Annotated in this window: 109 protein-coding genes (2 of these 109 running past the window's edge); 48 read left to right on the forward strand and 61 right to left on the reverse strand. The window is 51.4% G+C overall.

The genetic code is table 11. From position 1 onward, the window contains the following. Positions 1-666, reverse strand: partial view of a universal stress protein gene (locus DFER_RS24860; RefSeq protein ID WP_015814431.1) — the 5' portion only. The gene continues 192 nt to the left of window position 1, outside the view; 666 of the gene's 858 nt are visible here — the first part of the coding sequence; it begins with the start codon at positions 664-666; the stop codon falls past the left edge of the window. A gap of 338 nt (positions 667-1,004) precedes the next feature. On the opposite strand from DFER_RS24860, the gene DFER_RS24865 reads away from it, so the two are divergent. Both DFER_RS24865 and DFER_RS24870 read left to right on the forward strand, forming a co-directional pair. Next, positions 1,005-2,405: a dicarboxylate/amino acid:cation symporter gene (locus DFER_RS24865; RefSeq protein ID WP_015814432.1), complete on the forward strand. Its 1,401-nt coding sequence runs from the start codon at positions 1,005-1,007 to the stop codon at positions 2,403-2,405. 25 nt (positions 2,406-2,430) lie between these two features. Then, positions 2,431-2,787 (forward strand): ArsC family reductase, encoded by a 357-nt coding sequence (locus DFER_RS24870; protein WP_015814433.1) that lies wholly within the window; start codon positions 2,431-2,433, stop codon positions 2,785-2,787. On the opposite strand, the gene DFER_RS24875 is transcribed toward DFER_RS24870, so the two are convergent. Continuing rightward, on the reverse strand, positions 2,780-4,006 hold the full coding sequence (locus DFER_RS24875; protein WP_015814434.1) for a THUMP-like domain-containing protein: 1,227 nt from the start codon (positions 4,004-4,006) through the stop codon (positions 2,780-2,782). The genes DFER_RS24870 and DFER_RS24875 overlap by 8 nt on opposite strands. Before the next feature lie 249 nt (positions 4,007-4,255). On the opposite strand from DFER_RS24875, the gene acs reads away from it, so the two are divergent. Then, positions 4,256-6,145 (forward strand): acetate--CoA ligase, encoded by a 1,890-nt coding sequence (acs, locus tag DFER_RS24880; RefSeq protein ID WP_015814435.1) that lies wholly within the window; start codon positions 4,256-4,258, stop codon positions 6,143-6,145. 368 nt (positions 6,146-6,513) lie between these two features. Here the strand turns inward: acs and DFER_RS29715 are convergent, their stop codons facing one another. The 6 genes from DFER_RS29715 to DFER_RS24905 all read right to left on the reverse strand — a co-directional run bounded on the left by DFER_RS29715 (position 6,514) and on the right by DFER_RS24905 (position 10,304). After that, entirely contained in the window at positions 6,514-6,669 is a 156-nt protein-coding gene (locus tag DFER_RS29715) for a FeoB-associated Cys-rich membrane protein (RefSeq protein WP_015814436.1), read from the reverse strand. A gap of 17 nt (positions 6,670-6,686) precedes the next feature. After that, positions 6,687-7,217: a YfiT family bacillithiol transferase gene (locus DFER_RS24885; protein WP_015814437.1), complete on the reverse strand. Its 531-nt coding sequence runs from the start codon at positions 7,215-7,217 to the stop codon at positions 6,687-6,689. A gap of 149 nt (positions 7,218-7,366) precedes the next feature. Beyond that, positions 7,367-8,161: an inositol monophosphatase family protein gene (locus DFER_RS24890; protein WP_015814438.1), complete on the reverse strand. Its 795-nt coding sequence runs from the start codon at positions 8,159-8,161 to the stop codon at positions 7,367-7,369. Beyond that, on the reverse strand, positions 8,127-9,377 hold the full coding sequence (locus DFER_RS24895; RefSeq protein WP_015814439.1) for a lipoprotein N-acyltransferase Lnb domain-containing protein: 1,251 nt from the start codon (positions 9,375-9,377) through the stop codon (positions 8,127-8,129). The genes DFER_RS24890 and DFER_RS24895 overlap by 35 nt, the downstream gene beginning before the upstream one ends. After that, positions 9,367-10,071 carry a 16S rRNA (cytidine(1402)-2'-O)-methyltransferase gene (gene rsmI / locus DFER_RS24900; RefSeq protein ID WP_015814440.1) on the reverse strand — a complete coding sequence of 235 codons (705 nt, stop codon included), beginning with the start codon at positions 10,069-10,071 and terminating at the stop codon, positions 9,367-9,369. Before rsmI ends, DFER_RS24895 begins: the two co-directional genes overlap by 11 nt. Then, entirely contained in the window at positions 10,068-10,304 is a 237-nt protein-coding gene (locus DFER_RS24905) for a 4a-hydroxytetrahydrobiopterin dehydratase (protein ID WP_015814441.1), read from the reverse strand. The genes rsmI and DFER_RS24905 overlap by 4 nt, the downstream gene beginning before the upstream one ends. 199 nt (positions 10,305-10,503) lie before the next feature. On the opposite strand from DFER_RS24905, the gene DFER_RS24910 reads away from it, so the two are divergent. From DFER_RS24910 to DFER_RS24920, 3 genes are read left to right on the forward strand one after another with little or no spacing between them, the layout of a single operon-like run. Then, positions 10,504-10,932 (forward strand): OsmC family protein, encoded by a 429-nt coding sequence (locus DFER_RS24910; protein WP_015814442.1) that lies wholly within the window; start codon positions 10,504-10,506, stop codon positions 10,930-10,932. A 9-nt stretch (positions 10,933-10,941) separates the two neighbouring features. Further along, positions 10,942-11,763: a thymidylate synthase gene (locus DFER_RS24915; protein ID WP_015814443.1), complete on the forward strand. Its 822-nt coding sequence runs from the start codon at positions 10,942-10,944 to the stop codon at positions 11,761-11,763. A 12-nt stretch (positions 11,764-11,775) separates the two neighbouring features. Further along, the gene (locus DFER_RS24920) at positions 11,776-12,384 is read left to right on the forward strand and encodes a trimeric intracellular cation channel family protein (RefSeq protein WP_015814444.1); all 609 of its coding nucleotides are present in this window, start codon (positions 11,776-11,778) and stop codon (positions 12,382-12,384) included. A gap of 53 nt (positions 12,385-12,437) precedes the next feature. Here the strand turns inward: DFER_RS24920 and DFER_RS24925 are convergent, their stop codons facing one another. Further along, a complete protein-coding gene (locus tag DFER_RS24925; RefSeq protein WP_015814445.1) occupies positions 12,438-13,343 on the reverse strand; it encodes a DUF2911 domain-containing protein in 906 nt (301 codons plus the stop codon). A gap of 78 nt (positions 13,344-13,421) precedes the next feature. On the opposite strand from DFER_RS24925, the gene DFER_RS24930 reads away from it, so the two are divergent. Beyond that, positions 13,422-13,976 (forward strand): NUDIX hydrolase, encoded by a 555-nt coding sequence (locus DFER_RS24930; protein ID WP_015814446.1) that lies wholly within the window; start codon positions 13,422-13,424, stop codon positions 13,974-13,976. Between the two features lie 44 nt (positions 13,977-14,020). Here the strand turns inward: DFER_RS24930 and DFER_RS24935 are convergent, their stop codons facing one another. From DFER_RS24935 to DFER_RS24960, 6 genes are all read right to left on the reverse strand, one after another. Next, positions 14,021-14,719, reverse strand: a complete 699-nt coding sequence (locus DFER_RS24935) for a hypothetical protein (RefSeq protein ID WP_015814447.1) — start codon at positions 14,717-14,719, stop codon at positions 14,021-14,023. Positions 14,720-14,846: 127 nt separating this feature from the next. Beyond that, complete coding sequence (locus DFER_RS24940) at positions 14,847-16,511, reverse strand: S8 family peptidase (RefSeq protein ID WP_015814448.1); 1,665 nt, start codon at positions 16,509-16,511, stop codon at positions 14,847-14,849. A gap of 83 nt (positions 16,512-16,594) precedes the next feature. Continuing rightward, the gene (locus DFER_RS24945) at positions 16,595-18,190 is read right to left on the reverse strand and encodes an FMN-binding glutamate synthase family protein (protein ID WP_015814449.1); all 1,596 of its coding nucleotides are present in this window, start codon (positions 18,188-18,190) and stop codon (positions 16,595-16,597) included. A 25-nt stretch (positions 18,191-18,215) separates the two neighbouring features. Continuing rightward, positions 18,216-19,451 carry a 3-phosphoshikimate 1-carboxyvinyltransferase gene (locus tag DFER_RS24950; RefSeq protein ID WP_015814450.1) on the reverse strand — a complete coding sequence of 412 codons (1,236 nt, stop codon included), beginning with the start codon at positions 19,449-19,451 and terminating at the stop codon, positions 18,216-18,218. A gap of 28 nt (positions 19,452-19,479) precedes the next feature. After that, complete coding sequence (locus DFER_RS24955; RefSeq protein ID WP_015814451.1) at positions 19,480-20,094, reverse strand: hypothetical protein; 615 nt, start codon at positions 20,092-20,094, stop codon at positions 19,480-19,482. Positions 20,095-20,181: 87 nt separating this feature from the next. Next, the gene (locus DFER_RS24960) at positions 20,182-20,805 is read right to left on the reverse strand and encodes a DUF502 domain-containing protein (RefSeq protein ID WP_015814452.1); all 624 of its coding nucleotides are present in this window, start codon (positions 20,803-20,805) and stop codon (positions 20,182-20,184) included. Between the two features lie 103 nt (positions 20,806-20,908). On the opposite strand from DFER_RS24960, the gene DFER_RS24965 reads away from it, so the two are divergent. From DFER_RS24965 to DFER_RS25010, 10 genes are all read left to right on the forward strand, one after another. After that, complete coding sequence (locus DFER_RS24965; RefSeq protein WP_015814453.1) at positions 20,909-21,988, forward strand: Ldh family oxidoreductase; 1,080 nt, start codon at positions 20,909-20,911, stop codon at positions 21,986-21,988. Positions 21,989-22,036: 48 nt separating this feature from the next. Beyond that, positions 22,037-23,074, forward strand: a complete 1,038-nt coding sequence (gene mltG, locus DFER_RS24970) for an endolytic transglycosylase MltG (RefSeq protein WP_015814454.1) — start codon at positions 22,037-22,039, stop codon at positions 23,072-23,074. Positions 23,075-23,076: 2 nt separating this feature from the next. Next, a complete protein-coding gene (locus DFER_RS24975; RefSeq protein ID WP_015814455.1) occupies positions 23,077-23,496 on the forward strand; it encodes an acyl-CoA thioesterase in 420 nt (139 codons plus the stop codon). A gap of 13 nt (positions 23,497-23,509) precedes the next feature. Continuing rightward, positions 23,510-24,442 (forward strand): YihY/virulence factor BrkB family protein, encoded by a 933-nt coding sequence (locus DFER_RS24980; RefSeq protein WP_015814456.1) that lies wholly within the window; start codon positions 23,510-23,512, stop codon positions 24,440-24,442. Positions 24,443-24,553: 111 nt separating this feature from the next. Next, the gene (locus tag DFER_RS24985; protein WP_015814457.1) at positions 24,554-25,546 is read left to right on the forward strand and encodes a glycosyltransferase family 2 protein; all 993 of its coding nucleotides are present in this window, start codon (positions 24,554-24,556) and stop codon (positions 25,544-25,546) included. 31 nt (positions 25,547-25,577) lie between these two features. Beyond that, positions 25,578-26,204: an L-threonylcarbamoyladenylate synthase gene (locus tag DFER_RS24990; protein WP_015814458.1), complete on the forward strand. Its 627-nt coding sequence runs from the start codon at positions 25,578-25,580 to the stop codon at positions 26,202-26,204. Positions 26,205-26,310: 106 nt separating this feature from the next. Further along, positions 26,311-26,970 carry a WbqC family protein gene (locus DFER_RS24995; protein ID WP_229206107.1) on the forward strand — a complete coding sequence of 220 codons (660 nt, stop codon included), beginning with the start codon at positions 26,311-26,313 and terminating at the stop codon, positions 26,968-26,970. Positions 26,971-27,038: 68 nt separating this feature from the next. Then, entirely contained in the window at positions 27,039-29,579 is a 2,541-nt protein-coding gene (locus DFER_RS25000; RefSeq protein WP_015814460.1) for an ATP-dependent Clp protease ATP-binding subunit, read from the forward strand. Positions 29,580-29,675: 96 nt separating this feature from the next. Beyond that, complete coding sequence (locus DFER_RS25005) at positions 29,676-31,367, forward strand: carboxylesterase family protein (RefSeq protein WP_015814461.1); 1,692 nt, start codon at positions 29,676-29,678, stop codon at positions 31,365-31,367. A 30-nt stretch (positions 31,368-31,397) separates the two neighbouring features. Continuing rightward, on the forward strand, positions 31,398-32,291 hold the full coding sequence (locus tag DFER_RS25010; RefSeq protein WP_015814462.1) for a sugar phosphate isomerase/epimerase family protein: 894 nt from the start codon (positions 31,398-31,400) through the stop codon (positions 32,289-32,291). 54 nt (positions 32,292-32,345) lie between these two features. On the opposite strand, the gene atpH is transcribed toward DFER_RS25010, so the two are convergent. The 5 genes from atpH to DFER_RS25040 all read right to left on the reverse strand — a co-directional run bounded on the left by atpH (position 32,346) and on the right by DFER_RS25040 (position 35,584). Further along, entirely contained in the window at positions 32,346-32,882 is a 537-nt protein-coding gene (gene atpH / locus DFER_RS25015; protein WP_015814463.1) for an ATP synthase F1 subunit delta, read from the reverse strand. A gap of 23 nt (positions 32,883-32,905) precedes the next feature. After that, complete coding sequence (atpF, locus tag DFER_RS25020; RefSeq protein ID WP_229206108.1) at positions 32,906-33,400, reverse strand: F0F1 ATP synthase subunit B; 495 nt, start codon at positions 33,398-33,400, stop codon at positions 32,906-32,908. A 146-nt stretch (positions 33,401-33,546) separates the two neighbouring features. Next, the gene (gene atpE, locus DFER_RS25025; protein ID WP_019942415.1) at positions 33,547-33,810 is read right to left on the reverse strand and encodes an ATP synthase F0 subunit C; all 264 of its coding nucleotides are present in this window, start codon (positions 33,808-33,810) and stop codon (positions 33,547-33,549) included. A 45-nt stretch (positions 33,811-33,855) separates the two neighbouring features. Then, a complete protein-coding gene (atpB, locus tag DFER_RS25030; RefSeq protein ID WP_015814466.1) occupies positions 33,856-34,950 on the reverse strand; it encodes a F0F1 ATP synthase subunit A in 1,095 nt (364 codons plus the stop codon). 406 nt (positions 34,951-35,356) lie between these two features. Next, the gene (locus DFER_RS25040) at positions 35,357-35,584 is read right to left on the reverse strand and encodes an AtpZ/AtpI family protein (protein ID WP_015814468.1); all 228 of its coding nucleotides are present in this window, start codon (positions 35,582-35,584) and stop codon (positions 35,357-35,359) included. A gap of 115 nt (positions 35,585-35,699) precedes the next feature. Between DFER_RS25040 and porW the strand changes: the two genes are divergently transcribed. The 4 genes from porW to uvrC are packed head-to-tail and all read left to right on the forward strand — an operon-like array spanning position 35,700 to position 43,284. Continuing rightward, positions 35,700-37,946 (forward strand): type IX secretion system periplasmic lipoprotein PorW/SprE, encoded by a 2,247-nt coding sequence (porW, locus tag DFER_RS25045; protein ID WP_015814469.1) that lies wholly within the window; start codon positions 35,700-35,702, stop codon positions 37,944-37,946. Positions 37,947-37,997: 51 nt separating this feature from the next. Continuing rightward, entirely contained in the window at positions 37,998-40,295 is a 2,298-nt protein-coding gene (locus DFER_RS25050; RefSeq protein WP_015814470.1) for a transglycosylase domain-containing protein, read from the forward strand. Between the two features lie 18 nt (positions 40,296-40,313). Then, entirely contained in the window at positions 40,314-41,456 is a 1,143-nt protein-coding gene (locus tag DFER_RS25055; protein ID WP_015814471.1) for a glycerate kinase, read from the forward strand. Between the two features lie 16 nt (positions 41,457-41,472). Continuing rightward, the gene (gene uvrC, locus DFER_RS25060; RefSeq protein ID WP_015814472.1) at positions 41,473-43,284 is read left to right on the forward strand and encodes an excinuclease ABC subunit UvrC; all 1,812 of its coding nucleotides are present in this window, start codon (positions 41,473-41,475) and stop codon (positions 43,282-43,284) included. Here uvrC and DFER_RS25065 read toward each other — a convergent pair. Further along, positions 43,281-44,495 (reverse strand): BaiN/RdsA family NAD(P)/FAD-dependent oxidoreductase, encoded by a 1,215-nt coding sequence (locus DFER_RS25065; protein ID WP_015814473.1) that lies wholly within the window; start codon positions 44,493-44,495, stop codon positions 43,281-43,283. The genes uvrC and DFER_RS25065 overlap by 4 nt on opposite strands. A 112-nt stretch (positions 44,496-44,607) precedes the next feature. Here DFER_RS25065 and DFER_RS25070 point away from each other — a divergent pair, with 112 nt between their 5' ends. The 6 genes from DFER_RS25070 to DFER_RS25095 all read left to right on the forward strand — a co-directional run bounded on the left by DFER_RS25070 (position 44,608) and on the right by DFER_RS25095 (position 50,110). Then, positions 44,608-45,672, forward strand: coding sequence for a saccharopine dehydrogenase family protein (locus DFER_RS25070; RefSeq protein ID WP_015814474.1), 1,065 nt, complete (start codon positions 44,608-44,610; stop codon positions 45,670-45,672). Positions 45,673-45,678: 6 nt separating this feature from the next. Continuing rightward, positions 45,679-47,217, forward strand: coding sequence for an L-piperidine-6-carboxylate dehydrogenase (gene amaB / locus DFER_RS25075; protein WP_015814475.1), 1,539 nt, complete (start codon positions 45,679-45,681; stop codon positions 47,215-47,217). Positions 47,218-47,278: 61 nt separating this feature from the next. Further along, a complete protein-coding gene (locus DFER_RS25080) occupies positions 47,279-47,545 on the forward strand; it encodes a PqqD family protein (RefSeq protein WP_015814476.1) in 267 nt (88 codons plus the stop codon). Positions 47,546-47,548: 3 nt separating this feature from the next. Continuing rightward, positions 47,549-47,989, forward strand: coding sequence for a lasso peptide biosynthesis B2 protein (locus DFER_RS25085; protein WP_015814477.1), 441 nt, complete (start codon positions 47,549-47,551; stop codon positions 47,987-47,989). Between the two features lie 20 nt (positions 47,990-48,009). Continuing rightward, entirely contained in the window at positions 48,010-48,927 is a 918-nt protein-coding gene (locus DFER_RS25090; RefSeq protein ID WP_229206109.1) for a phosphoenolpyruvate carboxykinase (ATP), read from the forward strand. A gap of 1 nt (position 48,928) precedes the next feature. Then, positions 48,929-50,110 (forward strand): nucleotidyltransferase domain-containing protein, encoded by a 1,182-nt coding sequence (locus DFER_RS25095; RefSeq protein WP_015814479.1) that lies wholly within the window; start codon positions 48,929-48,931, stop codon positions 50,108-50,110. On the opposite strand, the gene DFER_RS25100 is transcribed toward DFER_RS25095, so the two are convergent. The 3 genes from DFER_RS25100 to rsfS form a co-directional block, all read right to left on the reverse strand. Next, entirely contained in the window at positions 50,051-50,989 is a 939-nt protein-coding gene (locus DFER_RS25100; protein ID WP_015814480.1) for an aldose 1-epimerase, read from the reverse strand. The two genes, DFER_RS25095 and DFER_RS25100, sit on opposite strands and share 60 nt — an antisense overlap. Before the next feature lie 99 nt (positions 50,990-51,088). Next, the gene (gene ftsH / locus DFER_RS25105; RefSeq protein ID WP_015814481.1) at positions 51,089-53,146 is read right to left on the reverse strand and encodes an ATP-dependent zinc metalloprotease FtsH; all 2,058 of its coding nucleotides are present in this window, start codon (positions 53,144-53,146) and stop codon (positions 51,089-51,091) included. 70 nt (positions 53,147-53,216) lie between these two features. Next, a complete protein-coding gene (gene rsfS / locus DFER_RS25110) occupies positions 53,217-53,600 on the reverse strand; it encodes a ribosome silencing factor (RefSeq protein ID WP_015814482.1) in 384 nt (127 codons plus the stop codon). A 45-nt stretch (positions 53,601-53,645) separates the two neighbouring features. Here rsfS and DFER_RS25115 point away from each other — a divergent pair, with 45 nt between their 5' ends. Beyond that, positions 53,646-54,413, forward strand: a complete 768-nt coding sequence (locus tag DFER_RS25115; protein ID WP_015814483.1) for a biotin--[acetyl-CoA-carboxylase] ligase — start codon at positions 53,646-53,648, stop codon at positions 54,411-54,413. Here the strand turns inward: DFER_RS25115 and DFER_RS25120 are convergent, their stop codons facing one another. Next, entirely contained in the window at positions 54,414-54,743 is a 330-nt protein-coding gene (locus DFER_RS25120; protein ID WP_015814484.1) for a transmembrane 220 family protein, read from the reverse strand. It lies immediately after the preceding gene. Positions 54,744-54,783: 40 nt separating this feature from the next. Further along, on the reverse strand, positions 54,784-55,485 hold the full coding sequence (locus tag DFER_RS25125) for a tetratricopeptide repeat protein (protein ID WP_015814485.1): 702 nt from the start codon (positions 55,483-55,485) through the stop codon (positions 54,784-54,786). A 286-nt stretch (positions 55,486-55,771) separates the two neighbouring features. On the opposite strand from DFER_RS25125, the gene fsa reads away from it, so the two are divergent. Both fsa and DFER_RS25135 read left to right on the forward strand, forming a co-directional pair. After that, complete coding sequence (gene fsa, locus DFER_RS25130; protein ID WP_015814486.1) at positions 55,772-56,428, forward strand: fructose-6-phosphate aldolase; 657 nt, start codon at positions 55,772-55,774, stop codon at positions 56,426-56,428. A gap of 133 nt (positions 56,429-56,561) precedes the next feature. Continuing rightward, complete coding sequence (locus tag DFER_RS25135; protein ID WP_015814487.1) at positions 56,562-57,242, forward strand: cell division ATP-binding protein FtsE; 681 nt, start codon at positions 56,562-56,564, stop codon at positions 57,240-57,242. Between the two features lie 67 nt (positions 57,243-57,309). Here the strand turns inward: DFER_RS25135 and porX are convergent, their stop codons facing one another. Together porX and kdsB are read right to left on the reverse strand one after the other, a co-directional pair. Then, on the reverse strand, positions 57,310-58,875 hold the full coding sequence (gene porX / locus DFER_RS25140) for a T9SS response regulator signal transducer PorX (RefSeq protein ID WP_015814488.1): 1,566 nt from the start codon (positions 58,873-58,875) through the stop codon (positions 57,310-57,312). A gap of 163 nt (positions 58,876-59,038) precedes the next feature. Next, complete coding sequence (gene kdsB, locus DFER_RS25145; RefSeq protein ID WP_015814489.1) at positions 59,039-59,782, reverse strand: 3-deoxy-manno-octulosonate cytidylyltransferase; 744 nt, start codon at positions 59,780-59,782, stop codon at positions 59,039-59,041. 45 nt (positions 59,783-59,827) lie between these two features. Between kdsB and DFER_RS25150 the strand changes: the two genes are divergently transcribed. From DFER_RS25150 to DFER_RS25170, 5 genes are all read left to right on the forward strand, one after another. After that, positions 59,828-60,244: a DUF4905 domain-containing protein gene (locus tag DFER_RS25150; protein ID WP_041735485.1), complete on the forward strand. Its 417-nt coding sequence runs from the start codon at positions 59,828-59,830 to the stop codon at positions 60,242-60,244. Beyond that, on the forward strand, positions 60,228-60,617 hold the full coding sequence (locus DFER_RS25155; RefSeq protein WP_015814491.1) for a hypothetical protein: 390 nt from the start codon (positions 60,228-60,230) through the stop codon (positions 60,615-60,617). Before DFER_RS25150 ends, DFER_RS25155 begins: the two co-directional genes overlap by 17 nt. Positions 60,618-60,620: 3 nt before the next feature. Further along, positions 60,621-61,601, forward strand: a complete 981-nt coding sequence (locus tag DFER_RS25160) for a LysM peptidoglycan-binding domain-containing protein (protein ID WP_015814492.1) — start codon at positions 60,621-60,623, stop codon at positions 61,599-61,601. Between the two features lie 215 nt (positions 61,602-61,816). Beyond that, positions 61,817-62,617, forward strand: a complete 801-nt coding sequence (locus DFER_RS25165) for a TIGR02757 family protein (protein WP_015814493.1) — start codon at positions 61,817-61,819, stop codon at positions 62,615-62,617. A gap of 157 nt (positions 62,618-62,774) precedes the next feature. Further along, complete coding sequence (locus DFER_RS25170; RefSeq protein ID WP_015814494.1) at positions 62,775-64,376, forward strand: tail fiber domain-containing protein; 1,602 nt, start codon at positions 62,775-62,777, stop codon at positions 64,374-64,376. A gap of 76 nt (positions 64,377-64,452) precedes the next feature. Here the strand turns inward: DFER_RS25170 and DFER_RS25175 are convergent, their stop codons facing one another. The 5 genes from DFER_RS25175 to DFER_RS25195 all read right to left on the reverse strand — a co-directional run bounded on the left by DFER_RS25175 (position 64,453) and on the right by DFER_RS25195 (position 71,852). Continuing rightward, positions 64,453-67,860 carry a ThuA domain-containing protein gene (locus DFER_RS25175; RefSeq protein ID WP_015814495.1) on the reverse strand — a complete coding sequence of 1,136 codons (3,408 nt, stop codon included), beginning with the start codon at positions 67,858-67,860 and terminating at the stop codon, positions 64,453-64,455. A gap of 77 nt (positions 67,861-67,937) precedes the next feature. After that, a complete protein-coding gene (locus DFER_RS25180) occupies positions 67,938-68,990 on the reverse strand; it encodes a sugar phosphate isomerase/epimerase family protein (protein ID WP_015814496.1) in 1,053 nt (350 codons plus the stop codon). A 71-nt stretch (positions 68,991-69,061) separates the two neighbouring features. Then, a complete protein-coding gene (locus DFER_RS25185; RefSeq protein WP_015814497.1) occupies positions 69,062-69,424 on the reverse strand; it encodes a four helix bundle protein in 363 nt (120 codons plus the stop codon). A 68-nt stretch (positions 69,425-69,492) separates the two neighbouring features. After that, a complete protein-coding gene (locus DFER_RS25190; RefSeq protein ID WP_015814498.1) occupies positions 69,493-70,638 on the reverse strand; it encodes a Gfo/Idh/MocA family protein in 1,146 nt (381 codons plus the stop codon). An 80-nt stretch (positions 70,639-70,718) separates the two neighbouring features. After that, positions 70,719-71,852: a Gfo/Idh/MocA family protein gene (locus tag DFER_RS25195; RefSeq protein ID WP_015814499.1), complete on the reverse strand. Its 1,134-nt coding sequence runs from the start codon at positions 71,850-71,852 to the stop codon at positions 70,719-70,721. Positions 71,853-72,095: 243 nt separating this feature from the next. On the opposite strand from DFER_RS25195, the gene DFER_RS25200 reads away from it, so the two are divergent. Next, complete coding sequence (locus DFER_RS25200; protein WP_015814500.1) at positions 72,096-73,331, forward strand: MFS transporter; 1,236 nt, start codon at positions 72,096-72,098, stop codon at positions 73,329-73,331. A gap of 71 nt (positions 73,332-73,402) precedes the next feature. Here DFER_RS25200 and DFER_RS25205 read toward each other — a convergent pair whose 3' ends face one another. Both DFER_RS25205 and DFER_RS25210 read right to left on the reverse strand, forming a co-directional pair. After that, positions 73,403-75,811, reverse strand: a complete 2,409-nt coding sequence (locus DFER_RS25205; RefSeq protein ID WP_015814501.1) for an endonuclease MutS2 — start codon at positions 75,809-75,811, stop codon at positions 73,403-73,405. A gap of 201 nt (positions 75,812-76,012) precedes the next feature. Continuing rightward, the gene (locus DFER_RS25210; RefSeq protein WP_015814502.1) at positions 76,013-76,531 is read right to left on the reverse strand and encodes a DUF7935 family protein; all 519 of its coding nucleotides are present in this window, start codon (positions 76,529-76,531) and stop codon (positions 76,013-76,015) included. A 132-nt stretch (positions 76,532-76,663) separates the two neighbouring features. On the opposite strand from DFER_RS25210, the gene DFER_RS25215 reads away from it, so the two are divergent. After that, a complete protein-coding gene (locus DFER_RS25215) occupies positions 76,664-76,972 on the forward strand; it encodes a HesB/IscA family protein (RefSeq protein WP_310586747.1) in 309 nt (102 codons plus the stop codon). Positions 76,973-76,981: 9 nt separating this feature from the next. Here the strand turns inward: DFER_RS25215 and DFER_RS25220 are convergent, their stop codons facing one another. Beyond that, the gene (locus DFER_RS25220; RefSeq protein ID WP_015814504.1) at positions 76,982-77,554 is read right to left on the reverse strand and encodes an NUMOD4 domain-containing protein; all 573 of its coding nucleotides are present in this window, start codon (positions 77,552-77,554) and stop codon (positions 76,982-76,984) included. A 123-nt stretch (positions 77,555-77,677) separates the two neighbouring features. Between DFER_RS25220 and DFER_RS25225 the strand changes: the two genes are divergently transcribed. After that, entirely contained in the window at positions 77,678-78,037 is a 360-nt protein-coding gene (locus DFER_RS25225) for a CoA-binding protein (protein WP_015814505.1), read from the forward strand. Positions 78,038-78,046: 9 nt separating this feature from the next. Here DFER_RS25225 and DFER_RS25230 read toward each other — a convergent pair whose 3' ends face one another. The 5 genes from DFER_RS25230 to DFER_RS25250 all read right to left on the reverse strand — a co-directional run bounded on the left by DFER_RS25230 (position 78,047) and on the right by DFER_RS25250 (position 82,071). Continuing rightward, a complete protein-coding gene (locus tag DFER_RS25230) occupies positions 78,047-79,048 on the reverse strand; it encodes a 3-oxoacyl-ACP synthase III family protein (RefSeq protein WP_015814506.1) in 1,002 nt (333 codons plus the stop codon). Between the two features lie 132 nt (positions 79,049-79,180). Further along, complete coding sequence (gene pssA, locus DFER_RS25235; protein ID WP_015814507.1) at positions 79,181-79,885, reverse strand: CDP-diacylglycerol--serine O-phosphatidyltransferase; 705 nt, start codon at positions 79,883-79,885, stop codon at positions 79,181-79,183. A 6-nt stretch (positions 79,886-79,891) separates the two neighbouring features. Then, positions 79,892-80,530 carry an MBL fold metallo-hydrolase gene (locus DFER_RS25240; RefSeq protein WP_015814508.1) on the reverse strand — a complete coding sequence of 213 codons (639 nt, stop codon included), beginning with the start codon at positions 80,528-80,530 and terminating at the stop codon, positions 79,892-79,894. 50 nt (positions 80,531-80,580) lie between these two features. Further along, positions 80,581-81,276, reverse strand: coding sequence for a hypothetical protein (locus tag DFER_RS25245; protein ID WP_015814509.1), 696 nt, complete (start codon positions 81,274-81,276; stop codon positions 80,581-80,583). 90 nt (positions 81,277-81,366) lie between these two features. Beyond that, complete coding sequence (locus DFER_RS25250; RefSeq protein WP_015814510.1) at positions 81,367-82,071, reverse strand: SAM-dependent methyltransferase; 705 nt, start codon at positions 82,069-82,071, stop codon at positions 81,367-81,369. Positions 82,072-82,151: 80 nt separating this feature from the next. On the opposite strand from DFER_RS25250, the gene DFER_RS25255 reads away from it, so the two are divergent. After that, complete coding sequence (locus DFER_RS25255) at positions 82,152-82,586, forward strand: hypothetical protein (protein WP_015814511.1); 435 nt, start codon at positions 82,152-82,154, stop codon at positions 82,584-82,586. On the opposite strand, the gene DFER_RS25260 is transcribed toward DFER_RS25255, so the two are convergent. Beyond that, entirely contained in the window at positions 82,579-83,355 is a 777-nt protein-coding gene (locus DFER_RS25260; protein WP_015814512.1) for an alpha/beta fold hydrolase, read from the reverse strand. The two genes, DFER_RS25255 and DFER_RS25260, sit on opposite strands and share 8 nt — an antisense overlap. 457 nt (positions 83,356-83,812) lie before the next feature. Here DFER_RS25260 and DFER_RS25265 point away from each other — a divergent pair, with 457 nt between their 5' ends. Continuing rightward, the gene (locus DFER_RS25265; RefSeq protein ID WP_015814513.1) at positions 83,813-87,190 is read left to right on the forward strand and encodes a TonB-dependent receptor; all 3,378 of its coding nucleotides are present in this window, start codon (positions 83,813-83,815) and stop codon (positions 87,188-87,190) included. A gap of 98 nt (positions 87,191-87,288) precedes the next feature. Here DFER_RS25265 and DFER_RS25270 read toward each other — a convergent pair whose 3' ends face one another. Next, the gene (locus DFER_RS25270; protein ID WP_015814514.1) at positions 87,289-88,179 is read right to left on the reverse strand and encodes a glycerophosphodiester phosphodiesterase family protein; all 891 of its coding nucleotides are present in this window, start codon (positions 88,177-88,179) and stop codon (positions 87,289-87,291) included. Between the two features lie 3 nt (positions 88,180-88,182). Continuing rightward, a complete protein-coding gene (locus tag DFER_RS25275; protein WP_015814515.1) occupies positions 88,183-89,181 on the reverse strand; it encodes a patatin-like phospholipase family protein in 999 nt (332 codons plus the stop codon). Positions 89,182-89,423: 242 nt separating this feature from the next. On the opposite strand from DFER_RS25275, the gene DFER_RS25280 reads away from it, so the two are divergent. Next, positions 89,424-90,398: a polyprenyl synthetase family protein gene (locus DFER_RS25280; protein ID WP_041736679.1), complete on the forward strand. Its 975-nt coding sequence runs from the start codon at positions 89,424-89,426 to the stop codon at positions 90,396-90,398. 405 nt (positions 90,399-90,803) lie between these two features. Beyond that, on the forward strand, positions 90,804-92,210 hold the full coding sequence (locus DFER_RS25285) for a leucine-rich repeat domain-containing protein (protein ID WP_229206111.1): 1,407 nt from the start codon (positions 90,804-90,806) through the stop codon (positions 92,208-92,210). Here the strand turns inward: DFER_RS25285 and DFER_RS25290 are convergent. The 8 genes from DFER_RS25290 to DFER_RS25325 form a co-directional block, all read right to left on the reverse strand. Further along, complete coding sequence (locus DFER_RS25290) at positions 92,207-94,384, reverse strand: DUF5916 domain-containing protein (protein ID WP_015814518.1); 2,178 nt, start codon at positions 94,382-94,384, stop codon at positions 92,207-92,209. The genes DFER_RS25285 and DFER_RS25290 overlap by 4 nt on opposite strands. Positions 94,385-94,426: 42 nt before the next feature. Further along, a complete protein-coding gene (locus DFER_RS25295; RefSeq protein WP_015814519.1) occupies positions 94,427-94,726 on the reverse strand; it encodes a DUF3817 domain-containing protein in 300 nt (99 codons plus the stop codon). A 146-nt stretch (positions 94,727-94,872) separates the two neighbouring features. Continuing rightward, positions 94,873-96,252 carry a flavin monoamine oxidase family protein gene (locus DFER_RS25300; RefSeq protein WP_015814520.1) on the reverse strand — a complete coding sequence of 460 codons (1,380 nt, stop codon included), beginning with the start codon at positions 96,250-96,252 and terminating at the stop codon, positions 94,873-94,875. A gap of 160 nt (positions 96,253-96,412) precedes the next feature. Then, positions 96,413-99,013 (reverse strand): cytochrome c biogenesis protein CcsA, encoded by a 2,601-nt coding sequence (ccsA, locus tag DFER_RS25305; protein WP_015814521.1) that lies wholly within the window; start codon positions 99,011-99,013, stop codon positions 96,413-96,415. Further along, positions 99,010-99,444 carry a cytochrome c maturation protein CcmE domain-containing protein gene (locus DFER_RS25310; RefSeq protein WP_015814522.1) on the reverse strand — a complete coding sequence of 145 codons (435 nt, stop codon included), beginning with the start codon at positions 99,442-99,444 and terminating at the stop codon, positions 99,010-99,012. The genes ccsA (DFER_RS25305) and DFER_RS25310 overlap by 4 nt, the downstream gene beginning before the upstream one ends. 6 nt (positions 99,445-99,450) lie before the next feature. Further along, positions 99,451-99,675, reverse strand: coding sequence for a CcmD family protein (locus DFER_RS25315; protein WP_015814523.1), 225 nt, complete (start codon positions 99,673-99,675; stop codon positions 99,451-99,453). Positions 99,676-99,753: 78 nt separating this feature from the next. Continuing rightward, positions 99,754-100,437 carry a cytochrome c biogenesis protein CcsA gene (gene ccsA / locus DFER_RS25320; protein ID WP_015814524.1) on the reverse strand — a complete coding sequence of 228 codons (684 nt, stop codon included), beginning with the start codon at positions 100,435-100,437 and terminating at the stop codon, positions 99,754-99,756. Positions 100,438-100,482: 45 nt separating this feature from the next. Beyond that, positions 100,483-101,145: a heme exporter protein CcmB gene (locus tag DFER_RS25325; protein ID WP_229206112.1), complete on the reverse strand. Its 663-nt coding sequence runs from the start codon at positions 101,143-101,145 to the stop codon at positions 100,483-100,485. Positions 101,146-101,404: 259 nt separating this feature from the next. On the opposite strand from DFER_RS25325, the gene DFER_RS25330 reads away from it, so the two are divergent. Further along, positions 101,405-101,632 carry a FeoA family protein gene (locus tag DFER_RS25330; protein WP_041735487.1) on the forward strand — a complete coding sequence of 76 codons (228 nt, stop codon included), beginning with the start codon at positions 101,405-101,407 and terminating at the stop codon, positions 101,630-101,632. A gap of 28 nt (positions 101,633-101,660) precedes the next feature. Beyond that, positions 101,661-103,799 (forward strand): ferrous iron transport protein B, encoded by a 2,139-nt coding sequence (gene feoB / locus DFER_RS25335; protein ID WP_015814527.1) that lies wholly within the window; start codon positions 101,661-101,663, stop codon positions 103,797-103,799. Here feoB and DFER_RS25340 read toward each other — a convergent pair. From DFER_RS25340 to DFER_RS25350, 3 genes are read right to left on the reverse strand one after another with little or no spacing between them, the layout of a single operon-like run. After that, positions 103,796-104,152, reverse strand: coding sequence for a DUF5615 family PIN-like protein (locus tag DFER_RS25340; RefSeq protein WP_015814528.1), 357 nt, complete (start codon positions 104,150-104,152; stop codon positions 103,796-103,798). The genes feoB and DFER_RS25340 overlap by 4 nt on opposite strands. Then, positions 104,152-104,379, reverse strand: a complete 228-nt coding sequence (locus DFER_RS25345) for a DUF433 domain-containing protein (protein ID WP_015814529.1) — start codon at positions 104,377-104,379, stop codon at positions 104,152-104,154. The genes DFER_RS25340 and DFER_RS25345 overlap by 1 nt, the downstream gene beginning before the upstream one ends. Before the next feature lie 46 nt (positions 104,380-104,425). After that, positions 104,426-105,907 (reverse strand): NAD(P)H-hydrate dehydratase, encoded by a 1,482-nt coding sequence (locus DFER_RS25350; protein ID WP_015814530.1) that lies wholly within the window; start codon positions 105,905-105,907, stop codon positions 104,426-104,428. Between the two features lie 141 nt (positions 105,908-106,048). Here DFER_RS25350 and rplS point away from each other — a divergent pair, with 141 nt between their 5' ends. After that, positions 106,049-106,411 carry a 50S ribosomal protein L19 gene (gene rplS, locus DFER_RS25355; protein ID WP_015814531.1) on the forward strand — a complete coding sequence of 121 codons (363 nt, stop codon included), beginning with the start codon at positions 106,049-106,051 and terminating at the stop codon, positions 106,409-106,411. 193 nt (positions 106,412-106,604) lie between these two features. Continuing rightward, positions 106,605-107,384: a diaminopimelate epimerase gene (dapF, locus tag DFER_RS25360; protein ID WP_015814532.1), complete on the forward strand. Its 780-nt coding sequence runs from the start codon at positions 106,605-106,607 to the stop codon at positions 107,382-107,384. A 41-nt stretch (positions 107,385-107,425) separates the two neighbouring features. Here dapF and DFER_RS25365 read toward each other — a convergent pair whose 3' ends face one another. Both DFER_RS25365 and DFER_RS25370 read right to left on the reverse strand, forming a co-directional pair. Beyond that, complete coding sequence (locus tag DFER_RS25365; protein ID WP_015814533.1) at positions 107,426-107,731, reverse strand: rhodanese-like domain-containing protein; 306 nt, start codon at positions 107,729-107,731, stop codon at positions 107,426-107,428. Beyond that, complete coding sequence (locus DFER_RS25370) at positions 107,731-108,882, reverse strand: DEAD/DEAH box helicase (RefSeq protein ID WP_015814534.1); 1,152 nt, start codon at positions 108,880-108,882, stop codon at positions 107,731-107,733. The genes DFER_RS25365 and DFER_RS25370 overlap by 1 nt, the downstream gene beginning before the upstream one ends. 181 nt (positions 108,883-109,063) lie before the next feature. Between DFER_RS25370 and DFER_RS25375 the strand changes: the two genes are divergently transcribed. Continuing rightward, positions 109,064-109,936, forward strand: coding sequence for a hypothetical protein (locus tag DFER_RS25375; protein WP_015814535.1), 873 nt, complete (start codon positions 109,064-109,066; stop codon positions 109,934-109,936). On the opposite strand, the gene DFER_RS25380 is transcribed toward DFER_RS25375, so the two are convergent. Then, entirely contained in the window at positions 109,937-111,667 is a 1,731-nt protein-coding gene (locus DFER_RS25380; protein ID WP_015814536.1) for a M14 family metallopeptidase, read from the reverse strand. Positions 111,668-111,682: 15 nt separating this feature from the next. Next, positions 111,683-112,831 (reverse strand): lipase family protein, encoded by a 1,149-nt coding sequence (locus tag DFER_RS25385; protein ID WP_015814537.1) that lies wholly within the window; start codon positions 112,829-112,831, stop codon positions 111,683-111,685. A 221-nt stretch (positions 112,832-113,052) separates the two neighbouring features. Here DFER_RS25385 and DFER_RS25395 point away from each other — a divergent pair, with 221 nt between their 5' ends. Further along, on the forward strand, positions 113,053-114,309 hold the full coding sequence (locus tag DFER_RS25395; protein ID WP_015814538.1) for a cation:proton antiporter: 1,257 nt from the start codon (positions 113,053-113,055) through the stop codon (positions 114,307-114,309). On the opposite strand, the gene DFER_RS25400 is transcribed toward DFER_RS25395, so the two are convergent. Beyond that, entirely contained in the window at positions 114,306-115,334 is a 1,029-nt protein-coding gene (locus tag DFER_RS25400) for an alginate O-acetyltransferase AlgX-related protein (protein WP_015814539.1), read from the reverse strand. The genes DFER_RS25395 and DFER_RS25400 overlap by 4 nt on opposite strands. Positions 115,335-115,338: 4 nt before the next feature. After that, positions 115,339-115,343: the 3' portion of a DUF3352 domain-containing protein gene (locus DFER_RS25405; RefSeq protein WP_015814540.1), read on the reverse strand. 2,674 nt of this gene lie beyond the right edge of the window; 5 of the gene's 2,679 nt are visible here — the last part of the coding sequence; the start codon falls outside the window, past its right edge — the gene reads right to left on this strand; its stop codon occupies positions 115,339-115,341.

Genomic DNA, 115,343 nt, shown 5'->3' on the forward strand with positions numbered 1-115,343 from the left:
GATCTGGCCCTCGCGGATCGTGAAATGCGATTTGATATCGGCAATGTACTGGTTGTCCGGCTGAATGTCGGGCTGGGTATCCGAGTTGATTTTCAGCAAAGTCAGGTCTGCGCCGAGGTGGTTCATCAGCACGAACACTTCCCGCAGGATATTGTTTTCTTCGTATTCAAACTGCGTCGCATACACCACTTTTTTGAACCTGGCCGGTTCGGTCTGCGGGGGTACCACCAGCACCGGGCAGGGCGAGTTGAGGGCGATCTGTGTCGCCGAGGAGCCGATGAGCTTGTCGAGGAAGCCTCCCGTACCCGTTCGGCCGATCACGATCAGGTCGGGCACGTGGTCGTTGATAGCCTCTTCAATGGCCGAATGCACTGTTCCCAGCGCCCATATCGTCTTGGCATTGTACCCTTCGGCGGTCAGCGCGGTGGCATATTCGTCGAGCCGCTTCTGGTATTCTTCTTCGAGATCGGTGGTCATGGTGAGGAAGTCGGCACCTCCGAGGCCCGGCATTACGTTGCCGGGTGTCATGTTTACATCGGCAATGTAGGGTTGGTATGCGTGCAGGATCAGTAATTCCGTTACATCTTTTTCGGCGAGCAGCTTGGCGGCGGCCAAGGCGCGCTCGGCGTTTTCGGAAAAGTCTATGGCAATCAGGATACTTCTCATGTACTTGGGGTTTTGTTTTGGGTATGGATTATCCGAACATATCGATTTTAGTAACCGGAGTCAAGGATTCTGATCAACTTTTGGCATATCGGCCCGTTTGGCGGAAGATTTAATACAGGGATAACCTTGAAGGTTCCAATACAATCCCCGTTTCCGCGTAAACGATCGTTTATTTTAGAATTTCTCTCCGGTTTAGTATAAACATTCGTGCCCCGCGTCCGAAGCTATATTTAAATTCTGTATTTTGTTTGAAATCCATTTGTTGCGTTGACAATCATTAATTTGAATTTTCATAAGTTTACCATTACAAACTGATTTAAAATACCAAATCCCCCCATATGAAGAGCAAGATTACCATGATCAATATCGTGCTGGTAACCATAGCTGCGATAGCGTCCGTTCTGAGTGCCTATGATATCGTGCCGTTATCTGATAGTCTGCTGATCGGCCTTCGCTGGCTTGCGCTGGCGGGTCTGATCATTTACGCGATCCTTAAAAAGAACCTTACCACGTCGATCCTGATCTCCATGCTCGTGGGAACGGAAATCGGCTACGACTTCCCGAAAATGGGGACGGAGCTGCATTTCCTGCGTCAGATTTTCCTTCAAATGATCAAAACGGTGATCGCGCCGCTACTTTTCGCGACGCTCGTTACAGGTATCGCCGGCCATTCCGACCTGAAACAGGTAGGCCGCATGGGCTGGAAATCGCTGCTGTATTTCGAGGTGGTGACCACATTCGCCCTGGTTATCGGGCTGCTTTTTGCCAACTGGTTCAAGCCGGGCGTAGGCATTATCCCGCCCGAAACGCTGAATGCCGCATTGCCGAAAGTGAACCAGCAAACGTGGCAGGAGATCGTGCTGCATTCATTCCCTGAGAATATTGCCAAATCCATTTACCACGGAGAAGTGCTGCAAATCGTGGTTTTCAGCGTGTTGTTCGGCATCAGCCTTGCATTGCTGCCTGCGGGAAAGAAAGAGAAATTTGTGCATGGCGTGGAGCTGCTGGCCGAGGTGATGTTTAAGTTTACCAAAATCATCATGTATTTCGCGCCGATCGGCGTGGGAGCAGCTATCGCCGAAACGGTGGGGCACATGGGTATCGATGTCCTCAAAAACCTCGCATTGCTGCTCGCCACATTGTATTGCGCGCTGATCGTCTTCATACTGGTCGTGTTTGTGCCGGTAGCCATGATCGCGCGGATTCCCGTCATCAAGTTTGCAAAAGCCATTTTCGAGCCGGTTTCCATCGCATTTGCGACAACCAGTTCCGAATCCGCATTGCCCAAGGCCATGGAGAAAATGGAGAAATTCGGCGTTCCGCGGCAGATCGTATCGTTCGTTATGCCAACGGGTTACAGTTTCAACCTCGATGGTTCTACGTTGTACCTTGCACTCGCGACCGTGTTCGTAGCGCAGGCTACGGGCACCGAAATGTCGGTAGGGCAGCAACTTACGATGGTATTACTCCTAATGCTTACCAGCAAAGGCGTGGCCGGTATACCGAGGGCAACTTTGGTGATATTGTTGGGCGCGATCGCTAACTTTGGCATGCCCGAATGGCCCGTATTGCTGATCATGGGGATAGACGAGCTGATGGACATGGCCCGGACGTCGGTGAATGTGACCGGTAACTGCCTCGCCACAGCCGTGATTGCCCGCTGGGAAGGCGAGCTCGATGATCAGAAAATGCACGATTCGGACAAGGTGGTGGATATTCCCGCAGCCAGCGAAGTTTAACAGTTCATTTTCAGAGTAAATTTTTATGTTGACCCTTTACGGCATCCCGAATTGCGATACCATTAAGAAAGCCCGCACCTGGCTCGATAAAAATAAGGTGGCCTACCAGTTTTACGATTACCGGAAAGACGGCATCAGCCCCGAAAAAGTAGCGAGCTGGTTCAGCGAATTCCCCTGGGATAAGGTTTTGAACAAAGCCTCCACCACCTGGAAGGAGCTCAGCGACGAGGAAAAAGCCAATGTAACCAACGCCCAATCCGCCGCCAAACTGCTCTCTGCCAACCCGACGGCCATTAAACGCCCGGTGATCGAGGACGAAAGCGGCAAGGCGCTCACGCTGGGTTACAATGAGAAGATATACCAGGAAACCTATCTCAAATAGGTTTCACACCAACGATCACGACTTTGGTCTGGTCGGCGAGGGTGGTGGCGAACAGGTAATGGTCGCCACCATCTTTTAGTTTCCACTTCTTCCGGAGCTCTTCCGGTTTTGCGGGAAAATTGCGCGTCGTAATGTTGGCCTTATCGCCCGGAATGTGCTGCGAAATCTCGCGGATATCGGGCTTGCAAACGGCTGCTATTCTGAAACTGCGACCCGGGAAATCATCCACTAACTTTTCGGAAGTATATAACTGGCTGTGAATGGCCAGTTTTTGCAAACCATAGCGCGCGCAAAGCGTTTTGAATGCCCCTGCTTTCAGCACCGCGGCGTGCGGTTCATACAAATAGCCCAGCGGTTTGGAATAACCTACCAATGCATTCCGCTCTTCCGCCCGGTCGAAATCGAGCTGGTAAATGGGCTGGCCGGCCGCATCTACGATCCGGATTTTGATTTTGAAATCCGCGTCCGGCATAGCACGGTTTAGAACGAAGAGCAGCTCTTTGCATTCCTGCTCGTAGCCTATCACGTGTACTTCTTGCAGGTTTTGAAGTTCTTTCGAAGCCAAATCGATGTCCAGCAGCGGAGATGTTTTGATTAAAATATGAGGGGCTGATTGGAGCAGCAATGCAGCATTGCCGGCCACATCAGGCGTACAATCGGCCAGGCGCACTACTTTTTCCTTGTTGGCATCGCGGCGGGCAGGATCGGCGTAGAGCCAGTCGGCGGCGAGGCCTTCTTGCAATGCCTTCAACGACTCGCCTGCATGTACCTGAATGCGCGACGCGCGCAGCTGCGCAAAATTGTACGCCGCACTGGCTGCAACGGCGGGCTGCTGTTCGAAATAATGGGTTTCGCCGAAGCTGCGGCTCATGTAGTAGCAATCGATGCCCATGCCGCCGGTAATGTCGATTAATGCCTGGCCCGACACGATGCTGGCCTTGTACAGCGCCGTGGCTTCCGACGAGCATTGCTCTACCGACAGCGCAGGCGGGAAAATCAGTTTGTCATTTGCCGACCATTCCGGCAGTTTTTTCAAAGCCTTCTGCCGCGACTGGATCTGCCCGGCCAGCTTTTTCACATCCAGCCCTTTGAACTGACCTGCTTTGAGGATCAGATCGCCTGCATTCGCGTGGATGTTCTCCCGGATAAATGCCATTTCCGCCTCTGTAAATCCCTGCTGCATGCCCTCCGGACCTGCCGTTTCGTGCCTTGTACCCATTTGTTCAATTAGTTCGAATACCGAAAGTACTTCTTTTTACCGAGTGCCGACGATTGTGCCGCCTGCGAAAGATCAATTTGAAATATTATCAGAATCATAACAAATGCGGATCTTTTGCTACCGGTTGATAATCAGTAAAATGGCCTGCAAGTGTCCGGAATACAGTTTCTGAGCAAGTAGGACTAACCAAATGAAAATTATAACTTGTCGCTCAAATCCTAAATATCCCTGTTATAACCTTTATTTATCATGAGAATTAAGACCTTTGAAGAGTACAAGGTTGCTTACCAACAAAGTGTAGACGATCCCGAAGGTTTCTGGGCGGAAGTAGCCCAACATTTTCAATGGCGTAAACCGTGGAAGAAAGTGCTAAGCTGGGACTTTCAGGAAGCGCGTACGAAGTGGTTCGAAGGCGGCGTGATGAACATCACGGAAAACGCGCTGGACCGTCATCTGGCCGAGCGCGGCGATCAGCCGGCGATCATCTGGGAGCCCAACAATCCCGAAGACCAGGCGGTGACCCTCACCTACCATGTTTTGTTTGAACAAGTTTGCCGGTTTGCCAATGTGCTCAAAAAGCATGGTGTGCAAAAAGGCGACCGCGTTTGTATATACCTGCCGATGGTGCCCGAGCTGGCTGTGGCCGTGCTCGCCTGCGCACGCATTGGCGCGGTGCATTCGGTGGTTTTCGGTGGTTTTTCCGCCAAATCCATCGCCGATCGCATCAATGACGCCGAATGTACAATGGTGATCACCTCCGACGGCGCATTCCGCGGCGCGAAAGTGATTCCGATGAAAGATACTGTGGATGAGGCGCTTGTGCAATGCTCTACGGTGAAGAAGGTGATCGTGATGACGCGTACCCGCACGCCGGTGCACATGCTCAAAGGTCGCGACCTTTGGTGGGAAGAGGAAGTGAAGCAGGTGAACTCCGTATGCCCGGCCGAGCCGATGGATGCCGAGGATATGCTCTTTATCCTTTACACATCCGGCTCCACCGGCAAGCCGAAAGGCGTGGTGCATACCTGCGGCGGATACATGGTGTATGCCACTTACACATTTGCCAATGTGTTCCAATATGAGCCGGGCGAAGTGCATTTCTGTACCGCCGACATTGGCTGGATCACCGGTCACAGCTACATTGTGTACGGCCCGCTGTGCTACGGCGCCACGTCCGTGGTTTTCGAAGGCGTTCCGACTTACCCGGATGCCAGCCGTTTCTGGAAAATTGTAGAAAGACATAAAGTAAATATCCTTTACACCGCACCTACGGCCATTCGCTCACTGATGGGCTTTGGTTTGGATTTCGTTAAAGGACATGATTTCTCATCGCTGCGCAAACTCGGATCGGTAGGGGAGCCTATCAACGAGGAAGCATGGCATTGGTATAAAACCAACATCGGCGGCGACCACTGCCCGCTGGTGGATACCTGGTGGCAGACCGAAAACGGCGGTATCATGATTTCGCCGCTAGCAGGCATTACGCCCGAAAAACCGACGTTCGCGACCCTGCCTTTGCCGGGCATCCAGCCCGTGCTGGTGGACGAAAGCGGCAATGAGATCGAGGGCAACGGCGTAAGCGGTAACCTGTGCATCAAGTTCCCGTGGCCTGGCATCATCCGCACCACCTACGGCGACCACGAGCGCTGCCGCCAAACCTACTTCTCGACCTACCCGGGCATGTATTTCACCGGCGACGGCTGTTTGCGTGATGAAGACGGCTATTACCGCATTACCGGTCGGGTAGACGACGTGCTCAACGTTTCCGGCCACCGTATCGGCACGGCCGAAGTGGAGAATGCGATCAATATGCACCTGGGCGTGGTGGAATCGGCCGTAGTAGGCTACCCGCACGACATTAAAGGCCAGGGCATTTACGCATTTGTAATTGCCGAGCAGACGTCGGAAGACCCCGACATGTTCCGCAAGGACATCGCGGTGACGGTATCCCGCATCATCGGCCCCATTGCCAAGCCGGACAAGATCCAGTTCGTATCCGGTCTACCCAAGACCCGTTCCGGCAAAATCATGCGCCGGATTTTGCGAAAAATCTCCGAAGGAGATGTTAGCAACCTGGGCGACACCTCCACGCTCCTTGACCCCGCCGTTGTAGAGGAGATCAAGGCAGGAAAGTTATAATTTTGAAATATCGATTCGTGACAGGAGGCCCCGCTGGGGCCTTTTGTTGTTTTGGGACGTTGGGGTTGCTATAAACAGGGGATGCCTCCGGCATCGCGTTTGGCGAGGGGTTTAGCGTGACTTTCGCATCCGCGTCTGGCGAGGGGTTTAGTGTGACTTTCGCATCCGAGTCTGACGAGGGGTTTAGTGTGGACTTTCGCATCCGCATCCGGAATCGCCATTCATGGCTTGGACGCGATTCAACATGCGCGTTAGCAACCGCAGAGCGGTTCCCTGTTTATAGCAACAAAGGCCTGGCCAAATAAAAAAAGGCCCCGGCGGGGCCTCCTGCGTTTCGGAACGGACCTGCGCCCTTTTCAAAACAGACATTATTTGATTTTAACCGAACTCATTTTATCGGCAGCGCAGCCGCAGCCTTTGGCGCACCCGCCGCTGTTGCGCCGGTCGAATGATTTCCATATCCGCCAACCCATGTAACCCGCCGCTACCAGAAACAATGCCCAGATAATGATTTGCTGCTCCATTATTGGTTAACGGCTTTTTACTGCCAATTGTTCCGCTGCGCCAGCCTGAATGCGTGCTGGTAATGGTGCTCGCTGTGCCAGGCGTAGTTGGCAATCACTTCGTCGAGGCGAAACGACTTCTGGGCGGCCGGATGGAAATAGGTACGCGCCAGATCATTCTCATCCAGCGAGTTCAATAACAACACCCAACGCAAATGCACATACCGGATCAGTTGCAGCGATAGCTCCACCTGTGCCGCTTTCGCGTCCGGCAGTTCCGCCCATAATTGCTCCTCGTAAGGCTTAATGGTGGGGTTATCCTCCGTCAATGCAAGGCGGAAGCGCACGTAGGCATTCATGTGGCTATCGGCTACGTGGTGGATCAGTTGGCGCACCGTCCAGCCATCCGGGCGGTAGGGCGTATCCAGCTTATGGTCGTCCCAGCTTCCGAGCAGGTTGATGAACTTGGAAGGCAATGCGCTGATGATCTGGATGTTTGTCTTTATGTCGGCAGGGGAGTAGCGCTCCTGTGCCTGGAATTTGCCGATGGGATAGCGGAGGTCGTCCATGTTAATGAGTGAATGATTGAATGAGTGAATGAGTGAATGAGTGAATAGTCAGGTATTGTCAACAGTTGTCAGATATTGTTTTAAATGCATGACCTGGAACTATGAATGACTATAACCTGACCTCCTGACCATTACTGACTTACGGCCGTTCAGAAATTCTCGCTGATGACCTGGACCAGCTCGGGATGGGCGCCGGGGGCTGCTGCGATGATGTCGCCTCCGAAAAGGTAATTGTCGCCGCCTTTAAAGTCGGTTACGGTGCCGCCTGCTTCTTTAATGAGCAGCGTTCCGGCAGCCATGTCCCAGGAATTGAGGTTGTATTCGTAAAAACCGTCGAAACGGCCGGCCGCTACGTAGGCGAGATCTACCGCTGCGGCACCCATTCTGCGGATGCCGTGGGTGCGCTGCATGAGCAGTTCGAGGATGTACATGTAGCGTTTCTGCTTTTCGAAACGGTAATAAGGGAAGCCGGTCGCGATGAGCGCGTCGGCCAGTTTGGGTACGGTTGATATTTTGATATTCCTGCCGTTGCACCACGCGCCGCCGCCTTGCCAGCCGTAGAACATTTCGTTCAGGCTTGGTTCGTGGATGACGCCGATGAGGAGTTCTTTGCCGCGGGCGAGGCCCACGCTCACGCAATACACGGGAATGCCGTGGATGAAGTTGGTGGTGCCGTCGAGCGGGTCGATAATCCAGTTCAATGCCTCGGGATCGGGCTCCTGGCCGGTGGTACCTTCTTCGGTGATGAAGCTGGCTTCCGGAAGGATTTCCTGCAAGCCCGCCACAAGCAATTTTTCAGCTTCCTTATCTACGTAGGAAACGAGGTTGTTAAGGTCTTTGTACTCGATTTTGTCACGAGAAAAAAGGGCCGCTTCCTGCTGGATAAATGAAGAAGCCTGCCTTACTATTTCAATGGTTTTTTGGGTCAGCAATTCCAGATCCATACGCAATTTCCTTTTGGGGAATTTTTGAAAGTGAATTGTTAATATAATAAACCCGGATGATCAGCATCGCCAGGATGGGGATCAGCACGAGGTTGTGTTTCGCAAGGTTACCTGTTGCGCAAAGTAGCAGAAATGCATAAAAAATCAACAAATACTGAAACCATGCAGGCTTGCGGGTTTTTGAAAGGGCAAAAATGAGCGGCATCCACAGCGGAAATGCCCATAGCACGTCGTAATTGTAGCTCGTTACCCCATGATTTGTCCCAAACCAGAGCAGTAACAAAATCCAGCCAGCCAGCCCCGCAATGCCGAAAAGCACTTTATCAAACACAAAATTGATGCGCTCGGTGCGGATTTGCCAGTAGGTGAATGCCAGGGTCAGGATTGCCAAGGTCCAGAAAACGACCGTGGGCGTGAGCGGGCTGGGCGGCGGAAATGGCGCAGCTTTGAACAGCTCCCGCGTTTCCGAAACCAGCGGTGCGGTGCCGGTGGCGGTTTTTACTTTCGCTTCTGCAAATGCGGTGGCGAGGTTGTCGGGAAGGAATGTGGCTTGCTCGGGCGTGGCGATTTCGTCCGATGGTGCACCTATCGCCAGGTCCATGCCAAAGTCGGCCCAGGGGTTTTGCTTGAATGCGTACAGGTCGATCCACTGCCGGAAGCTCCGTTTTTCTTTGGTATAACCATTATAAATGAGGCTGTCGCCCACGGCCGCTTTCAATGCGACGGTCATGCGGGTGGCGCAGTTGTCGTAAAAGAATTTGTATTGATATTCGCGGTTCTCGGGCAGGTAGTTGTTTTCGAGGAAATCATACAGCCGCTGTTTTTGGGCGATCGAAAGGTTGAGGACCTGCTCGGAAATGGAGCGGTTTTCTTCCTGGTAGTGCGCTACCTGATAGGAAAGCGGCGAAACCGACACGCTGTACGGCAATGTGCCCCTCAAAAATTTGATATAAAAATTCCCTTCCTGAAAACTGAATGTGCCGTAATTGAATGCACGGTCGACGCCCGTCATCGGATCGTAAACCCAAAGTACGCTGTGGCCGAAGCCGGAATACAGCTCCTGGCCCGGCGCCACGGTTACCAGACTGATTTTCGCCGAAGGGCTCAGCGTCCCGAACTGCGCCCGCGATACCGTCGGTGCCGCCAACCAGAAAAAGCACAAAAGCGCAACAAGTCGCGATAAATGCATATAGCTGTTAAAATATTTAATCCTCATCTTCCTCATCGGATTTACGCTTTTCATCAGCCTTGCCCGCCACGACGATCACAATTTCGCCTTTTACAGCCTTCTCGCCGAAATGCGCGATGACTTCTGTAACAGTACCACGAACATTTTCTTCAAACATTTTACTCAATTCCCGCGAAACACAAACCTGCCTGTCGGCGCCGAAATACTCGGCAAACTGCTGCAATGCCTTCACAAGCCGGTGTGGCGATTCGTAAAAAATCATCGTCCGTTCTTCGTTAGCCAAGTTTTGCAGACGCGTTTGCCGACCTTTTTTATGGGGTAAAAAACCTTCGAATGTGAACCGGTCGCTTGGCAGGCCGGAATTGACCAGCGCGGGCACGAAAGCGGTAGGGCCGGGCAGGCATTCCACGGGAAGCCCTTCGCGGATACAAGCGCGCACGAGCAGGAAGCCGGGGTCGGACACGGCGGGTGTGCCGGCGTCGGATACGAGGGCCATTGTTTCGCCTTTGCGGATGCGCTCCACCACGCGGGCCACCGTTTGGTGCTCGTTATGAATGTGATAGCTTTGCAAAGGTTTGGAAATGCCCAGGTGTTTGAGCAGGTTTCCCGACGTGCGGGTGTCTTCCGCCAGGACCACGTCCACGCTTTTCAGCACGTTAATGGCCCTTAATGTAATGTCTTCGAGGTTGCCGATCGGCGTGGGTACTATGTAAAGTTTCATGCGTTATAAATCCGGTCGATCGCAGCAGCCAGGTTATGGTCCTTTTCGGTGACGATGTCTCCGGCATCGTGGGTATTCAATTCAAAACTGACCTTGTTGTACATATTGGTCCAGAATGGATGGTGGTCCATTTCGTTCACCACATCGGCCACTTTTTTCATAAAGGCAAAAGCTTCGCGGAAATCCTTGAATGAAAAGCTTTTTTTGAGTTTGTTGTCTTCTTCCTGCCACATGGTTTTGCGTGTTTGGTGGTAATGTGATCTGCCAAAATACTTATGCCATCGGGTGTTTTCAGCGGTGATTTCCGGAAACGAATATAGCGTTAATCTGGCCGATTCCATACGATCGAGTATATTTGAACTTTGACCCGGCGTAAAAGCTTAAGAGATTATAGATTAATCCAAGACAGCCTTCGGAAAGAAGGCAAACATTATGAAAGTAGAACTAGTCCGCGTAGATGACGCCTTCCATTTCGAAGGCACCGGTTCCTCCGAAGTAAAAGTACATACCGACGGCTCGCCCGAAATCGGCGGCCAGAACCTCGGCGTGAGGCCGATGGAGCTCCTGCTGATGGGCCTAGCCAGTTGCAGCGCCATTGATGTGGTACTCATTCTCAAAAAGCAGCGCCAAGACATCACCGATTTCCGTGTGGTAGCCGACGGCGACCGCGAGCAGGAGCCGGATACGCAGCGCAAGCCATTCCGTAAAATCCATTTGACCTTCAAATTTGCCGGAAACAACCTCGATGAGGCTAAAATCCAGCGTGCGATCGGCCTTTCGATGGAGAAATACTGCTCGGCAACCGCTCAGCTGGAAGCGCTGGCAACCATTACTTACGACGTTGAAATCGCGACAGTTTAGATCCAAATCATGCAACAATACCACGACCTGCTGCGCCATATCCTGAAAGAGGGCGTCCGAAAAACCGACCGCACCGGCACCGGCACGATCAGCGTGTTTGGCTACCAAATGCGTTTCGACCTCAAAAAGGGCTTTCCGCTGGTAACGACCAAGAAAGTGCACACGAAGTCGATCATCCACGAATTGCTGTGGTTTTTGCAGGGCGACACCAATATCGGTTACCTGAAAGAGCACAACGTGTCAATCTGGGACGAATGGGCGGATGAAAACGGCGACTTGGGCCCGGTTTACGGCAAACAATGGCGGAGCTGGGCAGGTCCGGACGGGAAGTCCGTCGACCAGTTGCAGGAGGTTTTGAAACAACTCAAAAACTCGCCTGATTCGCGCCGCATCATCGTATCGGCCTGGAATCCGGCCGAGCTGCCGCAGATGAAGCTGCACCCGTGCCATGCATTGTTCCAGTTTTATGTGGCGCCGCCCGATACCGGGGCCGGCGAAACGAATGGCAAGCTTTCCTGCCAGCTCTACCAGCGCAGCGCGGATGTGTTCCTCGGCGTGCCGTTCAATATTGCCAGCTATGCATTGCTCACAATGATGATCGCCCGCGAATGCGACCTCGACCTGGGCGATTTCGTTTGGACCGGTGGTGATACGCACATTTACCTCAACCATTTGGAACAGGTAGAAACGCAGCTCAGCCGTGAGCCGCGCGCATTGCCGCAAATGATCCTGAATCCCGGGGTGAAAAACGTGCTCGACTTCCGTTACGAGGATTTCGAGCTCGTGAACTATAACCCGTGGCCGGGTATCAAGGCGCCGGTGGCCGTGTAACCGTCGTCGCGGATGAACATTCAATACATATTAGAAATCGTCGGAACATTCGCATTCGCGATTTCCGGCGCATTGGCTGTGAAGGATCAGAAGCATCAGGATTGGTTTGGTGCGAGCTTCACAGCCTTTATTTCTTCCATCGGCGGCGGTACGCTGCGTGACGTGCTGCTGGGAAGTTACCCGCTCGTGTGGATCAGCGACATTACGATCATCCACGCCATCATGCTCGGCATATTAGCCACATTTATTTTCTACAAATTCCTGCTGAGGCTGCGGAAAACGCTTTTCCTGTTCGATACTTTCGGAATCGCATTGTTTACATTGGTTGGGACTGAAAAGGCATTGAACCTGGGCGTGAGGCCGGAAATCGCCGTGATTATGGGCGTTTTTACGGCCACTATGGGCGGGGTGATCCGCGATGTGATGACGAACGAAATCCCGATCATTTACCGGAAGGAAGTGTACGCCACGGCCTGTTTCACGGGCGCATGCGTGTACCTCATCCTCGACAGTATCGGCATTGAGCGCAATACCGCATTCATTACATCGGCAATCGTGATTATCGTGATCCGCATTCTGGCGGTGCGGTACCAATGGAGCGTGCCGCGGTTTTTCAGGTAAAACAAAAACCGCCGGAGGCTGTCCGGCGGTGTCTGCATTGAATTCTTCTGATACTATTTTTTCTTCTTTTTAACGGTTGAAGCGGCTTCTTTCACCGGTGCGGCTTTGGCCTGCATGTCGGCGATTGCCTTCTCAACCTGCGGCTTGTAGAAATTGTAAGCGCCGTCGGGGTTGGCTGCGCCTACTGCCAATGCTTTTTGCGCTACGGGGATCGCTTCGGCGGGTTTGCCGAGTTTGTTTAAAATCTGCGCTTTGGTCCACAATGCGCCGAATGATTCTTTCAAACCAATAGCCTTGTCTGCCAGCGACAATGCAACCTGCAAATCCTTGCCTTTCGAAAGCAGGTAACCTGCTGTGCTTTGCAACGTGGCCACGTCCTCGGGCTTCTCCGCCACGGCTTTGTTCAATGCGGTCAATGTAAGCGACTCGGTGCTTACGGTCAAAGGTACAGGTACATTCACAGACGACCATGAAAGGTTCAAAAACGCCGTGCTGTCCGTTACCGGCTGGATTTCGATTTTGAATGCTTCGTTATATTCGTTGGAGGTAGGCACTACCATCGTGCGGGCTACATCTTCGGATTCTTTGTAGTTATCGGTGCCGCCCTGGTTGAAGTTTTTATTCAAAATCACCGTCCAGGCTGAGCCATTGGGGATGGAAAACAATGCATACTTGCCCGCAGGTACTTTTTTGCCTCCAAATGTAAACTCGGTACTGGATTCGAAAACGGTGGCCATATTGGCACCGGTGCGCCACACCTGATCGTAAGGAGCGAGCGCGGAGCTGTTGGCGAATACCTTACGGCCTTTGATGAACGGGCGGGAATATTGAACGGTGAAATCGGTTACACCAACGGTTTGCATGACGGTGGCTGCGGGGCTGGCGGCCGGCACGCGCTGTGCTACGGAGGCCGTCGCCATCAGTGCAGCGAGGGACATCGATAATAGATACTTTTTCATTGCTTGAATAAGGTGGTTTATTGCTTTCAGTTGTTAAACTTGTGGTGAAATTAGAATGAAAAAACCACATAGTCTAAAATGAAAAGGGACAGTTTGCTCTCGCTGCTGGCATCATACGAGCCGGAGCCGGGCTTAGAGGCTGAAATGCACAACGATACGGTCGATTTTGTGAAACAACATCCCGATTGTTTCGAACGCAGCCTGCTGAAAGGGCACATTACCGCCTCGGGCTGGGTGCTTTCGCCCGGTAAAGATTCGGTACTGCTCATGCACCACCGCAAACTCGACCGCTGGTTCCAGCCCGGCGGCCATTGCGACGGCGACCCCAATGTCCGGGAAGTGGCGATGAAAGAAGTAATGGAAGAAACCGGCATCACCGCCCTCCAAGCATTGCACGACGGTATTTTCGACGTGGACGTGCATTTAATCCCTGAAAACAAAGACATTCCCGCGCATTTTCACTACGATATCCGCTTCGCTTTCAAAGCAGCGGAAGGACAGGAAATTGTGCTGAACAGTGAATCCAAAGACGTGCAATGGGTGCCCGTTTCGCAGGTTCAGCATTCGAATGATTCCGAATCCATCATGCGGATGGTCCGGAAGACTAGTTTGTTTGCGGCGCCCGTCGATTAACTAATATGATTTTACAAATAATTAATCATGTAGGGGTACACCGCTTATGCAGATGCAGACGTACCTGCAATTGAAGACCTAAAAATCTTTTTGAATAACCTCTTGCCTGTTTTCTGGCTAAAACAAGCCAAGCGTAAATATCTTTCTTCGAGTTTGAAAGGCAGTTGAGGTGTCAGGTAATCCAGGTATTTCCAAAACTCAATATCTGCCCGTTCGAATGGAAAGAATATCGTGGGTGAACATGAGTTGCTTTTCGACAACCACATTATGAGATTCGAACGGTATTCCTGATCCGGTAGCACTTTGTAAGTTTGACTATCTTTTAACAGGAAATTGTAAGAGATAGATAATTGAAGAGCGCTCATTTGCGACTTAGGAATAGGGCTATTATTACTCATGTAATTTATGGCTTCCCAAAATTTGTTTTTTGAAAAACTCCATCTATACACGTTTGTCGAGTGTGGATCGCGACTTGGATAGTGATATGCGATTGGCATTTTCATTCCTGAACCGAAAAGGATTTCAGTTCTCTCAATTATCTCGTTGCGTGCGTGTGTTGGATCTGCTGGGTCCATTTCAGCGTGTACCGATAGTTGAACTTCATTTGGTTCGTCCAGCCTGGTGGTAGTGCAGCAGTCAAAAAAAAGACCAGTATTTTGGAGAATTTCACTAAGGGTAGATTTGGTAAATTTTTGGGAAGCTCGTTCGCTGGGTAGAGAATAAACTATGTATGGCTTTTCCATTGTTGCGTGTGTAATTTTTTGATAAAAATCTATTACTGGTCAACGTAATTACTTTGGGAAAACATGACGTCTGACCTATTGCCTACGATAGTTCGAGATAGAGGTCGATGAGTTGTTCAAGAAATAACTAGCGCTTTATAAACTTCAATGTCCGTTCGTAGCTGTCGACTTGGAGGCGCACCAGGTAAAGGCCTGATGCGAGCTGTGCCGTGGCGATCACGTGTTTGGCGCCAAGACGGGCCGTTGCGTCATACAAGCTGGCACCATTCGCCGCATAAAGCGATACATGGCCGGTTTTGCCAACGAGTGTGTGCGGTATGGCGAGCGTTACTTCGTTCTGTGCAGGATTGGGCGAAAGCGTTACGGAGCTTAGCAATGCGTTTTCAGTACCCAGCGGAGAGAACTCGTTTTTCGCAATTTCCTGCGCTTTCACAGCATTCGGCACGCCATATCCGAGCATATTATTCGGCGAGTTGGACATATGCCCCGATTTTTTCAAAACATAAATGACCTGCTGGGCTGTCAGTTGCGGGAATGCCTGCCATAACACGGCAGCCAGTCCGGCGATCTGCGGAGCGGAAAAAGAGGTTCCGTACCCGCTCGACGCACCGCCGGCAAGGTCGCCGATAATGGTTCCTGCGCCTACGGCAGCCACATCCGGCTTCTGAATTCCCGCCGCATTGGGCCCAATGGAGCTGAGCGACGAGTAGCTGCGGTCGTAATTGGAAGCGCCCACGGTAAGGACCGAATCCACATCGGCCGGTGCACCTACATATTGCCAGCTGTTATTGCCGTCGTTTCCAGCGGAGTTCACCACCAGAATCCCCTTGCGCGTTGCGTAGCGCGCCGCGCGGCTCACGATGGTCGTTTTGCCGTCCATGTCCTTGTAGGTATGGTTATATGCGGGAGAATCGTATTCGTCGTCGAAGGTCGTGTAGCCCAGGGATGAATTGATTACGTCGGCGCCCAGGCTGTCGGCGCGTTCGGCGGCCATGAGCCATGTGATTTCCTCGTAGGGCGATTCGCCTGCATTGTTTTCCGTAACATACATGGCAAAGGAGGCCTTAAATGCAGATCCGACGAGGTTGCCCGGCAGGTAAGCGGCGATGGTCGACATTACATTCAGTCCGTGGAACCCGTCATTGTACACATTGCCGTCGCGGGCAACGAAGTCGTGTGTGTCGACAATGCGCTTGTCGTCGCGGAGCTGCTTGAAATAGGCTACTTCATCGGCTTGCGAGAAGCCGTTATCGAGTACGGCGATGAGCATGTTTTCGCCCCGGAAACCTTTTTTGTGCAAATCGGCCACTTCCATAAGCGCCAGCTGCCGGTTCATTTGTCCGTAATCCACTTCTTCCACTGTTTCCAGTTTCCGGTTCGTAGCTGCCGTACGGGCGATACCGGGCGATTTGGAAGTAATATTCGCAACCGGGAGGTTCAGTTCGATGCCTTTGTAAAATGGCAGTGCCTTGATCTGCGTGAGCTGGGCATCGGAGGCTTCTACCAATGCTCCATTGAACCAGCGGGTCGGGTATATGACTTGCGCTCCGATCTGCCGGATGGCGAACAGGTAGCCAGGATTGACCGGAAGATCGTTCGTAGTGATGGCTATATTTTGCTTGTTACGACGGTCGACGGATCTTTGGGATAAAAATTCCGTAGGCTTGTCCACCGAAAAGGTGGTGTTGCCTTTGTCTTTGAAAAGCACCAGGTACCTTGGGCTACTTTGTGCGAAAGCAGTGACCCGAACCAGCAGAAATGAAAATGTAGCGAGTAGTATAGTTTTTCTCATGGACGCGTTTTTTGAAAGCAACGTTCATTGCTCCTGTTTCCATATACTTCCCCAAAGGCAAAAATGTGGAGATTATCCTGAGGTTAGGCTGTTTTTTCACCCGGTATATCGCGCCCTCCGAGGTGGTCGCAGTCGAGCAATGCATTGATGTCGCTGAAAGGGACCACGGTTTTGAGATAACCATAATTATCCGCCAGCGTAATGGTGCGGTTGTTATCACCCATTGAAATGTCGATATCGGCCATTCCGAACTGGCAAGGATGCTCATAGCCTGCGGCGTGCGTGATTTCGATGATTTCTTTGGCGAGTGTTTTCATGTAGTTGTTGAACCGCTCGCTTTTCAGCGCCGGGTCGATACCCGATTCGAGCCATTTGTTGTTGGTCGCAATGCCCGTCGGGCAGCGGTTGGTGTGGCAGCTCTGCGCCTGGATGCACCCGATCGACAGCATGGCTTCACGTGCAACGTTGATCACGTCGGCGCCCATCGCAAATGCCATGACGGCCTGCGCCGGAAGCCCGAGTTTGCCCGATGCGATGAACGTGATCTTGTCGTTCAGGTTCCTGTTCTGGAATATTTTGTACACCGTGCTGAATGCAAATACCAAAGGCAGCGACACGTGGTCTGCGAACGATGGCGGTGCTGCGCCAGTGCCGCCTTCGCCACCGTCGATCGTGATGAAGTCGGGGCCTTTGCCGGTCTCCACCATCAGGTCGGCGAGCTCTTCCCACATGTCGGTTTTGCCCACCGCCGACTTAATCCCGACGGGCAGGCCGGTCGCGGCGGCCATTGCCTCAATAAAGTCGACCATTTCGGTCACATTCGAGAATGCGCTGTGATAAGGGGGCGAAACCACGTCTTTCCCCATCGGCACACCGCGGATTTCGGCGATTTCCGCCGTGATCTTGCTCGCCGGCAGCACGCCACCCTTGCCGGGCTTGGCGCCCTGGGATAGTTTCAGCTCGATCATGCGTACGCTCGGGTTGTTGCGCATAAGCGCTACGAGCTTTTCCATTACGAAATTGCCGTCGTCGTCGCGCACGCCGAAATAGGACGTACCCATGTTGAACACCACATCCGCGCCGTATTTGTGATAGGGCGACAGGCCGCCTTCGCCGGTATTATGGTAGTTGCCGAATTTGAAAGAACCTTTATTCAGCGATTCGATGGCCCGTGCCGACAGCGAACCATAGCTCATCGCGCTCACATTCACAACCGAACGCGGCCGGTAGGGACGCTTGCGGCCGTGGTACTCGCCTATGACCTTGGCGCATGGAATGGTGTAATGATGCGGGTCGTTGCCGTTTTTGACGTGGTGGCTGTGCGTGGTATCCACACGATAGGGCAGGAGCGAGGGCTTAATGAGGACATAACCCGCGTCCTGCATATTCTGGTCGGTGCCGAAGCCCTGGTAGTTGTTTTCTTTTTTGGAGGAAGCGTAAATCCAGGATCGCTGCCGGCGGTTGAACGGCAGCTCTTCCCGGTTGTTAGCTACAATGTATTGGCGCAGTTCCGGCCCGATCTTCTCGATCATGTACCGGAAATGCCCTACCAGCGGAAAGTTATGCTGAATGGTGTGCCTTTTTTGTAAAACATCCCTGAGTGCGATCGCGAGCGCAATGCCCAGGATAATATAAAGCCACACTGGCACGGATGCCAGGAAGGACCAGACAGCTTCCATACACAATTCCGAAATGGTGAATATTCTAAACTTCTTCCCAGGTGGTAACCTTGGCAAGGTCTTTCCAGTAACCGGGGTAGGATTTCACGACTACACCGGGCTCTTGGATCAGGATGTCGCTTACCATGCCTACGGGCGCGAACGCCATCGCCATACGGTGGTCGTCGTAGGTGTGAATGGACGGCACCGGATCGGTCGGGATGTCGGTGAGGGTCGTTACTTCGTATAAATGGTCTTTTTCGATCTCAGTCAATTCCGCACCAAGCTTTTTGAGCTCTTGCTGCAAGGCAAACACGCGGTCGGTTTCCTTTATTTTAAGGCTTTCGATGCCGGTGAGTGACAGGCGGATCTTTTTCACGGCTGCAACCACCGCTACGGTTTGGGCGAGGTCGGGGCAGTTGGTAAAATCCCAGCCTAATGATGCCTTCGCAGGGATTTTGGTTAAAAGTACACCGCGATCGGTGAATGCGCTTTCCACGCCTAGGTGGCGCATGATGTCCACGATGGCGCTGTCGCCTTGGAGCGAATCTTTTTTCAGTCCCAGCAATTCCACTTCCGCGTCGTCGGCCAATGCCACGATGCTGTACCAGTAGCTCGCGCCCGACCAGTCGGATTCGATGGCGTAGGGTTTGGGCTGGTATTTAAATGGCGGTATCGTCAAGGTGTTATGCTCCCAGTCGGCAATGTATTCGATCCCGAAATGCGCCATCTGGTTCAAGGTCATTTCAATGTAAGGTCTTGAACCGACTTCCCCTTCGAGTTTGATCTTCAATCCGCTCGGAAGCTGCGGCGCGATCATCAGCAAGGCCGAAATGTACTGGCTGCTCACGTCGCCGCGCATGGTGAGTTCGTTATTTCCTGAATAAGTGAAGCCATTCAGTTGGAGCGGCGGGTAGCCGTCCACTTTTTCGTAAGTGATATCCGCCCCGAGCTTGCGCAGCGCATCCACGAGGATCCCGATCGGCCGCTCGCACATACGCGGCGTGCCGGTCATGGTTTTCTTTTGGTTGGTCACCGCAAAATAGGCCGTGAGAAAGCGCATGGTCGTACCGGCATCGATCACGTCGGCCACTGCGTCGGTGGAATTGAGCAGGCGAAGCATGGTTTGCGAGTCGCGGGCTTCGGAAATGTTGGTCAGCTCGGACTGGAAGCCGGTGAGCGCGTTGATGATCAGCGCACGGTTACATTCACTTTTGGATGCGGCAAGCTGTATTTCTGCACGTATGGGTTGTTGCGGGGGATGAACGAGAATGGATTTCACTTTTAAGATGTAATGTGATTCAGAATCATTAATAGGTTTCGAGCACTTTCAGCTTGTTCCTGGAATTGATTTTCAGGGAAGCGAATGTGAATTTATAACAAATAAAACCTGCGGCCATCAGCGACCCGCCGATGACGAGCGTGGAGGTGTCGGTCGTGTAACGCTTGTTGTCGACGCCCTTGTTGAAAAAATCGGCGCCGATGAAGATCAAACCGGCCAATGGGAGCAATGGAGCAGCCTGGGATACGAACGGGATTCTTCTCGAAACTTTCAGCAACCGGATATCTTCCAGCAGAATGCGTTGGTAATCCATCCGGCCTACTGCTTCATTGACTACGCCAATGGTAAAACCGGTGTCGTCCACGGACGCGATTGTTTCGTTGAAGCGGATCGTTTCGTTCTTCATCCGGAACTTGATATTGTCGCCCGGAAAGAAGCGGTAACGGTGAAAACCGCCGATGAAAGGCGAAGCGTCGAGTACCAGATATTTCTGTCCCGGGGTGGCGATCACCCGACTGCCGGTACCCTGTTTCAGAAAGAGTTCTTCACTGGAAGGGGCTTTTTGAGGGTCGTAATGGTCCTGCGACCATGCTTCGATATTCCCCAGGAACAGCAAAACGACAATGGGAAGGAGTTGTCTCATAGTACTAAAAGAATGGTTCAAATATAGGGAATCATTCTCTTAAACGGGCACAACTGTTGCATTGTTGCTTATTAAAAGCGGGGTAAACTAGTCCTCCTCAGTGGTTTCCTCCTTCGAAACCTTCACGGAGACACCGCCGGATACAAGCATTTTCATCACATCCGTGGCCTTTGCATCTACGGGCGTTACGTGCTCGGCGGGGACGATGAACAGCTCGCCGGAAAGCGAGTAGGAGAGCGGCATGTACACCGCCACATGGTCTGCGATTTTGAGGTGGCTGAGGTCGGTTTGCGTAATGAAACCGATCTTTTTGATGTTGGTATCGCGGTACATGGTCACCAGCACCGGCTGGTTGAACTTCTTTTTATCCCCAACAAACGCCAGGATGAGGTCCTTGATCGAGTAGTAGATCAAACTCACCAGCGGGATGCGGCGCATGATGCTTTCGGTGAACTTGAAGAACGACTGCGGGACGATCGTGGAGAAGAAAAAACCGAGCAGGATGATGCCGAAAAGGATGATGAGCATGCCCAGGCCGGGGAGATAAAGCGTTTGCTTGTCCGAAATGGGTACTTCAATGGGAAGAATGCTGTCGAGGTATTCCACGCCCGACCAGATGATCAGCGCGGTTGCGTAGAGCGGCGCCACCAGCACAAGCCCACGGATGAAGTAGCTGATGATGCGTTTGAGGAATGAGTTTTTAATTTCCATATTTGCACGTCGGGCGCGGACGGCCAGTTGTCGCACGCCGGGGGCGGCACTAGCAGCTTGGCGGTACCGGTAAAATTAGCAAGAAGTTCACAATTTGACGTATATGTATCAGGCCAGTTATTTAAAACATTTCACCGAAGAAGTTTTTCTGGCAATAGGATGTTCTCAGGGAGAAGCCAGGCTGGCTTCGGAAGTGCTGATCAGCGCCGATTTACGCGGCGTGGATTCTCATGGAATCGCCCGGCTGGCCGGTTATGTGAGGCTTTACGACCACGGCCGCCTGAACCCCAAGCCGAATGTTACCATTTCTTACGAAACGCCGAGCACGGCAGTAGTGGACGGTGATCGCGGGCTGGGCCTGGTGGTGGCGCCTAAAGCCATGGAAATTGCCATGGAAAAGGCTGAGCAAGTCGGTTCGGGATGGGTATCGGTGCGGAATTCGAACCATTTCGGCATTGCGGGCTATCATGCCATGCTGGCATTGCAGAAAGACATGATCGGCTGGACGATGACGAACGCCGCACCGCTTGTTACGCCAACCTTCTCGCTGGATAAATTACTGGGCACAAATCCGATTGCCGTAGCCGTGCCGGCATTGATGGAACCTGCCTTTGTGGCAGATTTTGCGTCCACGGCCGTAGCGTACGGAAAGTTCGAAATATTACAAAGAAAAGGCCTTCCCGCGCCGCTCGGATGGGCTCAGGATGCGGATGGGAACCCTACCACCGATTCCAATGCAGTCAAAAGCGGCGGCGGATTGCTGCCCCTCGGCTCCGACCGTGAACATGGCAGTCACAAAGGCTATGGCCTGGGTGCGATCGTCGATATTTTCTCCGGTGTGCTTTCCGGTGCTAACTTTGGGCCGTGGGTGCCGCCGTTTGCCACCGCCGGTTTCATGGGCGTGCAGCAAAGCGTGGGGCTCGGTACCGGTCATTTCCTGGGCGCAATGCGCGTGGATGGCTTCCGGCCGGCCGACGAGTTTAAAGCCGATATGGACAAATGGATCGGTGCATTCCGCAATGCGCGGGCCGTGGATGGTGAAAAAGTGCTTATCCCCGGCGATCCTGAACGTGAAATGGAAGCCGATCGTAGCGTGAACGGTATCAAACTGCTCGAACCGGTAGTTTTGTCACTCGACGAACTCGCGAAGCGTTTCGGCATACCATTTGAAATCAATTTGTAAAAAACAAAAACAAATAGCCGACGGCCGACTGCCGAAAGCCCAACACATATGTCGCGTAACTTTAAAGTAGGATTGTTTGTCACGATCGCGATCCTCGTCACCACATTTACCTTCTACTTCTGGCAGATCTTCCGGACGCCGAATTTGCAGGTTGATAAAAAATCAAGCTTCGTGTTGCTCGTGCCGCAAAATGCTACCTATAAAACGGTGCTCGATACGCTGAACAAGCACGAGGTGATCAACGACCACATTTCTTTCCAGTTTCTGGCCAAATTTTTGAAATACACTGAAAAAGTAAAACCGGGACGGTACGTGATCAAGCCGGAAAGCAATAACTATGAGGTGATCAAAAAGCTGTCGTCGGGTAACCAGGATGCGGTGAAACTGACATTCAATAACATCCGCCTGAAAGAAGACCTGATCAAGCGCATCGGCGCCCGTTTTGAATTCGGCGAAGACAACTTCCGCAAGGCGCTTAACGACCCGGCGGTTTGCAACAAATACGGCCTCGACACAATGACGATCGTATCGATGTTTTTGCCAAATACCTACGAAATTTACTGGACCACGGGCACCGAGAAGTTCCTCGACCGCATGCACAGCGAATACAAAAAATACTGGACCGACGAAAAGCTTGCAAAGGCGAAGGAAATCGGTCTGACGCCCGTGCAGGTTTCGATTCTGGCTTCCATTGTGGAAGAAGAGCAGGCGCGTAAAGTGGACGAGCGCCCCAAGGTGGCCGGCTTGTACATCAACCGCCTGCATGCTAATATGCCCTTGCAGGCCGACCCGACGATCAAGTTCGCATTGCAGGATTTTGCGATCAAACGCATTCTGAACCAGCAATTGATGATCAAATCGCCCTACAACACCTACATTAACACCGGCCTGCCCCCGGGCCCGATCCGTGTCGCGGATTTTAACTCGCTCGATGCGGTGCTGAATTACGAAAAGCACGATTATACTTATATGTGTGCCAAAGCGGACCTGTCGGGTTACCACGCTTTCGCTACCAATTACACCGACCACCTCAGCAATGCGCGCCAATATCAGGCCGAGCTGAACCGGTTGAAAATCATGAAGTAAAGATGTTTGTTCACGAAGTAAAAGGCATCAGGGTGCGGTATGCGGACACCGACCAGATGGGTTACGTATATTATGGCAATTATGCACGCTACTATGAAATCGGAAGGGTAGAGGCATTGCGGAGCCTGGATTTTCATTACAAGGCGATGGAGGATTCGGGCGTGATGATGCCGGTTTACGAATGCCATTACAAATACCTGAAACCTGCGCGCTACGACGACGAGCTGACAATACTGGTGAAAATTGAGGAAATGCCCGGTGTGCGGGTCCGGTTTAGCTACGAGATCCGGAACCAGGAACGCGTTTTGCTGAACACCGGTGACACCACGCTGGTTTTTCAGCGGATGGACACGGGCAAGCTCTGCCCGGCGCCCGAGAAGTTACAGGAAAAACTGAGACCCTATTTCGAATCCAAGGGATAACAAGCGGCCTGTTATGCTTGAAAAACTGTTGAAAAACCGACATATCAAGCGCCTTATCCTCTGGTTACAGCAGGCCATGCTGTTCCGGGGAACGGTTTCGCTGTACGACATTATCCTCAATCTCGTAGCGAGCAACCGCAAGCATGAGATCGATCAGCGGGCCTCGGCGGTAGCTTACAGCCTCACGCTGGCCGCATTTCCGGGGATTATCTTCCTTTTTACGCTCATTCCCTACATCCCGATCGAAAACCTCGATCAGCAGATTCTCGTGCTCCTGCGCAACAATATGCCGCAGGGGACATTCGAAGCGGCCGACCAGACGATCCTCGACATTGTGAGCCGTCCGCGCTCGGGTGTGCTTTCGCTCGGTTTTATATTCGCGATGATCGCCTCTACGAATGGCATGATGTCGCTCATGCGGTCGTTCGACATGGTGTACGACGACAAGGAAACGCGTGGTTTCCTGGCCATCCGCGGCATAGCCACATTGCTCACACTCCTGCTGATCGCTGTGCTGTGCCTTTCGGTGGTGCTGCTGATCGTGGGCGATGCCGTGATGAGCATCGTAGGGGATTGGCACATTATCCGCGACAACTGGCTGATAGCCTTGCTAAACATCCTTCGCTACCTGATCAGCTTTGGCTCCTTAATGCTGACGATTTCGATTATCTACCGTTTTGCGCCTTCGCACGGGCGACAGTTTACGTTCGTGAATGCAGGCTCGGTAATTGCGTCGGTGCTCATCCTTGCGGCTACTTACGGGTTTTCCTTTTATCTGTCGCGTTTCAGCTCCTACAACAAGCTTTACGGGTCCATTGGCACGATGATCGCCCTGATGATCTGGATTTATCTGCTTGCATTTGTGATTATTCTGGGGTTCGAGATCAATGCGAGCGTGAGCCGGGCGCGGAGCAGAGCGGCTGCCAGGCGTGTCGTAAAGCGGTGACTTACCGGATAATAACATTATCGGCATCTCCGTTTTGCCGTTGTTAATTTTGTGCTGCGGTGCCCTTATCCCTCCGTATTCTGACACTAGGGCCCGCGTGGAGCGCACGACATGACAAACTTGGAAAAACCACTCGTTACAGTTATCCTGACGGCATTTAATCAGGAGAAGTACATTGAGGAAGCATTGACTTCCGTTTTTTATCAAACTTACCCGTACATCCAGCTGATCGTTATCGACAATGCAAGCAAGGACAATACGCTGGGCATTATCGAAACTTTCAAGGCTAAGGCGCCGGCATTTCAGGTGATCCGCAACCGGCACAATGCCGGGCTTTGCAGGGCATTTAACCAGGGCCTCACGATAGCGCAGGGTAAATACGTGATCGACCTTTCAGGCGATGATGTGATGATTGCCGACCGCGTAGAAAAGCAGGTTGCCGCATTCGAGAAGCTGGAAGACGACTATGCCGTGGTGTTTACCAATGCCCGGTACATTGCCAAGAACGGGCAGGGCCTTCACAACCATTACACGACCGACGGCAAAGGGAAAGCAACCCATGCCGTGCCTTCGGGAGATGTTTATAAAAACATCCTCGAACGCTACTTCATTTGCACGCCTACCATGATGATGCGCACGGCGGCCTTGCAGCAGCTCGGCGGCTATGACGAAACGCTCGCATTTGAGGATTTCGATTTCTGGGTGCGCTCCTCGGTCCGTTTCAAATACTTTTACTTGGACGAGATACTCACAAAAAAGCGGGTGCTCAAAACCTCGCTTTCGACCGGCGTTTACAAAAAAGGCAGCGGCATGCTGCAATCCTATTACGCGGTTTGCAATAAAGCCTACGACCTCAACCGCGATCAGCAGGAATTCGATCTTTTGGCGGCGCGCATTCGTACATTTATCCGAAAATGTCTGTACGCCCAGGAGTTTGACCTGGCGGTGCGATTCCGGCGGTTATTGAACTATATCGAGAATCCGGGCTGGCAGACAGAGCTGATCGTCCTGATGTGCAGGCTGCATTTGCCGGTGAATTTCGCGTATCGCTTTTACATCGAAAATCTAAAAAAAATGGCGCCGCAGGAAGGATTTGCATTTTGATTTTGTTAGGTCAAAAAGTAAAATTTCCCTTATGCCTGCTGAATTTATTAAAATATACCCACAGAATCCCGACGAGCGACGCGTGCGTCAGGTGGTGGATTGCCTGCGAAATGGTGGTTTGGTCATTTATCCTACCGATACGGTTTACGGTTTGGGGTGTGACATTTATAACACCCGCGCCGTTGAGAAAATAGCCCGTATCAAAGGCATCAAACCGCAGAAGAACGACTTCTCATTTATCTGCTACGACCTGAGCCACATCTCCGATTTCGCGAGAGTGGGCAACACTGCATTCAAAACCATGAAGCGCGTGCTTCCGGGGCCGTATACCTTCATTCTGGAAGCTACGAGCAATGTGCCTAAGTTGCTGAATACGAACAAAAAAACGGTCGGAATCCGTGTACCGGACAACCTTATCCCGCGTTTGATCGTAAAGGAATTAGGAAACCCGATCGTGACGACGTCCATTCGTGATGACGACGAGATTATCGAATATTCCACCGATCCGGAACTGATTTTCGAGAAGTTCCAGCACCAGGTGGATATGGTTGTGGATGGGGGTTACGGAGGCAATGTGGCGTCCACCATTGTGAAGGCCGATGGTGATGATTTTGAGATCATTCGCGAAGGTTTGGGCGACACGGCAATCTTCCTGTAATATCAGAAATTGTAATGATTTTAAGTTGGTATTGCACATTGCTGACCATACAAAATAATTATTATAAATTTTTTGATAATATCATAAGCCTTTACCATATTTGATAGTGTCGGAATTTTTGATTAGAGAGGAAAAATCTTCGGAAGTACGGGTTGAATTGCAATATCTGCCTTGTCTAGAGTATTTCACTTGTATTTTACAGTACGACCGGATCTACATCGACGTTGCGGAGAGGTATGTGAAGCAGACTTACAGGAACCGGTGCAGTGTGCTCACTACCAATAAAATAGATACGCTGACGATCCCCGTGAAAGGGTACGGGGCAGCGAGCTCCACAAAAGAAATTCTGATCGACTATAACCAGGATTGGACCAGGCGCCATCTGGGTTGCCTGCAGTCAGCTTACGGGAAATCTCCGTTTTACGAGTTTTACGCCCACGAGTTTATCCGCGTTTTCGAAAAAAAGCTGCCATATCTCGTCGATCTGAACTATGAATTGTTGACAATTTGTCTTAGATTGACTGGAATAAAAAAAGACATTCGGTACAATTTGTCAGGAGCAGGAAATGCTGAAAATGACGTTGTAAACGCTATATCACTAATTAACAACCGAAAACAGCCGGATTTGCATAAATATTACCACCCTGCACCTTATTACCAGACCTTCGGGAATGATTTTGTGGGGAATTTAAGTATTGTTGATTTACTGTTTAATATGGGGCCGGAAGCAAAAAGTGTTTTGTTAAGATCCTGTAAGTCTCAATAAAAGCTATTTTGAACAAACAGGGAAAAAGTAGCGTTTAAGATTTAATAAACACTTTTTATTGCTACACAATGGAAGCAAAATTTTCGAATAGAGTGAAAGAGGTAATCTCAATGAGCCGGGAAGAAGCCCTCCGCCTGGGTCACGATTACATTGGTGCAGAACACTTGTTATTAGGAATGATACGCGAGGGTGATGGTGTAGCCATAGGTTTGCTGAAAAAGCTCGGCGTGTCGCTGGACGATGTGCGTCAGACGATCGAGCAGGCAACCAAAGGTGCAGCCACGAATAATGTTAAAAATTTACAGAATATCCCTCTGACGAGGCAGTCAGAGAAGGTATTGAAGATTACATATCTGGAAGCTAAAATTTTCAAAAGCACGCTCATCGGCACCGAGCATTTGCTTCTTTCGATATTGCGCGACGAAGACAATGTAGGAACCCAGATATTGCATAAATTCAATGTTAACTACGAAGTCATCAAGGAAATGTTAGAATATCAATCATCCGGATCCAGACCTCATATGGGGCCGGAGACCGAAGACGGGGATGATGAAGCCAGAGGCGGAATGTTTGGTGGTGGAAGCGGCTCTTCTTCCGGTAAAGAATCCAAAGGTGCTGAAAAGTCCCGTACACCTGTCCTGGATAACTTTGGAAGGGATTTAACCAAAATGGCGGAAGTAGGCAAGCTCGACCCGATCGTCGGACGTGAGAAAGAGATCGAACGCGTAGCCCAGATCCTGAGCCGTCGTAAAAAGAATAACCCGATCCTGATCGGTGAGCCTGGTGTGGGTAAAACAGCCATCGCGGAAGGCCTTGCATTGCGGATCGTTCAGAAAAAAGTATCTCGTGTGCTTTTCGGTAAGCGCGTCGTGACGCTCGACCTTGCTTCGCTCGTGGCCGGTACCAAATACCGCGGCCAGTTTGAAGAAAGAATGAAGGCGGTGATGAACGAGCTGGAAAAATCACCGGACGTGATCCTGTTCATCGACGAGCTCCACACGATTGTGGGCGCAGGCGGTGCGTCAGGCTCGCTGGACGCTTCGAACATGTTCAAGCCGGCATTGTCACGCGGGGAAATCCAATGTATCGGAGCTACCACGCTCGACGAGTACCGCCAGTACATCGAGAAAGACGGCGCATTGGCCCGTCGTTTCCAGATGGTGATGGTGGACGCGACCTCGATCGAGGAAACGGTTCAGATTTTGACCAATATCAAAGACAAATACGAAGATCACCACCATGTGAACTATACGCCTGAGGCGATCAGCACGGCGGTGAAACTTTCGGAAAGATATATCACAGACCGCTTCCTGCCGGATAAGGCCATTGACGTGCTCGATGAAGTAGGTGCGCGGGTGCATATCAGCAACATCACGGTTCCTGAGGATATTCTGGTGCTCGAAGAGCAAATTGAGAATATCAAACAGGAGAAAAACCGGGTAGTGAAAAGCCAGAAATACGAAGAGGCTGCTCAATTGAGAGATCGTGAGAAAAAACTGATCGACCAGCTGGAAAGAGCCAAACTCGCATGGGAAGAGGAAACCAAGCAGAAACGCTACACGGTAACAGAGCAAAATGTGGCTGAGGTAGTTGCGATGATGACTGGCATTCCTGTGACTAACGTTTCAATGGACGAAGGCAAGAAATTGCTGAACATGGCCGACGAACTGAAAGGCAAGGTAATAGGCCAGGACCCGCCGATCGAGAAACTCGTGAAAGCGATCCAGCGTACACGCGTCGGCTTGAAAGATCCTAAGAAACCAATCGGTTCATTCATTTTCCTTGGACCAACCGGTGTGGGTAAAACCGAGCTTGCCAAAGTGCTCTCGACTTACCTGTTCGACAAGGAAGACTCGCTGGTGCGCATTGATATGAGCGAATACATGGAGAAATTCAGCGTATCGCGCCTGGTGGGAGCGCCTCCGGGATATGTGGGCTACGAAGAAGGTGGCCAGCTGACCGAAAAGATCCGCCGCAAACCTTACAGCGTAGTACTGCTCGACGAGATCGAAAAAGCGCACCCGGATGTGTTCAATATCCTACTGCAAGTGCTCGACGACGGTATTCTGACGGACGGTTTGGGCAGAAGAGTCGATTTCCGTAATACGATCATTATCATGACTTCGAACATCGGAGCGCGTGACCTGAAAGATTTCGGAACAGGAATCGGATTCTCGACCAAAGCAAGAGCCGAAAACCAGGACGATATTATGAAAGGAACTATCCAGAGCGCATTGCGTAAAGCATTCTCTCCGGAATTCCTGAACCGTCTCGACGATGTGATCGTGTTCAACTCGCTGCAACGCGAAGATCTGCACCGCATTATCGACATTTCACTGGGCAAACTGTTCAGCCGCGTGAAAGGCCTCGGTTACGAAATCGAATTGACTATCGCTGCGAAAGACTTCCTGTCCGAAAAAGGCTATGATCCGCAATACGGAGCGCGTCCTTTGAACCGGGCGATCCAGAAATATCTGGAAGATCCCGTAGCGGAAGAAATACTGAAAGGCGACCTGCGCGAAGGCGATGTACTGGTGGCTGATCATGAAGAAAAGAGTGAACAACTCGTTATCAGTGTTCGCAAAAAAGAAGAAGAGCTCGCAAACTAGATTTGCATTGCTCCGAAAGCACAAAGTAGCTTGAAAGGCAGGTCGAAAGACCTGCCTTTTTTATTTATATTTAGCCAACGAAAATTCGTATAACTAATGGGACCTAACTGGAAAAGCGCTGTGCTGAGCCTAACGCTCACTCTTGCAGCAAGTAATACCGACGTGTTTGCACAAAAATTGCCCTCTGGCCCTCAGGTCCTCACATTTTTCTCCGACGCCGACGATACCGAGCAGCCTTATGGCCTGTATCTTCCCGAGAATTTCGACGAAAACAAACAGTATCCGCTCGTGATCATGCTCCACGGCGCCGGCTCGAACCACCGTCTGGCATTGCGCCGCGTATTCGGCAAGAGCAATGCGGAAGGAGAAACCGACGTGGAAGCGACGCGCTACTTCCCCAAATGGCAGAATGTCGATTACATTGTAGCCTCTCCTTATGCGCGCGGAACAGCCGGCTACCAGGGCGTTCCCGAACAGGATGTGTACGACGTGCTCGCGGATGTGAAAAAGCGCTTCAAAATCGACGAAAACCGCACTTACCTGACCGGCTTGTCCATGGGCGGAGGCGGAACGTTGTGGATCGGCCTCACGCGGCCGGACATTTGGGCGGCCATTGCGCCCGTGTGCCCCGCACCGCCGGCAGGTACTTTCGACCTCGCGCCCAATGCGACCAACTTTCCCGTGCATTTCTTCCACGGCGACGCCGACCCGGTAGTGCCCGTGGCAGGTACGCAGAAATGGGTTGCCCAGTTACAGGATTTAGGCGCGGAAGTGAGCTATAAGGAGTTTGTGGACGTGAAGCACGATAGCTGGGTGAATGCGTACGACGACGAGTATATTTTCGACTGGTTCAAGGATTTTACACGCAACCCGTACCCGAACAAGGTCCGTTTTGTGAGTAAACAATATAAATACGACAAGGCATTCTGGGTGACGTTCAACCGGATCGCTACCGGTAAGCTGGCGGAGATTGATGCGAAGTTCGTTAAAGAAAATGCACTGGAAATCACGACCAAGAACCTGGAAAAGTTTACTCTGAACCTGAAAGGCCATCCGAAATTCAAACCGGGCGTTGCATTAGCACTTAAAATCGACGGCTCCAATGTGAATGCAAAAACGGATAGCGTGGTGACGCTCTTCCGCGAATCGGCGGCGGGCAAGTGGGCGGTAGAAGGCGCAACGATCATGTCCATTTATACGGGCAAGAAAAAAGGCGCTGAGGGGCCGATTTACGCGGCATTCTCCTCACGGCATGTGTATGTGTATGGGACGGCGGATAATCCGTCGCCGGAGGAACTGAAAAAGCGGGTCGAGATTGCTACGCAGGCTGCCAGCTGGTCGCAGTACCGTGGTGAATTCCTGGGGCGGGTGATGTTCTTCCCGCGTGTGCTGGCAGATAAAGATGTGCGGCCGAGCGACATTGAAAGTTCCAACCTGATTTTGTTCGGAACGAAGGAAAGTAATGCATTGATCGGCAAATATGCGGACCAGCTTCCCGTGCATTTGAAAAAGGGCGATACGGCGCACGGCCTGTTTTACGTGCTGCCGGTGGAGGGACATTATGTGGCCGTCAGCTCCGGTTTGCCCTGGTGGGCAGGCATGAAGGACGAAGGTTTCCCATTTGTACCGGTAATGCATCGCAAGCTCTCAGAATTCAAAGACATTATTTTCTTCAAAGATTCATCTGCCAACCTGCTGATCGACAATTATTTCACGCAGGAATGGAAGCTTGATGACGATACGAAGCGCAAGCTTTCGGCCTCCGGCGCCGTTGATATTACCCCGTAGTTTATTTTTAAATTTTTCGAATCTTAACCCATGGATTACAACGAAAAGATTTCCCGGAAATCGTTCCTCAAAGCCAGCGCATTTGCATTGGCTGCTCCCATGTTCTCCAAACTGAACCTGGATGTAAAGGCCCCCTCGCCAATCGGTTTGCAACTGTACACACTTCGTAATGAAATATCGAAAGACCTGCTGGGCACGCTGAAAAAGGTGTCGGCGATCGGATATAAAGAAGTGGAGCTTTACGGCTATTCTGACGGCAAATTCTTTGGCAAAACGGCCAAGGAAATGAAGAAGATCCTCGGCGACCTTGGTTTGAACCCTGTAAGCGGCCATTACGGTGCCGGTGTCGAGAACAAAACCGCCAAAGGTACATTGAGCAATGGCTGGCAAAAAGCAGTGGACGATGCCGCTGAATTGGGCCAGAAGTACGTGAACTGCGCGTACCTGACCGAATCGGAGCGCAAGACGATCGACCAATACAAGAGCTATGTGGACCTGTTCAACAAATCGGGTGAAGTGGCCAAGAAAGCAGGCTTGCAATTCGGTTACCACAACCACGACTTCGAATTCAAGAAAATCGGCAGCGAGCTGCCGTACGATTACATTGCCGGCAAAACCGATCCCAAGCTTGTGAAGCTCGAACTGGATTTGTACTGGATCGTGAAAGCAGGTCTGGACCCGGTTGCATTATTTAAGAAGTATCCCGGCCGTTTCCCGCTGTGGCACGTGAAGGATATGGATAAGAAAGACGGCTCGTTTGCCGAGGTAGGGACCGGTTCCATTGATTTCGCCAAGATCTTCGCAAACCGCAAACTCGCGGGCCTCACGCATTTCTTTGTGGAGCAGGACGTGGCAAAGGTGCCGCCCGGTGCAAGCGATCGAAACAAGCTACAAGAATGTAGTGAAGATGAAAGTTTAGCATAAAAAAAGACCCGGCCGCATAGCAGCCGGGTCTTCCAAATTATGCAGATAAAAATTTCAGTTTACTAACTGTAATTTAAGTTCGTTCAAACGGCTGCGCAGCGATGCGTCGATCTGGCGGTCGCCCACTGTCAACACATATCCGCCGATCAAAGCATTGTCTACTTTTTCGGCCAGTTCTACCGTTTTTCCGGTTGCTTTGGCAACAATATCGCTGAATTGCTTGCGAAGTTCGTCGGTCAGCGGGGTAGGGGTTACCACCGTCGCTCTTTCGATTCCCTTGAAGCTGTTATAGGCTTTGATAAATTCGATCGCGATTTCGTCCAGGATCGCCTCCCGGTTTTTCTTCGTGATAATATCGAAGATCGCGAATGATACGGGGCTTACACGCTCTTTGAAAAGGCCTTTCAGAATGCCTGATTTCTTCTCGTGACGCACCACCGGGCTTTTCAATGCAAGCATCAGGCCGCGGTTCTTGTCTGCTGTGTCTTTGAACAGCAGCATATCCTGATACACGGTGTCCAGAACGTTCTGTTCTTTCGCCAGCTCGATCAGCGATTTTGCATATCTGGATGCTACAATACTTACTGACATCGGAATGAGATTTTAAATGCTGATTAGTTCAAACGTGCAGATGTTGCGAGGTCAGCGATCAGTTTTTCCTGTGCTGCCTTGTCAGCCAATTCGCGGCGCAATACTTTCTCAGCGATTTCCAATGAAAGCGTAGCTACTTCCTGTTTGATTTTGCTTACGGCCACCGCTTGTTCGTTGCGGATGGTTTCGCGGGCAGAGTCAATGATCTTTTGTGCTTCCACAGCTGCTTTGTCTTTTGACTCGGCGATGGTCTTGTCGGCAGCATCTTTCGCGTCACGAAGGATCTGGTCACGGATGGCGTTGGCCTCAGCGATCAGTTTTTCGTTGTCCGACTTCAATTGTGCCATTTCAGCACGGGTTTTTTCTGCCAGGTCCAAAGCACCCTGAATTTCGTTTTCACGGTCTTTCAAACCTTTGAGGATAGGTTTCCAGGCGAATTTGGCCAGGATGAACACTACCAGCAAAAATACTACCAGCATCCAGAAAATAAGGCCTGGGTTTGGAGTAAGCAATGACATAGTTAAATGAGTTTTTGAGTGTAAGAACGATCTGAAATCTTCTCTCTTCTTATTAAAATTTCGTGGAAGCCTAATGCTCCCACGAGAATGTTTTCCACCGCGTCCGGGCCTAGCGCGCCGGGGCGGCGTTCCCCTTTCGGAAGCTATTACAGCTTGAAAGAGATAAGCAGACAGATTACCGCTGCGAAAAGCGCTACCGCTTCAATAAGGGCCGCGATGATCAACATAGCAGTTTGGATTGCACCAGCAGCTTCCGGTTGACGGGCGATACCTTCAACAGCGCTACCACCGATTTTACCAATACCAAGACCTGCACCGATAGCAGCAAGACCTGCGCCGATAGCAGCACCGAAAACTGCAAGACCTGCACCACCTTGTTCAGCAGCTTGAAGCAAAATTTGAAGCAACATAATTGTGTTTGTTTTAAAATATAATTAATAAAAAAGAGATTCAAATCAATGTCCGTGGTCGGCGTGGCTATGCTCTTCGATAGCGCTTCCGATGTACATGGACGACAATAGTGTGAAGATGAATGCCTGGATGAACGCTACCATGATCTCGATAAAGTTCAGGAACAATGCGAACAGGGAGATTACCGGGGCGATCACGAAGCTTTGGAAAATAAAGATCAGACCGAAAAGGCTCAAAAGGATAATGTGACCTGCGGTGATGTTGGCGAACAACCGGACCATCAATGAGAATGGTTTCATGAACACACCCACGATTTCAACCGGGATCATGATGATCAACAGCGGAGCGGGTACGCCGGTAGGTGCCAGAAGGTGTTTGTAGTAATTACCATTGGCATTCAAATGCACCACGATGAAAGTAAGTACTGCCAGTGTAAGCGTTACGGCGATGTTACCTGTAAGGTTAGCCGAGCCTGGAAGCAGACCCATGATGTTGTTGATCAGAATGAAGAAGAACAACGTGAGCAGGTAAGGCAGGTATTTTTCGTATTTCGGGCCTACGTTCGGCTTCACCACTTCGTCGCGGATGAAGAGGATGATCACTTCCATGGCGGAAGCGAAGCCTTTCGGCGCTTTGCCTTTGCCGTTTTTGTAGAAGCTCGCAACGCCCGTGAAAACGAGGATCAGGATCACTGCGCTGATGAGCATCGAAGCTACGTTCTTGGTGATCGAGAAGTCGTAGATTTTGCGGGATTCGTCCACCGGCACAATCTGCTCTGAATCACCATGTACAAGATGGTAGCCATTGTATTCGTGGTGGTCGTTGTGGAAGTTGGCCGAGGAGAACACCTCGATACCGCGGTCGGCGGAGTAGAGAATCACGGGGAGCGGAAGTACCACTCCGTGGGTGAATTCCCATTCGTGCGAGTCAGCAATGTGGTGCATGATCATCTCGCCGATGTTGAATTCTTCCTCGTGCTCTTCAAGCTTATGTTCAATTTTATGCTCTTCCTCATTCACAGCCTGGGCAACCGAGCCGGACTCGTGCTGAGTAGGTTCGTCGGCGCGGGCCGGGAGGTTAAAAACGCATGTTGCCGCTACAAGGGCGATAGTAAAAAACCGTCTCAGATGGGTATACATAAATGCTTGAAATACTATGCTTTGTCAATCGCGGCGCAAGTTACGATACAAACCATATATTTCAAAGCATGTATAAAATAAATAGAGTGCAAAAAAGTTGATAACGAATAGGAATGAATCAGTTAGCCCCTTGTATAAAAAAAGTCCGATGAAAATCAGGCTCAGAATGATCCTCGCAACGATGGTGGAAATGTAAAATGTGACAAATTTCTCACGGTTGTTCCGCATTCCGAATTCCATCAGCCGGTGTGCCAGGAACGCCAGCCCAAAAAAGAATACGAGAATGTACCATATATAAGGGTGTAGAAAAGAATCGGCGTCGAATCTTTGAGCAAGGAAAAATACAATTCCCAGTAAAATGCTCGCGATGAGGGTACGTAGCATGCGGGTAGCCCGGCGGGGCAGACTATTGTTTGGTAAAACTTCGTATCAAAAGATAGAGCGAGGCGGCAATGGAAACGAGCGAAAGCACCAGCGTCCAAACGGGCACCTTGTTTTGCTGCCACTCGTCGAGCTTGTAACCGCCATAGGTGAATGCCAGAATGGTGCCCAGCATCTGCGTGGCCATGCCCGAGTATTTCAGGAAGCGCGACGCCTGGCCTTTGTCTGTCGGCTTTTTGGGGTCTTCCATCATGCGTAACTCCCCGTATCAGTTGAAAAACAATGGTAGAATATCGGGGTAAAATTGCTTCAAATTTTGCAAATGGCATTATCTTCGATACGGATTTGTTTAAAATACCGTTTTACGTTTGCTGTCCCGGACCAACCGGGCGCGCCATAAAGTCAATTTCGTGATCGACCGTTTTACCTCCCATATCCGACGCATATTACCGTTACTTGGCCTGATCGCCGTCGTGGCAGCGTGTTCGCAATACAGCTCCCGGCCCGGCGCGATCACTTTTCACAATGTAGCGGCGCGTTATAATGCCTATTTCATGGCCGAGCAGGATATGCTGGAAGCCGAGTTCGAAATGCAAAAGGCCTACAAGGAGAACTATAACCAGCTGCTGCCGATCCTCCTTCCTATGGATTCGGTGCGCGCGCAGGCGGTGAAACCCAAGTTGCAGGACGCGATCAAAAAAGCGTCGATCGTGGCCGAAAAACATCAGAACAGTAAATGGATCGATAACAGTTACATTCTCCTGGGAAAAGCCCGGCTGTACCTCGGAGAATGGGCCGACGGCCTGGAAGCCCTACGGTACGTATACGCCAACGGGCGTGATGAAGACGACAAGAACAATGCGCTCATTCTGCTCATGCGCGCCTACATCGAGCATAAGGACTATTCCAATGCACTCGGCGTGGCCGAATACCTCAGCCAGCAACCGCTGAACAAAACCTCGCAGCGCGATTTTTACCTTACTAAGGCATATCTGCACCAGCAAAACGGCGAGTACCTCACTTCCGTAGCCATCCTGGAAGAGACATTCCCGCTCCTGAAAAAATCGACCGAAACCGCCCGCATTCATTTCGCGGCGGCGCAGATGTACGACCGGCTGGGCCAGTATGCATTGGCTAATAAACATTATAAAGGAGTAAGTAAGAATAAGCCCAATTACGACCTTGGCTTTTATTCTTCCATGAATTCCCTGCAAAACGAGGTGGTGCTCAACCCCGGGCGCGACCTGACGAATGTAGGTTTTGATAAAATGCTCCGCGACCGCAAGAACGACGACCTGAGAGACCGCGTCTATTTCACGATGGGTTTGCTCGCCGAGCACAAAAAGCAGATCCCGGAGGCAATCAGCTACCTGCAACAAGCCGCCGCGGCATCGAAAGGGAATATGCAGCAAAAGGCTTACACCTATCTGCAACTGGCCCGCATTCAATATGAAGCGCTGGAAAATTTTGAAATGTCCAAAGCCTATTATGACAGCGCGCTGGCCATTCTGCCGCAGCAAGCGCCGGAATATCGCCTCGTAGCGGACCGGAAGCGTGCCCTGGACAATTTCGTGACGCAATACACCATCGTTTCGACCGAGGATAGCTTGCAAAAACTCTCGAAAATGAACCCGGCAGCGCTTGACAACAAAATCGACGCGATTATTGAAGCCAGGGAGAAAAAACGTCTGGAAGAGGAAGAAAAAGCTCGTAAGGCACAAATCGCAGCACAGAATGCCAGCTTGCAGCAAGGCGGCGGCAACCCGCTGGTGAATGGCGGCGAGCGGCGGTGGGAGCTGTACGACCCGGCGCTGGTGAATAAAGGTAAAATCGATTTTAAACGTACCTGGGGCAACCGTCCGCTGGAAGACGACTGGCGCCGCAGCAGCCGTCCGTTGCGTTCAACGGCAGGCAACAATGCAGCCGGCGGCACCGATAGCACGGGGGTAGCGCAGTCAGGTCAGGATAATTCGGGCTTGACCAAAGGCACAGCCGATTGGCAGCAGGTACACGACCAGTTGAAACGAAACGTACCGCTCACCGACACGGCATTTGCAGTTTCCCAAAAGAACAAGGAAGAAGCGCTGTACAACCTAGGAAAGATTTACCGCTTCGATCTCAAAGAATCCAACCGTGCGATTGCCGCATTCGAACGGGTGCTTTCGGAATATCCCAAAACCGAATATAAAGATGAGATCTATTACCTGCTGTTCCTGAGCAATGAGCAAAATGCGGCACAGAAGGATTCCTGGAAATCGAAGCTGCTGAGCGAATATCCCAATTCAACGTATGCGAGGCTGGTGAACAAATCGGCCGACACCGAGGGGACTTCCGGCAATGCGACCAAGGAGTACGAAGCTATGTACAAGCTCTACGCAGATGGTAACCATACCCGTGCGCTGGAAGAAATCGAGAAAAACCTGCCGTCGTACAAAGGCAGTTCGCTGGAAGATAAATTTGCATTGCTGCGCGTTTTCTTGATCGGTAAAGTGCGGGGCAAAGAGGCTTACACTCAGGCCATCACGGAATTCATAAGGCTGTATCCCAACAGTGTTTACCTGCCTCGCCTCAAAGAAATGCAGGAACTCAATTCGCTTTCGATGGGCAAAAGATAATAGGCTGAAATCGTATATTTGCCTTTTACAGTAACCTATCACCCCACATCTATGATTGAATTACAACCCGGAAAGTATCGGCGTACCATTATCCGTCTCTGGCGGTTTGTTGGCCTTGGACTGGGTCTGATCATATTCTACATTGTCGCCGTCAGTTTCAATTTCTTATGGTTGTTCGGCGGAATGCCCGACCTGAAAACGCTCGAAAACCCGAAAAGCGAGCTGTCATCGGAGCTCATCAGCGAGGACGGCAAGTCGCTGGGAAAATACTTTTTTGAAAACAGGACGCCCATCGACATTGCCCAGATTTCCCCTAATCTGATCGACGCACTCGTGGCGACGGAAGACGCCCGTTTCGTGAACCATTCCGGCATCGACCCGCGTAGTTTGCTGCGGGTGTTCAAAGGGGTGGTGTCCGGAAGTTCCAGCTCGGGTGGTGGCAGTACGCTCACCCAGCAGGTGGCCAAAAACCTTTTCAACACGCGCTCGGAGGAGTATGAAGGATTGCTCGGTAAAATTCCGGTCGTGCGTATCGTGATTGCCAAAACGAAGGAATGGGTGCTGGCCGTGATCCTCGAAAGGAAATATACCAAGCAGGAGATCATGCAGATGTACCTGAACACCGTATCGTTTGGAAATAACACTTATGGAATTAAAGTCGCTTCCAAAACCTATTTTGACAAAGAACCCTGGGACCTGAATGTGACCGAAGCGGCATTGCTCGTAGGAATGCTGCAAAACCCGACGCTCTTCAACCCATTGCGCTTCCCGACGAATGCATTAAACCGGAGAAACACGGTGCTCGCGCAGATGTACAAGTACGAATACATCCGCGAGGAGGATTTTAACAAGTTTAAGGATAAATCGCTGGGACTGAATTTCACGGTCGACAGCCATAACACCGGCCTGGCGCCGTATTTCCGCGAGTCTATGCGGGGATATCTCAAAAGCTGGGTGAAACTCTATAACGAAGAGCACGACACCGACCTCGACCTGTACACAAGCGGGTTGCGCATTTACACCACCATCGACTCGCGGATTCAGCGCTACCAGGAGCAGGCGCTTACCGAGCACATGAAAACGCAGCAAAAGCTGTTCGACGAACACTGGAAAGGCCGCAATCCCTGGACTTTCGACAATGGCAAGGAAATTCCCGGCTTTATCAACACCGCCGCCCGCCGCTCGCCGCATTTCATTTCCCTCAAACGCGACCTGGGCGAAGAAGAAGCGTGGAAAATCATGCGGAAACCTTACAAAATGAAGGTATTCACCTGGAACGGAGAGAAAGAGGTGGTAATGAGCCCGCTGGATTCCATTGCCTACTACAAACGCTTCCTGCGCGCGGGGATGATGTCCATGGACCCGCGCAACGGCCACGTGAAGGCGTGGGTAGGAGGTATTAATTTCAAATATTTCAAATACGACCACGTCAAGCAGGGTTCCCGGCAGCCGGGTTCTACTTTCAAGCCGTTCGTATATGTTTCTGCATTGGATAAAAACTTCCTGACTCCTTGCGATCATGTGACCGACCAGCCCATTTTCTTCGGGCTCTCCGACGGCGTACCGGGGGGATGGTCGCCGAAGAACTCCAATAACAAGTATTCTTACCAATCGCTGTCGCTCCGGCAGGCTTTGGGGAAATCCGTGAACACGGTGAGCGCTTACCTGATGAAAATGGTGCGGCCGAAAGCTGTGGTGGAGTATGCGCACAAGCTAGGCATTACTTCCAAATTACAGGAAGTGCCATCGCTTTGTTTGGGTATCAGTGATGTGTCGGTGTATGAAATGGTGGGTGCCTATTGCGCGTTTGCGAACGGCGGCCACCGGACGGAACCGATGACAATATTGCGTATAGAAGATCGCTACGGCAATGTTTTACAGGAATTTTTCCAAAAGCAAAATCAGGAGATCAGCGAAAATATGGCCTATAACATGCTGTACCTCATGCGCGGTGCGGTGGAAGATCCGGGCGGAACGGCTGGCCGCCTGCGTCAGTACGGCGTGACGGAGGGCAACGAAATCGCCGCCAAAACAGGTACCACATCCAATTATTCCGATGGGTGGTTTATGGGCATGACCCAAAACCTCGTGTCGGGCATCTGGGTCGGTGGCGAAGACCGCAGTATCCACTTCCGCACCATCGCCTACGGCCAGGGCGGCCGCATTGCGATGCCGGCCTGGGGCTTGTTTATGCAAAAAGTATATGCCGATCCCACACTGGTCCAGTACCGTAAAATGCCTTTTAACAAACCTGAAAACTACGTGCGTGAATGCGGCGGCGTGACAACGGATAGTACCGATACCTATATCCCGCCTTCCAGAAATGACGACGAAGGCGTTTTGTTCTGACACATTTAATCCCTGAGCGTGAATATTCTCGTTGCCCCCGACAAGTTTCGCGGCTCGCTGGAAGCGGCGGAAGTTTGCAATGCCATTGAAAACGGCGTTAGAAAAGCATTTCCAAATGCAAAAGTGACGTCGATCCCGCTGGCCGACGGTGGTGAAGGGACTTCGAAGATATTGACACAACAAGCCAATGGCTCGGAAGTGACGGTAACAGCCCTCGACCCGCTGAACCGCCCCCTGAAAGCGACCTACGGCATTTCCGCCGACCACCACGTGGCATTCATCGAAATGGCAGCGGCTTCGGGCCTCGGACTTTTGAAAACCGAAGAACGAAACCCGCTGCTGACCAGCACATTCGGAACAGGGCAGCTCATTGTCGATGCATTGGACAAAGGTGTTAAAACGATCATCCTGGGCATCGGCGGAAGCGCCACAACCGACGGCGGAATCGGCATGGCCGAGGCGCTGGGATTTGCATTCAAGGATAAGGATGGCCACACGCTGCTTCCAAACGGTCAGTCGCTCGGCAAAATCGCGTCGATTGACGTCCATAATGCCGATCCCAGGCTTGCATTGGTGTCGGTGGTGGTGGCTTGCGACGTGACTAACCCGCTATTCGGCAAAGACGGGGCTGCATTTGTATACGGCCCGCAAAAAGGTGCCGATCCAAAAATGGTGGTCGAACTGGACCATGGGTTGCAAAATCTCGCGCAGGTGGCCACGCGCGTATTCGGGCGGGACGTGAGCCTCGTACCCGGTGCAGGCGCTGCCGGTGGCCTGGGCGCCGGCTGCATGTGGTTCCTGAATGCGACGCTGAAAGACGGTATCAGCATTGTAATGGAACAATGCAACGTCGCTTCGCTGGTGGAGCACGCCGACCTCGTGATTACCGGCGAGGGCAAGGTGGATGAGCAAACGCTGGCAGGCAAAGTAGTGAAAGGGCTCGCGGGCCTGTGCAGGAGCCATCATGTGCCGCTGGCGGTGGTGTGCGGTACATTGCAGATCACCCCCGAGCAGGCCAAAGCCGCTGGCATGACCTATGCAGTATCGGTGCTCAATCGCCCGATGGACCTGAATGCCGCCCAAAATGAGGCATTTCAGCTCGTAAGCGACGCAACTTTTCAATTAGTGCGGTTGTTTTTCTTCAACAGGGGCGCCGTTTAGTCCTAAATCACAATCAATGTCTGAATTCAATTATAAAGAAGAACTTGCCAAAATTCCTCTCGATCCCGGCGTGTACCGGTATTTCGATGAAACCGGCGAGGTCATATATGTAGGAAAAGCAAAGAGCCTGCGCAACCGGGTTTCGAGTTATTTTTCCAAAAATAACCAGCACGATCGCAAGACCAGACGGCTCGTGAGCCAGATTCGCCGGATCGAGTATACCATCGTGTTGAGTGAGTGGGACGCATTGCTGCTGGAAAATCAGCTGATCAAACAGTTGCAGCCCAAGTTTAACATCCTTCTCAAAGACGACAAGACTTACCCGTTCATTTGTGTGACCGATGAGCCATTCCCGCGCGTGTTCCCGACCCGCAATATGGACCGGACGAAGGGCACATTCTACGGCCCGTTCGCCAACTTGCGGTCGATGCACACTTTACTGGATATGTTCAAGGCATTGTACCAGATCCGGTCGTGCCAGTTGCCGCTCAATAAGTCGAATATCGAGGCGGGAAAGTTTAAAGTGTGCCTCGAATACCATATTGGTAACTGCAAAGGGCCTTGTGAGGGTTTCCAGGGCCAGGATGAGTACAATGCGGAAATAGAACAGGTGCATAATATCCTGAAAGGCAACCTGTCGTCGCCCCAGCAGTATTTCAAAGAGAAAATGCTGGAAGCTGCCGAGCAGATGGCTTTTGAAAAAGCCCACGCCTGGAAAACGAAAATCGAACATTTATCGAACTTCCAGAGCAAGGCGACGGTCATTAACCCGCGCATCGGCAACATCGATGTGCTCACCATCGTTTCCGACGACGAGGCCGCCTACCTGAACTTCATGAAGATCAAACAGGGCTACATGGTGGCCACGCAGACGCTCGAAGTAAAGAAAAAGCTCGACGAAAGCGACCTGGAAATCCTTGCGATGATGATTGTCGAAATGCGCTCCACATACGGTTCGGAGGCCAGGGAGCTGGTTTCGAACCTGAAACCGGACCTGGATATGCGGCTGGATGTGACGGTGCCGCAAATCGGCGACAAGAAGAAGCTGCTCGATATGTCCATGAAAAACGTGATGTATTTCAGAAGGGAACGTACCGAGCGCCGCGAAGTGGAAGCCTCGGCCACTACCTCCAAAAAGGACCGTGTGCTCATCCGTCTCAAAGCCGATTTGCAGATCAAAACGCTGCCGCGGCATATCGAATGTTTTGATAACTCCAATATCCAGGGCACCAACCCGGTGGCTTCGATGGTGTGTTTCAAAGACGGGAAGCCTTCTAAAAAGGATTACCGGCATTTCAATATCAAAACCGTGATCGGCCCGAATGACTTTGCTTCCATGAACGAGATCGTGAGCCGCCGCTACCTCCGGTTGATCGCCGAAGAACAGCCGCTGCCCGACCTGATCGTGGTCGACGGCGGTAAAGGCCAGCTCGGTGCGGCTTGTGATGCATTGAAGAGTCTCGGCATTTACGGCCAGGTGCCCATTATCGGCATTGCCAAAAGGTTGGAGGAAATCTATTTTCCCGAAGATCCGCTGCCATTGTACATTGATAAGCGGTCCGAATCCCTGAAACTGATCCAGCAAATCCGCGACGAAGCGCACCGGTTTGCAATCACCTTCCACCGCGACAAGCGGAGCAAGGCAAGCCTCGTGAGTGAACTGGAAGGCGTGGTAGGCGTTGGAAAAGTAACCGCCACCAAGCTCCTGAAACATTTCGGCTCCGTGCGCGCGATCCGCGAAAGCTCGCTGGAAACGCTTACGGACCTTGTCGGCCTCGACAGGGCGAAAAAGGTAAGGGCCTATTTCGACACCATTGCCGGGGTTTAAAGACCAATGCTTTTTCCCACGACGTAGCCGGTCGTCCAGGCATTCTGGAAGTTGAAACCGCCCGTGATACCGTCTACGTCCATCACTTCTCCCGCGAAAAAGAGTCCGGGTAAAGAACGGCTTTGCAACGTTTCGGGGTCGATATCTGCCAGGGCAATGCCTCCGCAGGTCACAAATTCTTCCTTGAAAGTCGTTTTGCCCTTCACCTCGAACTGGCTGTTTGTCAGAAGTTCGGTCATCCGGTTCAGCACCTTGTGGCTCGCGTCGCCCCAGCGCAGCGTGTCCGCGATCTCCGCTTTTTCTGCAAAAGCTTTCCAGAGCCGCGAGGGCAGGCCGAACCGGGCGTGGGAGGTGATCTGTTGTTTGCTGGTATTCGTTTTTTCGGCCAGCAAAAAGTCGCGCACGTCCTGTTCCTTCATACCAGGCAGCCAGTTGATCCGGCAGGTGAAATGGTAATCTTTTTCCGCAAGGTCTCGTGCGCCCCAGGCCGAGAGTTTCAGCACGGCCGGCCCGCTGAACCCCCAATGCGTAATCAGCAGCGGCCCGCGCCATTCGTGCTTTGTACCGGCTATTTTTACCCCTGCATCTTTCACGGCTACACCAGCCAGCGGCAGGAGATAGTTATCAGGCGTATTGAATGTAAACAATGAAGGCAGCGGCGGTACAATGCCGTGCCGATGTTCTTCCAACCAGTCGAAGCTTTCCGCTCTGGGATAGCCTCCGGTAGCGATCAATAAGCGATCGGTGGTAATGGGCTCTCCATTGACGATTTTCAATTCGAATGCATCCCCTGTTTTTTCAAAAGAATCCACATGCATGCTCGTCCTGATTTCGATATTGAGGTTTCGGGCTGTTTTGATCAGGCATTCGATGATCGTATGCGAAGAGTCCGAGGTAGGGAACATGCGCCCGTCGGGTTCGGTCTTTAATGCAACCCCTTTTTTCTCAAACCATTGCACGGTAGCATCGGCGTCGAAACGGGGGAGAAGTTTGCGGAGCAGCTTTTCGCCCCGCGGGTAATTTTTGATAAAATGCCGCAATTCGTGGGGCTTGTGCGTGACGTTGCACCGGCCGCCGCCGGAAATGCGGACTTTGTTCAGGACTGTCCTGCTCTTTTCGAGAATGGTTATCCGTGCTTCCGGAAACGTTTCGGCGGCGGTGATGGCGGCCATAAAACCAGAGGCGCCCCCGCCCACGATGGTGATTGTCATAATGCTTTGTTTGTCCTACAAAAATGCCATGGAAGTTTTAAAAACTGCAATTTCTTTTTCTATCTTTCAAAAGAGCTTCAAATATTTCAACTAAAACCACCTATAACTATACATGCAAAAAGTACTTGTAATCGGCTTGGGAAAGGTAGGCTCGCTGGTGGGCACTTTGCTGAGCAAGCGGTTCCTCGTGACGGGCGTCGATAGGGCCCAGCCCGCCGTTGCACTGCCGTTTCAGGTGGTGACCGGCGATGTGAACGATTCCCTCTTTGTAGAAAGTGTGTTAATGGGCTTCGATGCCGTGGTGTCGTGCATGCCCTACAACCTGAACCTTCCCATTGCGCGCCAGGCACATAAGTCGGGCATTCATTATTTCGATCTGACCGAAGACGTGCCAACAACTGCCGCCATCCGCGAAATGGCGCAGGATAGCCGCAGCGTACTGGCGCCGCAATGCGGCCTGGCGCCGGGCTTTATCGGTATCGTAGGCATGGATCTGGCCAAACGTTTTACCAAAATCCGTGATATCGAGCTTCGCGTGGGTGCATTGCCCCGCTATCCGAACGGCCTGATGGGCTATTCCTTCACCTGGTCGCCTGCCGGCGTGGTGAACGAGTACCTCAACGACGCCGAGGTGATCCACAACGGCGTGCGGAAAATGGTGCCCTCGCTGGAAGGGACCGAGATGATCAATATTGAAGGACAGGAGTTTGAAGCATTCAGCACTTCCGGCGGCCTCGCTACCATGTGCGAGACGCTCGAAGGCAAGGTGGATACATTGAATTACAAAACCATCCGCTACCCCGGGCATTGCAGCCTGATGCGCTTCCTGCTATATGAGCTGTGCCTGAAAGACAAGCGGGCATTGGTAGAGGAAATCCTGACGGAAGCCAAGCCGCCCGTGCAACAGGATGTGGTGTATGTGTATGCCGTGGTGGAGGGCTGGAAAGGCGATCACCTAGAACGGGAAGAATTTTACCGCGCTTACCATCCCATTGAAATTGATGGCCAGCATTGGCGGGCTATTTCCTGGACTACCGCGGCTTCCATCGCGTCGGTAGTGGAAATGGTGGCCGACGGTGTATTGCCGGACAGGGGCTTTGTCAGGCAGGAAGACATTCTGCTGGACGATTTTTTCAAAACCCTGAACGGCTGGTACTTTACGCAAAACAACGATTGAGGCGCTATGACGGACATTGTTGATATTCTAAATAGACTAGGCATCCGGACCGAAAACCACGGCGTAACTACCGGGACGGCCAGCTGGGAGGGCGGCGGCGCATTAAATGAATCGTTCTCGCCGGTGGATGGTGCAAAAATAGGGGCGGTGCGCCAGGCTGCCAGCGAGGATTACGACCGGGCGGTGGAAGCGGCTGCGCTTGCATTCAAAAAATGGCGCAGCATACCGGCGCCCAGGCGCGGAGATATTGTACGGCAAATGGGCGATCAATTGCGGGAGCGTAAGCACGAGCTGGGTACGCTTGTCAGTTATGAAATGGGCAAGAGTGCGCAGGAAGGCTTGGGCGAGGTGCAGGAGATGATCGATATCTGTGATTTTGCTACCGGACTTTCAAGGCAGCTTTACGGCCTCACGATGCACAGCGAGCGCCCGCAGCATCGCATGTACGAGCAGTGGCATCCGCTGGGCATTACCGGCATTATTACGGCGTTCAACTTCCCGGTGGCCGTATGGTCCTGGAATGCGATGATCGCCTGGGTGTGCGGCAATGTGTGCGTGTGGAAGCCTTCGGAAAAAACACCGCTGACTGCCCTTGCTTGCCAGCAAATTATCCTGTCTGTGCTGAGGGACAATGACTTGCCCGAGGGCGTGTCGTGCGTGGTGACTGGCGGCCGGGAGGTGGGTGAATGGATTGCGCAAGATACCCGGATCGCCCTCGTGTCGGCCACGGGAAGCATTCCGATGGGCCGTTCGGTAGGGGAGCAGGTGGCTCGCCGACTGGGAAAAAGCCTGCTCGAACTCGGGGGGAACAATGCGATTATTGTCACGCCCAGCGCGGATTTGAAAGTAGCGATCCCCGCCATCGTATTCGGCGCGGTGGGCACGGCCGGGCAGCGTTGCACATCTACCCGCAGGCTGATCGTCCATGATTCTATTTTCGACGAAGTGAAAACCCGTTTGATAAGCGCCTACGGCCAGTTAAAAATTGGTAATCCACTCGATCCAGCCTATCACGTCGGTCCGCTGATCGACCGGCATGCGGTAATGCAGTATGAAAAAGCCGTGGAGGAAATCAGGCAGGCGGGCGGGACGTTTGCCGTGGAGCCGGGCGTGCTGGAAGGGAATGCTTATGCGTCGGGGTGCTATGTTTCGCCGTGTATTGCGGAGGTGGAAAACCACTGGGCCATGGTGCAGCACGAAACTTTCGCCCCGATCTTATATCTGATCCGCTATCATGATGTAGATGAGGCTATTGCCGTTCAAAACGATGTGCCGCAGGGTCTTTCGTCAGCCATTTTTACGATGGATTTGCGCGATGCCGAGCGGTTTCTCTCGCACACGGGCTCCGATTGCGGCATTGCAAATGTCAATATCGGTACTTCCGGCGCTGAAATTGGCGGTGCATTTGGCGGGGAAAAGGAAACGGGCGGCGGCCGGGAGTCGGGGTCGGATGCCTGGAAAGCTTATATGCGGCGGCAAACGAATACGATCAATTACGGAACGGCGCTGCCATTGGCACAGGGAATAAAGTTTGAGATTGACTAATTAAAATTTCTAACTTTGTACTATGCGGTTTCACACAATTCATTTAGTTTAAACTTTACCAATGAAATACCAGCTTACATCTGAACAGATTTCGTCCAAGGTTGCCGGGGAAACAGTAATTCTCAACCACAACAAAGGCGCATATTATGGTCTCGATGAAGTTGGGGTCCTGATCTGGGACACATTGGAACAAGGGCCGCAGACCATCGAAGCGCTGTGCGAGGTAGTGACCAATGAATATGAGGTAGATCCCGGCGACTGCCAAAGCGATATCGACGCGCTGTTGCAGGAGCTGATTTCGGAAGGGCTGGTTGAAACAATCCAATAGGTTTTGAGCAAAATCGGTAAGCTGATACGGAGATGGCGGAACTTGTCCGGACCGGAGAAATGGATTTTTCTGCGGGCAACCTGGTGCTTGCTTTGGATTAAAGCCGGGCTCGTACTGCTACCCTTCCCGACGTTCAGAAAATGGTACCATCGGCTAAGCAGCCCCAGCCGGTTGCAGGAACCCGATCCGGGTCTTACGCAGCGGACCGTGTGGGCTGTCGACACTGCTGCCAATCTCCTGCCGTTAGAACTTTTGTGCCTTCCCAGGGCGCTCGCCACCAAATACCTGCTTCGTAATTTCCCTGCACTAACCCTTGAAATCGGAATAGAGATCAATCCCGCGAAACAATTCGAGGCGCATGCCTGGGTGGAGCAAAACGGCAACATTATTATCGGGCGCTGGCCTGAAACCGTTTCCTACAAGCGGCTCTGGGTTTGGGAATGATTAATTTTGAATCAACACACATGCATTATTACATCGCTTTCGGGCTTCATATCCATTCAGAAATTTCCTTGCCCGAACTGGCCGAAGGCGACGCGCATTCCGTAGCCGAAATCTATATCCGCAAAGGCGAGGTCCGCCTGCCAGCCATGCATCCCACCCGCATTTTCCGAAGGGGCATTAAAGCTGCGTTCGGTGAGGACGAGAGCCAGGCATTGTACCTGAATTGGCCCAACGTGGCATCTTTCAAAGCGTCGGGCGGTAACGAGCTGGTCGTATCTCCCGTCGCATCCGACCCGGATATCATTAGCCTTTTTACGGTAAGCGAAGCATTAGGACTCATTTTGTTTCAAAGAGGGCACTTTTTGCTGCATGCGAGCGCGGTGGTGGTGGGTGAGGAGGCCTGGTGCTTCATGGGAATGCCCGGTGCAGGGAAGTCGAGCACAGCTGCGGCGTTTATCAAAGCCGGTTGCAGATTGTTGAGCGACGACCTTACGGCGATCACTTTTGACGAAGCGGGGAAGCCATTTATCTTGCCCGCTTATCCGCAATTGAAGATTTGGGAAAGAACGGTAGCCGGGCTGCAATATGATCCGTCGGACTTGGAACCGGTGAGTGAAGGAGTTAATAAATACGCTTACCAGCCCCGCGAGCAGTTTACTGCACAGCCTGTTCCGCTTAAAAAGGTCTTTTTTCTGCACAAAGCGAGGAACAAACCTGAATTTCAGAACCTGGGCATTGCCGAAATACCCGGCGAAATGCTGCGCAATTTTCCATTGCCCGCGTCCCTCATCGCCGATAAAAATCTGAAAAGACATTTCTTCCAAAGCCTGCAATGTGCCCGGTCGGCCGAAGTGCTTCGGAGAAGACGTCCGGAAGGTTTTGAAAAGCTCGAAAAATGGGCTGAGGACAGTATCCGTGAACAGCTAATCGCGGAATGATATGCAGCGGATCGAAATTTCCCGAGAACTGGCTTACCTGGTGGAAGCGGCAGTCAGGCCGTCGGACCACCAGCCGTTTTCAGTCGGAAATGCTCCTTTTGACCCGCAAAAATACCTAGCACTGGCCAAATGGCATCAGATAAGGCCGCTCGCATTCGAACATGCCGCGGAGAAGTCGCTGGACCTGCCCGCCCCCGTGCTGCGTTCGCTCCGCGAATTTACGCTTGGGCAGGCTGTTACCAACATGGCCTTTCTGGGCATCTGCGTGCGGCTGTACAACAGGTTGGCCGACAATGGCATTAAAGTATTTCCCATGAAAGGCGCGCTTTGGGCGTGGATGCTTTACGATAAGCCCGCCTCGCGCGAGTTTGGCGATATCGACTATTTCGTCGACCGTAATGATGTCTCCAAAAGCCTGGACGTGCTGCTGGACGAAGGCTTTGCGGCGGATAGTTACCGCCATTATCTTTTGAAGCAAAAAGCCGTAGTGGGCGATTACCTTGATACGGATTATCAGCTGCCATTAACTCCTTTGCAGGACCATACATTACAATCGCTTGAAATACAGTGGAATTGCACCTATCCCCGCTATTGCTACAATTTCACATGGGATGAACTGGCCGGTCAGCGTGTCGCGTTCAGCATGATGGGAAAATCGGTGCTTGTGCCGCCAATGGAAATTCAGCTCATGATGATGGTCATTCACCACGGTGGGGTGGAGCAGTGGGATAAATTGAAATACATGGCGGATTTTGTGCGGTTGCTGGATAAGTCGGCGGCGACGCTGGATTGGGCCTATGTTAGCCGCATTACGCGGGAGAAAGGCTTCCACAAACTACTGCTCGAATCACTGGGCGTGGCAGGCTGTCTTACCGGCCGCGATTACCTCGCTCAGGCGGGAGCAGGCCCAGGCTATCCTTCGCAGGATTTTTTACAGGAAATCCTGACGCACTGGGAGAATGAACGGCCGGCCCTCAAAACCAAAACTTGGCGGATTTTCTTCTATAATATAAGGTACCGCGACAGATGGTCGGATAAACTATCCATTGTCGCGGCACACCTGGGTTACCTTACCCACTGGAGATTGCTGAGGCACAAGATGATCTGGTACAAAAAACGGCCGTTAAACGAGGCGGACGGTGATCGTGCCGTCAATGCTATGGCCGGGCGCCAGAATTTGTAGCCCTTCTCCGGTGTTAAACGAATCGACGTTGGCCGTAAGCGGTTCGATGGCTACGCAGTCGCGCGCAGGCGGCGTATATACGACCAGGTATTTGAATTTCTCCGTTTCCTGTTCAATGCGAAGCGTTACATCCTGGTTTTTCGAGATCAGCTCCGTGGTAGCGTACGGACCGGCATCTACAATGAAGCAATTATCGAACTCTCTCCGATGCAGCAGCGCCGGCATCGCCATCTCGAATGGCTCCGTGCCAACCGGAATGAGGTTTTCATTGAACGTCACGAGGCGTTTCGAGGGAATATTAATTTTCCAGGCTTCCACATCCTCGTTGCCGAGCATCCAGTAGGGGTGCCAGCCGAACATAGCCGGCGCGGGTGCCTGTCCATTGTTTTTGGCTTCATATTTTACCTCAAAACGACCGTCTGCATGCAGGGTGTAGCGCACTGAAAAGTGAACCAGGAATGGATAGCCTTTGGCATTATCGATCGTGTAGGACAGCTGGATGTATGCGTGATCCGCATGAATAGCCTGCTCGTCGAGATGAAAATGATTCTTCCGGACTAGGCCATGAATTGCGTTCAAGCCGCCGTCCTCGTTTTTATCCAATTCATAATTTTTACCCAAAAACTTGTATTTACCTTCCGGAATGCGGCTTGCGAACGGGAACAGTAATTCGCTGGCACTTTTTGTATCGGCCAACAGCGCGGCCGGTGTGGCGGGTGTTTTGAGTAGCGAGAAGAGCGTGAGCCCTTTCCGTAACGAGAGCTGACGGACAATCCCACCCAGTTCGGGGATGATTACGCAGCGGTTTTCGGTAGTGGTGTCGTGTATGACATATTCGGTGAGGTCGCCAAATTGCTGCTTGAAAATTTCAAAGGACATCTGCTTTGAAGGTTTAGGGTAAAAAATGAATGTACATCTGTAAAAATAATAGCCGGACAGATTGAATTGCCCGGCTATTGGATATTTTAAAATCGAATCTTATTCGTTGTCGGCGCTTTTTTCCGCCTCTGCCATCTCTTCCTCTTTACGATCTTTTTCCAAAGTCTGTTTCACCACTTCTTCGTGGATCGCAGCCTCTTCATTCGAGCGGCGGTTGATATAGGCCTGGTAGCTCGTTTCCTTCTCGTAAGGACGCTTGCCAATCAGTTTTTCGAGATCTGCCTGGAACAGGATTTCTTTTTCCAGCAATTCTTTCGCCAACACTTCCAATGCGTCACGTTTTTCGATCAGCAGGTTTTTAACAAACTGGTAAGCCTCGTCCACCAGCTTTCTCACCTCTTCGTCAATCGCCTGCGACGTCGATTCCGAGTAAGGTTTGGTGAATGAATAATCGGTTTGTTTCGAATCGTAGAATGAAATATTACCGATGCGCTCGTTCATACCGTACATGGTCACCATGCTGTACGCCACTTTCGTCACGCGTTCGAGGTCGCTCAATGCGCCGGTTGAGATTTTGCCGAATACTACATCTTCCGCAGCGCGGCCGCCCAATGTCATACACATTTCATCAAACAGCTGCTCGGTACGGTACAGATACTGCTCACGCGGGAGATATTGTGCGTAACCCAATGCCGCCACACCACGTGGTACGATCGACACTTTCACCAATGGATCGGCATGTTCCAGGAACCAGCCTGCCACTGCGTGACCTGCCTCGTGGTAAGCCACGATTTGCTTCTCTTCCGGCGAAATGAGTTTGTTTTTCTTTTCCAAACCACCAATCACACGGTCCATCGCATCCTGGAAATCCTGCATGGTTACCTCTTCGCGGTTGCGGCGGGCGGCGATCAATGCAGCTTCGTTACAAACGTTCGCGATTTCAGCACCGGCAAAGCCAGGCGTCTGGGATGAAAGTTTCTGGATATTAACGTCAGTAGCCAGTTTCAATGGCTTCAAATGCACTTTGAAAATCGCCTCACGACCGATCACGTCCGGTTTGTCTACGGAAATCTGGCGGTCAAAACGTCCCGGACGGAGCAATGCAGGGTCGAGAACGTCGGGGCGGTTGGTGGCTGCCACGATGATAATGCCGGAGTCGGTTGCGAAACCGTCCATTTCCACCAAAAGGGAGTTCAATGTATTTTCACGTTCGTCGTTCGAACCCGGCATGGCGCCACGGCCACGTGAACGACCTACTGCGTCGATCTCATCGATAAAGATGATACAAGGCGCTTTTTCTTTCGCTTGTTTAAAGAGGTCACGCACACGCGCTGCACCCACACCCACGAACATTTCTACGAAATCGGAACCGGACAGGGAGAAGAATGGCACGCCTGCTTCACCGGCTACTGCCTTAGCGAGCAATGTTTTACCCGTTCCCGGAGGTCCTACGAGCAATGCACCTTTGGGAATTTTCGCACCGAGTTTCTTGAATTTGTCGGGGCTTTGCAGGTATTCCACAATTTCCTTGATCTCTTCTTTCGCTTCGTCGAGGCCAGCCACATCATTAAATGTGATCTTTACCTTGTTTTCTGCATCGAAAAGCGTTGCGCGTGAGCGGCCGATGTTGAAGATCTGGCCACCCGGTCCTACACCACCCGACATTCTGCCGAGAATGAAGTACATCACCAGGATCATGACAATGAAAAAGCCCCAGGTTCCGAGGAAACTGGTCCAGTCGTTGCGGGTATCTACCACAAAAGGTACCTTGTCGTCGTCCGGCGTGCCTTCCTGCATTTTATCGAAATCCTTCTTAAAGGTTTCCGCAGACGTAACCTGAAACTGGTAATGCGAGGCACTTTCGCCGCCGAAATAGTTATTTTCCTTTGCAACAACCCTGTATTTATCGAGTTTGAGCGCTTCGGGTTTGAGCGTTACTTCCACCGATTTGTCGTTCACAATGGTAACGCGCTCCACTTCCTTGTCAGCCATCATCTTTTCGAAACGTTTCTGAGTGGTTTCGCGGATGGTTGATGTGCGGTTAAGGTACGTGATTCCGAGTATAGTAGCGATCAGAGCGGCTATAATCCAACCTTGATATCCCTTCTGAGGACTTTTAGGGTTGAGTGGCCCCCTTTTGTTATCGTTTTCAGACATTCGTTCGTATTAATTAAGAGGAAATATATTAAACAACAATCCCGGCGGGGCTAATGTTCGCCCGCGGGCCTTATACCATGGAATCTTCCAGGTATGTCACCTCTGCATCTCCCCAAAGTTCTTCCAGATCGTAATGTTTGCGACGTTCTTTGTTGAAAATATGTGCGACTACGTCCACATAATCAATCAAAATCCATTCCCCATTAGCCTTTCCTTCTTTTTGCCAGGGCTCTGTTTTGGATATTTTATAAACTTCTTCCTCGACCGAGTTGGCCAAAGCATCTATCTGAGTGTCGGAATTCCCCGAGCAAATCACGAAAAAGTCAGTTATTGAATTTTTTACTTTTCTGAGGTCTAATATGGCAATGTCCAAACCCTTCTTTTCTGTCATGCCCTTCACCACCAGTTCGGTGAGATCTTTTGAGGATAGTTCTTTATTTTTGCGTTCTTTCATGCGTGATTGTTTCCTTTTCTAAAACCCTAAAGTAAAACAAAAAAATTGTACAACTCTACACCGGACACGCTAATAATTGGTAAAAAAGTTATATACCTGCCAACTTGTCATTCCACCAACGACATAGCGGCTGAAATAGTACATGCGGGGTTGTTTGAAGAAGGAACGGTTGTCATAACCGACAATCAGGTGAAGGGAAGAGGCCAGCGCGGTACTGTCTGGAATGCCGTCGCGGGTCAGAATCTGACATTTTCCGTCATCCTGAATCCCACATTTCTACCCATTCAGGAGCAGTTTCTCATCAGCCAGATCACCGCCCTCGCTATCCGCGGCTACCTGGCGAGCTACGTAACCGACACGAAGGTGAAATGGCCTAACGATATTTATATGAACAGCCGCAAAGCAGTAGGTGTTTTGATCGAAAATTCCCTGCAAGGTTCGCGGTTTGCGACTTCCATTGTCGGTATTGGGGTGAATATCAATCAATCACATTTCGAAAACGGCTTCGCTACATCGCTGCTCCGCGAAACAGGCCGCACATTTACATTGACGGAAGAATTTCACAAGCTCCTCAAATTCCTGGACACACACTACGTCCGGCTCCGCTCCGGCGGCCAGTACGAAGCGATCCGGCGTGAATACCTAAGCCATTTGTATGGTTATCAGCAAGATGTGAAATTTGCTTACCAGGGCAACATCACAAACGGCTCGGTAACCAATGTGACACAGCTTGGAAAAATCCGTATAAAATTGGCCACCGAGCCGGAAGAACTGGAATTCGGTTTGAAAGAAATCGAGTGGGTTAAAGAGTGATCAGCCCCATTTGCCGATCACGGCCATCACGACCGCGCAAATGCCCAAGCCAAGAGACTCGCGCGCGAGTTCGATATTGAGGGTGCGCATCGCAGCTTCTCCGAAGAAAATTCCTTCAAACTCTGGCGGCCATTGAAAAATAGCGCCAATTAAATAGCCCGCAGCAAGCGCGTAAAACACCCACGGTGGCCACAGCTCACGGATGCTCATGAAGCAGCCAAGCGCGGCAAAGCTGTAAATCCCGATCCAAACGCCCGAATCGGGGTCATCGACCTGGAAATAGGCAAAAATCACGAAGAGTATGCCGAAAAATATCTTTAAAAGTCTCATGATAGTGGGTTTGGTTTCTGTACTGTTTTAAACAAAATTGTTACTGACAAAATTGCGCCAAAGCGTTCGCCGCATCGCTGTAACCAAGGTTCAGCGCCTGTTTCAGGCTGGTACAACCTAAGTCTTTTTCCCCTTCATTATACTGCGCCAGGCCAAGTCCGTAGAACGCCTTTCCATATTGGCCGTCCAGTTTTACCGTCTGGCGGAAGGCCAATGTGGCTTTTTTGAAATCCTGCGTGCGGTAGTAAGTGTTGCCGAGGTTATACCAGGCTTGTTTATTGTTTTCGTCGAGCTTGGTCGCTTTTTCAAAGTCCTGGATCGCTTCGGGCGCTTTGTCCATGAGCACGAGCAGCTGGCCGCGGTTCAGGAATACGTCGGCGGTGTCAGGCGCGAGTTCTGCCGATTTGTTGTAGTCGGCAAAGGCGGAATCGAGCTTGTTTTCATCCTTATAGAGCAGCGCACGGTTGAAATAGGGGCGGTAGGAGCCGGGTTGCAGCTTGATAGCCTGCGCGAAATCAAGCAATGCATTGTCGTTTTCTTTCAGTTCATAATAAGCTACGCCGCGGAGATTGAACGCGTCGGCATTGGTGGTGTTTTTTTCGATCGCTTTGTTGATGAATTCAATCGCTTCGCGGGTTTTGCCTTGCTGCATGAGCTCTTTACCTTTTTGCAGGAACGCGTCGGAAGATTGTGAACAGGAGTAGAGGGAAATCAGGATAATAAAAAAAAATAATCGAAGCATACTGGTTCATTTCTAGTTGTTTCGCACAAAAGTAAGGCTAAACGTTACACGAATGTTTTCTTTTTGTGAATAAAATGTCGTTATCTTTGCAGCGGCAAATCGGAACTACCAGCTCCTTCCGAATCCCCCAGGTCCTGACGGAAGCAAGGGTAGGTGGTCGATGCGGTGAGATTCTCGGTTTGCCTTTTTTTATTTCTTCGCCTCAGGTTTTTCCGTCTTTCTTTCTTTTTGCTTTTGTTCAGGGTTTTCTACTTTTGTGGAATATTCTAACCAATAAATTTTCAATATGAAATTTTTCATTGATACTGCGAACCTGAATGAAATTCGGGAAGCGCAGGCACTTGGTGTTTTGGACGGTGTGACCACCAACCCATCTTTGATGGCAAAAGAAGGAATTACAGGTAAGGATAATATAATGCGTCACTACAAGGCTATCTGCGACATCGTAGATGGTGATGTAAGCGCGGAAGTGATCTCGGTTGATTTCGAAGGAATGGTTCGCGAAGGCGAAGAACTGGTGGAAATCGACGAGAAAATCGTGGTTAAAATCCCGATGATCAAAGAAGGTATCAAGGCTTTGAAATATTTCTCTTCAAAAGGCATCCGTACCAACTGTACATTGATTTTCTCTGCGGGACAAGCGCTCGTAGCTGCGAAAGCCGGTGCTACTTACGTTTCTCCATTCGTAGGCCGCCTGGATGATATCTCTACCGACGGTATCGGCCTGATTGAGCAAATCCTCACCATTTACAGAAACTACGGGTTTGATACGCAAGTACTTGCAGCATCAGTTCGTCACCCAATGCACATTATCCAATGCGCAGAAGTAGGTGCTGATGTAATGACCGGCCCATTGAGCGCAATCGAAGCATTGCTGAAACACCCATTGACGGATATCGGTCTGGAAAAATTCCTTTCTGACTACAAAAAAGGGAATTCTTAATTAGATTGTCTCGCCGAGCGGAGTCGAAGCGCATGCGATCGCGCATATCCTTCGACTCCGCTCAGGATGACATTACCGTTTTACCACACTACCATTCAGAGCATCCCGCTCCACATTTTCATTTAGCACAATCATGACCACCGATTCGACGGAGCCAATAATCAGACTGGAAAGGGCAGATATTTATCAGGGTGAGAGGCCTGTTTTGAACGACGTTCATTTTGAAATCAACAAGGGCGAATTCGTTTACCTCATCGGCCGGACCGGTAGTGGTAAGAGCTCGCTTTTGAAAACACTATACGCCGATCTGTGGCTGCACACCGGTTCTGCCAAAGTAGCCGGTTACGAGCTTCATAACATTAAAAGGGCCGATATTCCGTTCCTGCGCCGCCGCATCGGCATCGTTTTCCAGGATTTCCAGTTGCTTTCCGACCGTTCCGTGGAGGATAACCTCGCATTCGTGCTGCGCGCGACGGGCTGGGAGGATAAAGGCAAAATTTCCAAACGCATTGCCGAAGTACTCATGCAGGTAGGCCTCGGAACAGCCCAGAAAAGAATGCCGCACCAGCTATCGGGCGGCGAGCAGCAGCGCGTGGTAATCGCCCGGGCGATGCTCAACGAGCCGCAAATCCTCATCGCCGATGAGCCAACGGGTAACCTCGATCCCGAAGTAGGCGACCAGATCATGGCTGTGTTCCGGACAATCAACAATGCCGGCACGGCGATCCTGATGGCCACACACAACCACGACTTCCTCAAACGCTTCCCCGCCCGCGTAATCAAATGCGAGAACGGCGGCGTGACGATGAGCTAGCAAAAAGTTAGTGCATTAAAAAAGGGCATCTGATCGACTCAGATGCCCTTTTTGCATATTTACTTCCTTATTTCGCTTTCATGTCGATCACCGGAATGATCATCTCTTCGAGCGACACGCCGCCGTGCTGGAAAGTGTCGCGGTAGAGGTTCACATACTGGTTATAGTTATTCGGGTAGGCGAAGAAATAATCTTCTTTTGTGAACACGTACGATGTCGAAACGTGCGGTTTCGGCAGGAAAATACGCTCCGGCTTGCGGCAAACCATCAAGTGGTTATCGTCGAAGCCCAGGTTTTTGCCATGCTTGTAACGGAGGTTTGTATTCGTTTCGCGGTAGCCGATGATTTTCACCGGTTTTTGCACGCGGATCATGCCGTGGTCGGTGGTGAGGATCAGGCGGCCTTTCTTCTCCGCCACTTTACGGATGAAATCGAGCAAAGGCGAATGCTGGAACCACGAGCGGGTGATCGAACGGTAAGCAGCCTCGTCCGGGGCAAGTTCCTTGATCATCTGCACATCCGTGCGCGCATGGGAAAGCATATCCACAAAGTTGTAGACCACCACATTCAACTGGTTGGTAAGCAGGTTATTGAACGTGTCAACCAATGCTTTGCCCTGGTTGGTGTTCAATATCTTGTTGTATGAAAACTTGATATTCAAGTGGTTCATTTCCAGTTGCTTCTGCAAGAAATCCTGCTCGTGGTTGTTCAGGCCTTCTTCCCCTTCCGGCGTATTTTCATCGCTTACCCACCATTGCGGATGCTTGCGTTCCATTTCGCTCGGCATCAGGCCGGAGAAAATCGCATTCCGCGCATAACCGGTGGTGGTAGGCAAAATGGAATAGTAAGATGATTCTTCCTCGATATTGAAATACTCCTGCAAAATCGGCTGGATCATTTTCCACTGATCGTAACGGAAGTTGTCGATCAGCAGGAAGAAAACCGGGTCGCTCGATCCTTTCAAATGCGGAAACACCTTCTGTTTCATTAATTGATGCGACAGGATCGGCTTGTCGGAACGCGGGTCGTTGAGCCATTCTTCGTATTCGTCTTCGATGAATTTGCAGAAATTGGCATTGGCTTCACTTTTTTGCATGCTGAAAACCTCGGCCATTCCCTGGTCGTCGGAGCTTTCGAGTTCCAGCTCCCAGTAAATGAGTTTTTTATAAATATCCGCCCATTCCTCGTGACCAATGCGATCCTGATATTGCATGGCCAGGCTGCGGAATTCCTGCTGGTAGCTAAGCGTGGTTTTTTCGGTTACTAGACGTTTGTTGTCCAATATCTTTTTAACCGAAAGTAATATCTGGTTGGGGTTCAAGGGTTTGATGAGATAATCATCGATCTTGGAGCCGATGGCGTCCTCCATAATGTGCTCTTCCTCCGACTTCGTGATCATCACCACGGGCAGGTTCGGCTGCTGCTGTTTGATCTGCGCGAGGGTTTCGAGGCCGGTCATACCGGGCATCATTTCGTCGAGGAACACAATGTCAAACCGGTCATTCTCAATGCGATCCAACGCGTCGGCGCCGCTGTTCACGGGCGTCACGTTGTAACCTTTGTTGGTGAGAAACATGATGTGCGGTTTGAGAAGATCTATTTCGTCATCGGCCCAGAGGATGTTATATTGCATAAGGCTCTTTTTTCAAGTGGTAATTAGTTTAAAACAATAAAAGGCTAACGAGGCAGGAGAAGCGGGTCGTATACGTAAAACGGTTTTAACGTTTTTTAAGAAATATACGGCTAATCCTTATACGTTAACCTTCGTTGTAAAAAATGCATTCCACAAAGGCCTGTTACGGCAAAAATTTTCGCGTAACGCGATCGAGGTCGTCGGGCGTGTCCACACCGTGCGAATCGTCGGAAGTGACCACGGCCTTGATCGCGTAACCGTTTTCGAGCCAGCGAAGCTGTTCCAAAGCTTCCGCTTTTTCCAGTGCCGATACCGGCAGCTTCGTGATTTCGGCCAAAACGTCGGTCCGGTAGGCGTAAATGCCGATGTGTTTGTAAAAAACGTGTGATTTCAGAAACTCCTCCTGGCTTTGTGCGTTGCGCAGGTAAGGGATTGTTTGCCGGCTGAAATACATCACTTCATTTCGCTTATTCAAAACCGCCTTTGGCACATTCACATTGAAGAGAATTTCATCATTGTCGATGACTTTCACCAATGTGGCGAGCTCGGTTTCGCCATTTAGTACAGAGGCTAGATGATCGATCGGCTCGGGGCTGATGAATGGTTCGTCGCCCTGGATGTTGATCACGTAGTCGTAAGTGCCCTCTGTTTGCGAAAGCGCTTCGAAGCAGCGGTCGGTGCCGCTCTGGTGGTCCTGCGAAGTCATCACGGCCTGGCCGCCGAACTCGCGGACGTGGTACAATATTCTTTCATCGTCCGTCGCTACGATAACCTGATCCAGTTGAGTAGCTTTGGACGCCTGTTCGTACACCCGCTGGATCATGCTTTTGCCGCCGATGTCCACCAAAGCCTTGGCAGGGAAGCGTGTAGAAGCGTAGCGGGCCGGTATTATTCCTAGAATGCGCACGAGGTCGTTGTCAGTTAAATTGGAATTCAAAATAAAGGTAAAAAATTGCAAAATCTGTTTTCATTCCGGTTTTCGGAAAACATCTGGCGCGTAATGCCCCACGCTGATCCAGGCAGTTCGCTGTGGGTCATCGAGTTACGCAATGCGGACCTCAAAGAGGTGTCGTTTGCGGTGATCGATCCGGAGCGGCTTGCATTGCCGTGGCAGCGGATCGTGGAAGGTACCGATTGGTGGACTTCGCTCACAGCTTTTTCCGGTAACCACATTTATTTGCACAATTACCGCTACCCGGAGGTGCCCGAACCGACCGACTTGCTGGCCGTGAATGTGGACACAGGATTTCTGTCGTGGATTTTACCCAATTATCTGCTCGTAAAAACGGTCAGCAGCGACTTGCTCGAAGTGGCTGCCAAGCAGGGCGACGGGTTCAGACACATGCTTTGCAATGCCGCAACGGGGTGAACTCCTGCCATTGACGGGGGAAGGTTCGGAACTATCTTCGGAAGTAATTTTAAAGGAGCCCGTTCGTTACATCGAAGGGAATATGTATTTCCAGCGGCTCGCGCAATTTATTAGCGACGCAACCGGCGGACACATCCCGGTAGCCATTGATTATTTGGAGAAAAGACCCTATATAATCTTTTCTTATTATATTTACGAGCAAGATAAAACAGTGCAATACCTCCTCATAGTAACCGATCAGAAACAAAAGGTTTTACACGAGAAACTATCGGAAGAGCGGGAAGGAACAGGCCGCTCGACGATGATGCTGAAAGCGTCCACACTGGTTTATCTTAAAAATAGCAACGAGTTTTCGAGTTTAACGCTTTCATAATAAATGAAATACATTTTTTGCCTGGCACTTTTGGCAGGATTGATGACAGGTTTGACGAGTGCCCGGGCCAAGGGATTGAATGCTGTCGACTCCGTGGGGGTTGAAAAGGTAGGAGGAAAGATTTTTGTTCTACATAAGGTAAACCAGGGCCAGACGATGTTCGCCGTCGTACGCCAGTACGGCACGACCATTCACGCATTGCGCGAAGCCAATCCCGGCATGAGCGACAATATCCAGTCCGGACAAACGATCCGCGTGCCTTACACCCCGAAGGTTTCCAAAAAGGATTCCAAAAAAGAGGAAAAGAAAGAACTTGTAAAGGCTGAGGTGAAGGAAACGAAGCCTGTGGCCGAAACGCCTGCACCGGTAGTGACCAGCACAGCCGCGCCATCCGGCCCGCCCGCACCACTGCCTTCCAATGGAGTTCACAAAGTGGAGCCTGGACAGACACTATACCGCGTAGCAGTAAAATACGGCGTGCTAATGGCCGATCTGCGCAAATGGAACAACCTCACAGACGATAACTTGAAAGACGGACAGGAGCTGATCGTTAGCGAAAAAGGTTCAGAAAAAGCGGCTGCACCGACGGTGACGCCTCCGGCGCCCAAAGTGGCTACTACGGTTGTAAAAGATTCGGTGAAAGCCAAAACAGTCGTTCCCGAAAAAGTAGTTAAGCCGGTTGAAGAAGTAGCGCCTCCGAAAGTGGTGAAAAGCAAGAAGAAGTCGGAATCGGGCTTGGCGGAAGTGATTGAAACAGATGAAAGTACGAGCAAATTCCTTGGCTTGCACCGTACTGCGCCGGTAGGCTCGCTGGTGGAGGTTTTGAATGAATATAATCAGGAGAAAATCATCGTCCGCATCATCGGCCGCATTCCCGACACCAGTGTGAACGACGACATTGTGATCAAACTTTCGTCGCGCGCATTTGAAAAAGTTTCCCCCAACAGCAAACGATTCAGGGCCGTAGTGAGTTATCTCGAGTAACCACGGAGAAAATATTATGAAACACGCACCGGAATTTCGTTCCAAAAGAGAAGAGGAACGTGCAGCACTAAAAAACACAACAGGATACAAGGTTTGGAGCGTAATGTTCACACTCTTGTACCCGTTTATAGCGATTTTTACATTCCTTTTTTCAGGGGTTGTAATGGTTTTCTCAGGTATTTCACGTGTGTTGGCTTACCTGTTCGGAGGTAGCCATGCCCGACGCTAGCCAAACCGCCTACCCGCCGGAATACGTCGCCGAGCTGCTCGAAAGCAAAGTGGCGCAATACAACCAGCCGAAATTCATTCCTTCCGACCCCATCAGCATCCCGCACCGGTTTTCGGTCAAGCAGGATATTGAAATCATGGGTTTCTGGGCCGCGATTCTCGCTTGGGGCCAGCGCAAAACCATCATCAATAAATGCCTGGAACTGGCTGCATTAATGGACCATGCGCCCTACGACTTCGTGCGCAACCACCACGAAAGCGACCTGAAACCATTCCTGCATTTCAAGCACCGCACCTTCAACGCCACCGACACGCTCTACTTCCTGCATTTCTTTCAGGAATACTACAAAGTGCACGATTCGCTCGAATTCGCATTCAGCAGCCATATGACGCCCGGTGATATCACCGTCGAAAAAGGCCTCACCGGCTTCCACGACCTGTTTTCCAACTCCGAAAACTTCCCCGCTCGCACGCGCAAGCACATCGCCACGCCCGCGCGCAAATCCTCGTGCAAACGCCTGAACATGTTCCTCCGCTGGATGGTGCGTAAAGACCACCACGGCGTCGACTTCGGCATCTGGAACACCATCCGCCCTGCGCAGCTCGTATGCCCCTGCGACGTCCACGTCGACCGCGTAGCCCGCGTGCTGGGCCTTATCAAACGGCCCGTTACCGACTGGCAAACCGCCACGGAGCTCACCGCATCCCTCCGCCTGCTCGATCCCAACGATCCCGTGAAGTATGATTTTGCACTGTTTGGGTTGGGGATTGAGGGGTTTGCGAGTTGAAACTAAGTTTAGCTGGTTAGAGGTAAGCCAAATTCCGACAAATAACCCGAACTGTACACTCCTTCATCGTACGCGTTAATTTCCAATCCGACTGCCAGTTTTGTATTCGTTACAAAATCAATCGGGGTAAAACCTCCATCATTTAAACAGTATTTGTATGAAAAATTGGTACAAAATGGCAGGCATTCTGTTTATGGGAACTTATGCATTTTCGCAGGTGCAGGCACAGGGCACTCACTTCGGTCAAGGAGCTGGAACGATGGGAGTAGGGCATTCTTTCTTTGGGACCAACGCGGGCAAACTAAACACTGCGCAAGAAAACACATTCATTGGTCACGAGGCGGGGAAAGAAAACGTTGCCGGGAGCCAGAATGTTTTAGTGGGCTTCAACGCTGGGAAGATAGCTAGCTCCTCGATGAACACTATGATAGGAACACGTGCGGGGGAGAATTCGACGGGGCAAGCAAATACATTTGTAGGATATACGGCTGGGCAGAACACGAAAGGACATTCCAATACGTTTGTGGGATTCGGAACAGGCGACGGAAATATATTTGGAAACTTTAACACTTACATGGGGCTTTACTCGGGCCACCAGGGCGATGACAACACGATTGTCGGTTATAATTCCGGGCCTGATAATACAGGAAATGAAAATAGTTTTTTTGGGAAGGGAGCGGGGTTTAAAAATGTCCTGGGAGCTTACAATACTTTTTTGGGGAGTGCTGCCGGACATGCAGTCACAGCTGGTGAAAGAAACACTTTTGTAGGTCGCCGAGCCGGTTACCTGACCACCACAGGCCAAAATAATGCGTTTTTTGGCTATCAAGCGGGGAATGATAACACGAGCGGTCAGTTCAACACCTATTTGGGATATGCAGCGGGCGGAAACGCAACCATTTCGAATTCGGCAGCAATTGGAGCGAACGCAAAGGTGACAGCCAGTAACAGCATGGTATTGGGTGATAACGCAAATGTAGGCATTGGTATTTCTGCTCCGAGCTATCGGTTACACCTGAACCTGAACTCTGCTGGCAAACCAGGCTCTTCACTTTGGGCAGTAGCCTCCGACAGCCGCCTCAAACAAAACATCACCGAATTCACCGACGGACTGGCCCTCCTTAAACAAATCAAACCAGTCTGGTTCCAATACAATGGCAAAGCAGGTATCGAAACGGGGGAGCAGAAGTTTGTTGGGATCATCGCGCAGGAAATGCAAAAGATCGCGCCTTACACGGTGGGCAGCTTTACTTACCAGGATTCACTGGGGAATAAATCGGAGTATCTGGACTATGATGCGAATGCGGTGACTTATATTCTGATCAACTCCGTGAAGGAACAGCAGGAGGTAATCGAACAAAAGGATGCGGAGTTAAAGGACGTGAATGCCCAGATGGCGGCATTGTCCCGGCGCCTCGAACAGTTGGAGCGCATTGTGGCATCTAACACCGTGAAGCCTTTGACCGGCAATGCGGCACGGCAGGAACCGAATGCCAATGGCGTTATCCTGGAACAAAATGTGCCCAACGGATTTTCGGGCAGTTCCGCGATCAACTTTTTCATCCCAGAGTCGGTGAAGGATGCAAAAATCGATGTATATTCAGTGAACGGAGTGAAGGTAAATTCTTATCGTGTGAAGGAGCGGGGAGAGGGAAAATTGACACTTTCTGCCAGGGAATTTCAGGATGGCGTTTTCTTGTACGATCTGGTAACAGATGGTAAGAGCAATGGCGTGAAGAAGATGGTTGTGCAAAAATAGGCTGCTACCGATCGTCTTAAATGCAAAGCGGGCTCCCTTAGGAAGCCCGCTTTTATAGTTGGTATTGACAAATGCTTTACAATACGGCATTCTCAAACTGAATCGATTCAATCGAAAACAGCGGTTTGCTGCCAGCTAATGCATTTTTAAATATAAAATACACTTTATGCAACTTACCGTCCGCAGGAGCTTTCACAGGAATGCTGATTGTTTCGGACTTATCGACCTTGCCTTCGCCGATTTTCGCACCGGCCGCCCCGTCGAGGCGCACTTCCAGCGTTCCACCGGCCGATTGCCCGGCTTTACTGCCCACGGAAACTGCCAGTTTCGTGATTTGGGTGAGGTCGATGTCGTCGAAGGCGATGAAGCCGCCATCTTTCATACCAATCACCATTTCGTTGCCATTATCGCCTTTGTATTTGAAGGTGTTTCTGGTGGTATCCGCCATATTTGCCATTAATGTGGATGGACGGAGCGCAACGGTTTTCGAGCCGGTTAATGGACCCATTGTGCCGTTGCCCCTGTCGGTGTAGCTGGCCGTGAAGATGTACGAACCGTCTTTCTTTTTAGCCTGCGTCACGTATGAGCTTTTCAACGGCTTTTTGTCAACGGCTTTTGTATTGTTGAGGTCGAGGATGTACTTCACCATTTCTTCGATCTCTTCCGGCTTGTGCTGCGGGTGACCCGGCATTGCCTGCTCGCCCCAAACGCCGCTTCCGCCTTTCAGGATTTTGTCTGTGAGCGTTTTCAGTGAATTGCGCTCGCTGGCGTATTTCTTCGCTACTTCGCGATAAGCCGGTCCGATGGACTTTTTGTCGACCGAATGGCATGCCTTGCAATCGCTCAGCTCGATCATCCGCTTGCCGGTTTCGAAGCCTGTATTGGCCTGATGGCCTTGCGCGAGCTGCGTTTTGTCAAATCCTTCAAGGTAATTGATCGTCAAAGTCACTTCGTCTTCCGGAATTTTCTTGTTCGCCAGGCTACCGTCTTCCTTGTCCGACACGGATACTTCGTAGTTTACAGGCATGTCGTTCCAGTAGAATGTCTTGTTGCCTTTGATCGCTACATCCACTTTCGGGATCGCGTTACCGACGCGTACGATCACTTCAGAGGTGTTGGAATTACCGGCATTATCGGTCACTTTGAGAGTGGCGGTGTATTCGCCTGGCTTAGCGTACGTGTAGCTTGGGTTAGCAACCGTACTTTTTGGCAGGCCTTTTCCAAACGACCATTCGTATTTAATCGGGTCGCCGTCGTGATCCATGGAGCCTTTGGAAGAGAAATTGACTTTCAATGGGGTAGCGCCTGTCGTGTTGGTTGCGCTTGCGATTGCCACCGGAACGCGGTTTCCTGCGTTGAATGTAATATGCGAAAGGCTCGCTTCGTCGTTTTGGGCAAACCAGTTGGGGCCGTATTCCAATGTATATAATGAGCCGTCTTTGGCAAACTGCATGTCGATCGGATGGCTGAACTTCGTGCCCGGCATGAAGCGCTCGATGCTTTGCAGGTCGCCTTGCTCGTTCATGGTCACGATGTTGATGTAATCACGAATCCAGTCGTAAGCGAAGAACTTGCCATTGTAATACGAAGGAAACTTCACCTTGCTGTCCTGAAAGTCAGCGGAATAGTAAACCGGGCCGGCCATTGCATTCCGTCCGCCTTTACCTACGATCGGGCCGAACTCGGGAGAATCGGCATAAGGATAATAGATGAATGCGGGCTGCGCAGGCGGCAATTCTTGCAAACCGGTGTTGTGCGGCGAATTGTTGATCGGCTTCAATGGATCAAACGGCTTGCCGGAAGTGCTGTCGGCGAAGTTGAAATCAATGTACGGACGGTTGTTACCAATGAACAAAGGGTAACCGAAATAACCCGCTTTCCGGGCCTGGTTTACCTCGTCATACCCTCTCGGACCACGTTTCGGATCGTCGTTGGACGCATCCGGGCCCACATCACCCCAATACAAATAGCCCGTGTGCTGGTCCACCGAAATGCGGTAAGGGTTGCGGGTACCCATCACGTAGATTTCAGGACGCGTCTTTTCCGTTCCGGGAGGGAAGAGGTTGCCCTCTGGAATATCGTATAGGTTAGTACCGCCCGGCATGTTCGCACGACGGTCGCCGTAACGCGGTTTAATGCGCAATACTTTGCCTCTCAATGAATTAGTGTTCGATGAAGTATGCTGTCCATCCCAGCCTTCACGTCCCGGACGCTCGTCGATCGGCCCATAACCGTTTGATTGGAACGGGTTCACGTCGTCACCGGTGGATAAGTAGAGATTACCTTTCGCATCCCAGGCAATTGATCCGCCGGTATGGCAGCAATCCGTGCGCTTCACGGGCACGGTGAGCATGAGCTCTTCGGTGCTGAGCAGCAATGTATCCTTTACATCATCGTATTTGAAGCGCGACAAATGCTGAGCAGTGTCGGCCGCGGTCGATGGGGGAGAATAATACATATATACCAGCTTGTTGGTCTTGAAGTTGGGGTCGATGTTCAGCCCCATCAGGCCATATTCCTGCTTGGTATAAACGGGTACTTCGGCCACCAGTTTCACCTTTCCGGTTTTGGGATTGTAAAGCTTTACTTTTCCCTTGCGCTCAGTCAGAAGTACACGCTGATCATCCAGAACTACCAGTTCAGTAGGCTCATCCAGTTTGGTAACCAGTACTTTTTTGGTAAAACGGTTCTCTTCCGGCCGTGATTTGGCATAATCCAGCTTGGAAGCCATCGCCCAGTTCAATCCACCGGTCAGGTGTTTTACAAAAACAGGGTTGATGAAAGTCGCATCTTCGTGCCCGAAGTTGGTGTAGAATGCACGACCACCGTCAAATTCGTGGTACCACGACATTGGGTGGTTATCGCCCATTTTGCCGTCCCTGTAAGTCTTTTCATCGATCTTCACGAGGACATTTACTTTTTCATTGAAGTTTTTGAAGTCGTAAAATTCATCCTTGATCTTCCATTTTTTTGGAAAACCATCCATCGAAGGATGCTGGTCGTTCACAACAAATGCCTCGCCTTCCTGCACATTCGGGTTGCCAGGATGGCTCAGGAATTGCGCGCCGGCGAGTTTGTTATACCACGGCCATTCGTATTCGGTGTCGGTTGCGGCGTGGATGCCCACGTAGCCGCCGCCCGCCTGGATGTATCGCTCAAATGCATCCTGCTGCTTGTCGTTCAGCACATTGCCGGTGGTGTTCAGGAATACAACCGCAGCGTATTTTTGCAGATTTTTATTCGTAAAAACAGCCGAGTTCTCGGTAGTATCCACCGAAAAACCGGTCTCTTTCCCCAGCTTTAAAATGGCAGTTTTCCCTGCCGGGATAGACGAATGCCGGAACCCGGCTGTTTTCGAGAATACCAGCACGCGCTTCTCCGGCGTCACCGTCTGGGCAGTTGCCGCCAGACTGCAACAGGCCAGGGCAGCCACACCGGCAATCCTGAAATGCTTTAATACTTTTTGAAAAGGGGATTCACTCATTATGATGATTGGTTAACATGGAAAAACCTATCTTCCATAAGGAAGACAGGTTTTCAATATACTTGTAGGATCGACAATTAAAGACCCAGAACCTTGCGGTTAAATGCCTCATCTGCACCGGTTCCCGCGAAGTCATCGAATGCTTTCGTGGTCACTTCGATGATGTGGCTTTCGATGAACGGTGCACCTTCCGCCGCACCTTGTACGGGCGACTTAATGCAGCATTCCCATTCCAGAACCGCCCAGCTGTCGTAATCGTACTGAGAAAGTTTGGAGAAAATGCTACCGAAATCCACCTGGCCGTCGCCCAGCGAACGGAAACGTCCGGCGCGATCGGCCCAGCCTGCGAAGCCGCTGTACACGCCCTGCTTGCCGCTTGGGTTAAATTCCGCGTCTTTCACGTGGAATGCCTTGATGCGGTCGTGATAGAGGTCGATGAATTGGAGGTAATCCAATTGTTGCAACACGAAATGGCTCGGGTCGTAGTTGATATTCGCGCGGGTGTGGCCGTCGAGGTAGTCTACAAACATTTCGAAAGTAGTACCGTCGAACAGATCCTCGCCCGGGTGCAGCTCATACGCCACGTCTACACCGTTTTCGTCATACACGTCCAGAATCGGCTTCCAGCGGGCAGCCAGTTCTTTGAAAGCCGTTTCCACCAAACCCGCAGGGCGCTGAGGCCACGGATAAAGGAAAGGCCACGCCAATGCACCGGAGAAGGTAGCAGAAGCTTTCAGGCCCAGTCTGCGGCTTGCCTGCGCCACGAGTTTCAAATGCTGCGTAGCCCATTCCGCACGCGCTTTCGGGTTGTTACGAACCTCGGGAACGGCAAAATTATCATACATTTCATCATAAACCGGGTGCGAAGCCACCAGCTGACCGATAATGTGCGAAGCCAATTCTGTGATTTGCAAACCTTTGTCTGCCAATTTACCTTTCAGCTCATCCGCATAGGTCTGCGACTCAGCCGCCTGCTTCACGTCAATCACACGCGGGTCCCAGGTAGGAAGTTGGAGGCCTTTATAGCCCAATCCTGCCATGTAGTCGGCGATGGTATCCAATGAGTTGAACGGAGCTTCATCGCCAAGGAATTGGGCGAGGAAGATACCGGGTCCTTTTATTGTTTTCATAAGTTAATGATTGAATGACTGAATGATTGAATGATGAATAGAGAAAATGATTGAATGATGAGTTGATTGTGTTAACGCACGGTTTTTCGAGCTTTGGATAGAATTTTGATGAGTTCTTCCGCTTCGGTCATCAGCGCGCTTAGTTTCCCAGACGGGAGGATACCCGCTTCTGACATTATTTCCATCCAAAAGAGCGATTCATCTGCCTCTTCGACTGTGATGCTGATCTTGGAAAAGAACTCATTCTGACTCCTAGCACGACACACTGCTCTATAATTGGCTCCAACAGACGATGCAGATCGCAGAAATTGCTTTCCTATAACCCGAGCTTCCTCGGTTGGTGGTAATGCCTTAAAAACTTTGATACTCCTTAATACAAACTGCTTAGTGCGAATCTGCAACTGAGAAACGAAGTCGTTTTTATCATCAGCCATAATTATAGTGTGTTAACAAAAAGGCATAGACGCCCTATTCAATCATTCACTCATTCAATCATTCAAAATTAAATTGTTACCCAAGCCTCAGCTCTATTGCTTTCAAGTATCTTCTCGCAAATCAGCAACTCACGATACCCATCCGCGAACGTCGGGAATGTTGGATTTTCAGGTTGCTTGCCTTCTGCGATGGCGGCGTATACTTCTTTGAACATTTGTTTCGAAGTGTCCGGGAAGCCTTCGTTGTGGCCGCCTGGGAAGGTGATGGTCGAGCGGACGTCTTCGTTTACCAGCGAGGGGTCGCGGAGAAGGATTTCGTTCGCTTTGTCGCGGTTGCCGATCCAGAGTTCGTTTGGAGACTCGGAGCACCAGCTGAATGTCTTTTTAGATCCGGAGATTTCCAGTGACATGCGGTTTTTACGGCCAGCCGAAACCTGAGAAACGGTGATTACCCCCTTGTTCCCATTGTCGAAACGCAGCAAAACGTTCGCGTGGTCTTCGGTATTGATGGGTACATCGGCGTAGTCTTCCGGTTGCAGCAATTTGCCCGAGTAAGTCTCAACGGCTTTCAAAGGCTTTTTGCGGGTTTTGTGGACGGTGTTGAAATCCGCGAAAACGGCAACGGTTTTCAGGCCGGTGATGTATTCCAGGATGTCCATCAGGTGGGAACCGATGTCCGCGATCGCGCGCGAGTCGCCGGATTTGTCCGGTTCGAGGCGCCAGTTATAATCGGTGTTGTAGAACAGCCAGTCTTGCAGGTAAGAGCCGATGAACGAATAAATCTCGCCTAGTTCGCCTTTTTCGCGCATCGATTTCATCTGGCGCGCCAGCGGGTAGTAACGCAGGTTGAAGTGAACCGCATTCACAAGGCCGGTTTTGGCAGCCAGTTCCACGAGTTCTTCCGCTTCTGCGAGGTCTTTGGCCAATGGTTTTTCACAAATCACGTGTTTGCCGGCGAGCAATGCCGCTTTCGACTGTGAGTAGTGCAGGAAGTTAGGCGTACAAATGTGGATCGCCTGAATGTCATCCTGTTTCAACAGTTCATCGAACGTGTAGGAACGTGCAATGCCAAGCGCGTCAGCTTTTTCCTTGGCCAGTTCTGCGGTCACTTCGCAAAGTGCGGCAACTTCTACATTAGGAAGACGTCTCAGTGCTTCAATGTGTGCGGGGCCAATGAAGCCTGTTCCGACAACGCCAACTTTGATTTTGTTCATAAATGGGTATGGAATGATTGGTGAAAAACAGTCCGCTCTCGCGGGTTAAATTGGGATGTACAGTAATTAAAATTGAGTATTCAGGATGAAAAATCCGTCCATTTCGTCTCCGTCTTGTTCGAGGCAATGACGGCGTCGATGAACTTCATACCCCGCAAACCATCCTGTGCCGACGGGAAATCGTACACCGGATCGGCCTTTTTGCCTTCCCAGTAAGCCCTCACATGGATGGCGAAGTTGCGGTAGAGATTGGCGAAGGCTTCGAAGTAGCCCTCGGGGTGGCCGGCGGGGATGCGGGTATGCACCTGCGCGGCTTTGGACAGGTTGCCCACGCCCGTGCGGATCATGCGGGTGCCCTGGTTGGTTTTGTGGATCAGCGTGTTAGGCTCCATTTGCTTCCATTGCAGGCCGCCGGTTTCACCATACACGCGGATATTGAGGTCATTTTCCTCGCCGTTGGCGATCTGGCTGTTTTGCAGGATACCCTTGGCGCCGTTATTGAAGCGAAGCAAAATATGTGCGTCATCATCCAGCAAACGGCCTTCCACAAATATCGTAAGGTCGGCGCAAATCTGGGTTATTTTGAGCCCGGTGATGTATTCGGCCAGATTTTCGGCGTGCGTGCCGATGTCGCCCAGGCCTCCCGCAGCCCCCGATCGCTTAGGGTCGGTACGCCATGCGGCCTGTTTATTGCCGGTTACTTCCACGAGTGTGGCGAGCCAGCCTTGCGGATATTCCACAATTACCTTTCTTACTTCTCCAATGGCACCTGAGGCGATCATCTGGCGGGCCTCCTTTACCATAGGGTATCCGGTGTAGTTATGGGTAAGACAGAAGATAAGGCCTGTTTTTTCGACCAGGGCCACGATTTCCTCGGCTTCTTCGGTATTGAGTGTAATAGGCTTATCACAAACGACGTGGAAGCCGTTTTCAAGCGCGAGCTTCGTAGGCGCGGCATGTACGTGGTTTGGAGTGACAATGGCAACAAAATCCATGCGTTCGCCTTCGGGGAGCTGCTTTTCTCGGAGGATCATCTCCTCAAAGTCGTTATAAACCCTGTTTTCAGGCAGATATAAGGCTTTTCCAGTTTCCTTAGACTTGGCAGGATCGGAGCTGAAAACTCCGCAAACCAGCTCAATTTCTCCATCCATGATCGCTGCACGGCGATGGACCCCACCAATAAATGCATCGAGGGAGCCGCCTACCATGCCCATTCTGATCTTTCTTGACATTCCAGTTGGTTTAAGGTTTTTGAAATAGATTATACAGATAAGAAAGAGCAGCGTAAAGGACTCTTACTTCCTACAAATATAAATTTAAGACATAAAAAACATTGCTTAGGAATAGTGAAAAGCAGTAGAATTCCCGGGAGTTTGTTTTTTTTGTGAAATCTTTGAAATAAAAAGAGTATCCCGAAATCAATCATCTTATTCAAATAATCAAACCCATTTTGTCACATGACCCAATCAGTTAACAGCGGAAGGCTCTTCAATGCAAGTTGTTTTGCGCTCATAACCACTGCATTCTCATTTAGTATCCGTGCAGGGATTCTGCCCCAGCTGGGCGCCGAGTTTAACCTCTCCGCCGAGCAACTGGGCTTTATCAACTCGATGTGGTTCTTCGGGTTTCCCCTCGCGATGATCATCGGCGGGCTCGTTTACCACACCATCGGCCCGAAAACGATTATGCAGGTTGCGTTCGTTTGTCACGCGGTTGGTATCATCATGACCATCTATTCCGGCGGTTACGCCGGCCTTTTGATCTCCACATTCCTCATCGGGGTAGGTAACGGCTGTACAGAGGCGGCTTGTAACCCGATGATCGCCGATTCTTACTCGGGCCTGCAAATGAGCAAAATGCTCAACCGTTTCCACATGTGGTTCCCCGGCGGTATCGTGGTTGGTTCATTGATCTCGAAATTCATGACCGACGCCAACCTCGGCTGGCAGGCACAGATTTGGGTGATACTTATCCCGACGTTTATTTACGCGTTCCTTTTCTGGGGACAAGCATTCCCTAAACCGCACGTGGACGGTGTAACTTCAATCGGTGAAAACGTGAAAGCCATGTTCACACCGCTGTTCCTTTTCATCTTCGTTTGTATGGCATTCACGGCGATCAGCGAGTTCGGGCCGCAGCAATGGACAGGCCTCATCATGAGCAAAAGCGGTGCAAGCCCCATGCTGATCCTCGCCCTGGTAACCGGTTTGATGGCCATCGCGCGTTTCTTCGCTCACCCGATCGTGGCGGCTATCGGCCAAACGGGCATCCTTTGGGGCTCGTCGATCCTCGCAGCCATTGGAATTTACCTGTTCAGCACCGTTACCGGTCCTGCGGCTTATGCGGCAGCGGTGATCTTCGCGATGGGCGTTGCGCTGTTCTGGCCGACAATGATCGGTTTCGTAGCGCAAAACGTGCCATTGAGCGGTGCATTGGGTATGTCTATCGTAGGTGGTATCGGCATGTTCTCGACGGCCATCTGGCAGCCGGTAATCGGTAAATGGCTCGATGATGCAAAAGCTGAGAAAGCAGCAGCAGGTCTGACAGGTGACGAAATGGAGCTGGCCGCGGGGCAAGCTACGCTGAGCACCATGGTGATGTTCCCTGCATTGCTGATCGTCGCATTCGCGATCCTGTATTTCTGGATGAAAGGTCGTAAAACGGTAGCTACTTCTTCGGCAGCGGTTCACTGATTTCCGTAACATATCAATGCAAAAAGGACGCCTCATCAGCGTCCTTTTTGCATTATCACGTTTTCTAACGGCTATTTCAACTTAACGATCGTCACGCCCGCACCGCCGCGGTCGGCGTGCTCGTCGTACATGCCCGCTACCTGCTTGTACCCGCGCAGGTGGTTGCGCACGAGGGTGCGCAGGATGCCGTCGCCCTTGCCGTGTACAATCCGCAGCTCGTCGTACCCGAGCATAATGGCATTGTCCATAAACTGGTCTACAAGGCCTAATGCCTCCTCGCCGCGTTTGCCGCGCATGTCGAGATTAAAGCTGAAATTGAGCATGCGCTCATTCATATCTACGCCCCTGTAAGCGGCCTTAATGCCCTTATCGCCCGTAGCCGCGCGGTAGGTTTTGCGGGATACTTTTTCGAGGCGGTTCAGCTTCACATTTGATTTCAGGTCGCCAATGCGGATTTCCGCGTCCTTGCCCTTCACCGATAATACTTCGCCAATGGCCGTTTGTCCGCTTATACGCACATAACTGCCCGGAGTAATATCGCCGCCTTCCGGTTCGTATTCTTCCTCGGCGGGTTGGCTTTCGGTCACTTCGGCGAGTTTCAGGTTGTTTTTGCCAAAATTTTCAAGCGTGGTCCGCACCGTTTTGGTCTTTTCCTTCTCGGCTTTGTTTTCCTTGATCTCCCGAATGGTATTCTCGATCAGCTGATTCGCATCCGAAAGCAGGTTTTTGGCCTTCTGCTTCGCTTCATTGACGATCTTTTTCTCGTTGTTTTCGAGTTTCTCTTTCAATGCGGTGTAGTCGGCGACCTGCTTGGTCAGCTTGCGTTCCTTAATGCCTATTTCAATGTTCTTCTCCGCAAACACGCGCCGTTCGATGTCGAGCTCTTTCAGGAGTTTTTCAAAATTCACCTGCTGCGTGCCCAGCTTTTCCTTCGCGCGTGCCACCACAGCCTTCGGTAACCCGATTTTGGAAGCGATTTCAAATGCGAATGAGCTGCCCGGCCGACCGATTTCGAGCTGGTACAGCGGTTCCAGATGCTCGCCATCGAAGCGCATCGCCCCATTCACCAGCCCTTCCGTTTTGTCCGCAAGCACTTTCAGATTGGTATAATGCGTGTTAATCATCCCGAATGCGCCCGATTTGGTCAGGTTTTCCAGGATGGCTTCCGCAATGGCGCCGCCCAGCCCTGGTTCAGTTCCCGTTCCGAATTCATCGATCAGGAACAGCGTCCGCTTGTTGGCCATGGAAAGGAAATGGCGCATGTTGGTCAAGTGCGAGCTGTACGTACTCAGGTCATTTTCCAGCGACTGCTCGTCACCGATATCGATGAAGATATTCTGGAAAAAGCCCATTGAAGAACCTTCCAGCATCGGCACCAGCAGCCCGCATTGAAACATATATTGGATTAATCCCACCGTTTTCAAAGCCACGGACTTTCCACCCGCATTCGGCCCGGAAACGATGAGAATGCGCTGCTTTTCCTGCAATTCAATGTTCAGCGGAATGACCTTTTTACCCTGCTTTTGAAACGACAAATGTAGCAAAGGATGCCGCGCCTCGCGCCAGTCGATAAATTGGCGATTTTCAAACGGCGGGTTAATCGCGCCCATCTCACCGGCCAGCCTTGCTTTCGCGCGCAGGAAATCCATTAGGCCCAGGAAACCGTAAGCCTTTTGCAAATCGGGCACGAATGGACGGATATAGGCCGTCAATTCGTGCAAAATGCGGTTCATCTCGCGGCGTTCCTCGTATTCGAGTTCGCGGATTTCATTGTTGGACTCAAAAACATCCGTCGGTTCGATGAAAACGGTTTGCCCGGTGGCTGATTCGTCGTGGATAAATCCGCGCAGCTTCCGCTTGTGCTCAGCGGCGACGGGAATTACCATGCGGCCATTCCGGACGGTGAGCGACACATCGTCGCCGATCCAGCCATTGCTTCTGGCGGATTTGAGGATGGTATCCAGTTTCTTACGAATGCCGGCCTGCTCGGAAATCAGTCGTTTGCGAATGCGCGAAAGCTCGGACGACGCCGAGTCGCGGATCTGCCCGCGGTCGTCGATAATGCGGTCGATGGCGTCGGTAACGGCCTTTTCGACCCTGATTGTTTTGGCATACTCACCCAGGATAGGGAATGCATCGGCCTCCTGGCTTTCAAAAAAGCGCAGGCAAAGCCGGATCGTAAGCAGCGACACTTTTAAATCCGAAAACTCGGGCTGCGTGAGCAGCATTCCTTCAATGGATGCCCGTTTCAGATAAGGCGTCGCGTCGATGTAATTCTGGGATGGGAAATTCTCGCCCAGTTCCAGGATGCGCTGCATTTCGGCGGTCTGGCTCACCAGTTTTTCCACCATGCCGAAATTCTCGGAAAACCGGATTTTTTCAACAAAACCCTGACCCAAAGAGCTGATACAAAGCTCCTTCAATCGTTCCCTCAGCTTGTCGAATCCCAGTTTTTGTTCTAATGTATTGGGGTAAAGCATTGTTTAATGGCTATCGGCCATCGGCTTTCGGCCGTCGGCCTGGTAATTAAATGGTGGTTGACTGCTGGCTTCCGCTTTTTCAGTAATCAGCCATCGAATGTTTTAATTAGAGTAAATTTTGAACCTAAACCGCCCAATAGGGGACAGTATACAGCTTAAAGCGCACAGCTTATAGCCGACAGCCGACCGCCGAAGTTGTTCCTAAAACACATTCCGTATCTCCTCTTTCAAAACCTTCAAAGCGTGCGTCGAGGGCTGCATTTCCTTTTCGATCACGTGCGCGAAGATCTTTTTCGCCAGATCCGAAGCGGGGGCTTCGCCGCTCACATCAGCGGCGGCCTGGTTCACGACTGCCACGGTTTCGTTCATCGCATTCACGATCTGTTCCCACGCATGGGTGCTGATGTAGAGCTGCTGCGCGACATTATGGTTGTATTCCTCGCGGATTTCATGCAGAATGATCGTTTGCAGTTCCAGCGCGCTCATGGCCGAAGGGGCCAGCCTGAGTAACAGGTTATTGGGGGTAATCCGTTCCAGGAAAAGGCACATGCGCTCGTACGCCTGCAAGCGCAGGGGCAGCGTGATTTCGATATTTTTGCTGCGCATATCCCAGCGCTGCTTTTCCAATATCTTGTTGGCGACGGTCGTGATGGTGAGGTAAATGCCGAAAGTGACGATGGCGACAAGTATGATAATGGCCAGTACTGAGATATATTCCATGGTGTGAAACGCAATTTTATGCTAAAACGAGGCACAAAATTAAACGATTAGCCGCATTTGGCGGATATTTATTTCAAAACGCGAATGGAACGGCGCGAGTTTGCGTTTACAGTGGTACCGCAACCAAGCATAATGAGCAGGATGAATAACCCGATTCAATTGACAGAAGCAGCCAGACTTGAAATCAGATCGACATTGGAAGCCAACAAAATTCCCGATACCTACGGACTCCGCGTGGGACTGAGAGGGGGTGCGTGCAGCGGGTCATTTCTGCTCGGCTTCGACACCGCCACAGAGCACGACCAAACCTACCTCATCGAAGGAATCAAAGTGTTTATAGACAAGCGCCACCTCATGTATGTGATCGGCGTGTCGGTTGATTTTGAAGAAGGCGTGAACGGCAGCGGTTATACGGTTTCCGCCGCTGAAAAAGTCAAATAAGTGTTTTGATTAATCTTCAACGGTTACATGCTTCCAGTTCTCGCCTGAGCGGATGCGGTTCAGCTGCGTATGCGTGATCCCAAACTGCTTCGCAATCATTTTCAAACGGTTGTTGTCATTTTTCAAAAGCTTCTTGATGATCCGCACTTTGCTCTCGGTCAGCTTGTAGTTTTTGGTACGACGCGGGATTACGCGGTTGATAAATGCCGGGTTTTCGCGGTTATGATCGATCATCTGGGCTTTTGTCACCCATTTCAGGTTCTCGTAAAAGTTATTTTGCTTATCAAAATCCAGGTGGATCACGAAATTATGGTCGGCGTCGGGCTTTTCAACGAAATGCTCGGCAACCAGCTTGTGCACGTAACGGTTAATGGTTTTTCCGCCTGCCACGCGGATGTTCAATGACCTGTAACCTTGAATGACAGACCCCTTAATCACCACACCTTCCTTCGGATTATTCTGGAAGCTCTTCAATCTGCCATAGTTGGATACTTCGTAATGAGGAGCGTTCTCGATCTCGTTGAATAAAATTTTCGCCCACTTTTCGTTCCAGAAGCTCCGGCTTACATTTGATTCATTCATTTTGCTACAATCTATTATAGGTTCTTTGGTCGTACAATTGGTCAGCTCCCGCAGGTTTCGGTAAGAACGCGGGAACGATCTTTTGGTGTTATCAAAAGTGTGTTATTATAAAAATTGATTGGCATGAAACGTACACTCATCATAGGAGCAACTTCCAACCCATCCAGATACGCTTACCTGGCCGCACAGAAACTCAGGCACTACGGTCATCCCGTATTACTCATCGGACGCAGGAAAGGTTTTGCATTAGGAGAAGAAATCAACACAGACAAAACTGACTGGAAAGACGTAGATACGGTTACTTTGTATATCAATCCGAGCCACCAACCTGAATACTACGATTACATCGTTTCTCTCAATCCTAAACGCGTTATCTTCAACCCTGGTACAGAGAATCCTGAATTTAAGGATATTTTAATAGATAAAAATATCATACCAATTGAAGGGTGCACGCTCGTGATGTTGTCTACCGGGCAATTCTAGCCCGGCATGCTACCACCTGATCAGCGCGGATGCCCATGTGAAGCCGCTTCCGAATGCTGCAAGGCATACCAGGTCGCCCTCTTTCACCTTGCCGGCCTCCCAGGCTTCGGACAATGCAATGGGGATGGAGGCGGCGGTGGTATTGCCGAAGCGCTGTAAGTTGTTGATAACCTGGGATTCGTCGAGGCCAAGCTGCTGGCGGACGTAATCGCTGATCCGGATATTGGCCTGGTGCGGCACGAGCAGGTCAATGTCGCCGGCCGAGTAGCCGTTCGCTTGCAGCGCTTCCTGGATCACTTCACCGAACCGCACGATGGCATGTTTGAAAACCGCATTGCCATTCATGTACACATTGTGCCCGCCGGATTCGATCACCTCCTGGCTCACAGGCCGGCCGGCGCGGCTGCTGCCCGGATCTTTTACATAAAGTTCTTCTGCAAAACGCCCGTCGGCATGTAGGTGTGTAGATAATATACAATGTTGGGGATCGTCCGTTGCGGAAACTACCGCAGCACCCGCCCCATCCCCAAAAATAACCGCTGTATTGCGACCAGCCGTGCTCTTATCGATCCATGACGACTGGATTTCCGAACCCACCACGAGGGCTGTCTTGTACATGCCGGATTTGATGAACTGGTCGGCGATGGATAATGCGTACACAAAGCCCGAGCATTGCTCGCGGATATCGATCACCGGCTTGCCGTCCATGCCCAGCTCACGCTGCATGAGGAACGCCGAGCCCGGGAAGAAATAATCGGGGGTGATGGTAGCGTACACGATCACATCAATGTCGCCGGGCGTAAGTCCCGCCCTGTCCAATGCCTGCCGCGACGCCGCGGCGGCCATGCTGTAATTCGTATCTTTTCCGAATTCGAAATACCGGCGCTCCCGGATGCCTGTCCGCTCGCGGATCCATTCGTCGGAGGTGTCCATCCACTGGGTAAGGTCGTCGTTGCTGATAATGTTGTCGGGAACGTAAAAGCCCAGACCGGTAATGCGGGAAAATGCCATGCTATCGAATCGTCCGGCACTGCCGGAGGTAGCAGGCAGTAACGAACTGTTTTAAATCTAAAATGATGTTTATAAGCAACATACATTGCCGGAAATACTACAAAAATGCAATAAAAAGTCCTGTCAACCAATTCAAATGCGCTTTTTCCTGGCGTTGTCACCGACCGAAAGCAGCACGTAAACGATCAATATCGCAGGAATAGCGAGGAATTTGAGCGTAGCGAGCAGTAGCACCGTCAGACCGATGAGGATAAACCGCGCTTCATTTCCCTTCCATCCGAAACTTTTGAATTTCAGGGCAATCAGCGGCAGTTCCATCACGAGCAGGTACGACATCACCACGCTGATGATCAGCAGATTATTGGTATTAATAATGATATTTTTCCAAAACTCTCCCTCCGTATGCACGATCAGCGGCAGTGAGGCAATGAGCATTGCATTCGCTGGGGTAGGCACGCCGATGAAGGAATCGGACTGCCGGGGATCGTTATTGAACTTCGCCAGCCGGATCGCCGAGAAAATGGCGACAATGAATGCGGCGTAGGCTTTCCAGATGCCGAACAGGTCGGGAATGCTTTGCATCAGCAGCTGGTACATGATGATCGAAGGCAGCACACCAAATGTCACCACATCGGCAAGCGAATCGAGGTCGCGGCCGATAGGGGAGGTCACTTTGAGGAGGCGGGCAATGAATCCGTCGAGGAAATCGAAAATCAATGCAATGCCGATGAGCACGCAGGAAAGCAGGAGGTTGTTATGGAATGCTTCCACCACGCCGATGCAGCCGCAAAGCAGGTTTCCGCAGGTAAGCGCATTGGGAATGTTGCGACGGATCATAGGGCGCTATTTGAAAAACGGGTTATGTTTTTTCTCAAAACCGATCGTCGTAGGCTCCATATGGCCTGCGTACACCTGGTAATCGTCGGGCAATGTGAAAAGTTGCTCCCGTATACTGCGCAGCAATGTGGCATGGTCGCCGCCGGGAAGGTCGGTGCGGCCGATGCTCATGCGGAACAGCACATCGCCGCCGATAACCAGCTTGTCGGCATCGCTCACAAATGCAACATGCCCGGGAGCGTGGCCGGGTACGAAAATGATTTTAAGCGAAGTATTCCCGAATTCGATGGTTTCGCCTTCGCGGATGAATGTATCGATCTCCGGCTCTTCAAAAGTGGAGAAGCCATAGTTGGAAGCGTAGGATTTTACGGCTTTCAGCACGGGCTCTTCGAGTTTATGCAATGCAAATGGAATGCCGTATTTCCGTTTAAGCGCTGCCACGCCCAGTACGTGGTCAATGTGCGCGTGTGTGTTCACGATCTGAACGGGTTTCAGACTGTGCGCGTCCACGTAGGCCACGAGTTCATTCAGTTCCGACCGGTCGTAGCAGCCCGGGTCGATGATGATCGCCTCGCCGGTTTCGTCGTGAAGCAAATAAGTATTTTCAGAAAATGGATTGAAAACAAACGTTTGTACCTGTACCATTCCGGTAGGTTTATGTGGGTTAAAGATTAGGGGCGAATTTACAAAACACTTTACAGTTCTTTGAATCTCGCGATAATGCGGTCGAAATAGAAGATGGTCGTATCCTTAAAATCGGAATCAGTCCCGGCATAAAACCATATTTCGCCCTTGTTATTGGCGGTAACCGTCACCGGCTGGCCGTCGTTGGTGTACCGGAGCGAGCTGTAATAGAGCCTGTCGGGGCGGGTGCTGGCAATGCTGCCGGAGAGCAGCACGTCCTTGCCGATCTGCTTGCCCGTGCCTTTGTCGAGATTGAACGTGTGGATGCCCGATACCAGCCTGGTCACCGGCTCTAATTGTGATACACCGGCTTTGAAAGTCACCTTTTCTACCGCGCTGTTCGGGCCGTCGGCAATGTAGTTCGTCGCCAGGTCGACCTGTAACACCATTTCATAGGGACTGTTGGGTGTGAAACCGGTAACTCGTTTTTTGATATAACTGAACATATTTCCCTTCGAATACCTCGACAAAATGCGGTAGCCGTATTGTGTCGTGTCCAGGCCGCGGGGCAACAATGTCGTGGCGAAAACCGTATCCAGCTGCACGGAATCGGCGGTGGCCGCGTAGCCGGCAAACCCGGCAATCCAGCCATTCGCATCGCCCGACTGGAAATTGGAATCGACGGTGATGGACGCATCGAGGCTGTCGTCGTTGCAGCTCCACAGCCCGGCAGCGGCCAGGATGGTTATCAGAATGTATTTTTTCAATGCGAATATCGGTTTTTGAAAAGAACGAAATGCGGACCGGTATCTTCTCCTGCTGAAACCTGCAAAGTTAAACCGCCGTTCCGCAAACGCCTATCCGATCAGGAAAATTGCTGGAATTTTGTGCAGATCCGGTTTTTGCGCTTTCCAGTTTTTTAACGGCATGGTGCGGATGAACTCGTCCGGCCCGGTGACGTTCGCCGCAATGCACAGCGGCAAGTCGGGTGCACACGCTTCGATCACCGCTTCGAGAAGTTGATTATTGCGGAAAGGCGTTTCCATGAAAATCTGCGTCTGCTGGTTTTGCCGCGCATTCCTTTCCAGGGCCTGCAATGCTTTCCGGCGCTGTGCCTTATCAATGGGCAGGTAACCATGAAACGCGAACGACTGGCCGCTCATGCCCGAGGCCATCAGCGCCAGCAGGATCGACGAAGGGCCTACCAGCGGCACCACTTTAATGCCCAGCTCATGCGCCATGCGCACGGCCACCGCGCCCGGATCGGCCACGCCCGGGCAGCCCGCCTCCGATATGATGCCCGCGTTTTTTGAAAGTTTGCGCAGCGATGCAGCCGTGTCGGCCTCAGGCGTATCCTTGTTGAGCTCGATGAATGTAAGCTCGTCGATTACCTTGCCGAGTTTGAGACTGCTGATAAACCGCCGGGCGGTGCGCACGTTTTCGACGAAGAAAACATCCAGGTCCTGCACCACCGCTCTGATCTGCGGGGAGAGCACCTCGTTCTGGGTGCCATCGGCCAGTATTGTAGGGATTAAATACAGGGAAATCCCGGGATTATTCATAGCGACTGCATTTTTTCGGCCCTTTCCAACCAAACGGCGCGATTGTGAATCTACCGAATAAATAAATTTATTTAATAAGTATGAAAAGACTATTATACATACCCCTGGTGCTGGTGTGGTTATTGTCTTGCAAAAAAGATAGCGACAGCGACGGGGTGTTCAACGGCATCGGTACTTTCAGAACGATTGAAGGGCGCTGGCATTCCGTAGAAATTGAACGGTCGTCGCTCGATAATAAAAGCAACTGGGAGCCCATCGCGAATGCGAATTCCGACACACTCATTTTCCGGAACGACGGCGTGGTCCTCAATGCCGACGGCTCACCGCGCTGCTGCGCGCCTCCGACGCTCATTATCAATGGCCAGCTGCTGGACGTGAAACCGCAAACCGCATTGCCCAACAACCCGCTGTGCCAAACCAACTGCATTACCTGCCCCACCTGGGAAATGTCGTGGAACGCCGATCAGCTCATTATCAGCACGTGCAGCACGCCCAAAATGAAGTACGTCAGATAGCCTCGTTCAGGAATTCCAGCAGGGTGCTTACGAATACTTTCGGCTGTTCGGCCTGCACCCAGTGTCCTGCGCCCTCGATCGTTTTCAGTTGCGCATTCGGGAACAGGTCTAGAATTCCTTCCATATCTTCATCCAAAATATAATTCGAATCAGCCCCGCGCATGAACAATGCCGGGGTTTCTACCGGGCTTTCCGACGTGATCTGCCTGCCTACATTGGCCATATCGGTCGTGAGCAGCGGCAAATTAAAGCGCCACGCAAAGCCGCCTTCATCCTTTCTGTACAGGTTTTTAAGCAAAAACTGCCGCACGCCGGGCAACGGTTCGTATTCGGCCAGTACTTCGTCCGCCTCGTTGCGGCTTTCGATGCGGTCGATCGGGATGGCATTCAGCCCTTTCAGGATTTTTGTGTGGTGGATCGGGTAGGCTTTCGGGCCAATGTCCACCACCACCAGCCGTTCGAAAGTGCCCGGATAGGTAACAGCATATTCCATCACGGTTTTTCCGCCCATCGAATGTCCGATCAGGATCGGCGATCCGATGTTTTGCTGGTCGAGAAATTCCTTTAAATCGGCTGCCATGGTGGGGAAATCGAGCGGTGCCTCGTGCGGAGAGCGCCCATGATTGCGCTGGTCTACGAGGTAAACGCGGTAACCTTTTTCGGAAAGCGTTTTTCCGATCGTCAGCCAGTTGTCCAGAAAGCCGAAAACACCATGCAGGATGATGAGCGGCTTGCCGGTTTCTCCTATTTGTTTGAAGTTGAGTTGCATAACAATTTGAGACTATGGTAGATCCGCCTTCTCCGGGACGTGCCCGGCGCGCACTGCACAACGCATGGATAACAGCGCAAAGGTTGTAAGGAATTCCGGGAAGGTAAAAACACGGGCCTTTGAAAATTTAACTATTTGTTAAAAACCGGTTACCTGTGGTACAATAATTGCTGCCCGGTCTCACAGAAAAATATACTTTTTCCCCTCCGATCCGTCCCTCCCGGGTACTTGGCTAACCAAGCCGTTTCTTAACGATTTCTTAAAATAGAAAATATTGAAGTATTGGTACACTAATCTGCATTATTCCAATAAATCAACTAGTTACGAGTATTAGTATTGTATTTTAGTAGGATTTGGGATTTTGCTTGTGAATGTAAAATGCTATTATTTTGCACTAATTATTCATCCTCCATTGAATGGATCCGCTAGTTTTCTTACAAACCAAATCACCAAATTTATGAACGGGAAAAGTTTACTCTTCCGGGCTTTTGCGGCCACGTTACTACTCTGTTGTTTATTCGTCAGTCCCGAGTCGATGGGGCAGGTGACCACTTCATCAATCAACGGTTTCATCACTGACGCGGCCGGTGAATTTCTGCCGGGCGCCACAGTCACTGCCGTGCACGAGCCTTCCGGTACCACCTACGGTACCGTCACCACCGAAGCCGGCCGTTACACATTTCCTTCGGTCCGTATCGGCGGGCCTTACAAAGTCACCGTTTCTTACGTGGGCTTCTCGGAGCAAAGCAGAACGAATATTTTTGCCGAACTCGGACTTGCCGCGAGCGTTAATATCACGCTTCAAGAGGGCGGAACGCAGTTGGAGGAAGTATTGATTTCTTCCAGTGCCGGACAGATGTTCAACGGCGAGCGCACCGGCGCAGCTTCCTCGATCAACACCGAGCAGCTCCGCACTTTGCCTACGGTAACCCGGAGCATTTCCGACTTCACCCGCCTGAGCCCGCAATCCAATGGCGGCAACAGCTTCGGCGGCCGCGACGGGCGCTACAACAACTTCCAGGTCGACGGTGCCAATTTCAACAACGGTTTCGGATTGAACGACAACCCGCTTCCGGGCGGAGGAGGTCTGTCGATCGACGCCATTGAGGAAATCCAGGTGAACATTGCCCCTTACGATGTGCGCCAGAGCGGTTTTTCCGGCGCAGGCATTAATGCCGTGACCCGCAGCGGTACCAACAAATTCACCGGTTCGGCATACGGTTTTTTCAATAATCAGGATTTACAGGGAAAGAAAGTAAATGGTGACGACATTACTCGTCCCGACGCGACAAGCCAGACACTCGGTTTCAGACTGGGCGGGCCGCTGATCAAGAATAAATTGTTTTTCTTCGTCAATGCGGAACATATCAAGAAGACCGGCTCGGGCGTGGGTGCGGTTAACCTGTGGAAAGCATCTGAAAACGGCGTTGCCGATCCCGACAGGAACATTTCAAGAACCAGAAGGGCCGATCTCGAAGCAGTACGCAACCACCTGATCAACCAATGGGGATATGATCCGGGCGCTTACGAGAATTATGCAAACGATAACAGCGAAAAAACCACTTCGTTCCTTGCCCGCATCGACTGGAACATTAATGCTAAAAACAAGCTGGCCGTACGTTACAACCAGGTTGAAAGCTCCGCTCCGTCGCTGGTGAATGCCAACTCGGGTGCAAACCCGCGTACGCCGTTCGAAACGGGCCGTGTGAGCTCGCTGTCGATGGCATTCGCAAACACGATGTACAATACCAAAAACATCGTTCGCTCCATCACTGCGGAGTTAAATAGCGAACTGACCCCGCGCCTTTCCAACCAGTTCCTCGCTACATACAGCCGTATCCAGGCAACACGCAGCTCCCCAAGCCGTGAATTCCCGATGATCGACATCGGCTTTGCCGGTGACAGCCTCAGAAACACGGGTGTTACGACCTATCAGAACTACATCAGCGCAGGTTACGAGCTGTTTACATACGGTAACGATGTTTTGAACGACAACTTCATCATCACCAACAACCTGAACTATGCAGTAGGCCGCCACAACTTTACAGCTGGCGCGAGCTTCGAAATGCAGAAATTCGGTAACCGCTACTTGCGTAACGGAACTTCCTATTACCGCTATGCTTCCGTGGAAGAGTTCCTTGCAACCGGAACTCCCAACGAGGGAGCGCCATTGCAGTTTGCATTGACTTATCCTTACGAAGGTCAGGACCCATATGCGCCTGTTAAATACGGTCTGCCATCAATCTACATCCAGGACAAGTTCGATATCTCAGACCGATTCACACTTACCGCGGGTATCCGTGCTGAAATGCCGGTATTCCTGAACAGCCTTACCCGCAATGCCTCGGTTGATACCCTGCAATTGCTTGGCGTAGGCGGCGGAATGAGAACTTACGATACAGGCTCATGGCCTAAAACACGCGTGATGCTTTCGCCGCGTGTCGGTTTCAGATGGGATGCCAAAGGGGATAATTCTCTTATCCTTCGCGGAGGAACGGGTATTTTCGCAGGCCGTGTGCCATTTGTGTGGCTTACCAACATGCCGTCTAACCTCGGTGTGATCCAGAATACCGTTGAGCCTGGAAGCTATGCGGCTTCTGCTCCGTGGATCGGCGATATCCGTTTCCAGCCCGACAAGTACTACTGGTTGAACAACACTCCTGCAAGTGCGCAGAATGTGTTTATCAAAAACCCGCGTGCAGGTTTGCCTAGCACATTGGCATTGGTTGACGAGAACTTCAAAATGCCGCAAATCTGGCGGACGAGCTTTGGGGTAGATTACAAAATCCCGGGCACACCGTTCGCGATCACGGGTGATGTGATTTACACCAAAGACATTCAGGCAGTGTACCAGTTCGGTGCAAACCGCAAGGCGCCTACCCAGCGGATGAATTACAGTGGCGACGACCGTGAGTTTTATCCCAACACGGGTGCTTACCAATATAACAGCAAGATCGGCGCGAACTCGGTGAGCGTTTTGACCAACACTACCAAAGGACATTCGATTAATGCGACGATTGGTTTGACAATGCAGGCAAGACGCGGATTCTACGGATCGCTTTACTACTCGCATACTTCGGCTAAGACTACCACCGACAACAACGGTTCTAATGCCAGCTCAGCATGGGGTGCAACGCCGAACATCAACAACCCGAACGACCTGAGACTATACAGCTCCGATGGCGCACTTCCGCACCGTCTGATCGGTACGCTCTCTTACCGCATCGAATATGCGAACCACCTGGCATCGACATTCTCGCTGTATTATAACGGTGCAAATCAGGGCCGTCTTTCTTACACTTACAATGGTGACATGAATGGCGACGCGATCGGCGCGGATATCTTGTACATTCCGAGAAATGCTTCCGAGCTTACTTTTGCGAATTCAACCGTAAACGGTGTAACGTTCACAGCCGAGCAGCAACGCGATGCTTTCGAGGCATACATCAAAGGCAACTCATACCTGAACGAGAACCGCGGCAAATACGCAGCACGCAACGGGGATCTTATGCCTTGGCTCAACCGTTTCGACTTCAAATTCTTGCAGGATATTTTCACCAACATCGGCAAATCGAAACATACGCTGCAACTCAGCGTGGACGTGATCAACGTCGGCAACCTGCTGAGCTCGAAGTGGGGCGTTCGCCAGGAAATCATTTCCGGTGCCAACATGCCGCTCCGCCGCGCGAGCGTGACGCCGGACGGTGTTCCAACCTTCACCATGAACGCGGTTCAGGTAGGTGGCAAAACGGTATTGCCAACCAGCGTCTTCCGCGACATTACCACTACTTCCACTACATGGAGCATGCTGGTAGGGGTTCGGTACCTGTTTTAAGAATATACCAATCAGAAATGAGAAGAGGCGCCCAAATGACATTGGGCGCCTTTTTTATGCGTCAAGATTTCTTCTTGATGGCAAGAAGGCCTTTCAGTTCAATCCTTCTTATAAAATATACTTTGTACCAGCACCGGGTTATCCGTACAGATAATGTCCGCACCGCCCGAATCCCAGATCTTTTGGTATAATGGCCTCGACTCGGTCGTTTGCAGGGTATCAATGCCGCCGTTCGTGCCGAAGGACGATGCGATGCTCATGTTGTGGATGCGCTGATAAAATGATTCTTCCTGCATATCGCGGGGCGTAAGCGCCACGAGCTGCTCCAACGGTAATCCCGATTGCTCGATGCTGTCGATGTTTTCCGCACTGCTGAATCCGAGGGCCAGCATCAATTGCGGCGCCAGCTTATGCGCGAGCTTAGCTTCTTCGAGCGAATAACATATCAGCACCGATTTGTAGAGGTTGCCCGTGCCCTGGAGCATTTGCACGGTCCGGGTAATGCTTGTTTCAGGCTTTTTATCGACGATCAGGACGATGTTTTTACCGGCCGACCAGTTGAGCACTTCCTGGAATGTCGGAATGCGGTGTTCCGTCATGGAGCCGTAGGGATCTTTCAGCCTCAGTTTGCTGACATCTTTCCACTTTTTTTTGCTTAATAATCCCTTGCCATTGGTTTTCAATGCCAGTTCGTCATCGTGGGAAATCACAAGCAGGCTGTCTGCCGTGGCGCGAACGTCGAATTCCAGCAGCACGCAGGGGACTTTGGAATAGGTGCGTTCGAAAGTGGCCATGCTGTTACCGGGGTAGGCATCTTCCGTACCGCCCTGGTGCGCCATGATCAGCGGCGTGGCCCGTTGGCCGGGTTTGAGGTAGTTTTTCAGAGCCTCGGCGTCGGTGAACCGGCAATTGCCGGGCTGTGCCTGGCTAGTGTGTGCGAGGGCAGCCAGCAGCAATGCTGCGCAAATCTGCCTTGTGAAGTGCTTCATGACTTATGTTGCGTTGTTTGGTTCGCTGTGGACGGGCCCGTGCCTGGCGGCGTCGCGCACCGCGGCTCCATTCACGGCCGGTTCCGTGATCGCGGATTCTCCGCCATCTTTCGCTTTCAAAATCGATTCCACCCCGGCGCGGTAACCTTCGATGATCAGCCGCGAAATGTCTTCCGAATTGAAATGCTGCAAATCGAGGAAAAGTGGCGTGGAGGGCCGCACGACGGTGAGTTTCATGGGCTTGCCGCGTAGGTTGGAGCGATCCACATACGATTCCGCCCATTGGATATTATTGTTCACGATCTGGTTCACGGTAATGTCGCGCACACGTTCGATGAGCGTGATCAGGTTGCGCGTATTGATGCCCTCGGGCTGGTAGAGCAGGGGAGAATGGCAGCCGATCAGGACAATTTCCGTCGCGCCGTCTTCGATCGCCTCGCGGATCGGCGCCACTTCGCGCAGGCCGCCGTCGAGGTAAAGCTGGCTACCGATCTCCACAGCCGGCATAAGCATGGGTATCGACGAGCTGGCGTACACAAAATCCACATAATGTGGGTCTTGTGACGGCACATATTTCATTTCACCGGTTTCGATATTCACCGCCCCGGCCTTCACTTTCACGGGCGTGTCGCGCAGATAATCGTCGTTCAGGTGCTTGCGGATGAGCAAATGCAGCGGCGAGGGGTCCACAATGCCGTCGAAGCGGCTCATTAACGTGTTCATACCCAGCATCACGCGCGAGCGCAATTTGGAAATATCCTGCGGTTGTGTGATATTTTTAATCCAGAATTCCAGCAGCTTGCGGCCGGCGAGCGGCCAGTCAATTTTGCCGTTTTCGGCCTGCTGCTTTCCGGTTTCATTTGCAAGAAATGTGGCATTCAATGCGCCTACCGAAATCCCGTACACCATTTCAGGCTCGAAGCCATTTTCCAGAACAGCCTGGATCACACCTACCTGAAACGCTCCTTTCATAGACCCTCCTCCGAGGACGAGTGCTTTCATATCTACCGGTTTACGTGGTTTAGTTTGAACTTCGGCACGTGGCCGTCGCCGACCGGGTGTTTGAGAACCCCGGCCTTTTCTCAATTCTAAACATTTTCGGTTTAAAATTGATGTAAACAGAAGATTTTATTCCAAATTTGAAGATCAGAGTTCAGAGGGTTAAACGAACATATTTACAAACTCATGCCCCTGTTCGCGTCCTTTTATTATCAGGAGGGAGCTTTGAGCCCTCGTACATGAATATGACCCTTTCAATAAAGGAAATCCAGGCTCCTATTGCGGATGAAATGAAAGCTTTCGAGCAGAAGTTTCGCCAGTTTATGAAAAGCGAAGTAATGCTTTTGGACCAGATCATGAACTATATCGTCAGGCGCAAAGGCAAGCAGCTTCGCCCGATGTTCGTGTTTCTTTCGGCGGGAGTCTGCGGAAATATCTCCGAATCAACCTATCGCGGCGGCGCGATGATCGAGCTTTTGCACACCGCCACCCTCGTGCACGACGACGTGGTGGACGATTCCAATTACCGTCGCGGCTTTTTCTCAGTAAATGCATTATGGAAAAATAAAATTGCGGTGCTTGTGGGCGATTACCTGCTGTCACGCGGGCTGCTGCTTTCGGTTGACCACGAGGAGTTCAAAATCCTGAAAATCGTTTCCACGGCCGTCCGCGAGCTCAGCGAAGGCGAGCTTTTGCAAATTGAAAAAGCCCGCAGGCTGGATATTAATGAAGAAGTATACTACGAAATCATCCGCCAGAAAACGGCATCGCTCATTGCCTCCTGCTGCGCGGTAGGCGCCAGTTCGGTAGGGGCGGCCAAGGAAGTGGTGGACAAAATGCACGCATTCGGAGAAAAAGTAGGCATGGCGTTCCAAATCAAAGACGATCTATTCGACTACGGCGAGGACGAGATCGGCAAGCCGCTCGGCATCGACATCAAGGAAAAGAAAATGACGCTCCCCCTCATTTACGCGCTTAACCACGCGCCCTGGCTCGAAAAACGCCGCATTATCAACATCATCCGCAACGAAAGCCATAAGCCCAACAAAGTAAGCGAGGTAATCGCATTCGTAAAAGACTCCGGCGGACTGCGTTACGCGCAGGAGGTAATGGAGCGATATGTCAAAGAAGCACTGGCACTCCTGAACGAATTCGCCGACTCACCCCACCGAAGGTCGCTCGAACAGCTCGTTCAGTATACGATCGAGCGGAGCAAGTAGGAATGGGGGAATGAGCCGCCGTGGAACGGGGAAAGAGTGCGTGAGCCGCCGTGGAATCGGATGATTCAATCGCGTAGCGATGTAATATCGGTAGCAAATGATGGCCGTGTGTTTTCAAAATCCCGTGAGGGATGCAACAACAATAATGACAGCAGGAGCATTGTTGTTACATGCCTAACGGCATTTGAACTTCATTTGCGACGGTTTGCTACCAATATTGCATACCTAACGGCATTTATCTCACACAATTCCCACACATCCGCTCAGTCATTCAGATTCAATCACTCCCACTCTGCGGCGGCTCATTGATCGTTCAAATTACTTCTGACAGAAAATATATAAGTAAGTATAATAACATAACTATTTTTTTAGTTATGTTTGCGTACTCACTTAATGCTGCCTGTCATGAAACTAATCTTCACTTGTTTACTTCTTGTCGCAGGCGTCGGCCTGGCGGCTCAGCCTGTGGTGGTGAACCAAAAGGACGTTTCCAAAGATCTTGCTCAGAAATTGCTTAAGGAATACCAGAATGTGGAAGGTGAGGTGAATGAAAAGCCGCACACCGTACAAACGGCATTCGAACGGATTTACAAAGAAGTCCTTGAAACGGACAAGATCCAGGAATACACGGTTTGGAATAAGCTTTATCTGAATGCCGAGGGCAAGATCGACTACCTCGTGTTGTCCGTCTCCCGTGGTTTCGGGATGGTGGATGAAAAGACGGCCAAGGAGCCTTCCAAGGCCGATTCGCTGGCGGCGCTGGTTACCTCCCGGGTTGCCCCTTATCTCACCGATTTTGTGTCAAGAAGAACTGTCGGCTCCAAAACAGCAATCCTGGTATTTGTGAGTTTCTTTACGCGTCCAGCGAAGGAGGTCGCTAAGAAGGATAGTGTCGTGAATGGCCTGGCGGAGGCAATGGCGGCGAAGGATACATTGAAAGTGAAGACGCTCGCGCTCGGACAAAACCTGCTTACGGCCGTTCCTGATGTAATATACCGTTTCCCTAACCTCGAAGAGCTGTTTTTAAGCGATAACGACATTGAGACCGTAAATCTGGACGTGGCACGCCTGCCCAAACTGCGCCATCTCGACCTGAGCAAGAATATTATCAAGGATAATGGCATTGCCATCAGCAAAAACAAATCCCTGCAACTGCTCAATCTACAAAAGAACTTCGTTACGGACATTCCCCGCGCAGCCCGCAATTGTAAGAAACTGGAAACGCTCTGGCTGGGCAACAACCGGATAAGCGGGCTGAGTAATGCCAGTTTCCGGAAATTGAAACCGGTGAAAGACCTGAATTTTTACAAATCCGAAATAGCCGTCCTGCCGCGGGGAATTCGTAAACTGCGCCGGCTGGAAGTGCTGGATTTGTATTATAACAAACTGGAAACACTGCCGAAATCGGTCACCAGGCTGAAACGCCTCACGCACCTGGCCGTATCCCATAACCAGCTCTCGGAATTACCGGCCCGGATTGACCGCATGAAACGCGTCCATACGATCTATGCGCACCATAACCACCTGAGCAAGCTGCCCGACCGCATTACGCGTATGCAGTCGCTGCGGATAGTGGATTTGGGTTACAACTGGCTTACCACCTTCCCGGCCCAGCTCGCCGCGTTCACCAACTTGGAGGAACTCGACCTATCGGCCAACAACTTCCCCGATTTCCCGGTACAGTTGTTGCAGATCCGCAAGCTCGACAAGCTGCATTTACGCGGCAATCCTTTCCTGGGAGAGGACGCCGAGCGTAAATACAGCGAGCAGCTAAGCCAGCTCAAAAAGAAGAATATTGAAGTGTTTTATTAAAGATTCCACCAATAGGTGAATTTCAGCACGATTGCCCGGTTTTTGACCTTGAAGTTCTCGGGCAGATAGTTGTCTGTATACACGATGAACAAATCGGACGCGGGCTTGTAGCGCCATTGCAGACGGGCATTCAGGTTTATATTGTCGGCCTGGTTGTTGTACTGCATGAATGTCGTGAAAAACAGGTTGTTCGTGAATGTCACGTCCACGCGCGGGCCTACGAGCCAGAGCTGCGTGCGTTTCCACGGCTCTGGAAGGCGGATATCGTTGTAGTTACCGGCCATGGTAATGGCGACATAAGGCTGCACGCGGTAGCCCAGCTCGGCGCGCAGGTTGTTGCGCTTGCCGTTTTGGTAGTAACCCCCTAAAATACCCGATGCCAGGTAGGTAAAGCGGTTTTGCGGACCGGAGACGATATCGAAACCGACGGCTTTCCAGTTATGCTCCGTGCCCGTGGCCAATGTAGCATTGCCCAGGTTGGTAGGATCGAAAGGGCGGAGGAGGCGCACATAATTGCTCGAACCCCAAACGGCCACAGTGGCGCGGTTGATAAAGTTTACATTGTAGGACAAAATGAACTCGCGATCGCTCAAATCGAAATTCTTGTCCCAGAAAGTATTGTTCACAAGTTTCGGCCCGTGGCTGATGATTTTGGGATGCTTGATGAAGAACAGATAAGCGACATTCGGACTGATCTTGTAATAGCCATTCCGAACGGCATTGGGCACGTAGCCTACTTCCGCATTGTAATTCTTACCCACATATTCATGCTGCCATTGCCAGATGAGGTTGGCTTTGGTGAATTTCAAATCGGCCGCGTGCGTAAAATCATCGGACGACCGGCCCGGTGTGAACGATTTCAGGAACATTACTTTCCCCGTCCACAGGTTTTTGGCGCTCGCGAGGTTGAACTCCGCGCCGATGTTCCGATTATAGCGGTTCGAGGCCGAGTGCCTTTCCGTGGTGTAGTTAGTCGCGTCCTTGTTCACGAAAATGAACCGCACATTCGAGCGGGCGAGCACTTGCCGCTGCAATGCGAACACGGCGTAGTTATTATGCGGCGTGAGCGTGTCGTTGGAGCCCGTTTGCACGTCGAGCACACCAATGCGCCAGTTTTTATTGATCTTTCCGCTCATCCTGGCTCCGAACTGGATCGGTACTCCGAGGCCAATGCGGCGCGAGAAGAACGGCCGGATGGTAGCGTACCCGAAATTGGCAAAAAGGTCGGCGTTTTCGAGAAAAAACTGCCTGCGTTCGGGAAAAAACAGTTCGAAACGGTCGAGGTTGGTCTGCTGCACGTCCACATCCACCTGCGAGAAATCGGGGTTGACGGTCAGGTCGAGGTTAAGCGACGGCGTGAGTCCGATTTTGACGTCACCGCCAATGGTCGGTTTGTACTTGGTAGGAATGTCGTTCTGATGATCCTTCGTCATCCGCATGGCCGCGTAGGGGATCACCGAAATGTTCGGTCCGGGCGTGGGCGGCGGCACGTCCCACACCAGCACGCCCGTGTAAGCGAGCGAGGCGGATGGAAACTGCCGCGGAACGGGCGCCCACGAGGATTTTTCGGAGATGGTCAGGTCCTGGCGGCTGAAATTGATACCCCAGCGCGTGATGCCCGGTTTGTAGCGGATGCTTTTGAAGGGAATGGCCGCTTCCCAAACCCATTTGTCGTCCTCGTTTTTGACGGCGCTTACCCATTTGTTGTCCCAGCTGAGGTCCACCGTGCCGCCATCGCCCTGCTGGCCATCCCAGGGAGCGCCGGCAGCATTGGCACCGAATGAAAAACCGTTGGTCTTGTCATCAAAGGTGTCCATGAAAAGGAGGAAGTTGTCGTTCTTCCCAAATGCGAAATCGCGTTTCAGGGATTCCACGATCAGCCCGCCTTTTACCGGTTTGTAGTTGACAACCAGGATGTAAAGGTTGTGTTTGTCATAACACATTTTCACGTCCGTCAGCGCCCTGGAAAAGCTGGTATCCATCGGCGTGATCATGAAAAAGTCCTTCGCGGTTTCCGTCGCCGACCACGCGGCGTCATCGGCTACGCCATCGACTTTGACAGGCGAAACAGCCGAATGGATATGGTACTGGTAATTTTCGTTCGGTTTCTGTGCAATGCTTTGAAAAATGATGAAACAGAAGATGAAAGGGGTTAGGATAAAGGTACGTAGCACTTTGTTAAGGGGTGTTTAGGAATATAAAAGGTTCAGGGAAATTCAATCTTTGAACCAGCGGGAATCGGCATAAAATGTCCCGAAGGGTATCAGCGAAGAAATAAACGACAGGGTCGATTTCTTGAATGACCAGTTTTTTTCCACAGCTACCTGGATCAGCAGCAGTACAAAAAGGACAAACAGCACGCCATGAGCCATGCCCACCACGCGGACAGCCTGTGGAAGTCCCGCGAGGTATTTGAGGGGCATTGCAATGCCCAGAAGTACGAGATAGGAAATGCCTTCAAGGAAGGCGATGATACGCAGCCGGCCTAGCGCCGATTTAGTGAGTTCGGATACCATAATCAATCAAAATAGAGAAATGCATTTTACCGGCAAAGATACGTATCAACCGGCTTAATGTCATGCATTTGGTATCCAGTAAAAACCGCTTATCCGGCGGCAGCCCGGACCGGGCGTGAAATGTGCCCGGCCTGGTTGCGGATTGCTCAAACGGCGATGATTTCTGCCGCGGCCATTTCGCCGGTAACAATCGCGCCTTCCATGAATCCTTGCCAGTCGGCGAGGTGCTCTCCGGCGAAAGATGTGTGTAAAAACGGCTTTTGCAATGCAGGACGCGTCGTGTTCCATTGGTTGAGGCCGTACATGGCGTAGGCGCCTTGTGAGATCTTGTCGGTTCCCCAGTAATAGTTCGCCTGCGACTCGATGAGCTTTTGGGCTTTCGGGAAATAGGGGCCTAGCGTTTGGCCCAGCATTTGCTTGCGCCATTCGTCGTTTTGGGCCGAGATCAGTTCCGCTTTTTCGCCGATGGTGTAGGAAATCAGTACGCCTTTTTGTGACGGCTGGTTTTTGGTGGCGTGGTAAAAATAATGGGGCGTCTGGTCGGTTACCAGGTCGAAGCTCTCGTCGTTCCAGAACCGTTTTTTGAACAAAATCGCATTCTTGTTGATGCGTGCGTATTGGAGTTCGTTGATCGCCTGTATTTTTTCGGCAGGCAGGCCCGGCTCCCATTGGATATTCTTCATGGCGAATGTCGGGATGGCGCAAATGAGCTTGTCGGCTTCGAAGGTTTTGCCGTTTTCGCAAGTCACTTTCACCGAATCCTTTTGCTCGATGCGTTTCACGGCGTGGCCGGTGAGAATATTGCCTTCACCTATGCCTTCCGCGAATTTCCTCGCGAGCATGGTGTTGCCGCCCTGCATTTTGAGGTCCATTTCGTTTTTCTCGCTGCTTTCCGCGAATGTCGCCAGCGCAACGAATGCGGATACGTGCCGGATGCTTTCCCCGAAATCGGTACTATCCAGCAGCTCGCGGAGGATGAGGTCTTTGCCTTCGCAGCCATTGTTGACCAGGTAGCGCCACCAGTCGATGCTGTCGAGTTCCGCCTTCTGCGTTTCGTCCAGTTTTTTGTAACCTTCCAGCAATGCCTTCATTTTAGGTTTCCAGTTTTCCGAAAAGTCCCACGCATTGGCTTTTGTGTATTGGTTTTGGTAAATGAGGTGGGTATCAAACTGGTTGTTGAGCAGCGGAATTTTGAATTGGTCGCAAAGCGTGCGGACGCGCTCGTGCGAGTTGCCGACCCACTCGGCGCCGAGCTCTACCACGAGGTTTTCTTTCGGGTCGATGGTGTGGGAGAATACGCGTCCGCCAATGCGGTTCCGCGTTTCAAGCACGGTTACGTTCATGCCTTTTTGTTTCAGGGCATAAGCGGCAGCCAATCCGGCAAACCCGGCGCCGATCACGATCACGCGGGACTGTTTCCCGACATAAATGTTGCCGAAAGAGCGTGTGGAAAGGAGGGAGGTCCCTGCGAGGAATGCGGATTGGCGCAGGAATTCGCGCCGGGAGGTTTGTTGCGGCTTGTCCATAATGTATTGAGGTCGATTGAGTTCCTCAAAACTACCGGCCTATATACGCACGTGAAACAAACCTTTATTGAGAGGCGGTTTTACTTATTTTTTGGTAGTAAATGAAAAGCGGTCCGGCTTTCGAGAGGCCGGACCGCTTTTCATCTATTTGAGATGAATCTTAGGCAGTTTGCACTTTGGGTTTTGCTTTGGCCTTCGGTTCGGCTGCCGCGTTTTCCTTATTGCGCATTTTTACAAAATCCCTGAAACGGCGGATCGTTGCCATCGTAAGACCGATCATCAATACGAACGTACCCAACCACAGGATGTTGATCAGCGGCTTTTCGGTGGCCTTCATGACGATGAAGTCACGCTGGGTAGTGTTTACTCCAAATGTAAACTGGCCCGTTTGCGGGTTGATTTCATTGAACTGAATGCGCATGCCCAGTTCGTCGCTTACTTCCGGCTTGCGTGCGACCATGCGGTCGCGGATGACGAATGACGGTGTTACGACAAACTCCTTTTCCTTATCCAACACGCGTATGATCGCCTTCACGGCGGCATCGCCCGGGCCGAGTTTGATGCCTTCCACGTCCTCGGTGCGCACCACGTTGTCGAGTATCGCCACGTAGTCGTTCACGAAGAATGTATCTCGAAGGTTAATGGTAAAGTTCTCTGTTTGGCTCCAAACCGGCTCGGCGGTCGGGTTGGTCACCATCGAAACGTAGGTGTACAAGTCCTTATCGACCTTGCGCTGAATGTCCGGCGAAGACACGATGCCACCCATGCGCGGGTTGATCTGCACACGCGGGAACAAGGTGAATATCTTCCCCGACGGCTCGCGGTATTCGATTTCGTAGTAGAAGTTTTCAGGGAAAATTTCGAGGGTATCGCCCTTTTTGTTGTACTTCTGTCCATCCAGTTCGATATCACGCAACGCTACCGCGCGGAAATCGCCCTCTACGATGTCAACCCAGCTCTTCGGAATGTAGCCGGGAATGTGGCGTGGCTCCACACGCACGTCGCGCCAGGTGAGCATGTAGTCGCCCATTTTTTCGGGCTTGTTGAGCCAGAGGGTAATGTTCTCTTTGTTTTCCTTATTGTCGTTGGCTGTAAATTCCTCGCTGCGGGAGATCATGAGCCCGGAGTTGTTCATCGAAACGACTTTCGTGTAGGCCGATGAAAACAGCACGCCGATGAGCATGAGCGCTACGCCAATGTGCGTGATCGCCCCGCCGGAGAGGTTATAGTTACCGCGGATGATGTTGAGCAGGATATTTCCATTGGCCACGATCGCGAAAATGGAGGTGGTCAAAAGTACAATGTACTGAATATCGCGAACCTGCTTCACGGTGATGACCGCGGCGCTGATCAGCAACGCGATCAACAGTGGGTTGTACAATGCCTGCAACTTGCCTTTTCCGGTTTTTTTCCACCAGAAATACTGACCAACACCGGTGAGGACGATGATCAACGCGAAGAACCAGAGCTGGAACTTGTTGTAATGCGACAGCTGATCGGCCGGCAATGCAAGGTTGAGTACAAATCCGAATGCTTCGGCGATTTTGTTATAAACCGGGAAAGAAGTGGTAAAGATGATCTGGAAACCGGACATACACAGCACCACCGCGCCAATGAAGATCCAGAATTCCTGCGAGTAAGTCGAAACCTCCTCCTCGTCGCTCGGCAACGATTTCCAACGGTAGATCAGCAGGCCGATGGACACGATCATGAACGTGAAAAGGTAGATCAGCAGCTGACCGGAAAGGCCAAGGTCCGTAAACGAGTGTACCGAAGCACTGCCCAGCACGCCGCTGCGTGTCATGAAGGTAGAGTATAGCACGAGAATGAACGTCGCGATCGTGAGGATGAACGACGCTTTCAGTGCGGTTGCATTCCTTCTGGCGATGATCATCACGTGTACGGCAGCCACCAGCACGAGCCAGGGAACGAATGATGAGTTTTCAACCGGGTCCCAGTTCCAGTAACTACCGAAGTTCAGGGTTTCGTAAGCCCAGTAGGCACCCATTAATATACCCACACCCAACACCAGCGCCGAGAATAGCGACCATGGCAATGCGGGGCGAATCCATTCATTAATTCTCTTGCTCCAAAGCCCCGCGATGGCGAACGAGAACGGAATGAGCGTGCTCGCAAAGCCGAGGAACAGGGTAGGAGGGTGGATCACCATCCAGTAGTTCTGCAACAATGGGTTGAGGCCGTTACCGTCTTTCGGAATGAAATTCGGGTCCATTTTGTAAACCGGCAGGTCGGGCATTACCTCTTTGAGCAAAAGGAATGGCGTAGAACCGATTTTCATATCGAGGCCGGGGATTACTACGCCGAGGATCATGGAGGTCAAAAATGCCTGTACCAATGCAAAAACGGTCATCACAGGCGCTTCCCACGAGCGGTTGGAGAAGATCAGTACCGCTCCAAGCACAACGTTCCAGAATATCCAGAGGAGAAAGCTACCTTCCTGGTCCTGCCAGAAACTGGAAATCGTGTAGCCAGTCGGCAGGGATAGCGACGAGTTTTTCCAGGCGTAATGGTATTCGAAATAATGGTTACCGATGATCCAGTAGAGCGAGAACACTACTCCGAGCACCGCCGCCAAATGTACCCAGTAAACGCCGCGCGCAAACTTTTTCCAGTTTTGCGTCTCTTCCACGGTCCCACCCGCGATACCCGCCTTGAAATAAGCGAACGTCGCCAGAATGGCCGAGACGAATGCGACTATAACCAGCAGGTGCCCTGCATTTCCGATCGTACTGTGAATCATGATTGTTTCGCGGTATGTTCCGTAGTTTCCATTTTACCCTCCTCGTATTTCGACGGGCATTTCATCAGAATTTTTTCCGCAGTGAACGAGCCTTGCTGCATTTTGCCCACCACTACCACTTGTTCGGATTTGTCGAAATCCTGTGGTTTGCTGTTTTTGTAGACCACCTTCTGTTCCACATTGTTATTGTCTATCAATGTGAAAACGAACAGGTTAGGGTCAATTTCCGGGCGGTATTCCATTTCGAGGATCTGGCCGGCAGCATCTTTTTTGAGCTTGCCTACCACGTGAATGCTCTCATTGTCGCCGTCGGCAGCCATGGCTTTGGCTTTCGTAAAATCGACGTAAGTACTTGCATCACCGGCAGTTGAAACAATAATACCAATTGCAACCGCGATGATCACCAATCCGAATATCTGTATCTTTTTCATAGGGGCTTACTTGATATTGAGGTCTTTTTCAATCTTTTTCAGTCTGGAATCGATGCGGAAGAGGTTCACGGCCAAGCCGGCGAAAATCACGGCTACTACCGCTACCACGACCCAGATTTTACCGTCGGCGCGGAGCTTGTCGGCCATCTCCACGGAGGTATCACCTGCCTGCGCGAATGCGTTGCCGCAGATGGCCAGCAGGGTCAGGAGGATGAGGGAAATTCTTTTCATTGTATTTATGAGTGGACTAAACCTTAACGAAAATTTACTTTGAAACGTTTGCTGAGAGCGTGAATCGGGGCAAAATGCTCAAATCTTGCCTGATTCGATGAGTGCTTCTTCGCGTACCCGGTTGATCTGCTTGATGCGGATTCGCAGCTCCGCGATCCATAATCCGAGCAGGATGTAACCGATTACGGCCGGGTAAAAAACGCGACGGATGTTGTTGTCGAAATCATACGAACCGAATGTGCTGTTGCCGCCGCTCCCGGGGTGCAAAGAGTCCGTAAGCCGGGGCAGAATGTAAATGATCGGGATGAAAACGGCGAATGCGAAAATGTTGTAAACCGAAGAAATCCGCGCCCGGCGCTGCTCGTCCTCGAAGGAGCTTCTCAGGAGCAGATAGGCCAGGTATATCAAAATGCCGACGGCTGCGCCGTTCAGTTTCGGATCGTTCGGCCAGGGATCTCCCCAGGTATAGTTGGCCCATACCGAGCCGGTCAGGCAGCCGAGTATGCCAAAGAAAATAGCGGCTTTGGCCACTTCGCTGGCAATATCGTCGTCTTTGATGCTTCCCTTCATTAAATAACGAACTGAAAACACCATCGACAGCAGCAGCAGCGTGGTCATGGCGAGCCACAATGCTACGTGAAAATAAGTATTGCGGATACTTTCATTGATAATGGCAAGGCGTGGAACGGGACCGATAAATCCCATGATGATCACGTAGAAGATGATCACGACACAGAGGATTTTCCACCAGATCTTTCTCATGTTAAACTAATACTTTAAATGTTGTGCCCTGTAACCTGCTGTATTTCAGCTCCTCCATAAATACGGAAAAAGCAGGTAGGAGAGCGTAATTACTATCAGATCGATCGATAATAGTGTGGTGATTTCATCGGTGCTCACCGACCAGTCGAGCCCATCCATGGCGTTTTTGGCCAAACGGATCGTCATCAGCAGCATCGGCAGGATGATCGGGAAACTAAGCACGGCCATGAGCGTGGCGCTGTTGTCGGCCTTGGACGCAATGCCCGCGATGAGTGTGAGAACGGAAGCGAACCCCGTGGAAGCCAGCAGGATACAGATCGAAAACAGGCCGTTATCCTGGATGGGATTGCCCATCACAAATGCATAAAACACAAATCCCATCACCGATAACACCGCCATTACCAGCGAGTTATAGATGATTTTGGAGATGATAATGGCCTGCGGGCTGCACAAATTGTAATAATAAAGCAGCCGCCCGTGGCGCTCCTGCGAAAAACTTTTGGCAATGGCATTCACCGCCGTGAAAAGCAAAATAATCCAGAACAGCGTGTTCCAGACGATCGGCGTGAGTTGGTTGCGGCGGAGGTTAAAACTGAGGTAGCAAACAAATACGGTACTGACCACGTAAAGCAGCATTCCGCTGAGGGCGTATTTCTGGCGCCATTCGAGCGTTACTTCTTTCCAGATCAGGGTCTTAATCTCGTTCAAGGTGATTGGTGCAGGCCGTCGGCTCTCGGCTTTCGGCTTTCGATTTACTTGTTGACTGTAACCAGCGCAACATTTTCCGGCTTCGGTACTTCGTTTCGCGCTGCAAAAGTACGACACAAAGCCCGAGGGAAATAATAAAACGGTCAGGATTTTGAATGATTTGACGACCGGCAGGCACATTAGGCAAAGTAAAGTTTGATTTACCGTCTGAGAGTGCTTTATTTGTACTTTAAATAAAATGAATCTAAATAAGGAACGTATGTCGGCTCGCACCGTTTCGCACCTTAAAAAGGGTGAAAAAGGCATAATCAAATCATTTACAGACCGTGCAATGTCCCTCAAACTGCTCGAAATGGGCTGTTTGCCGGGTTGCGAGGTGCGGCTGGACGCGATTGCGCCATTCGGTGACCCGATCTGCATTAACGTTGGCGGGAATTACAGCCTGTCGTTGCGTTTGAACGAAGCCGCAGTGATTGAATTAGAGTAAAGATTGCGTTCCGCATACAGTCTCTCCATTGAAACAGGGAAATATTAAAGTTGCGCTGGTAGGTAACCCAAATGCCGGCAAGTCTACGCTATTTAATGCACTCACCGGAATGCGCCAGAAAACAGGTAATTTTCCGGGAGTTACAGTCGAAAAGAAATCAGGAACATTCCGCATTGCAGGTGTGAACGGGCACGGCGGCGACGCCCATGTGACGCTCGTCGATCTGCCGGGTACATATAGTATATACCCCAAATCGAAGGATGAAACGGTGGTAATGGACATTCTCGCCAACCCGAAACATCCCGATTTTCCGAATGTGGTGGTGATCGTCGCCGATGCCTCCAACCTCCAACGAAACCTGCTCCTTTTTACGGAAATCAACGACCTGGGCATTCCAACCGTCCTCGCATTGAACATGCTCGACGTCGCCGGAAGCATGAACCTCACCGTGAATGCCGTCCAGCTCGCGATGCAGCTCAATGTGCCTGTGGTGCGCATTAATGCACGAACGGGCGAAGGGGTGAAGGGTTTGAAGGAAGCCATCCGACAAGTGGCCGAGCGTACCGAGCAGCCCGCATTGCAGTATTTTTACGAACCAAAGGAAAATGAAATAGGGCTGATCAACGAGGTGAAGGAGATTCACCATCTTGATAATGACTATGTTGCGCTGCAATATGTCTGTCAGCATGATAACTTCTCTTTCCTTGAACAGCCCGTCCGCGCCAAGCTCGATGCGCTGATTGAGAAATACGGCTTCGATGAAAACAACTTCCTCGCCAACGAAACCGTGGCGCGGTACGAAAAAATCAAACCGATCGTTTCCAAGGCCGTCAAATCCGAGGGTGTCACCGAGCAGCCTTACTGGACGCGCAAACTGGACGCCATCCTGCTGCACCGTGTGTGGGGTTACGTAACCTTTGCATTGGTGCTGCTCGTTGTATTTCAGGCCATTTTCGCCTGGGCATCCTACCCGATGGACATGATCGACGCCGGTACGGCCGCTGCCATTGAATGGACCAAAAACGCATTGCCCGAAGGCGTGCTCAACGACCTCATCACCGACGGCATCATGGCCGGCATCGGTGGTATCATCATCTTCATCCCGCAAATCGCGATTCTTTTCGCATTGGTCGCCATTCTCGAAGAATCGGGTTATATGGCGCGGGTAATGGTAATTATGGATAAATTAATGCGCCGTTTCGGTCTGAATGGCCGCAGTGTGGTGCCGCTGATTTCCGGCGTAGCTTGTGCGGTGCCTGCCATCATGACCACACGCAGCATCAGCAGCCGCTACGAACGCCTGCTCACAATTCTCGTAACGCCGTTGATGAGCTGCTCCGCACGCCTGCCCATTTACGCGATCCTCATTGCAGTAGTAGTTCCCGAAACCAAGTTATTGGGCATTTTTAATGTGCAGGGATTGGTACTTTTCGGCCTTTACCTGCTCGGCTTGCTCGGCGCATTAGGCTCGGCGTGGCTGCTATCATTGTTTATTCCAAGAAAAGAACCGAGCTATTTCATGCTCGAAATGCCGTCTTACAAGCTGCCGCGTTGGGGGCATGTAGGTTTTTCGATGTACGAAAGCGTGAAATCCTTCGTACTCGAAGCCGGTAAGGTGATTATGGCTATTTCCATCATCCTATGGGTGCTCGCATCGTATGGCCCGGGCGATGCCATGGACAACGCCGAGCAGCAAATGGTAACCACCATGACCGCCGCTCCGCAGGAAGAAATCGACGCTGCGGTGGCATCCGCCCGCCTCGAAAGCTCCTACGCAGGGCAGTTCGGTCGCTTTATCGAGCCGGTGATCAGGCCATTGGGCTATGACTGGAAAATCGGCATTGCATTACTTGCATCGTTCGCTGCACGGGAAGTGTTCGTCGGCACAATGGCCACCATTTACAGCATCAGCGGCGATTCCGAGGATGTGCTTACCGTCAAGCAAAGGCTTATTCAGGAGAAAAATCCGGAAACCGGCGGACAAATGTTCACACCGGCTGTATGCTACTCGCTACTGATATTCTACGTGTTCGCAATGATGTGTATGAGCACCATCGCCGTAGTCTACCGCGAAACCCGCGGCTGGAAATGGCCCATGATCCAACTCGCATACCTAAGCGTGCTGGCCTATGTTTCGGCATTTGTAGTGTATCAGGTTTTGAGTTAGAAAGTATAGAGGGTATTGATTTTCCCCAGTTCGAAATAGAAGTACTGGTGTTGATCAATATCCTCGATCAAAGCAAGATGCTCCGAAAATAGCTCGATCAATGCACTGTTGGAAATGTTCCCGAGGCTGATACGGATTAGCTTGCGGGGTGTCCGGCGAAGAAGGAACGAAGCTCGGAAATCTTCATCTTTCGTAATGACAATCCATCCGTTGTGATCTGCAACCGTGCAAATTTCCGAATCATCGGTATGCCATTTAGCCGGTAACTGGTTTACATGCTTCGCTGAATGGCCTTTACTTTGCAAAAACTTCGCCAGTTTAATGGGAATATGAACGTCACAAAGGAAGTTCATTACGCAGCCTCGTCAATTGCCCGACCAGATACCAGCATTTTGGCATAATTTAAACTAGCCAAAATATCTTCTCTTTCAAGCTCCGGATGATCTTCAAGGATTTCTAAAATCGACATTCCGGAACCCAGCAAGTCTATAATCACTTCCACAGGCCAACGCATTCTGCGGATGCATGGTTTGCCGTGGCAAACGCCGGGATCGATCGTGATTCTTTCAAGATATTCCATTGTAAGAGGCTATTTGATTAACCAAATTTAACTCAAATCAAACGAGTTACCAACCCAAATGCTCGATCACGTCCGATGCGATCAGCGCGGTTTGGCCGCGGGCTTCGGCGGCGCGGTCGCCGGCGAGGCCGTGCTGGTACACGCCCAGAATGGCGGCGTCGGCGGGGTCGTATTTTTGGGCGAGCAGGCTGGTGATGATGCCCGTGAGGACGTCGCCTGTGCCGCCGGTGGCCATGCCCGGGTTGCCGGTTGAGTTGAAATGCACTTCGCCATTCGGAAGTACCACGGCGGTGTTGGCGCCCTTTAAGCAAATAATCACTTTGTATTTGGACGAAAACGCCCTCGCTTTCTCCAATCGCTCGAATTCATTGCTGCTTTCCCCAGCGAGCCGCTGAAATTCCTTCGGGTGCGGCGTGAGAATAGTGTTCGCCGGCAATTTGAAAAGCAAATGCCGGTTGGTTGAGAGAATGTTCAGTGCATCCGCATCGACGATAACAGGTACTTTCGCTTTTTCCAGCACCTTTTCCAATGCTTTCACCGTGGCAGGGTCCTGGCCGATGCCCGGACCAATACCGATGGCAGTAGCCGAATTGAGGTCGGGAGATTTACTGATGTATTTTTCCGTATCATCAACGGTCGTCATGGCTTCGGGAACGGAAATCTGGGCAATCGCGTAGCCGCATGCAGGTACGTGCATCGTAAGCAGGCCGACGCCCGAGCGCAGGCAAGCGCGACCCGAGAGCACCGCCGCGCCCATTTTTCCAAAACTCCCCGCAATGAGTACCGCATGCCCGAATGTGCCTTTGTGCGAGAATTTTTGCCTCGGAACAATGCGTTTTTCGGCTTCCGGCTTGTCCGTAAAGTGATAAGGCGTATTGGTTTCCGCGATGTAACCGGCATTCAGGCCGATGTCCACCACATGCCATTCACCCACATACTCCGCGTTTTGGGGGAGCATAAAGGCGAGTTTTGGTAGCTGGAACGTAATGGTGTACCTGGGCTTGATGATGACGTCGGAAGGGCCGTTCGGCTGGTCGGTGTAGAGGCCGCTTGCAACGTCTACGGCCACAATCCTGTTGGGTAATGCATTCAAATGCCCGATTACGATGGCGAGCAGCCCGTCCACCGGGCGCGAGAGGCCGGAGCCGAGGAGCGCGTCGATGCAAACGACCTGTTTGGGCAGCTGCGGAAGATCGTTCTCCGAATGAATGCGCCGGGGCGTCAGATGGTTGCCGAGCCGTGACAAGTTTTGCCGGAAATCGTCGGTCGCGTGCAATGTATATTCCACGATAAAAACCTGCACATCGTAGCCCGAACCACTCAGCAGCCGGGCGATCGCGAGGCCGTCGCCGCCATTGTTTCCCTTGCCGCAAAAGACGGCAACCGGGCGGGTATTGACATATTGATTGCAAAAGCAGCGCACAAATGCTTGTGAAGCGCGTTCCATCAGGTCGATGGAGGCAATGGGTTCGTGTGCGATCGTGTGGGCATCCAATGCCCGGATTTGTTCTACGTTGAAAATCTTCATGATAATCGTGCGAAAAGCTTTTACTTACATAAAAATAGTGCTAGCTTTGCACTCGTTTTCTCAAAGGCTGTTTTGAATGAAGGGGCGTCACCCCGTCCGCTGGAAGCAAGCTATCATTTTAAATCCATAAAATCACTCGTCATGAGCGAACTTATTAAACTCGTAGAAGCTACGATTGAAAATCGTAAATCCGAGTATCCTGATTTCAAATCAGGCGACACGATCAATGTTCACGTGAAAATCCGTGAAGGTAACAAAGAGCGTATCCAGCAGTTCCAGGGTACCGTTATGCAGCGCCGTAACGTAAACGGAGCTGGCGAAACTTTTACAGTACGTAAAATTTCAAACGGTATCGGTGTTGAACGTGTTTTCCCTATTCTTTCCCCAAGCATCGCGAAAATCGAATTGATTCGTCGTGGTAAGGTGCGTCGCTCACGTCTGTTCTTCTTGCGTGGCCGTCAGGGCAAAGCCGCTCGTATCAAAGAGCTTAAAACCACGAAGTAATCCTAAGGAACTTCGGGAACGAAATTTTAAAACCCTGCAAGCGAATTTTTCTTGCAGGGTTTTGTTTTTTGTTATTATAAGCGGTAATAAAAGGCTATAAGCATTAGGCTATAAGCTTTAAGCCGCGTCATTGCTAATTATGTTTACAGCCTATCGCTTACAGCCTATTGCTTAAAGCTTAAAGCCTTTTACCATGAACATCCCGTTCTACAAATACCAGGGAACCGGAAATGACTTTGTGATGGTCGACGACCGCAATCTGCAATTCCCGGTTTCCAAAGAGCTCATCGCCTCTATTTGCCACCGCCGGTTCGGGGTGGGCGCTGATGGCCTCATTCTCCTTCAAAATGCCGAAGGATACGATTTCCGTATGGTGTATTTCAATGCCGACGGCGGCGAGGGCAGCATGTGCGGCAATGGCGGCCGCTGCGTGGTGCGTTTCGCGAACGACCTCGGGCTTTTTGATGGTAACACGAAGTTCATAGCCGTCGACGGCGAGCACGAAGCCACTGTAACCGGCGAGGTGATCCGCCTCAAGATGTCGAATGTGAATGGCGTGGAGCAATATGAAGAATACGATTTCATGAACACCGGCTCGCCGCATTATGTGACGTACGTGGACGATATCCACGAAGCGGATGTGGTAAACATCGGCAGCGAGATCCGCTACGGCTCGGTATACGGCCCGAAAGGCGGCACGAACGTCAATTTCGTGGAGGTGATCGAAGACAACCACCTGAGCGTGCGCACCTATGAGCGCGGCGTGGAGGACGAAACGTTCTCGTGCGGCACGGGCGTAACCGCCTGCGCACTATCCGCCCACCTGCGCAAAGGCTGGCCCAGCCCGGTAACGGTGGAAACGATCGGAGGCACATTGGCCGTCGAATACCAGGAAACGGGCGAAGGGCAGTTCAAAGACATTTACCTGATCGGCCCCGCGGTGCGTGTGTTCGAAGGAAGTTTGAATGTGTAAATGAAAAAGCCTCGCAAAATCTGCGAGGCTTTTTCATTAGCTTATTCGGATTCGATAATGCCGCCTTTCACATGGTAAATCTGCTTGGCGGCCCATTCGGGAACGCGGCAGTAATCCATGGCAGCCACTTTACTGCGTACGCCATTCGTGCAAATTACCACGATCGTGTGATAGGGTGCAACCAGCGGCCGTTTTTCCCGGATCTCAGCCAGCGGGATGTTGATTCCTCCCTCATTGAATTCTTCAAACTCCCAATTCTCACGCACATCTACCAGCACGGCGCCGGGCTCATTGATCAATGCAAGCGCCTGCCGAAAGTTGATATCGGCGTAGGTTTTCTTTTCCATTAAGCCGGCTGTCTTACCGCAGCAAATGGGTGATCGTTCACCACGGGAATGTTTTTGGCAATGAGCTTGTGAATGTCTTTCAGATACGGCTTTTCTTCCTTATCGCAGAACGACAATGCAATGCCTTTCGCGCCGGCGCGGCCTGTGCGGCCGATGCGGTGCACGTAGGTTTCCGGGATGTTCGGGATTTCGTAGTTGATCACGTGCGTCAGGTCGTCGACGTCGATGCCGCGGGCGGCGATGTCCGTTGCCACGAGTACGCGCGTGGTTTGGTTCTTAAAGTTTTTCAATGCATTCTGGCGAGCCGTTTGCGACTTGTTGCCGTGAATGGCCTCGGACGTCACACCGGCCTTGCGCAGCACTTTTACCACTTTATCGGCGCCATGTTTCGTGCGGGTGAATACCAGTGCTGTCGCAATGGATTCGTCTTGCAGAATGTGCAGCAGCAGTGAGTTTTTGTTTGATTTATCCACAAAAAACACCGACTGGCGAATGGTATCCGCCGTAGAAGACACCGGGGTAACTTCCACTTTCACCGGGTTTCTCAGAATGGTACCGGCCAGTGTTACGATCGCCGGCGGCATGGTAGCCGAGAAAAACAGCGACTGGCGCTTGCCAGGCAACAGCTTGATCACCTTCTTCACGTCATGCACAAAACCCATGTCGAGCATGCGGTCGGCCTCGTCGAGTACGAAAAATTCCAGCTGGTTGAGCTTGATAAAGCCCTGGTTGATCAAATCGAGCAGGCGGCCTGGCGTAGCGATGAGCACGTCGACGCCCTTTGCCAATGCGTCGGTTTGCGGTTTTTGGCCTACACCACCGAAAATTACGGTATGCCGTACGCGGGTGTAACGTCCGTAAGCGGCAAAACTCTCGCCGATCTGGATCGCGAGCTCGCGGGTAGGCGTGAGGATCAACGCGCGGATACGGCTTCTTTCAAATTTCCCTACCGGGTTTTCGTGCAGCAATTGCAGCATCGGAATGGCGAATGCGGCCGTTTTTCCGGTGCCCGTTTGTGCGCAGCCCAGCAAATCCTTAGTCTCTAAAATTACGGGAATGGCCTTGGACTGAATGGGGGTGGGAGTGGTGTATCCTTCTTCTTGGAGAGCCTTTTTAATGGGCTCTATGAGTTTTAAATCCTGAAATGTCATTTGGTCTTTTTAATGGCTGCCGGTTCAGTTTTTCGTCTCAAATGCAGCCTGAATAATATATTGCGGCCCTTGCGGCCAGGAGTATAACAGAACTCTATTTTTAAACGTTCAGTGGATATACTTGGCAAAAGTAGTTACTATTCCTCTAAATTTGTTCATTAGCCATCAACACAACTATTCTATGGTTCGAATTCTTACGCTCGCATTTTTCTTTTTATCCCTCTTCACAACGCTCCGCGCACAGGACGTGCTCGTGCGAAAAAACGGCTCCATTATCGAAGGAAAAGTCGTGGAGGTGGGTGTTGACAAGGTTTTATACAAAATCAGCAAGGAGGCCGATGCCGCCAATTTCGCGGTCAGGAAGAACGAACTGCTGCGGATAGAGTTCGGAAACGGGCAAACGATCTGGTTCGATAAACGTGCTGAACGAAATACCGAACGGGGCGAACGAAATATCGACCGGAGCGCCGACCGGGGCAGGGACCGCGGAGGCCGAGCGCCGGAATACGACAACCAGTTCAGGAAGAATAAAATTGACATTTCCCCATTCAAAGCATTGGACAGCGGGCCGGGTTTTGGGCTCAGCTACGAGCGGATTCTCGATAAAAACGGCAATTTCGGGCTTTTGCTGCCTCTGACGATGACGCTCCCGGATTCCTATTATTTCACCGTCGGCTCGGATCGCAACCAGAGCGACCAGATGTACTACTTCTCGCCCACGCTGAAAGTGTACCCGTTCGGGCAGCGTCGTGTCACCTACGCCATCGGGCCCTCGCTCTTCGCCGGGGTAGGCAAGCGCTTCAATAACTACACGGATTTCGACCCTTCGACAGGCGTGTACACCAGCCGCGATGAGGAGCGCGACCGTTTCCGCATGGGGATGCTCGTCAACAACTTCGTAAACTTCCAGATCACCCAGCATTTCCAGATCGGCCTCAATGCCGGGCTCGGGGCAAGATATATCGATCAGGAAAAATTCCGGTCGTCCACTTTCCGGACCACCGGTATGGAAATCACGGGAGAATTCAACTTCAACCTCGGCTTTCGTTTCTGATCATCGCATAACGCGGAAAATGGGGTACCGCATGTATTCCTTTTCCGCGTGTGGCGAGTTTTGATAAATAAAATCCAGCTGCGCACGGCCGTTTTGGGCAAACGACGGGTCGGATTTCCGCTTTTCGTCCAATCTCGCTTTCAGTTCGGGAGATTTTTGGAGCAGTTCCGCCGCCAGGTCCTCAAAAACATAGCCGGAATAATGCTCCTTGGCTTGCAAAATGGTGTCGAAGAAATTCCATTTGAAAAACGAATCCACGGCCCGCGGTTCCAGCGTTTCGACGATGTAGCGGTTCGTCCATTGGTTTACGGGCACATACCAGTCACCTTTTCTGAACGTCAGCTTCTGCTTTTCGGTCCTTAATGTCACGGCCGTGTGCCAGTAATGCCCTTCGAATGGCTGCCGGGGCGTTTCCAGGTCTTCAACATAATATGTTTCAACCAGCAATGCGGTGTCTTTTTCAAAAGCCTTCATTTGCACGCCGTTCAGCCGCATGAGGTCGGCGATGTTATGCCAGCCTTGCGGAATGATGTAGGCCTGCGGGCGCTGCACTTCTACGAGCGGGATGTAGGTGTCGTAAAACGGAATGCTTTTGGTAAATGGTTTCGACCGGTCGTAATGCAGCCGCGGCAATCCGCTCACGCCGCTGGGAATAGAGTCGGGCTCAAAGCCTTTGAAAGAAATCATCGATTGTTTCGATTTATCAACCTGCCAACTGATCGCGAATTTTTCCTGCTTTTTGACGGCTTCCTTCGTTTCTGCACGCAATTTCAACAGCGTTTTCCGGTGCGAGGCCAGGAACCGGATATTGCCTAGCAAGTAAGCATACGTGGACTTAACGCGCTGATCGTAAGGTTTCAGCATGTGCGTTTCGGTCATCACGCCGATAGTATGAAACAAAGCCGCGTAGCCGGTAGAATAGCGTGGCCAGTCGGGGAATTGGACAAAACCTTTGTCCGGCGTTTGTTCCCAGGCATTCACATAAGGCGTTGCTTCAAAGCCCGCCTCCTTCAAATGCTTGTACATATAAGGCAGGAAAACCGTGTGATTGAATTCGCCGAGCGGCCCGCCTAGCTTGTCTTTCTGCGCATAGTCGAGTGTGATCACGTATTGATAATCGGCGCCATTGCTCACATGCGTGTCCGCGAACAGGTCGGGATCGAGCTCGTGGAAAATCGCGGCGAAGCTCCGTGCATTGCGGGTATCGGACTTGATGAAATCCCTGTTCAGATCATAGTTACGCGCATTTCCTCTGAAACCGTATTCTTCGGGTCCATTCTGATTGGTGCGGGTAGTGCTGTTACGGTTCAATGCGCCGCCTATGTTGTAAAATGGGATTATCGCTACCACCACGTTGTCCAGTTCCGGGAACTTCGCGGGGTTAACCAGTATATCACGCAGCAGCATCATTGAAGCGTCCACGCCATCCGATTCGCCGGGGTGGATCGCATTGTTGATGAACAATATCGCTTTACCCTGCGATTTCAGTTTGGCAATATCAAAGACCTTGTTTTTGGAATACAACACGAGGTGTAATGGTCGCCCGCTGTCGGTAAGGCCTTTTTCGCGCATTTGCACCTGCGGGAAATTTTTGGCCAGTTGGCGGTAAAATGCGATCCCTTCGTCATAGGTGGGCGTTTGTTTGCCGCCGCTTTTTTCAAAGCGGGTCTGGTACTGGCCCGTGGCGTGGAATGCGATGGCCAGCAGGAGGTAGGTCAGTTTGTAGCGCATGAACGTGCGAAAATGTCAGTGCTGGTATTGTTCGAGCAGGTGAAGGTAGGGTTGCAGGCCGTGGTGGACAAATACCTGCTCATTCGAATCCTTGAACTCCTGGTAATAGGCCTCGTCCGCCAGCAGCACGACCGTCGGGCCGGTGCGGACATAGTTGCTGCTTTTGTAGAATGCGGGCGACTGGTATTCGGGCAGGTTTTTGGAAACGATTTTCCCCGCATACCGGCCGAGGTATTTTTCATAATTGCTTTGCGCCTTTTCGCTCGGTTTCCGCAAACCCTTGTAAGCGTGCCGCAGACCGATCCGCGCCATCAGTTTTTGCTTTTTGATCACACCTTCGATGTTTTTGAAGGGATTGGTTTGATTAAAATCACTCAATGTCTGTACGGTAAACGGCACCTCCGGCACCCAATCGGCCGAATTGACCACATTGTATCCCCAACCTCCGTCCACGCGGTGCTCATATTCATAGGCGAAATAGGTGTTGCCTACTTTCGGCGCCGCGCTGGCGTAAGTTTTGAAGCGGATGTCCGCAGGCAATGTGCCCTGCTTTTGAAGCGAATACAAATGCGCAGTCATAAGGTAGCAGAGCGCGCCGCCCTGGCTGTGGCCCATGATGAGGAAGTCTCTGACGCCATTTTTATACAAAGAGTCGATTTTAGGCACAATATCCCGGGCGAGGTAAGCCGTGCCGACGAGCCAGCCGATGTGTACGGCCGCCTTGGGATTCTCGGCCAGGTGGTATTTAAATGTATAATCGTTGCTGATCCGCAGCTCGCCGCTGGCCGGCACCATGGCGGCATAGAAATTTTCCAGCCATCCGACGGCATTGGTCGTGGTGCCGCGGAGGTTGATCGCCGCTACCGAAGATTTATTTTGCCAAAGCCCCCAGCGGTTGTCGAGGCCCATCACGGGCGACGCGTAAACCGAATCAAATTGTGTGGGGCGCGGCACCCGGAACGTTCCGCGGCGGGTCATGGTGGTGTCGTACAGCAGGGAGTGCATGTAAATGAGCTCCTGGTATTCGGCTTTGTCGAAACCGGGTTTGAGTTTTGTCGTCTGTGCGCTTGCAATTTGGGCGGCGAGCATGCCGAATGTGAATGCTGCTACCGCGTATAAATGCCTGAGCAGGCACGGTTTTGAACTCGTCAGGATCGTTTGCATAGTATGAAGCCGAAGCATGGATGAACAAGGCAACCTTTGGATTACGAATGTAGGAAAACAATTGATCCAAGCAGATTTCCGCGCTTTTAAATCGCCTTTCCGACACGTTTTGACACAGTTATTTCAAATTAGAATACTATTAGAGTTTATGCCGATTGCCTGCTTTGCCTTGAATGCCTGCCCGGAATTTGTTATTTTTGGTTAGCCTAAAAAATATTTTAATGGAGCTGTATTACTCATTTTCTGCCCTGATCGTTCTCTCTGCGATATTTTCCTACCTCAATTCCCGGTTTCTGAAACTGCCTCCTTCCATCGGTGTGATGGTGATCGCGCTCATGGTTTCGCTCGGGCTTATAGCGACGGATAGCATATTTCCGCGGACATTTATCCGCATTTCTACACTCATCGCGAGTGTGGACCTTACCGAAATCCTCATGGGCGCCATGCTCAACTTCCTGCTTTTTGCGGGCGCGATCCATTTGCACCTGGAAGACCTGCGGGAACAACGGCTGCCGGTGATCATTTTCTCGACGGTGAGCGTGGTCATTTCCACGTTTGTCATCGGTTTCCTGATGTTCTACATTTTGCCATTATTCGGCATCGCCATCCCGCTGATCCAGTGTCTCGTTTTCGGCGCATTGATCTCACCAACCGACCCTATTGCGGTGCTTGGTATTCTCAAACAGGCCGGCGTTCCCAAATCGCTGGAAACCAAAATTGCAGGCGAATCGCTTTTTAATGACGGTATGGCGGTTGTGGTTTTCATTTTGATGCTTGCGCTGGCGCGGGGAGAAGAGGTTAATACTTCGTTCACGGGCATTGTGGGGCTGTTTGTAAAAGAGGCATTAGGCGGGATTTTGCTCGGCTTGGTGCTGGGTTTTTTAGGTTCCAAAATGATGTACCGGGTGGATGGCTACAATGTGCACGTGCTGATTACGCTTGCGATCGTGATGGGCGGCCATTTGGCGGCGCAGGCATTGCACATGTCGGGCCCGCTGGCGATGGTAGCGGCCGGTTTGGTGGTGGGGAATTATGGTAAAAACCCGGGAGCGGTTTCCGAAACCGAGCGGGATTATATTGATAAATTCTGGGAGCTGATCGACGAAATCCTGAATGCGATCCTTTTCATGATCATCGGATTTGAGCTGCTGCTCATCCCGGATCTGAAGCAATACGGCTGGGCGGGCTTAGCGGCAATTGTCGTGGTACTTTCAGCACGGTTCATATCCATTTACATTCCAGTGCGACTGATTCCCTTCAAAACGCGCTTCGGTAAGAAGTCGATTACGATATTGGTGTGGGGAGGTTTGCGCGGTGGCGTGTCCATTGCATTGGCGCTGTCAATCGACTCGGAGCTGAACAAGGACGTGCTGCTGGCGATTACCTATTTTGTAGTATTGTTCTCGATCATCGTGCAAGGTCTCACCGTAGGCAAGCTCACCAACCGCCTTCCCGACGAAGAAGAGGCCCCGGCCTAGGACGACGGTCCGGAAACGATCCGGTTGATCATCGCATTGACCTTGTTCAACCAGATCGTCTGACCTTCGCAGGTCCAGTGTGAATCGCCTTTCAGATAAGCCGCGCGGCCCAGGCGACGGAAATCGGGGAGTACGTCGATGTACGGCATGCCTAATTTTGGATTCTGATATACTTTTTCAATCAGATGATTGTAAGGCCCGTATTCCGGGCTGAGGACTGAAACCTTGTTCGGGATAATGGATAATATCACATTGTCGAAGCCCAGTGAATCGGCGAAATGGCGGCTTGCTTCAAGGTGGTTCATCACCGAGTCGAGCTCGGTAGGGCGAATGGGCGTGAACGACGACGTGATCTCCGACGTGTCGGTATCCATGTAATACACCATGTCGCGGTCGTTGTTCACGAGCGTTACACCCGAGGCCTCCCGGTCGAACAGACGGTGATTAAAGTCGGATTTCCATTCTTTTACACGTAATGCAAGGTCGTTTTGGAACAAAAAACCATCGAGGCGGTCGGCTGTGTGCGATCCTTTGAAGGCTTCGTCGAGGCGGTGCATGAATTTGCCCGGGCCTACCCGTTCAATGAACGTCGCCGAATCGGGCACCAGCACGGTTAGCTGCGACGATAGCCGCTGGCGGAAATGGCGCTCCACGGATTCGATCAGCAGGATATTGTGCTCGTTTGTGTCCAGTTTGATATGCAGAAATTCGGACAGGTGCACGTAGGTGTATTCATCCACTGCGAAATCGGCCTTGGCTACGCGGCCTTTTTCCGTGAAACTATCGCCGATAATGTACAAATGCACTTTTCTGGCCGATTGCGGCCTGGCGGGCGGCGTGTAGCCGGCGCATTGCCTGCGTGGGTCGCGGAACTCCGAAAGCGTGGAAAGTTTATATAAATCACCGTACTGGTAGCCATCTTCCACAACCTGCTCCTTCCAGAGCCAGGGCAAAATGGACGGGCTCAGCCCCACAATCCAGATAAGGCAACCGATCGCCAGAACGACATATCTTAAAATTTTCATAGCACTATC

Origin of the sequence: Dyadobacter fermentans DSM 18053 (assembly GCF_000023125.1) — a bacterium.
GTDB classification, from domain to species: Bacteria; Bacteroidota; Bacteroidia; order Cytophagales; family Spirosomataceae; genus Dyadobacter; species Dyadobacter fermentans.

Bases quoted from the DNA above. Each gene is read 5' to 3' on its own strand.
- DFER_RS24865 (WP_015814432.1), top strand. From the start codon at position 1,005: ATGAAGAGCAAGATTACCATGATCAATATCGTGCTGGTAACCATAGCT.
- DFER_RS24870 (WP_015814433.1), top strand. From the start codon at position 2,431: ATGTTGACCCTTTACGGCATCCCGAATTGCGATACCATTAAGAAAGCC.
- DFER_RS24875 (WP_015814434.1), bottom strand. From the start codon at position 4,006: ATGGGTACAAGGCACGAAACGGCAGGTCCGGAGGGCATGCAGCAGGGA.
- acs (WP_015814435.1), top strand. From the start codon at position 4,256: ATGAGAATTAAGACCTTTGAAGAGTACAAGGTTGCTTACCAACAAAGT.
- DFER_RS29715 (WP_015814436.1), bottom strand. From the start codon at position 6,669: ATGGAGCAGCAAATCATTATCTGGGCATTGTTTCTGGTAGCGGCGGGT.
- DFER_RS24885 (WP_015814437.1), bottom strand. From the start codon at position 7,217: ATGGACGACCTCCGCTATCCCATCGGCAAATTCCAGGCACAGGAGCGC.
- DFER_RS24890 (WP_015814438.1), bottom strand. From the start codon at position 8,161: ATGGATCTGGAATTGCTGACCCAAAAAACCATTGAAATAGTAAGGCAG.
- DFER_RS24895 (WP_015814439.1), bottom strand. From the start codon at position 9,377: ATGAGGATTAAATATTTTAACAGCTATATGCATTTATCGCGACTTGTT.
- rsmI (WP_015814440.1), bottom strand. From the start codon at position 10,071: ATGAAACTTTACATAGTACCCACGCCGATCGGCAACCTCGAAGACATT.
- DFER_RS24905 (WP_015814441.1), bottom strand. From the start codon at position 10,304: ATGTGGCAGGAAGAAGACAACAAACTCAAAAAAAGCTTTTCATTCAAG.
- DFER_RS24910 (WP_015814442.1), top strand. From the start codon at position 10,504: ATGAAAGTAGAACTAGTCCGCGTAGATGACGCCTTCCATTTCGAAGGC.
- DFER_RS24915 (WP_015814443.1), top strand. From the start codon at position 10,942: ATGCAACAATACCACGACCTGCTGCGCCATATCCTGAAAGAGGGCGTC.
- DFER_RS24920 (WP_015814444.1), top strand. From the start codon at position 11,776: ATGAACATTCAATACATATTAGAAATCGTCGGAACATTCGCATTCGCG.
- DFER_RS24925 (WP_015814445.1), bottom strand. From the start codon at position 13,343: ATGAAAAAGTATCTATTATCGATGTCCCTCGCTGCACTGATGGCGACG.
- DFER_RS24930 (WP_015814446.1), top strand. From the start codon at position 13,422: ATGAAAAGGGACAGTTTGCTCTCGCTGCTGGCATCATACGAGCCGGAG.
- DFER_RS24935 (WP_015814447.1), bottom strand. From the start codon at position 14,719: ATGGAAAAGCCATACATAGTTTATTCTCTACCCAGCGAACGAGCTTCC.
- DFER_RS24940 (WP_015814448.1), bottom strand. From the start codon at position 16,511: ATGAGAAAAACTATACTACTCGCTACATTTTCATTTCTGCTGGTTCGG.
- DFER_RS24945 (WP_015814449.1), bottom strand. From the start codon at position 18,190: ATGGAAGCTGTCTGGTCCTTCCTGGCATCCGTGCCAGTGTGGCTTTAT.
- DFER_RS24955 (WP_015814451.1), bottom strand. From the start codon at position 20,094: ATGAGACAACTCCTTCCCATTGTCGTTTTGCTGTTCCTGGGGAATATC.
- DFER_RS24960 (WP_015814452.1), bottom strand. From the start codon at position 20,805: ATGGAAATTAAAAACTCATTCCTCAAACGCATCATCAGCTACTTCATC.
- DFER_RS24965 (WP_015814453.1), top strand. From the start codon at position 20,909: ATGTATCAGGCCAGTTATTTAAAACATTTCACCGAAGAAGTTTTTCTG.
- mltG (WP_015814454.1), top strand. From the start codon at position 22,037: ATGTCGCGTAACTTTAAAGTAGGATTGTTTGTCACGATCGCGATCCTC.
- DFER_RS24975 (WP_015814455.1), top strand. From the start codon at position 23,077: ATGTTTGTTCACGAAGTAAAAGGCATCAGGGTGCGGTATGCGGACACC.
- DFER_RS24980 (WP_015814456.1), top strand. From the start codon at position 23,510: ATGCTTGAAAAACTGTTGAAAAACCGACATATCAAGCGCCTTATCCTC.
- DFER_RS24985 (WP_015814457.1), top strand. From the start codon at position 24,554: ATGACAAACTTGGAAAAACCACTCGTTACAGTTATCCTGACGGCATTT.
- DFER_RS24990 (WP_015814458.1), top strand. From the start codon at position 25,578: ATGCCTGCTGAATTTATTAAAATATACCCACAGAATCCCGACGAGCGA.
- DFER_RS25000 (WP_015814460.1), top strand. From the start codon at position 27,039: ATGGAAGCAAAATTTTCGAATAGAGTGAAAGAGGTAATCTCAATGAGC.
- DFER_RS25005 (WP_015814461.1), top strand. From the start codon at position 29,676: ATGGGACCTAACTGGAAAAGCGCTGTGCTGAGCCTAACGCTCACTCTT.
- DFER_RS25010 (WP_015814462.1), top strand. From the start codon at position 31,398: ATGGATTACAACGAAAAGATTTCCCGGAAATCGTTCCTCAAAGCCAGC.
- atpH (WP_015814463.1), bottom strand. From the start codon at position 32,882: ATGTCAGTAAGTATTGTAGCATCCAGATATGCAAAATCGCTGATCGAG.
- atpF (WP_229206108.1), bottom strand. From the start codon at position 33,400: ATGTCATTGCTTACTCCAAACCCAGGCCTTATTTTCTGGATGCTGGTA.
- atpE (WP_019942415.1), bottom strand. From the start codon at position 33,810: ATGTTGCTTCAAATTTTGCTTCAAGCTGCTGAACAAGGTGGTGCAGGT.
- atpB (WP_015814466.1), bottom strand. From the start codon at position 34,950: ATGTATACCCATCTGAGACGGTTTTTTACTATCGCCCTTGTAGCGGCA.
- DFER_RS25040 (WP_015814468.1), bottom strand. From the start codon at position 35,584: ATGATGGAAGACCCCAAAAAGCCGACAGACAAAGGCCAGGCGTCGCGC.
- DFER_RS25050 (WP_015814470.1), top strand. From the start codon at position 37,998: ATGATTGAATTACAACCCGGAAAGTATCGGCGTACCATTATCCGTCTC.
- uvrC (WP_015814472.1), top strand. From the start codon at position 41,473: ATGTCTGAATTCAATTATAAAGAAGAACTTGCCAAAATTCCTCTCGAT.
- DFER_RS25065 (WP_015814473.1), bottom strand. From the start codon at position 44,495: ATGACAATCACCATCGTGGGCGGGGGCGCCTCTGGTTTTATGGCCGCC.
- DFER_RS25070 (WP_015814474.1), top strand. From the start codon at position 44,608: ATGCAAAAAGTACTTGTAATCGGCTTGGGAAAGGTAGGCTCGCTGGTG.
- amaB (WP_015814475.1), top strand. From the start codon at position 45,679: ATGACGGACATTGTTGATATTCTAAATAGACTAGGCATCCGGACCGAA.
- DFER_RS25080 (WP_015814476.1), top strand. From the start codon at position 47,279: ATGAAATACCAGCTTACATCTGAACAGATTTCGTCCAAGGTTGCCGGG.
- DFER_RS25090 (WP_229206109.1), top strand. From the start codon at position 48,010: ATGCATTATTACATCGCTTTCGGGCTTCATATCCATTCAGAAATTTCC.
- DFER_RS25095 (WP_015814479.1), top strand. From the start codon at position 48,929: ATGCAGCGGATCGAAATTTCCCGAGAACTGGCTTACCTGGTGGAAGCG.
- DFER_RS25100 (WP_015814480.1), bottom strand. From the start codon at position 50,989: ATGTCCTTTGAAATTTTCAAGCAGCAATTTGGCGACCTCACCGAATAT.
- ftsH (WP_015814481.1), bottom strand. From the start codon at position 53,146: ATGTCTGAAAACGATAACAAAAGGGGGCCACTCAACCCTAAAAGTCCT.
- rsfS (WP_015814482.1), bottom strand. From the start codon at position 53,600: ATGAAAGAACGCAAAAATAAAGAACTATCCTCAAAAGATCTCACCGAA.
- DFER_RS25120 (WP_015814484.1), bottom strand. From the start codon at position 54,743: ATGAGACTTTTAAAGATATTTTTCGGCATACTCTTCGTGATTTTTGCC.
- DFER_RS25125 (WP_015814485.1), bottom strand. From the start codon at position 55,485: ATGCTTCGATTATTTTTTTTTATTATCCTGATTTCCCTCTACTCCTGT.
- fsa (WP_015814486.1), top strand. From the start codon at position 55,772: ATGAAATTTTTCATTGATACTGCGAACCTGAATGAAATTCGGGAAGCG.
- DFER_RS25135 (WP_015814487.1), top strand. From the start codon at position 56,562: ATGACCACCGATTCGACGGAGCCAATAATCAGACTGGAAAGGGCAGAT.
- porX (WP_015814488.1), bottom strand. From the start codon at position 58,875: ATGCAATATAACATCCTCTGGGCCGATGACGAAATAGATCTTCTCAAA.
- DFER_RS25155 (WP_015814491.1), top strand. From the start codon at position 60,228: ATGCCGCAACGGGGTGAACTCCTGCCATTGACGGGGGAAGGTTCGGAA.
- DFER_RS25160 (WP_015814492.1), top strand. From the start codon at position 60,621: ATGAAATACATTTTTTGCCTGGCACTTTTGGCAGGATTGATGACAGGT.
- DFER_RS25165 (WP_015814493.1), top strand. From the start codon at position 61,817: ATGCCCGACGCTAGCCAAACCGCCTACCCGCCGGAATACGTCGCCGAG.
- DFER_RS25170 (WP_015814494.1), top strand. From the start codon at position 62,775: ATGAAAAATTGGTACAAAATGGCAGGCATTCTGTTTATGGGAACTTAT.
- DFER_RS25175 (WP_015814495.1), bottom strand. From the start codon at position 67,860: ATGAGTGAATCCCCTTTTCAAAAAGTATTAAAGCATTTCAGGATTGCC.
- DFER_RS25180 (WP_015814496.1), bottom strand. From the start codon at position 68,990: ATGAAAACAATAAAAGGACCCGGTATCTTCCTCGCCCAATTCCTTGGC.
- DFER_RS25185 (WP_015814497.1), bottom strand. From the start codon at position 69,424: ATGGCTGATGATAAAAACGACTTCGTTTCTCAGTTGCAGATTCGCACT.
- DFER_RS25190 (WP_015814498.1), bottom strand. From the start codon at position 70,638: ATGAACAAAATCAAAGTTGGCGTTGTCGGAACAGGCTTCATTGGCCCC.
- DFER_RS25195 (WP_015814499.1), bottom strand. From the start codon at position 71,852: ATGGGCATGGTAGGCGGCTCCCTCGATGCATTTATTGGTGGGGTCCAT.
- DFER_RS25200 (WP_015814500.1), top strand. From the start codon at position 72,096: ATGACCCAATCAGTTAACAGCGGAAGGCTCTTCAATGCAAGTTGTTTT.
- DFER_RS25205 (WP_015814501.1), bottom strand. From the start codon at position 75,811: ATGCTTTACCCCAATACATTAGAACAAAAACTGGGATTCGACAAGCTG.
- DFER_RS25210 (WP_015814502.1), bottom strand. From the start codon at position 76,531: ATGGAATATATCTCAGTACTGGCCATTATCATACTTGTCGCCATCGTC.
- DFER_RS25215 (WP_310586747.1), top strand. From the start codon at position 76,664: ATGAGCAGGATGAATAACCCGATTCAATTGACAGAAGCAGCCAGACTT.
- DFER_RS25220 (WP_015814504.1), bottom strand. From the start codon at position 77,554: ATGAATGAATCAAATGTAAGCCGGAGCTTCTGGAACGAAAAGTGGGCG.
- DFER_RS25225 (WP_015814505.1), top strand. From the start codon at position 77,678: ATGAAACGTACACTCATCATAGGAGCAACTTCCAACCCATCCAGATAC.
- DFER_RS25230 (WP_015814506.1), bottom strand. From the start codon at position 79,048: ATGGCATTTTCCCGCATTACCGGTCTGGGCTTTTACGTTCCCGACAAC.
- pssA (WP_015814507.1), bottom strand. From the start codon at position 79,885: ATGATCCGTCGCAACATTCCCAATGCGCTTACCTGCGGAAACCTGCTT.
- DFER_RS25240 (WP_015814508.1), bottom strand. From the start codon at position 80,530: ATGGTACAGGTACAAACGTTTGTTTTCAATCCATTTTCTGAAAATACT.
- DFER_RS25250 (WP_015814510.1), bottom strand. From the start codon at position 82,071: ATGAATAATCCCGGGATTTCCCTGTATTTAATCCCTACAATACTGGCC.
- DFER_RS25255 (WP_015814511.1), top strand. From the start codon at position 82,152: ATGAAAAGACTATTATACATACCCCTGGTGCTGGTGTGGTTATTGTCT.
- DFER_RS25260 (WP_015814512.1), bottom strand. From the start codon at position 83,355: ATGCAACTCAACTTCAAACAAATAGGAGAAACCGGCAAGCCGCTCATC.
- DFER_RS25265 (WP_015814513.1), top strand. From the start codon at position 83,813: ATGAACGGGAAAAGTTTACTCTTCCGGGCTTTTGCGGCCACGTTACTA.
- DFER_RS25270 (WP_015814514.1), bottom strand. From the start codon at position 88,179: ATGAAGCACTTCACAAGGCAGATTTGCGCAGCATTGCTGCTGGCTGCC.
- DFER_RS25275 (WP_015814515.1), bottom strand. From the start codon at position 89,181: ATGAAAGCACTCGTCCTCGGAGGAGGGTCTATGAAAGGAGCGTTTCAG.
- DFER_RS25280 (WP_041736679.1), top strand. From the start codon at position 89,424: ATGACCCTTTCAATAAAGGAAATCCAGGCTCCTATTGCGGATGAAATG.
- DFER_RS25285 (WP_229206111.1), top strand. From the start codon at position 90,804: ATGAAACTAATCTTCACTTGTTTACTTCTTGTCGCAGGCGTCGGCCTG.
- DFER_RS25295 (WP_015814519.1), bottom strand. From the start codon at position 94,726: ATGGTATCCGAACTCACTAAATCGGCGCTAGGCCGGCTGCGTATCATC.
- DFER_RS25300 (WP_015814520.1), bottom strand. From the start codon at position 96,252: ATGGACAAGCCGCAACAAACCTCCCGGCGCGAATTCCTGCGCCAATCC.
- ccsA (WP_015814521.1), bottom strand. From the start codon at position 99,013: ATGATTCACAGTACGATCGGAAATGCAGGGCACCTGCTGGTTATAGTC.
- DFER_RS25310 (WP_015814522.1), bottom strand. From the start codon at position 99,444: ATGAAAAAGATACAGATATTCGGATTGGTGATCATCGCGGTTGCAATT.
- DFER_RS25315 (WP_015814523.1), bottom strand. From the start codon at position 99,675: ATGAAAAGAATTTCCCTCATCCTCCTGACCCTGCTGGCCATCTGCGGC.
- ccsA (WP_015814524.1), bottom strand. From the start codon at position 100,437: ATGAGAAAGATCTGGTGGAAAATCCTCTGTGTCGTGATCATCTTCTAC.
- DFER_RS25330 (WP_041735487.1), top strand. From the start codon at position 101,405: ATGTCGGCTCGCACCGTTTCGCACCTTAAAAAGGGTGAAAAAGGCATA.
- DFER_RS25340 (WP_015814528.1), bottom strand. From the start codon at position 104,152: ATGAACTTCCTTTGTGACGTTCATATTCCCATTAAACTGGCGAAGTTT.
- DFER_RS25345 (WP_015814529.1), bottom strand. From the start codon at position 104,379: ATGGAATATCTTGAAAGAATCACGATCGATCCCGGCGTTTGCCACGGC.
- DFER_RS25350 (WP_015814530.1), bottom strand. From the start codon at position 105,907: ATGAAGATTTTCAACGTAGAACAAATCCGGGCATTGGATGCCCACACG.
- rplS (WP_015814531.1), top strand. From the start codon at position 106,049: ATGAGCGAACTTATTAAACTCGTAGAAGCTACGATTGAAAATCGTAAA.
- dapF (WP_015814532.1), top strand. From the start codon at position 106,605: ATGAACATCCCGTTCTACAAATACCAGGGAACCGGAAATGACTTTGTG.
- DFER_RS25365 (WP_015814533.1), bottom strand. From the start codon at position 107,731: ATGGAAAAGAAAACCTACGCCGATATCAACTTTCGGCAGGCGCTTGCA.
- DFER_RS25370 (WP_015814534.1), bottom strand. From the start codon at position 108,882: ATGACATTTCAGGATTTAAAACTCATAGAGCCCATTAAAAAGGCTCTC.
- DFER_RS25375 (WP_015814535.1), top strand. From the start codon at position 109,064: ATGGTTCGAATTCTTACGCTCGCATTTTTCTTTTTATCCCTCTTCACA.
- DFER_RS25380 (WP_015814536.1), bottom strand. From the start codon at position 111,667: ATGCGCTACAAACTGACCTACCTCCTGCTGGCCATCGCATTCCACGCC.
- DFER_RS25385 (WP_015814537.1), bottom strand. From the start codon at position 112,831: ATGCAAACGATCCTGACGAGTTCAAAACCGTGCCTGCTCAGGCATTTA.
- DFER_RS25395 (WP_015814538.1), top strand. From the start codon at position 113,053: ATGGAGCTGTATTACTCATTTTCTGCCCTGATCGTTCTCTCTGCGATA.
- DFER_RS25400 (WP_015814539.1), bottom strand. From the start codon at position 115,334: ATGAAAATTTTAAGATATGTCGTTCTGGCGATCGGTTGCCTTATCTGG.